The sequence below is a fragment of the Spirosoma pomorum genome, assembly GCF_054776615.1.
This window is the reverse complement of sequence record NZ_BAAHBP010000025.1, coordinates 57,672-173,014: the sequence shown is the minus strand read 5'-3', so window position 1 is coordinate 173,014 and position 115,343 is coordinate 57,672. Positions and strand designations below refer to the sequence as shown.

Genomic DNA, 115,343 nt, shown 5'->3' with positions numbered 1-115,343 from the left:
TTACTTTAGCGCCCAAACGTGGTCCAGCCGGAATAAATATTTCTAGCTTCTCGTCGCGCTGTTTGGCGTCTTCGCTCAGCAACCGTTCGTAAGCGCCTAAACGGGCTTTTGACTTTGCCTGACGCGCTTTAGGGGCCATGCGTACCCACTCCAATTCGCGTTGTAACGTTTTCTGCCGCTTGGATTCGGTTTTCTCTTCCTTAGCTAAACGCGTTTGCTTCTGATCGAGCCAGGATGAATAGTTTCCTTTCCAGGGGATACCTTCGCCCCGGTCAAGCTCAAGAATCCAGCCCGCTACGTTATCCAAGAAGTAACGATCGTGCGTAACGGCAATGACGGTACCCGCGTATTGACGAAGGTGTTCCTCCAGCCAGAGTACAGATTCGGCATCCAAGTGGTTGGTTGGCTCATCGAGAAGCAACACATCCGGTTGTTGTAACAGCAGCCGGCATAAGGCTACCCGGCGCTTTTCTCCACCAGATAAATTGTCGATAAGAGCATCGGATGGTGGGCAACGTAACGCGTCCATTGCCCGCTCCAATTTCTGATCAAGCTCCCAGGCGTTGTAGTGATCCAGTTTTTCCTGGACTTCACCCTGGCGTTCGATGAGTTTGTCGAAATCAGCGTCTGGGTCACCGAAGGCTTCGTTAATCTCATCAAACTCTTTGAGGAGGTTGACAACTTCCTGAACACCTTCTTCGACTACCTCGCGAACCGTCTTTCCTGAATCGAATTTTGGTTCCTGTTCCAGCATGCCGACCGAGTAGCCGGGCGAGAACACAACCTCACCGGTATAGCTTTTGTCAATACCCGCAATGATGCGCAGCAGAGTAGATTTACCCGAACCATTTAAGCCTAAAACTCCAATTTTTGCACCATAAAAAAAGGAAAGGTATATGTTCTTTAGGATTTGTCGGTTAGGGGGAATATTTTTACTCACGCCCGCCATGGAGAAAATTATGGTTTCCTGGCTCATTAATTTCTGATAGATTTGTGGTTGGCAAATGTGCCCAAATTTAACCCTCAGCGCAGCCTTAACCAAAAACAGTAATGGAAAACGCTTCACTGGTAGACGAATACGGTTACGTCAAAGACGGAAAGGTATTTTTAAAGGGCTACCTGAATTATGAAGACCGCCAGATTGGCGAAGTCAAACGAACCGAGCAGGAAGCGCTCGATTATTTTAAAAATCGCTTCATCATCGCCGAAAACAAAGTCAGTCAGTTAGAGAAAGATATTGACGAAGCTCAGAATAAAGGGTCTTATCTGACTAAACTAGTTCAGCTTCGGAAGAAGTTGATCGGCTTTGACGCCCTTGGTGATTTTCCTCCTCTGCTCGAACGACTGGATGCACAGGAAGCGCTCTTGGCAGACCTGATATCGGTTAACCAGCTCAAAAATCTGGAAATCAAACGGGCGTTGATCGGTGAAGCCGAGGCCCTGGTCGATAGTACGGACTGGCGCCCAACTGCCGATGCTCTTCAGGAGGTTAAAACCAAATGGATTAAAACGGGACCTGTCGATAAATCAGTTGAAGCCGACGTTGAAGGACGTTTCCAGGAATTGCTCGACAGTTTCTTTCAACGCCGTCGCGAATTTTTTAATGAACAGAATAAGATTATTCAGGAACGCCTGGATAAATACGACGAGCTAATTCGACTTGCGTTCCGGGCAAACCGGCTCGGTGATCTGGACGCTGCATTTCAGGAAGTACGTCGCCTGAATAACGCCTGGAAGCAGGTAGGTGAAGTTCCGATCAAGAAAAGTGGCAAGTTGTACAAGTCGTTCAAAAAAGCGACGACAACATTCTACGCTAAGTATAATGAAGCCAAAGGTATCGTCATTGAGAAAAAAATCGATCCACGGATTGAGGCTCAGATGAAGATGGCCGATGAGGCAGAACGGCTGGCTAAACAGGATGATATTGTAGCAGCGGCCGATCGGGCCAAGGTGCTGCTCAACAGCTGGAAGGAAATCAAAATTCCGTTCAAGATGCAGGACAAAGACATCAACGAACGTTTCCGAGCTGCCTGCGACAAGATTTTTGAATTAAGCTACCTCAACCGCGTATTGACGCGGAAATACCCCGCTTTTGAATTAAAAAGCCAGGCGGAGCAAATTCGGACAAAAATCCGGGAAATGGAGTACTTGGTTAAACGAGAGAAAAACGATCTTCAGTTTGCCTTGCAGGATGCCGATGGACTAGATCCGAACAATCCGGACGATAAGATGGTGCTCAATAAGATCAATACGCAAAAGCGAAAGATCGCGATGAAAGAAATAATCCTGAAAGAATTTCAGAAGCAGCTGACTGCGGTCGGGTACTAGATTTTATATATCCCCAAACAACGAAACGTGCCCTGGACTAGTCCAGGGCACGTTTCGTTGTTTGGGGATGTTATTACGGTATGGAAACAAACTTGAAACAACTTGAACCCGTAACCGAAACGGAGTTTCGGGAGGCCATCATTCCGGGAAAATTTGTCCGGATCGAATACCTGACGGATCTGAACGAGTTTATCAAAGCCGACGTACTGATCAAGGATTTCCTGAGTCAGGATGGCGTTGAATTGATCAAGCTGGCAACGGGCGAAACGATTCCGCTCAACCGCGTTGTCAGCCTGGATCGTCGGTTATCGCCAAACTTCCCTGGCTATGGTAATTACTCGTGTGATTGTTAATTGAGCAGATCAAAACCACAGTAAGGGACCAGCGCGGCTGGAATACGAATGCCTTCCGGTGTCTGATTATTCTCAAGAATCGACGCCAGAATTCGCGGTAATGCCAGCGCTGAACCGTTCAGCGTGTGCAATAGCTGCGTTTTGCCATCAATTTTGGAACGTAATTTCAAGCGGTTAGCCTGATATGTTTCAAAATTAGACACGGAACTTACTTCCAGCCAGCGTTGCTGCGCAGCCGACCAGACTTCCATGTCATACGTTAGCGCCGAGGTGAAGCCCATGTCGCCCCCGCAGAGCCGCAGCACCCGGTAAGGCAATTCCAGCTTTTGCAACAGCAATTGTACGTGGTGGCTCATTTCTTCCAGCGCAGCATAGGAGTTTTCTGGTTTTTCGATACGTACTAATTCGACTTTGTCGAACTGGTGCAGTCGGTTCAGCCCGCGAACGTGCGCCCCCCAGGAACCTGCTTCCCGCCGGAAACAGGGCGTATAACCTGTATTCTTGATGGGTAATTGGTTCTCGGGTACGATTGTGTCCCGGTAAAGGTTTGTGATTGGAACTTCGGCCGTCGGAATCAGATAAAATTTCTCCTCGTTGATCAGGTACATTTGTCCTTCCTTGTCAGGAAGTTGGCCCGTGGCAAATCCAGACTCTTCATTGACCACGATCGGTGGCTGAATCTCGAAATAACCTGCGTTCAGCGCTTCATCAAGGAAGAAATTGATCAACGCCCGTTGAATACGGGCTCCTTTGCCTTTGTAGACAGGGAAGCCAGCACCAGTAATCTTAACGCCCAGTTCAAAATCAATGATATCGTACTTTTTAATTAGCTCCCAGTGTGGTTGAGCATCGGCATGGAGCGTAGGCTTTTCGCCGTTTTCCAACACGACTTCGTTATCATCGGCCGAGCGGCCTTCGGGAACGCTGCTGTGTGGTAAGTTCGGAATCGTTACCAGAACGGCCTGTAACTGCTGTTCAGCCTGGTTTAACAACTCATCGAGTTCTTTCGACCGATTTTTCAGCGTTGCTGTTTCAGTTTTAGCGGCTTCGGCTGCTTCCTTCTGGCCGCTTTTCATCAAGGCACCAATCTCCTTCGCTTTCGCGTTAGATTGGGCTAATACCTCGTCTAATTCCTTCTGAGTATCCCGACGCTGCTGATCGAGGGTTAGTACTTGGTCGATAACCGCTTCGGCGTTCGCAAAATGCTTTTTGCGTAAACCAGCTAGCGTCGCTTCTTTATTTTCTCGAATGAATGGAACCTGTAGCATTTGAGTTAGCTATTTTGTTGGGTAAATAACCCGTCATTCAACGCGTTTAGCGCGTCGGCTTTGTAACGACCGTGGATGAGTAGTGATAAGTTGCTCTCCGTACCACCGTATGAAACCATCCGAATCGGAATACTTTTCATGGCGTTGAAGACACGTAACGCGACGCCTTCATTGTCGGCGCTGAAGTTTCCAACGATACAAACGATTGTCTGATCATGGTCGGGTTCTTCCAGCGTACAGAAAGCATTCAGTTCTTCCGAAATTTCAGCAAGCCGATCTGTGTTATCGATCGTAACCGAAACAGACACTTCCGACGTAGCAATCATGTCTACCGGCGTTTTATACTTTTCGAAAATCTCGAAAATCCGGCGCAGGAACCCATACGCATTTAGCATACGAGTCGAGTGGATGTACAGAGCCGTGATACCATCCTTGGCAGCTACAGCTTTGAATACGGGCCCCGAATGACCAGTCGAAGAAGGTCTGTCAGCGATGAGCGTACCCGGAGCACTGGGCTCCATCGTGTTTTTCAGACGAACAGGAACGCCAAACATCCGGGCGGGTGTGATCGTTGACGGATGCAAAATCTTAGCGCCGAAATAAGCCAGTTCAGCTGCTTCATCGAAGGTCAGCTCACGGACAGGAAACGTATTTTTAACGATTCGTGGATCGTTGTTGTGCATTCCGTCGATGTCCGTCCAGATCTGGATTTCTTCGGCCCGAACCGCCCCACCGATCAGCGAGGCCGTGTAATCCGAACCGCCCCGTTTAAGGTTATCAACTTCGCCCCGTGGGTTCCGACAAATGAAGCCCTGGGTAACAATGATATGTTTATCATCATGCTGAGGCAGCATGTCCGCCAATCTCTGCTCAGTGAACGAGATGACGGGCTCATTGTCTGCATCAATCTGCATGAATTCCAGCGCCGGCAGTAAGACCGAAGGAACACCTTCTTCATCAAGATAAGACTGAAAAAGTTGCGTACTCAGCAATTCGCCTTCTGCCACCAGTTCCTTTTCCTGCTTCAACGTGAAAGGCTTGATCGTTGTCAGGGAACGTATGAACGAAAACTCGTTATCAACGATCTGCTGACCAGCTGCTTTACCAGCTTCGGTACTGTATAGCTCGCTGACAAACGTATCGTAATGCGCTTTGAGCGTATCAATAGTCTGATTCGCCTGTGCGTCATTGTTATCCTTGAGCGACTCACCGATAGCCAACAGTGAATTCGTCGAGCCTGACAGCGCCGATAATACGACAATTTTACGTGTATCATCGGCCGTAACTAATCGGCGGATGGATTGCATACGTTCGGGCTTCCCGACCGATGTACCTCCAAATTTCCAGACGTGCATATGTGAAGAGTGAAAGAGTGAGTGAGCGAAAGAGCGAAAGAATGAAACTTAGCTACATCGCTCTTTCACTCTTTCATTCCGCATCGGCGGTCCGATTTCGCTCTTTATAGTTTACTGTATACCAGCTTCTGCAAGCCGAGCATTTTGATAGCGGTGATGGCGGCTTCATCACCTTTGTTCCCATGTTTGCCACCCGCCCGGTCGAGGGCCTGTTGCTGATCGTTTGGTGTCAGAACACCAAAAATGACCGGTTTGCTGGTCTTCAAACTGACATTGGTCAGGCCTTGCGCAACGGCGTGATTGATGTAATCGTTGTGTTTGGTTTCACCCTGAATGACGCAGCCTAAAGCAATAACCGCATCAATGTCATCACGCTGCGCAAACCACTGTGAACCCAGGCTTAGTTCGTAACTACCCGGTACGTTCGCCCGGACGATGTTTTCGGCTTTGACGCCGTGTTGAAGCAGCGTTTGGTAAGCACCGTTAAAAAGTGCTTCTGTTACTTCGGTATTCCATTCGGAAACCAGAATGGCAAAACGCCGGTGACTGACATCGGGTAGCGCGTCTGTCGAGAAGACGCTGAGGTTTTTTAAATCAGAAGCCATATATCCGTAAAATTTCGTCTGTAGGGAATGAAAACAAAAAAGGACAAAACCCCGGTCGGCTTTGTCCTTTGCTGTATTTATGATTGTCAAATACGCTTACGACTCACCGACCGTTGCCTCCAGCAACGATTTGTATTTTCGAGCACTAACAGCCTCGGTCGATTGTGCGTATTTTTCGATGATCGTATTGTATGTGTCGATCGCTTTATCGTTTTGTTTAGCTTGCTCCTGGGCGACAGCAAGTTTCATCAGGTACGATGGGCTAAAGAATTTATTTGGCTTGTAGTCAGCTGCTTTCTGATAGTAGCTGGCAGCCTCTTCAAAATCCTTTTTCTCCATATACGCATCGCCAATTAGAGCATAAGCACGCGCCTGAACCAGCAGATCCGATGAGCTAAAGCTTTTGAGTTGATCAATCGCTTCATCGAACTTACCCTGTTTCAGTAAAGCCGTACCAGCGTAAAATGCAGCCAGATTACCAGCGGGTGTAGAGCCATAGTTATCGGCAACAGAAAGCAATCCGGGAGTCTTACCATCGCCGTTCAACGCCTGTTTCAGCGAATCTGCTTCAAGTTGGTATACCGAAGGGAAGAGTTCAACCTGGGCGGTTTCGTCCTGGCTACTCACGTAGTACCGATAGCCGAAAAAGCCGACAATCAATAAAACGATTCCACCAAGGACACCGAAAAGGACGTTCCGGTTTTCCTCAAAAAAATATTCGGCCCGTTCAAACTGACCTGTCAACGCGTCCGGGTCTTCTAAAAAATCCAATCCGCTGTTCTTCTTGCTCATGCTTTTGCAATTTGGATTGCAAAATTAGAAAGAATTAAACTTGTGAAAAAGCGTAATGTTCAAAACTTTACAGAAAGATTTTTTACTAAATGGCCGTATCCCGAACAGACATAATTTCGGATGATCGCACGCAGCGGATCTGGTGAGGTAACAGGATTTCAATGGCTACCGTCTCGCCAGTTAACGTAACAAACTCAACCTCGAATCCTTTACCTTCCCCATATACAGTCAAAATCGTGCCGACATCGCCCTGTTTTAGCCGACCGCCGGCCACATCTTCCTGGAGCACAACCAAATCAAACTCATTCATACTCGGTACCAACTGATTTGTTTAAATAACGATACGCTCACCGTCTTGTTTTTAGAAATGATGTAGATTTGTGGCGCTAATCTTCTAGGGGTGCCTGAAAATAACGGGCTGAGATTATACCCATTGAACCTGATCCGGGTAATGCCGGCGAAGGGAGACGGAGTTCATTTCTACTAACTTTTTGACAATCAAAAGGTAGGTTTGGCCCCTTGGCCTATCGTCATGTTTTTTTCGCGATGAAAAAACCGATGATTGGGCGGTATAACCGCTTTTATCTACTGACAGTCCTGAGTTGGCTGTTTGTGCTGCCTGTATGGGCTCAATTCACGCTTTCCGGAACAGTAGTTGACGCCGAAGGTGCTGCCGAAACGCTACCCGGTGTTGCCGTTACCGTTGAAGGAACCTATAAAGGAACATTCACCAACACTAATGGAGCATTTCAGCTAACCAATCTACCAGCGGGACCATTATCTCTGCGTATTTCTTTACTGGGTTATGAATCCCAGACCAGGGAGCTGCAACTGACCCAGAACGAAACGCTTTCTATTCGTTTACAGAGGACGGCGGTTGTGGTGGATGAGGTAACAGTGAGTGCTACCAGAGCCGATCAGAAGTCGGCGATCGCCTACACGAACGTTTCACGTCGGGATCTGAACAAGCTTAATTTGGGACAGGACATACCGCAACTGCTCAACTTTACGCCTTCTATCGTGACCACATCAGATGCTGGGGCCGGGGTGGGTTATACGGGTATTCGGATTCGGGGGTCGGATGCCACACGGGTGAACGTAACGCTGAACGGGATTCCCTATAACGATGCTGAATCGCAGGGAACGTTCTTCGTGAATATGCCCGATTTTGCGTCGTCGGTGAGCAGTATTCAGATCCAGCGGGGGGTAGGTACGTCAACGAATGGCGCGGGCGCGTTCGGGGCTTCGCTGAATATTCAGACGAACCAACTTCAGGAAAAGCCATACGCCGAAGCCAATCTGTCGGCGGGCTCGTTCGGTACCCGGAAAGTAAACGTACTGGCTGGAACAGGGCTGCTTAATAATCATTTTGTGCTGGATGCCCGACTGTCTAAGATATATTCAGATGGCTACGTTGATCGGGCATTCTCGGACCTGAAATCGTTTTACATCTCCGGCGGCTATTACACCAAGAAAAGCTTTTTCCGGTTGAACGTCTTTTCGGGCCGGGAGCAGACCTACCAGTCGTGGGGTGGCGTCCCCGAAGATTTACTGCGGACCAACCGGACGTACAATGTATATACCTACGACAACGAAACCGATAACTATCAACAGGATAATTATCAGCTCATTACGTCGCACGAGCTAAGCCGGAACTGGCGGCTGAATGTATCGGCTTTCTATACAAAAGGACGGGGTTACTATGAACAGTTTCGGCCTAATGACCGCTTCAGTAATTACGGTCTGCCGAACGTAGTAATTGGCGATTCTACAATTACCCGCACGGACATTATTCGGCGTCGGTGGTTGGATAATGACTTTTATGGTACTGTTTTTTCGCTGGATTTCAACAGTTTTAAAAAGCTGACGGCGAACATTGGCGGGGGCTGGAACCAGTATAAAGGCGCTCACTTCGGCGAAATTATCTGGGCGCGCGTTGCCGGAAATACCAATATCCGGGACCGGTACTATAACGACGATGCGACCAAGACGGATTTTAATCTGTACGCTAAAGCATTCTACCAGTTTACGTCAAAGTTCAACGCCTACGCTGACATGCAGGTGCGGCAGATCAAGTACTCGTTCCTGGGGTTCAACAGCCAGCTCCAAAATGTGCAGCAGAATGCCAGCCTGACGTTTTTCAACCCTAAAGCTGGCCTCACGTACACACTCAACGATCAAAATTCAGTGTACGCGTCGGTAGGTGTTGGGCACCGCGAACCGAATCGGGATGACTATACGCAATCGACACCCGAAAGTCGCCCTAGAGCAGAGTCCCTGATTGATTACGAAGCGGGCTATAAACTACAAACCGCTCGGTTGGCAGTTACGGCAAACGCGTATTATATGAATTACCGGAATCAGCTGGTGCTATCCGGGCAACTAAACGACGTCGGCGCTTACAACCGGGTGAACGTACCAAGCAGCTACCGGGCGGGTGTTGAGCTGGAAGCCGGTGTGCGTTTGACCAATCAACTGCGCTGGAATCTGAACGCTACGTTCAGTCAAAACAAGATCCGGAATTTCACGGAGTATCTTGACAACTTTGACAACGACCAGCAGGAGTCACGTCAGTACAGTAAAACCGATATTGCGTTTTCGCCCAATGTGATCAGCGGTTCGCAGCTGATGTACACCCCGGTGAAGGGACTGGAATTAAGCCTACTGTCGAAATACGTCGGGAAGCAGTATCTGGATAATACGTCGAATGAAAGCCGGAAGCTGAATTCGTATTTCACCAATGATATTCGGCTGATTTACTCGCTGAAACCAAAATTTGCGGAGGAGATTACGTTCACGTTGCTGTTTAACAACGTTTTCAATGAGCTATATGAATCGAACGGCTATACCTACGCCTACATATCTGAAGGTGCCGTGCGCGCCGACAATGGTTATTATCCACAAGCAGGGCGAAACTTCCTGGCGGGGATAAGGTTACGATTTTAATCAAACAAAAAAGGGTCGGTTTGTGCCGACCCTTTTTTGTTACCCAATAGCCTGTTCCAGATCCTGAATTAGGTCCGTTACGTCCTCAATACCGACGCTAAGCCGGATTAAGGTGTCTTTCAATCCGTTCTTTTCACGCTCTTCTTTCGGGATGCTGGCATGGGTCATGCTGGCCGGGTGCGTGCAGAGCGATTCAACCCCACCCAACGATTCACCCAGGGAAAATACGTCGAAGCTTTCCATTACCCGAACTGCTTCGGGCATCGAGTCACCTTTGAGTTCGAAAGAAAGCATACCGCCAAAACCACGCATTTGCTGTTTGGCCAGTTCATGCCCCGGATGATCGGGTAGACCTGGGTAATGGACCCGACTTACTTTAGGATGCTGTGCCAGATACTGCGCTACCTGGAGCGCGTTCTCGCAGTGACGCTGCATCCGAACATGTAAGGTTTTGATGCCGCGTAGAACCAAAAAACAGTCCTGTGGTCCCGGTACAGCCCCGCAGGCGTTCTGAATGAAAGCTAGTCTCTGCGCTGTTTCGTCGTCATTCAGGACAATAGCACCCATCACGGTATCAGAGTGACCGCCCAAGTATTTCGTGGCCGAATGCACCACGATATCAGCACCCAGATCGAGCGGGTTTTGCAAATAAGGGGATGCAAACGTATTGTCGACGACAAGCTGAATGTTACGTTGCTTCGTAATCTGGGCAATCGCTGTAATGTCGACCAGCCGAAGCAGGGGATTGGTAGGCGTTTCGATCCAGACCATTTTCGTAGCGGACGTAATAGCCGCTTCCAGGTTGGCCGGATTGTCCAAGCTGATAAATTTGAAGGTTAGTCCAAAATCCTGAAAAACACGTACCATAATCCGATACGTACCACCGTATAGATCGCTGCTGGCAATGATCTCGTCGCCGGGCTTGAAAAGTTTCAGAATGGCATCGGTAGCGCCCAGACCCGACGCGTAGCAAATGCCGTGTTTGCCGTTTTCGAGCGCAGCCAGATTATTCTGCAACACTGTTCGCGTTGGGTTCTGCGTACGGGCGTATTCATATCCCTTGTGTTTACCCGGCGATTCCTGAACGTAGGTGGATGTCTGGTAAATAGGCGTCATAATTGCGCCCGTTGTTGGGTCCGGCTCGATCCCTGCGTGAATGGCTTTTGTTCCGAATTTCATACTCGAAGGTAGTAAATGACTATCAACAACATCAGGGCTTTTCCGGTTTGTTACGTAGTGAACCCTTACATACGCGCTAAAATCACCGGCCCGGCTATTGCGGGCGTACTACTCTCCATAACGCCCATCGTTTTTACGTCGGTGCTGACATACTATGCCGTCATCTACGAAAAAGTTATTGCTGGATTCACGGGCTGGGAGTGGGCGATCATTACGTTAGTCTGCACGATTACATCGGCCGCACTAACGCCACCGACCATACTCGCACTCATATTTGGTTATTTTCTGGGTTGGCATGCAGTACTGCCCATTTTCGTAATTAATCTGGGCGGAATATTGATGATCAACCTGTTGGTCCGTTGGGTTGACCATGATCAGTTTATCAAGTTTTTACGTCGTAATCCAAAAGCACAATCGGTACTGGATCGGATTCGTGGCAAAGAACTGGAGGTGATATTCTTCGCTAAACTCTCACCTATTCTACCGTTCGGCCTGACCAATCTTTTGTTTGCGCTATCGGGGGCTAGACTCAAGAACATTCTGCTGGGAGGATTTCTGGGGATGACGCCCCGCTCCTTATTGGCCGTCTGGTCGGGTTATGAGGCTCACGAAATACGCACGTTGCTGGACAATCCAAATAGTAGCCTCTGGACGCAGGTAATTGTTATTGGACTAATTGTTGTGTCCATCGCCGGACTGTGGCAGGTAGTGCGTCGGGCGCTTCGCTAGTTCGTTAGCAGTCAAGTCAATCAGCCGGTTGTGTCCCGTTTTGAAAACGGTCAGATGATACGTTTGTAACCGCCAAAACAGTGGCCAGACGTGATGACCTGGAATAATTCGGTCGAACGCGCCCAGAAATAACCAGACCGGAATGGTACGCTGGTTCAGGCGTAGACAAAGGCCGGCTAGGTCGGGCCAGATCAACCGAGATTGCGTCCAGACATCGTATACAAGCTGCCGCTGACCAGGCGTACTGAGCGAATGTTCTACAAAGCGCATGACGGTTCGATTGAGCAAGCCAAGTTTCGTCAGCGTATGACCGAAGTGGTTGAGCAAGGACAAGTGATCAAGCGTATAGCGAAATAAGGCACGTCCAAGCCTGGACTGCGTTGCCAGATCGTACCAAAAGTTGCGAGTAATTCCATCAGGTGCAATCAGGTACAAACCCGTGATACGATTCGAAAACAACTCCGACGTGGTCAGCGCAAACCGTCCCCCCAGGCTAAAGCCCAGCACGGAAAACGAATCGATATGATGAGTCTGTAAAAAAGCGCTCAGTAACCTTTGCCAATCCGTTTTAGTTAGTAGTTGAGCAGAATCAATCTGACTACCGCCGTGAAAAAATAAGTCAGGTGCGTATACCGTGAATACGTGGCTACTGATCTGTTCCAGCGGGAGGAAAACGTGACCAGTCTGACCAAAACCATGAAATGCTAGCAGGGGATTTGGACCGTGACCAAAGATTCGGTACGCGATTGTATAATGCTCGAACGAAAAATAATGAACAGCATCGGCTCCGGTCATACCGGTAAAGTTGCGTAAAACTCAACGAATCATGCAAACCTTCGCCAATCTGGCTGAATTTTTCGCGCAGGCCGGACAACCGCTTGGTGAAACTGGCTACATGCCAATCACTCAGGAAATGATCGATCAGTTCGCACAGGCGACGGGCGAACCGACACAGGCTGGTGCTTACAATTTTTTGACACTTGCTTTAGCGCCTAAGCTGCTCAATCAGCTGATCAAAATTGATTCGGTTACGTCAATGGTGACATACGGCGCCAACAAAATTCGCTTTAACGAGGCAGTGCCAGTAGATAGCCAACTACGACTTAAAGCGTGGCTGCATCATGCGGAGCCGCAGAATGACAACGAAGATACCAATGGCGTCCGAGCTGTTATCGAATGTGCCTTTGAAGTAGAGGGAGAACAAAAACCTGCCTGTACCGCAGAACTGCTTGTGTTGCTATTTGAATAATTGTCCTGGCAGACGGCTTTTTTTGAAAGAAGTCATATAGTATGCATGCATACTATATGACTTCTTTTTATTTTAGCATTTACTTACCAGATTCATCAGAAGCATATGACAACGACAGGGCTGGAATTGCAGGGGTTAAATTTCAATTTGTCGGAAGAGCACCGCGCTGTGCAGGAGGCCGCCCGCGATTTTGCGCAGCATGAACTCCTGCCGGGCGTTATTGAGCGCGATAACGAATCTCGTTTTCCGGCGGCCCAGGTCAAACGGATGGGTGAGCTGGGCTTCCTGGGTATGATGGTAGCGCCTGAATACGGCGGGAGCGGGCTGGATACCGTTTCGTACGTTCTGGCCATGGAAGAAATTTCCAAAATTGATCCATCAGCTGCGGTTATTATGTCGGTCAATAACTCGCTGGTTTGCTTTGGTCTGGAAGCGTATGGAACCGAGGAGCAAAAACAAAAATACCTGACCCGTTTAGCTACCGGTGAGGTACTCGGTGCCTTTTGCTTATCCGAGCCCGAAGCGGGTTCAGATGCTACGTCCCAGTCAACTACTGCTGAAGACAAAGGCGACTATTATTTGATCAACGGAACAAAGAACTGGATTACCAACGGCGGGTCATCAAGTATTTGCCTGGTAATTGCTCAGACAGATCGTGAAAAAAAACACCATGGTATCAACTGTCTGGTCGTAGAAAAAGGTACTCCTGGTTTCGTAGTAGGTAAAAAGGAGGATAAGATGGGAATCAGGGCTTCTGATACCCACTCGTTGCTGTTTACAGACGTGCAAGTGCCCAAAGAGAACCGTGTTGGTGAAGATGGTTTTGGTTTCAGGTTCGCTATGACAACGCTCAACGGTGGTCGTATTGGTATTGCGGCTCAGGCACTGGGTATTGCTGCTGGCGCCTACGAATTGGCACTAAAATACAGTCAGGAGCGAAAATCATTTGGAAAGCAGATTTTTGACCATCAGGCTATTCAGTTTAAACTGGCCGACATGGCGACACGAATCGAGGCAGCCCGGCTACTGGTCTATAAAGCAGCTCGCTTGAAAGACGAACATAAGGATTACGTACAGGCAGCTGCGATGGCTAAATTGTTCGCTTCTGATGTTGCGATGTGGGCTACGACGGAAGCCGTACAGATTCACGGCGGCTATGGATACGTCAAAGAATTTCACGTAGAGCGGCTTATGCGTGACGCAAAAATCACCCAGATATATGAAGGTACGTCAGAAATACAAAAACTAGTAATCGCCCGTGAGCTGCTCAAGTGAGTATTTTTCTTAGTAAAATATAATTATTCAAAAAGTTGAAAGCGCATTTAATCTAAAAATGTGCTTTTTTTTATGTTTTTCGAACTTTTAATGTTGTATTAGTTTTGTACAAATTATTAGTTTTGTGCAACTTTGGGAGGGCAACTAGTTTAGAACGCACTTCTTTCGACTATGGAAGACTACAATAAAATCATCGAATCACTGGGAGTTAAGTTTATTAAGGCCCGTAATATTCGAATTCTACAACCGATAACAATTAAAAACTTCTACGATGTTGAGAACACATTACTGATTCTCTACAACGGCGAAGTTTCGATTGGTGATGAACGAGTGAATGTTGAAGTAGGGGATATGCTATTTATTCCCGGCGGAAAACACGTAACGGTCACGTATGGTGACCCCTCTACGTCGAAAACGGTGTCGAACGAGGAGTTCATGACGCACCGGGAAGCGTACTGGGAAGGAAACCATGATCCTAAACTGATCGGGAAACTATCTGATTCGTTTGGGTACGTATCGTTCGAAGCAAAAGTATTTGACTCCGTCAATTTCTTCAATTCGCTGGATGTACCTCCATTTATCATAAAGAAGGAAGATCATCTGGCGATCACGATCAATCAGATCCTGGCTGAAGATATGACTGATCTGGCTGGCAAGGGTCGGATCATCAAGATCAAAACGGAAGAGATCGTTATTGAAGTTGTTCGCTACATTCTGAAAAACCGCCTGTTTGTCGAACAGTTGGTAACGAACAGTACTTACTTCAAAGATCCACGTCTGATCGATATCTTCGCTTACATCAAGGATAATCTGGGCGGTGATCTGTCGAATAAGGTGTTGGCGAACGTAGCAAACGTATCGGAAGATTACGTGGGGCAGTACTTCAAAATGTTGACTGGGATTAATCCACAGGATTACATTGAGTACCAGCGAATGGAGGCCGCTGTTGGTTTACTTCGGACGAGTAAGAAAAGTATCCGGGCCATTGGTGCCGAAGTTGGCTACAAGGACACCGCTTATTTCTGCCGTCGTTTTAAGATGATGTTTGGTATTCCAGCCGGTAAGATGCGTCGTCGGGAATCGTTGATGAACGTATAGCTTTACAGCTATTCTATAAAGAACGAAACGAGAGCCAGTGGTTTTATCCAACTGGCTCTCGTTTCGTTTAGAATACCTATTGCAGATTTACCGTAATGGGAAGCGTATAGAAAACAGCAACTGGTTGGTTATTCACTTCGCCCGGACGCCAGCGAGGCATTTTTTCAATAGCCGTGATAACTGTTTTCATAAACGACTCCATGCCTTTCTGGGTCATCTTGTCGGCAGATTTCGTTACCACACGTACATCTCTTACCACACCGTCTTTATCAACGATGAATTTGGCATCTACGGGGTCGGCGTTCCGGTTCTTGCGAATCAACGAACCAGGATACTTGATATTCTGTGCCAGGTATTGCGTTAAGGCCGCTTGACCGCCCGGAAACTCAGGCTGGCGTTCGGCGACCGTATAAACAAGCTCTTTACGTGCCTGCCCGTGAGATAGAGTAGCAAGTGACAGGCAGAGAGTGCTTAGTAAAAGAAAAGTAAAGACGAATTTCATGGCGTTTGAACAACAGATTGGTTGAGTTGCCGTACAACATTCGATAGTTCGGGCAACAGGTCAGGATCGTTTTCTAGTCCATTCCCAACAACGATCATATCGGCGCCGGCTCTTAAGGCTTCGTAAGCTTTTTCGCCAGAGTTGATACCCCCACCAACAATAATTGGTACGTCTACGGCGGCCCGAACAGCAGCAATCATTTCTGGAGATACTGGACGACGTGCACCACTACCTGCATCGAGATATATAAGCTTAAGCCCAAGCATTTCGCCAGCCATAGCCGTACAAGCCGCTACACCCGGCTTGTCGTGGGGTAATGGAGTTGTGTTGCTAATGTAGGAAACGGTCGTCTGGGTACCACTATCGACCAGCATATAGCCAGTAGGTAGAATTTCAAGGCCGCTTTTTTTCAGCAGTGGAGCCGCAATAACATGCTGGCCGATCAGGAATTCGGGATTGCGGCCGGAAATAAGCGACAATAACAACAAAGAATCGGCTGAAGAATCAATGTGAAGCGGATTGCCCGGGAAAAGAACGATAGGCTTCGATGAGTGCTGACGAAGCGTTGCAATTACCTCCTGGTGACTGTAGTCGGTTACTAAGCTACCCCCAACCAGAAACGCATCGACAGGATAATCCTGCATACGGTGAAGTAATTTAACAAGAATGTCCTGCTCCACCTTATCAGGGTCAAGCAGGACAGCAAGCGCTTTCTTTCCCGACAGCTTATGTGCCTGGAGTATAGTCAACAGGCTTTGCGGGCGCTGACTCGTGGTATTCTGTTGGGCTCGCGACTGGATTGACGGCATTATTTTGACGGATGCGGGCTATAAAGCTTGTCAGCTGTTCGCGGGCGATATTCGTTAATACGGACGTAACTAAACCACCGATTAAACCGCTCGCGGCCGCTGATTTTTGCGTTTTTTCTGCCTGCCGTTTTACAGTTTTGTGGGCTGGCGAAGCAGCACGTAGCGCGTCTTCGTCATCCTCATCATATTCGTAATCTGCTTCATCGGGTTCGCCATATTTCTCAGCGTAACGGTACTCGGCAGATTTAGGCAACACAGCATTGACAACCAAATATACGGCTAAACTGACACCCGCTACAAACGCAGCTGTCTTGCCAATTTCCGATGCATCTTCTTTAATTGTATCTACTCCGTCAGTAATCGATGATTTAAACCGCTCGGTAGCAGCCATCAATTGAGCACGCCGTTCGGTTGTATCAGCAAATAATATTTTAGGATCTTCCATTTCGTTATTTTCTGCTTATTGGTTTTACGATAAGATCAGTACGCTACTTATTGGCAGTGAACTGCTGGATAATTGTTACTAGCTGATTCTTGGATCAGGATTTATTAGGGAACGGTTCTGATCCTGCAAATCCCGGATAGCGTCCTTTTTTTCCTCTTCTTTCTTTTCTTGGCTCTTCTTGATAGCACTATAAGCTATCACTCGAATTCGAGCCTTAAAAAAGTTCTTCGCTGCATACCAAAGAACAGTCATTAACAAAAAGAACAAAGCCACAATCAGAAAACCTAAGTAGCGGCTGTTGGTCACTTCATTCAGATAAGCTGCCAGGAGGCTAAACAGGAAAATAGTTGTCATGCTGCCCAAAAGCGCCAGAACGACACCGTGGATGCCGACAACGACGCCTTCTTCGATCTTACTGCGTGTTTCTAGTGTAAACAGTTCAATACGAGCTTCCAGATAGCGGAATATATTTTCCCGAATTTCCTCTAAATGTTCTAGCATGGTTGTGCTTATTAAAAAAAGTATCCTTTGCGATATTTACCAGAAAACGACGTGTTTGTTTTTAAAAAACGCAAAAATCATCTACTGTACGACCTTTCGCTGATCACTGGGTGACTTGGTACGTAAAAAATTGAGCCTAAAAAAGGCGATTAACCCAGTGAGCTACCAGGTCGATCGCCAATGAAATTTGACACAAATAAGGGCTGGAATATGCAGTATAGATTACATCACATAGATCAGTCGAAAAGGGATTAGGTACTAACCAGCACTGTTTAGTTAGACTGTCGTAGCTTAGCTTCGATCGTCTGTTGCGTGTGTGGTACTGCGCGGAGCCGCTCTTTAGGAATCAGTTTACCCGTGTCTTTGCAGATACCGTACGTTCCGTTTTTGATGCGGACCATAGCAGCGTCCAGCTGTTGAATAAATTTCTGAAGCCGGGCTGCTAACTGATTAAGGTTTTCTCGCTCGCTGGTATCAGCCCCATCCTCCAGTAATTTTGAGTTGCCGGATGTGTTATCCGTACCGCTGTCATTACGCTTGCTTAGGGTTTCCTTAATGTAATTCAGTTCGCTGCGGGTAGCATCCAGCTTTTGGCTGATAAGCTCCTCAAACTCCTTTAGATCCTCTTCAGAGTATCTTTTTTTCTCTTCTTTCACCATCGCAAAGGTTTGCTTTTACAGTGTGTACGTACTGTACACAAAATTACAGGATTGTCACCGGTATTTCAATAAGGGTGTAGCCCGTAAAAACTTTTTTAAATTTTTATCGAATCGTCCGATTGCCTTTTTACCAATCAATATTTGGTTTGGTTAGCTAACTTTTAGTAAGTGTTCTGTTGTTAGGAAAAGTATCATATAAACCTTTCATTATAATTTTTAAATTAATTGTAGATAAAATAGGCTTATATTATGAATGACGTTGATTTGTTAATTTTGTTGTACACTTCATCAGCAAATGAGTTTTAGTAGATAAAGTAACAAATAGCCATGGCTTACATTGAACCAGCTCCGATAAAAGATAAAGAAAATCCGCTCGAATCGATGATGTCCCGATTCGATGCTGCTGCTCATCTGCTGGGCATTTCGGCAGAGATGTACGATATCCTCAAAGTGCCTGCTCGCCAAGTGATTGTCGGTTTGCCAGTCACGATGGATAACGGCAGCATTAAAGTATTTGAAGGATACCGGGTTATTCACTCCAATATTCTAGGACCAGCTAAGGGAGGAATTCGACTTGATCCCGGCGTCCATCTGGACGAGGTGCGGGCTCTAGCGGCCTGGATGACCTGGAAATGCGCCGTTGTGGACATTCCGTACGGGGGAGCAAAAGGCGGCATTGCCTGCAACCCACGCGAAATGTCAGCCGGCGAGATCGAACGCTTGATCCGTCAGTATACGGTAGCGATGCTCGATGTCATTGGTCCTGATCGAGACATACCTGCGCCCGATATGGGAACTGGTCCGCGCGAAATGGCCTGGATTGTGGACGAATATTCTAAGGCGAAAGGCATGACCGTAAACAGCGTCGTAACGGGTAAACCACTGGTGTTGGGTGGGTCACTGGGTCGTACGGAAGCTACGGGGCGGGGCGTAACGGTTGCAGCTCTGTCAGCAATGGATAAACTGCGCATGAACCCATACAAAACTACGGCGGCCATTCAGGGCTTCGGAAACGTTGGTTCATTTGCGGCTGAACTGTTGCACGAACGGGGCGTAACGGTTGTTGCCGTCAGCGATATTTCGGGGGGCTACTATAACGAGAACGGTATTGATATCACTGCCGCGGTAGCCTATCGGAATGGTAACAAAGGTTCATTAGAAGGCTTTGCCGGAGCGGAGAAGATCTCAAACGAAGAATTACTCTCACTTCCAGTCGATGTCCTGGTGCCGGCTGCGAAAGAAGATGTTATCACAGAAGACAATGCCGCTTCAATCCAGGCAAAAATGATTGTAGAAGGTGCTAATGGTCCAACATCAGCCAGCGCTGACGAAATCATCAACAGCAAAGGTATTCTGGTTGTACCCGACATTCTGGCAAATGCGGGTGGTGTTACGGTTTCCTATTTCGAGTGGGTGCAGAACCGTATCGGCTACAAATGGACGCTAGACCGGATTAACCGTCGGGCTGACCGGGTAATGAAAGATGCCTTTGACCGGGTGTTTGATACGTCGCAGCGTTATCAGGTACCGCTTCGTCTGGCTGCCTACATTGTAGCCATTGACAAAGTAGCTAGTACCTACAAATTCCGGGGTGGTTATTGATCGCCATATCGAATTAAAAACGACAAGGCCCGACATGCGAAACATGTCGGGCCTTGTCGTTTTTACGAAACTAGACTAAGCTTTTTAAGCTTTGGCTTGTGTGGTTGCTGGAGCTAGCTTTTGTACAGAGCCGTAAGCCGGACAGTTACTTCGACGTGAGCAAGCACCGAGCGAAAGCGTCGCCAGCGCAACCGATAAGATCAGTAGTTTTTTCATGAATACGTTAGCTTGTTTAGTGGTTGAATCGGCATGCGTCCATAATCTGATAACGATCTGACTGCTAGAAACGTACGTCTATTCAAGCACATTATACCGCAAAGATGGTGCAAAAAAAACGCCATCTCAACAGGGCAAGTTTTATTCCTTGGCCAGTTCGGCTTCTTCCTCCCGTTCTTCGGCCGCTTCAGTCGCTTCAAGTTCGGTCATGCCAGGCTCGGCGTCGCCGTAACCCAAGATCTTCAACATAACCTCGCTGTTCTGCTCAGATGCAAATAACCGAGTGCGTAAGTTACCGTTCTCATCCTTATCAACGATGACATGCTGAGGTGCCGGTACCAGACAATGCTGAATACCACCGTAGCCACCTAACGACTCCTGATAGGCACCCGTATGGAACAAACCTACGTATTGATCTTCGGCGTCCTGATCGAAAATTGGTAAGTACAGGTCAGCGCTGTGCGGCTCAGTATTATAAAAATCGTGCGAGTCACAAGTAAGGCCGCCCAGGTTCACTTTCTGGTACGGATTGTCCCAGTTATTGACCGACAGCATGATGTACTTCTGGCCGAGACCCCACGAATCAGGAAGCTGCGTGATGAACGAACCATCAATCATGTACCACAACTCCTTGTCGTTCTGTAGCTTCTGATCGATTACTTTGTAAATAACTGCCCCACTTTCGCCAACCGTGTACGAGCCGAATTCGGTAAAGATATGCGGCACCGGTACATTGTTCTTGTTGCAGATCCACTGAATACTCTCCACAATCTGGTCGATCATGGCTTGGTAATCATACGTAAACTGGAACGACGTCTGGATGGGCATACCTCCACCAATATCGATCGAATCCAGATCCGGGCAGATTTTTCGGAGCTCACAGTACTTGTACATGAAGCGGCTTAACTCACTCCAGTAATAAGCGCTGTCTTTGATCCCCGTATTGATAAAGAAGTGCAGCATTTTCAGCTTGAACTTCTCATTTGGCTGAATCTTAGTCCGATACAGCTCATTAACATCGCTGTAACGAATACCCAGTCGGGAGGTGTAGAACGCAAAGTTAGGCTCCTCATCCGTAGCAATGCGGATACCGAAATTCACCGAATCAGCGGTAATGCTATTTTCGTAAGCTTCGATTTCTTTGAGGTTGTCCAGCACCGGGATGCAGTTTGAAAACCCTTCGTTGATCAGCTCACTGATGTACTGGGTATACAACGGCCGTTTATAGCCGTTGCAGATGATATACGTGCTCTTCGAAATTTTACCGAGCTTGTGTAATTCCCGCAGAATGGGAATATCATAAGCCGACGATGTTTCCAGATGTATATTGTTTTTCAGGGCTTCTTCGAGTACGAACCGAAAGTGCGATGACTTCGTACAATAGCAGTACGTATAAGACCCCTTATAATTATACCGCTTCATGGCATTCCGGAACAGCAGTTTAGCGTGTTCGATATGCTCTGTAATCTTAGGCAGGTAAGTTAGTTTAAGTGGCGTACCGTACTGTTTAACAATATCCATCAGTGGGACATTGTTGAACATCAGTTCGTTATTTTCAACATTGAACTCCCGGGTTGGAAATTCGAATGTCTGGTCAATCAGATCATAGTATGTCTTCATCCCTATGGTTGACGCGTAAAAAAAGGAGTTTGTGCGATCAAAAACAGGCGCGAATTTGGCGTCTATACTTGGGCTTTACAAGGAAAGCCTTTTCATAAGTTAGTCAACGAAAAAGATCGGGGTTTGATTCGGGGAGGCCACAAATTTTACATTGGGAAAACAATGAGGTACCGTTGAGCCAATCGCTGATTTAAGCATTCGCAAAATAACAGACAGGCTGCATGGTTCCCTTTGGTAGGCTTTGGCTATCAAACCAAAAAGAACGGCTACTTTTGCTTCCCGACACTGAATTTTATTTTTAGAATGTCCCAAGCCATCCACTTCATTGCCATTGGCGGTAGTGCTATGCATAGTCTCGCACTGGCGCTTCAAAAACAGGGATATATCGTTACTGGCTCCGACGATGTTATCTATGACCCATCCAAAACCCAATTGGAACAGCATGGGTTATTACCGACGGAGTTAGGCTGGTTTCCGGAAAAAGTAAATCAGGCCAATGCAATTATTGTTGGCATGCACGCACGTTCGGATAATCCAGAGTTGCTGCGAGCGCAGGAACTGGGCCTGCCAATTTATTCTTATCCAGATTTTGTTTATCAGCAAAGTCTACAGAAACAACGGGTCGTTATTACGGGAAGTCACGGCAAAACGACGATAACGGCCATGATTCTGCACGTAATGCAGTACCATAAGCGCCTGTTCGACTTTTTGGTGGGAGAGCCGGTTGCAGGATTACCGGGAACAGTTCGACTGTCGACGGGGCAGGACGGGTTAGCTGCGCCAGTCATTATTATTGAGGGCGACGAATACGCGTCATCACCCATTGACGCCACACCCAAGTTTCTAAACTACCGTCCCCACATAGCCCTGATCAATGGCATTGCCTGGGACCATGTGAATTTATATCCGACTTGGGACGCCTACGTTGATCCCTTCGAGCAACTAGCTGAGGACATGCCCAAAGCGGGCATACTAATCTTCGATGAGTCCGACAATATGTTGGACGTCATTGGGCAGAAGGACCGGACTGACATCACCAAAATACCCTACTTAGCGCATCCGAGTGAAGTTGTCGAGGGACAGACGTATTTAGTTACCAAAAAGCGCAGTGGTGTTCCATCTCGACGGATTCCGATAGCTGTTTTTGGTGAGCACAACATGAAAAATATTGCTGGAGCTATGGCCGTCTGCGATCGCCTGGGTATTACCGAAGATCAGTTCTACGAGGCTATTCCGTCGTTTGTGGGCGTGACGCACCGGCTGGAAAAAATTGCGGAGGCTAACAGACGTACTGTGCTGCGGGATGCGGCTCATGCGCCCGCCAAAGTGGAAGCCGTAACGGAGGCTGTCCGGCGGCAGTTTCCAAACCAACGCTTACTGGTTGTGGTGGAGTTGCATACGTATAGTAGTCTGAATAAACCGTTTCTGGGCGAATACGAAAGGACGCTGGAGCCCGCCGACGCGGCTGTGGTGTATATCAACAGCAATGGTCATCCGGTTGATATTACCGCTTCGGATGCAGAAGAAGCGTTTGCCCATAAGAATCTGCGGGTATTTACGAACGTAACGGAATTGCAGAGATACCTTGTTGAGCAACGCTCCGCTGCGGACGTATTTTTGCTAATGAGTTCCGGCTCATTTGGTGGGATGGAAATCGATAAACTGGCTAGTCAATTGACTGGCGAATAATTAATACAATCGTGGCAACTCAAAGTCTTGTTGTTTACTGCGCGTCCAGTGTGGGCGTTAATCCAATTTATAACCAGGTAGCGACTGAACTGGGCGAAAAAATGGCCGCCCGGAATATCCGGCTGATCTACGGTGGGGGTGGTTTTGGCCTGATGGGTAACGTAGCCGATGGCGTCCTGCAGAACGGGGGCGAGGTAACCGGAGTTATTCCTAACTTCCTGGCCGATCTCGAAGTGGCGCACAAAACGCTCACGGAAATTCACTTTGTGGAGACCATGCACGAGCGGAAATACAAGATGGTGCAGTTGGCGCGGGGCGTTATTGCCCTGCCCGGTGGCTACGGTACGCTCGATGAACTGTTCGAGATTCTGGCCTGGCGGCAGTTGAAAATCTACGATGGCCCCGTCGCGATCATCAACACAAATGGTTTTTATGACCTGATGCTACAGCAACTGGATCGGATGGTCGAGGATGGTTTTCTCCGGGCTGAGAACCGGGAATTGCTCTTGGTAGCCGAATCTGTCGACCAGGTATTGGAACAAATCGCCGACTTCTGGGCGAACGTATAACATCCGTTTTGGCCGAAAAGAAAAGGCTCCTGCTGAACGTAGGAGCCTTTTCTTTTTGATAACAAATCGATTACTGCAAACCAAATGCTGACAGCTTCACGAACTCACTTACCCGCGCCTGGATTTCGTCCTGGCTCAGGTTCATAATCCGCTCGGTACCAAACTTCTCGACGCAGAACGACGCCATTGCCGATCCGTAAATGATGGCCCGCTTCATGTTATCGAATGAAATATCATCCGTTTTGGCTAGATGGCCGATGAAACCACCCGCAAACGTATCGCCCGCGCCGGTTGGATCAAACACTTCTTCGAGTGGGAGAGCCGGAGCGAAGAAAATCTGATTGTCCTGAAATAACAGTGCACCGTGTTCACCTTTCTTGATGATGACCGTTTTGGGGCCCATCTCCCGAATTTTAGCGGCCGCTTTTACCAGTGCGTATTCTTTGGTCAACTGCCGGGCTTCTTCATCGTTCACGACCAATACGTCTACCATCGGCAGCAGCGTCATCAGATCGGCATTGGCGATGTCAATCCATAGGTTCATCGTGTCAAGTACAATCAGCTTGGGCCGCGTGTGTAACCGCTCAATTACCGTCCGCTGAATGGCGGGAGCCGTATTCCCTAACATCAGGTACGTACAGCCCTGGTATGACTCCGGAATGATCGGATCGAAGTTTTCCATTACGTTCAACTGCACATCCACCGTATCGCGGGTGTTCATGTCGTTATGGTATTTGCCCGACCAGAAAAACGTTTTTTCGCCTTTTCGAATCTCCAGACCATCGGTATTGATACCGTGTTGCTGCAAATCGTCGATCATGCTCTGCGGAAAATCATCGCCCACGACGGCAACCAGGTTGTTCTCGTCCGTGAAATACGACGCCGATAACGTGATGTACGTAGCGGCACCACCAATGATTTTATCGGTCTTGCCGAATGGAGTTTCCAGCGCGTCGAAGGCGACGGAGCCAACAGTTAATAAGCTCATTATTTGTCTTTTTTACGCCCAATGACGGGGCAGCGTTTAAACGGTTTTGTTTCGTCGAACAGTTTGCGGTACGTAACGTGAGTTTTTACAATTTTCGATCCCAGCTGGCTCACAAACCGAACCATGATCGGATTAAAATCACCCACCCAGTTCATCTCCAGTTCGGTGTATTGAAAATTAGGATTATGATCGGCCTCATGGGGCATCCGCAGGGCAATGGCCGCTTCTACACCTTTTCCCTGATGCTCGGGCGCCACGCCAAACACAACGCCAAACGCTTTGTGGTTGGTTTTCATGATCATGTGCCACAAAAATTTCAGCTTACCGACGAGGTCTAGCTTGCCGTTCACGTGTTTGAACACCTGATTGAGCTCGGGTAAACAAACAAAAAAGGCTACTGGCTCACCTTGGTAATAGGCGAAATAGATGATCTTCTCATCGAGAACCGGCTTTAGCTTCGTCATGAGCAGCTGCGCCTGCTCCGCCGACATCTCATGAACACCGCTATGACCACCCCAGGCGGCATTGTAAATATGCCGAAACTGCTCGGCCGCAGCGGGTAAGTCTTTTTTGTTGATTGTCCGGAAGCTGTAATCAGGATTCTGGTAAATACGTTGTGCCCGGTCTTTCACGGCCTGCGACATATCGACCAACTTCGACCAGGTGGTAGGAATCCCGAACGTAAATTGCTTGAAGTAGTCCTGGAAGCCGTATTTCTCGAAGAATGCAACGTAATACGGCTTGGTGTACGGCATGCAGTAGTTAGGCTCGCGGTCGAAACCGTCGACCAGTAATCCCCACCAGCGGTCGCGATCGCCGAAGTTGATTGGGCCGTCCATGGCTTCCTGCCCCCGTTGCTGCAACCAGGCTTTCCCGGCATCGAACAATGTAAAAGCAGCTGCCTGGTCTTCTATGCATTCAAAGAAACCGACGCCACCCGTGGGCTGGTCGTTGTCGAGGGTACTGATTTCGTAGTCGACAAAAGCTGCAATCCGGCCGATAGTTTCTTTTCGGTCGTTCAGCAGGAGGTACCGGATACACTCGCCGTTTTCGAAACGCTTGTTACGTGCCGGATCGAAAACTTCCTCTACGTCGGCATCCAGCGGCCGAATCCAATTCGAGTCATTACGGTAAAGCCGTACGGGAAATTGGATAAACTCTTTCTGATATTGGGCATTACTACCCACTTCCACTACCTGCATTGCCGAACCTAAGCGGGTCAATTCTGAAAACAAAAAGCGAATATACGCAAAAGGGTCGGGTCACCCAGATTGAGCTCAGTGAGAGGGTACCATTTTCCAATCGACAATGCGTAGATTTGCAGACGTTTTGCCGCTTACTTTTGTTGGCATAAGAACAAGGATACGTTCGGTAGAACAGGTATGTTAGCTGCCGAAGGTATCTGTCACTAATTAGATTTTTCGCCCAGTTTTTCGGGTAGAATGACCACGAATCGGATGCAGCCTCTTCACGTATACAATACGCTTACCCGCAGAAAGGAACTGTTTGAACCAATCAACCCGCCCTACGTGGGAATGTATGTCTGCGGACCAACGGTCTACAATTACGTTCACCTGGGCAACGTCCGGACCTTTCTGACCTTCGATACGCTCTACCGGTACCTGACGTTCATTGGCTACAAAGTTCGTTACGTCCGGAATCTGACCGACGTGGGGCACCTGGTGGGTGATGGTGATGAAGGCGAAGACAAAATCGGGCGGATGGCCAAGCTGGAAAAAGTGGAGCCAATGGAGATCGTACAGCGGTTTACGAATGATTTCCACACCGTAATGGCGCAGTTCAATACAATTCCGCCCAGCATTGAACCGACGGCAACTGGCCACATGGTTGAGCAGATTGAAGCGGTTCAGGAGCTGATCGACAAGGGGCTGGCCTATGAGTCGAACGGCTCGGTTTATTTCGATATTGAAACATACAATAAGAAGGGTGGGAACTACGGCAAACTGTCGGGCCGGATTCTGGACGATCTGCTGAACGAAACCCGCGAACTCGACGGGCAGTCGGAAAAACGTAGTCCATTGGATTTCGCCCTCTGGAAACGGGCTGCTCCCGAGCACCTGATGCGCTGGAGAGCGCCCTGGAGCGATGGATTTCCCGGTTGGCATCTGGAGTGTACCTGCATGAGTACGAAGTACCTGGGGCAACAATTCGATATTCACGGTGGTGGAATGGATTTGAAATTTCCGCATCACGAATGCGAAATTGCACAGGGCGATGGGCTGACGGGAAAAGATCCCGCTCGCTACTGGATGCACTCGAACATGCTGACCGTGAATGGACAGAAAATGTCGAAGTCGCTGGGCAACTCATTCCTGCCTGCCGAGCTGTTTGCTGGTAATCACAAACTGCTTGACCAGCCGTACAGCCCGATGACGGTACGGTTCTTTATGCTACAGTCGCATTATCGTAGTACGCTCGACTTCTCGAACGATGCCCTGAAAGCGGCCCAGAAGGGATATCGCCGGCTGGCAAATGGGCTGCGTATCATCAAACTGATGACGTATGACGGCTCTGCCGACGTAGCACCCGATGAGAAAAAACAGCAGGACATTCGGCAGGCGGTACAGTCGTTCTACGAAGCCATGAACGATGATCTGAACACGGCCGTCGCCATCGCGCAACTGTTTACGCTGTTGAAGTACGTAAATATGCTTTATCTAAACCAACTGTCGGCGTCGACGCTGGGCGAAGAGGTATTTACCCTGCTGAAAGAATCGTTCACGACGTTCATGGAAGAGGTACTTGGCCTGAAAGAAGAGGGAACTGATAACCAACCCGTACTGGAAGGGCTGCTGACGCTGTATCGCGAGTACAAAGAACAGCGTCAGTACGACAAGGTTGATCAAATTCGTTCGTACTTCAAAGCGCAGGGGCTGGCCATTAAAGACATGAAACATCAGATCGACTGGGCCTACGAAGAATAACCGGAATTGCCATGAACTAACTGGACATTATGTCCGGACTAGAGACGAAATAGCAGCATCTGAATGAATTCCTTACTATGAAAAAAATAATCGTCGCTGTATCGCTGATCGCGTTGACGTTTGCCTGCAAATCAAAAGAACAAAAAGACGATACTGAAACGAGCCAGCAGGTCGCGATGGCTACTGCACCAGCCTTTAATGCTGATTCGGCTTATACGTACATCGAAAAACAGGTGTCGTTTGGCCCACGTGTGCCGAATACGCCTGCTCACGTTCAGACCGGCAACTACCTTGTCAGTAAACTAAAGCAGTTTGGTTGTGAAGTGACGGAGCAGACATTCGTTGCGAACACCTGGGATGGGAAAAAGCTGAATGCCCGCAATATCATCGGTAGTATTAACCCGGGCGCGACCAAACGGATCGTGCTGGCTTCGCACTGGGACTCACGCCCGCACGCGGACCAGGACCCGGATGCGGCTGACAAAAATAAAGCGGTAACGGCAGCTAACGATGGCGCTAGTGGCGTCGGTGTTCTGCTCGAACTGGCGCGCACGATTCAGCAAGCCAAAGACAAACCCGGTGTTGGGATTGACATTGTCTTCTTCGACGTTGAAGACTGGGGGAGTGGCGATAAGGTGTCCGGTGATTTTGAAGAGAAAACCGGTAATCAGTTCGATTATATGGGCTTTTGCCTGGGCTCTCGTTATTGGTCTAAAACCCCGCATAAACCAGGCTATACGGCTTATTACGGTATTCTGCTTGATATGGTAGGTGCCAAAGGGGCTACGTTCGCCAAAGAAGGCATTTCGATGCAGTTTGCACCGACGGTCATGAACAATGTGTGGCAAACCGCCAGTCAGCTCGGTTATAGTCAGTTCTTTGTGGATACGCCCGGTAGCCAGATTACCGACGATCACTTAGCACCAAACACCATCGCTAAAATCCCGATGATTGATATCATTCATACCAACGTTGGTACGGGTGGTTTCTTTCCCGGCTGGCACACGGCTGAAGATGATATGAGTTACATTGACCGCGGTACGTTGAAAGCCGTGGGACAAACGGTGATGCAAGTCTTGTACAATGAGAAATAGTGTGATGAAGTCCGGTGGTGTGGAGCTAACTAACAGACAACGTTTGGCTGTTTCGCTCGTGGTTGTATTGGCGGCTATGACCTGGCTGTTGAGTTCTTGTAATTCCACGCCTGACACATTCGGTAAGCTGGATCTGAAAAAATGGCGGAGTGACCGGGGGGGATGCAACGGCGTTCGGCAAACGATTCTACCTGGTTTCAGAGCTGAAATACAAAACCTGAAAGGGAAAACCGCCAACACGATAGGCGACTTGCTGGGCCGGCCGGACATCAACCAGATCGCTGACCGAAACCAGAAATTTTACATTTACTTTCTGGAAAAAGGCACTCACTGCGATATCCCCGGTACCAAATCGACCAGCCGCTCCGTTGCCATTCGGTTTAGCGCTATCGGACTGGCCACGGAGATTACGTTCCAGAATGGCATTCCTTGAGTTAAAGCTATAAGACGTTAGAGGTAAAACTTCTTGCGGGTAATCATTTCTTCTACTGCATCCGGTACCATGTAGCGAATTGAGCGATTGGTTCGGATGCAGTTTCTTATGAAGGTGGCCGAGATATCAAGCAAAGGCGCTTCGACTAATTTGATGGCCGGATGAGTCTTTAATGGGCTTTCAACCGAACGAGGACGTGGATAGACGTAAACGCCGTAATAGTCAAGAATTTTGTCGTAGTTCTTCCAGTTAACGAACAATTCCAGATTATCCTCGCCCATAATAAGCCGGAACGTATGCTGTGGATATTTCTCGCTCAGACGGACCAACGTATCGATTGTGTAACTCGGCTTGGGCATCGAAAACTCAATGTTGGAGGCCCGCAGACGACTGTTATCATTGATAGCCTGCTCAACCATGTCGAACCGGTCAAACTCGTGCAGCAGGCTTTTGGTCTTTTTGAACGGGTTCTGGGGGGACACTATGAACCAGACCTGCTCCAGATCCGTTGACGTGGCCATAGTATTGGCAATGATAAGATGACCTATATGAATAGGGTTGAAGGAGCCAAAGAACAGACCGATTCTCATAAGGACAGGGTAAAAAGAATGACGCTTCCCTACGAAAGCGTCATAACTAAGTTCATTGTATGGACAACTACAACACGGTAGACTTGGCAGGGACTTTGTTCTCTTTCACAAAGTTGTCGACGAGTTGCTGCGCTTTTTGAAGCGACGTTTCCAGATCGTCGTTGACCAGTATTACGTCGAAGCGATTCTGAAAGCTCATTTCAAAATGGACTTTAAACAATCGTTTCGATAGGCTTTCTTCCGTCTCCGAGCCACGGCCAATGAGTCGCTGGCGTAACGTTTCTTCGTCCGGTACTTTCACAAAAACTGCCAGGGCTTTATCGCCATAGTATTCTTTAAGCTTCAAGCCGCCCTGTACGTCAACGTCGAAGAGAACGTGCTTGCCACTTGCCCATAGGCGTTCAATCTCTGATTTAAGCGTACCGTAGAAAGCACCTACGTACACTTCCTCCCATTCGACAAACTCATTGTTGTCAATTTTCTCTTTAAATTCTTCTGGCGTCAGGAAGTAATAATCTTTACCGTTCTGCTCGCTACGTCCCCGGCGGTCGCGAGTGCAGGCTGAGATTGAGAAGCCCAGGTTTGCGTTTTCGTCCAGTAGATGCTTTACGATAGTAGTCTTACCTGAACCGGAGGGAGCTGAGAATATGATGAGTTTTCCGTCCAAAATGTGCTCGTTTTTGGCTGTGTATTAAAAAGAAATTGGGGTAATTAAGGTCGGTTGGTCCGTGTCCTTAATTACCCCAACAAAAGTACAATGCTGTTAGCTGAAACTTAAAATCCGGGATTTTATCGTTGCTACTAGCTGCTCGGGGCAGCACTTTTTCTCCATTCGCTTGGTTAACAACTCCTTTACTTCCTGTTCGAGATGGTACATCTGAATGCAGGGCTGGCAACTTTCTAGATTGTCTTTAAGCTTAGCGAGTTGTTGTTCGGTGGCTTCCCCATCCAGAATCAACTGAATCATTTTAAGACAGTCAGCCTGGTGACTGCACTTGTGCTTCATCTCAGGCTTTGTGCTGGAAGTGGATGACGATGGCAACGACGTTTGCATTGGAAAAGTTCTATTTATTCCAAGAATATTAATACCGTTAAGTTACTAGCAGAACCAAAGTGTAGTTATAAAAAGTTCGGTTTACTCTTCATTTTCTTCATTATATCCCATCGAAGAAGCATAATCCCGTAGCTTCTCTTTCAGCAGGTTACGTGCCCGGTGTAATCGAGACCGTACCGTACCGATTGGAATATCCAGAATCTTGGCCATTTCCTCATACGTGAATCCTTCAATATCACAGAGGATGATGACCGTTCGGAAGTCAACCGGTAGCGAGTTCAGTGCCGTAGCCACTTCATCGCCGATCAGATCAGAAACTGACTCCGCCCGTAAGTCAACCGTATGCTCAGTTTCAGAATCTTCAGAATTATATGTCGTTTCGACATCCTGATAATCAACTTTCGCTGGCTCCTTGCTCTTTTTGCGGTAATCGTTAATGAAGCTGTTCTTCAGAATTCGAAACAGCCACGCTTTTGCGTTAGTTCCTTGTTCGAACGAGGAAATAAAGCGGAATGCCTTTAAGTAGGTATCCTGAACGAGATCATTGGCATCGTCCTCGTCCGTCGTTAACCGAAAGGCAAAATTATACATGGAGTCTATGTGGGGCATAAACTCTCGATTGAATATTTGATACTTCTGTTCATCGGTATAACCACGAGCAGGTGTATCGGTCGATGGCTGTTCGGCAGCAGGCGAGCCGTCGATTGGCAGCGTTTGGTCGTCGTCGCGAGGTGGCGTATCTGACATAACTTCGGGCATAGTCGCCATAAAAGTAAGGGTTAATTACCGTTTACCGTTGGTTCTGGTCAGCGATTTCACTGACATGATCATCAACGATTTACTGACAGCTTCTATAGGGTTTGACTGCAAAAATCAATCCTTTGTTCAAAAAAAGTTCATAATCAGACAGATATGCCGATTTGACAGTGAACGAATCAACTGTCAGGAACGTTAAAGCCGGTCAATTACCGACACATAATTTGTGGTAACTAACCGGCTTAACTATCGTATGACTACCTAAATTGTTGTAGCTACTTTAAAATAACGCTTCAACCATGACTCGCTAGCCGGTTGCTGCCAGGCTGACAAAAATTCCGCTTTTGTCTTGACGAGCGTGTTGAGTAGGATCGAGTCGGACATAATACGACCTTCCGTAACGGCTTTTTTGATGATTGCCAGCGGATAGGTTGTCACTGATCCGTCAGGGTTTAGTATAGCTGCCGACCGGTCAAAAAAATCGACTCCACCGGCTAACTGCTGACCCAGATCGCGAATCGTACGGGCTGAAGAATCGATGGAACAACCACTGGGAAGCGAGTATCCCTCATCTACACCAACGACGACGAAACGATTAGCGACGACTTGAGCCGACGCTAACAAGGGTTGTCCATGAGCGGCCCATTGATTTAAGGCTGGTTGTAGTGTTTGCTCAATCACCTGAACGTCTGCGTCCGTTAGGGGACGATTAGCCTGATACACCCATACACGGGCGTCGTCGGGAAGTTTATCAAAATCTATCCACATAATTTTTGCGTTTGGGGTGCGGGGCTTAGAATTAAAGGCATTAACAATGTCCTATGCCTTTAGCTCTCCGCGAGATAAAACTACAACCCCTGCTTTTGGGCGATGAGTTCCGAAATGTCGTAGACCCGGACCGAATCCTCTCGGTTCTTATTTTTTACTCCATCGGACATCATAGTCATGCAGAATGGACAAGCTACTGCGATTGTATCAGCACCGGTAGCTAGGGCTTCCTCCACGCGTTCTACGTTGACGTCTTTATTGCCGGGTTCTGGCTCCTTGAAGTACTGTCCACCCCCCGCTCCGCAGCAAAGCCCGTTGGCTCGTACGCGTTTCATGTCAACTAAATCAGCGTCCAGTGCCGCCAATACGTCGCGCGGGGCTTCGTACACTTTATTGGCCCGGCCAAGGTAACAGGAGTCGTGGAAGGTAATCTTGCGGCCCTTAAACGACTCTCCATCCTGTACACGGACACGCCCTTCATTGATCAGGCCTTGTAAAAACTGCGAATGGTGAATGACTTCATATTGACCACCCAGCTCCGGATATTCATTTTTGATCGTATTGAAGCAATGCGGACAGGCTGTCACGATTTTTTTTACGTTGTAGCCGTTCAGAACTTGAATATTTGATATAGCCTGCATTTGAAACAGGAACTCGTTACCAGCGCGACGAGCTGGATCACCCGTGCAGGCTTCTTCAGAGCCAAGAACGGCGAACTTGATACCAACGTGATTCAGGATGCGGACAAAAGCAATTGTAACCCGCTTGTATCGATCATCGAAAGAACCGGCACAGCCAACCCAGAATAACACTTCGGGCTCTTCGCCCGCTGCGGCCATATCGGCCATTGTGGGTACGCTGTATTTTTTTTCTTCAGCTAGCATAGTAGTAAGGTTGGATAGTTGAAAAGTAGATGAGTTGTCTCGATTCTAAGACGTACAACTTTGTCACCTTCAACTATGAATTGACTTCATTTACCTGGTCGGCCCAGTTGAAGCGATCACTGGGCGAGAATTTCCAGGGTGCCATGTTGTTTTCAATATTGCTGAACATCGCGTTCCAGGCGGCTGGAGCTTGGGATTCTTCCATGACGCGGTAACGCCGTAGCTGAAGAATGATGTCCAACGGATTGATGTTAATCGGACAGGCATTAATGCACGCCTGACAGGTCGTACAAGCGTTTAATTCCTCTGGTGTGATGTAATCACCCAATAGCGACTTATCGTCTTTGTAATCGTATCCATTAGCCTTCCAGCCTTTCTGAATATCCTCCAGTCGGTCACGGGTATCCATCATGATCTTCCGGGGCGACAGTTTTTTGCCTGTAATATTCGCCGGACAAGCAGCCGTACAGCGACCGCATTCGGTGCAGCTGTAGGCGTTCATTAGGTTAATCCATTTCAAGTCTTCGACGTCCTTAGCCCCAAAGCGACCGATTTCAGCTGGTTGCTCACCATTGTCATTCGCTTGCGATCCGTCAGCTTCTGTTGATACAGGCAGGCCTAGCGCCATCTGTACCTCTTTGGTGATTTCTGGCATGTTCTGCATTTCACCCTTTGGCTGCAGATCAGAGAAATAGACGTTAGGAAAGCCTAGTGCAATGTGTAAGTGCTTGGAGTACGTAACGTAAATCGCAAAGGCGAGAATACCCAGGATATGTATCCACCAGGATACGCGTTCGTAAGCCACCAGCGCAGTATCACTAAAACCCGAGAAAAGAGGTTTCAGGTATTGACTGATGAGAAAGTCAGGGACAACGCCCTGTAGTTCGCCATAGTGTCCAACGCCCCGATCACGTAATACACTATCCGATGCATTCCAGGTCAGGAAAGCAACCATCAGTAAGATTTCAGCGGTCAGGATAATGGTCGCGTCGGAAACAGGCCATCCCCGTAATTCACGATGCCGACTAGCCTGAAGCCGACTGACCCGGGCGATAAATCGACGGCACAGAAAAACAACGCATACGGCCAACACACCAAACGCCAGCACTTCAAATACGTCGATCAGAATAGGATAAACGGGTGTGATGTAAGGCGCAAAAATCCGGTGGGTACCTAGAACACCGTCGAGAATTATCTCCAGAATTTCCAGGTTGATAATAATAAAGCCAGCGTAGATAACAAAGTGCATAACGCCGACCAGCAAATTGGTGAACATCTTTTTCTGCCCGAAGGCCACGAGCAGCATGGTCTTCAATCGCTCGTCGGCGTGGTCGAATCGATTCTCCGGTCGGCCTAGTTTAATAGCACGGCTGATGAGTTGAACCCGCTTGGCGATGAACCAGGCAACAGCACCTAGTGCGGCTCCGAATAAAATCTGCTGAATAATTTCCATAAAAAAATAAGCCAAATAAGCTGACTGTCAAGGTAATTGCTGTTTAGTAACGACAAACAAGAAAAATATTTTTCTAAAAAGTTTGCGATAGTTCCAATGAGTACTACTTTTGCACCCACGTTAAGGTGATGTAGCTCAGTTGGTAGAGCAAAGGACTGAAAATCCTTGTGTCGGCGGTTCGATTCCGTCCATCACCACCTTCTCGTAAGCCCTTCCATCCGGAAGGGCTTTTTTGTGTCCAAAGCTTCCCGTATTTTCATCTCGCTGATAAACCGACTAGTACATTACCCTAAAAACAGTATGCATGCATACTGTTTTTAGGGTAGCAAATATACAACTCTGTCCTAGGTTAACAAGTACTATTTAGGGTTGTTTAGGACAAAGGGACGAGAAAAAAGGATATTTACAGCGGCCTATTCGTGAATAGAGGAGGGAAGCTAGGACTGAACTGCATCAATGTTAATGCCGATTGCCCGCATCAATTGGCTGGCATTGAAGCTCTCGCAGATGCCGTTGCGAAGGGAATAATCAAAAATAAGCTCACCCTGCTTCAGATCCGACTGGAAATGGTAATTGTGCACAAAGCCAGACGAATGGCCTAATTGCCCTAATTCCAGATCGTGCGTCGACACAAATCCGGAGGCAGTCGTTTGGTGAAGCTGACGAATTAGGGCCTCTGCTCCCCGATGCCGATCCGCAGAGTTTGTGCCCTTGAGGATTTCATCCAGGAAATACAGCACAGGTAGTCCACTCGACTGCTGTGACAAGCCAATCAGCGTCTGCAAACGCTTGAGCTCGGCATAGAAAGAGGAGGTACTTTCTTCGAGCGAATCCTGCGTGCGCATACTCGTGAATACCTGAACGGGTGAGCAGGTAAAACGCTCAGCAGAGACAACGGCACCAGCAAAGGCGAGCACGACGTTAGCGCCGACTGTTCGTAGAAAAGTGCTCTTGCCTGACATATTAGAACCTGTTATCAGTACGGTTTGGCCTGATCCTGCCAACGTAAGTGAATTGGCTACGCTATGGCCAGGGATTAGTAAGGGATGAGCTGCAGAAGTAAAATCCAGCGTAAATGCCGTATTTATCAGATTAGGTGTTACGTAGGCTGGGTGAGCATACGAAAAGCCCGCCAGACTGTTGAGCGCTTCCAACTCACCAAGCGTTGTAAGCCACTGTTCTAATTTCGGGCCGTGCTCCTGTCGCCAGCGCTCAAGCCGAAACAGATAATGCATATCCCAGAGGGAGAAAATGCCAAAGAAGAGGTAGAAATAAGGATTTTGGCGGTAGTTCAGCCCCTCGGTCAGTTTGGCTAGCTGACCAATAATACCCGAGACAGGTTTTGGTCCGGTTACCAAGGTATTCTGAATTGCCTGAACTTGTGGGCTGGTACCCGTCAGTTGCTCCGCTTGTTGAAACAGCACCCGAAATCCTTTTAGAGCGCTTGAGATGGCATAGGTCTGGTTACTGACAAGGGCCGCCTGACCGGCAGTCGTTCGTAGGATCAGTGCATGCACAGCTAGAGCAAGAAGCACCGCAATACCCGGCACGTAACCAGTAAGCCAGGCGACAAACAGCGATAGCGTCACTAAGGGAAATGCAAAGCGAACGATGTTCAAATAAGCCGGGAGAGGTGTTGTTGGCGCAGCAGCCCAGGCGATAAGGCTGTCGGGTGGCCGATTGATAGACTCTTCCTGATAAGCTAGGGCTTCAAACTGCTGCCGCCACTCTAATTGCGGATTAAGTTCAGCGGCTGCCTGTTGCCGAAGTTGGATTGACGTAATGGACGCTGGAGCCAGCAGCCAGTTTGCCAGGTACTGCTGGCCAAGGTAGGTGTGGGTTCGGTTCAGGAGACGAAATAACGAATGCTTGCCAAACACGTCCAAGTCGCCTGCGTAGAAATGGGTGGGTGAGTTAAATTCTTCGCCCAGTTCAGCACGCAGATACTGCCGTTTCAGTCGGCCTGCTTCATCCTGATTCACAAAAGCTAACTGGTGATTCAGATCCCGCTCCCGCTTGATCGTCTGATGCTTTTTGAGCAGAATCATGAAACCTATCACGCCAATTAGAAGAACTGCTGCGGCCGCTAATTGCTGATTCGCCTGCACAAGCCCCCAAAGAGTAATGGCGATACCTACAAACCAGATTAATCGCCAAAAGGCCAGTTGATTATGACGGTGTTGCGCTGCCTGTTCCGCCTGTTGAAATTGCTGAATACGCTGATTGAAAATGGATTCAGGAGACATACTGCTAGTGGGGTAATAAAAAAGTCGGCAGTGAAAGCACCGCCGACGTAAAACTATAAACTATCTATTGTCATCTGTCTGATGAACAGTTTTCCTATTTGTTACACCCCTGACAAACGCCCTGAATTAATAGGTTCGTTTCTTTTCGGTTGTACCCATCGGGTAAAGCTACGGACGGAATCTGAACGTCGTCAAGGCAGGTCGTCTGACCACAGTTTTCACATTTGAAATGTACGTGGTCGTGGTGGTGATGGCCGTCGGCGCAGGTTTCCCGGCAGAGAGCGTACTTCGTACCACCCTCATCGTCGAGTACCCGGTGAATGATACCTTTATCCAGAAACGTACGTAACGTTCGGTAGATCGTTACGCGGTCGTGGTCAGGGCCAAGACCATTCTCAACGTCATTGTGCGCTAAGGCGTGTCCAGCGCTCAAAAACAAATCCAGTACTTCCTCGCGACCGTTGGTGTGGCGGAGGCCAAAATCTTTCAGAAGTTTAGCAGCAACAGTCATATCTATCCGTGACGATTAACGCCACTAGTCAATGGGTTCGAACTGCAATTTAACCAGGTTGGCGTAGACACCATCTTCCTGGTTTGCCAGTTGATCGTGCGTACCGGTTTCAACAATCTGGCCTTCGCGGATGACGTAAATCGTATCTACTTTCCGGATTGTTGCCAGCCGATGCGCAATGATGATGGTCGTACGGTTCTGCATCAGCTCGTCCAGTGCTTCCTGCACCAGCCGTTCTGATTCGGCGTCGAGCGAGCTCGTGGCTTCGTCCAGAACCAGAATAGCCGGATCTTTCAGAATAGCGCGGGCAATGGCAATACGTTGTCGTTGACCACCTGATAACTTAACACCGCGTTCACCCACAACGGTTTCAAATCCTTCCGGAAACGACTCAATAAACGCTAGGGCGTTGGCTTTGCGTGATGCTTCACGGACTTCGGCATCAGTAGCATTCGCTTTACCGTATTTGATGTTCTCCATGATCGTACCGCCAAAAAGCATTACCTCCTGAGGCACAACGGCAATATTTTTCCGGAGATCGGTAATGTTAAAGCTGGTTAGATCGCGGCCATCAATCGTGATGCTACCACCACTGAGAGCGTAATAACGCATCAACAGTTGCACGATAGTCGACTTACCCGCGCCACTCTGCCCGACCAACGCAATCTTGTGTCCGGCTGCTACGTCTAATGAAATACCTTTCAAAACCGGAACATCGATACGGGTAGGGTAGGAGAACGCTACGTCGTTGAAGCTGACATGCCCATGAACAGGAACAAACAAGGGCGATTCTTCGGCAGGGATAACTTCTGAATCTTCGCCCAGAATTTCGAGAATGCGCTCGGAGGCTCCTACAGTCTTTTGCAGTTGTGCGTACAAATCGCCCATACCGGCTACTGAACCCCCAATGAACATGGTATAGACCAGGAACGTAAGCAGATCCGCAAATGGCATCTGATTATCCAGCACCAGTGAGCCACCGTACCAGACAACACCAATAATGCCGCCGAAGAGCGCGAAAATGACGAACGAAACAAATATACCGCGGAAAGTAGCTGCTCGCAGGGCGGTGGCTACTACCCGTTGCAGGGCCGAGCCATACCGATTAATTTCCAGCCGTTCGTTCGTGAACGCTTTCACGATGTTGACTGATTGCAGTGTCTCTTCGACAATGACGTTGGCTGAGGCCAGCTGATCCTGCGCCTGTTTTGATAACGTCCGAATAAATTTCCCGAACACGATGGCTGCCACGATGATCACAGGGAACGTGCCGAGCATGAACAGTGTCAGCTTCCAGGAAACGTAAAAAATAATCCCCGTGCCAATGAGCAGTGTAGCTACCTGCCGGAACAACTCGGCCAGGGTCAGCGTCAGGACGTCCTGGAGCTGGGAGATGTCGGCCGAAATGCGGCTCGTCAATTCACCCACCCGCCGTTGTTCGAAAAAGGGAATGGGTAACGTAATGATTTTGCTGTAGGTCGCCTGCCGCACGTCGGCCATAGCGCGCTCGCTGACCTGCGAGAAAAGATAAATGCGGAAGAACGAAAAGATGGCCTGAGCAACCAGCACGCCCACAAAAAATAAGGTTACCTGATTGAGCGTAAAATCTGATTTCCCCTGAATAACGCTGGTAATCTGGCCAATCAGTAAGCCGAAGCTCATCGTTGTTCCGGCGGATAAAATCAGGAAAACGAAACCTATCCCGTACTGAAATCGGTAAGGCTTAACGAACCGGAAGATGCTGAGTACTTTCTTGAGGCCGGCCCGGTCTAATTTACGTTTATCGTTGACATCATCGTCAACTGTTTGTCTGCGTTTTGCCATTGTTGATGCTTGTGCTCACAAAGCACTTCTGATTGGGCCATCGCCCGAAAAAACTAATCGTCGTCCTTTTGTCCTTTGTAGCCCGACTCGGCGAAAATCTGGCGCGCATCGGCGTTTCGCATCAAATCGGCGATGCTAACGCCGGAATGCTTGTCGTGATACAGACCAACAATTCGCCAGCCGACCCAGCGGCCAATAGCACCCGGACAGGCTGATCCAATCTCAGCGGTGTACGGACGCTCATTCAAATATCGCTGTTTTATGGCTGGGTTCGTCTGATACAGTAGTTGATTGTCAATAAAATGTCCCCAAACCAGGTCCTGAGCATTAAACGTTTCGGTAAGTTGCTTGTCTGTATAACCGATGATCAGACTATCGGCTACTTCAGGAAGCATTGTTCGGGTAAAGGCGTAACTCTTACCGTAATAGATCATGTCGGCCAGCAACGTCTGGTCGGTACGATTGGTAGCGTTATACTTATCGGACAGGGCTGTAACGATGGCAGGGGCGATGAACTGTTGTTGGTAGCGACGAAGAATATAAGCTGGATACTCGGGACCCGTAGGACGGTACTTAGCATTGGGCCCCGCAAAATAGTCGAGTCCAATAACAATAAGGCTGTCGGTAATCATCAAGTCAGGACCGAGAAAGCCCGTTACAACCGTTGCAACCTTAGGAGTGCGAAAGTCGGGAAACTCTTTTTTGATATTGGTGAATGCTTCGGACAACTGCGCGTTGAGATCGCTTAAGTCGCTGAACTGTTGTTGAAGCTGACCACTGAATTCGTTGAGGGCCGGGTTATTGACCCGTTCCGTCAATTCACGAACCAATGCTGTATCATTACCGGCTCCGTTCGCGTTAAAGTACAATTGAGCAACCGAGGGGTTCTTGTCGAGAAAATCCTTGATCTGAGCGGGGGATTTGGCTTTGAACAGCTGCTGATCAAGCCGAACAAAACTGATTTCTTCGTGCTTTTCGCATGAAAGAAGAAAAAGCAAAGAAAAAAGCCCAGAGAGGGCAAAGAGGCCGGAAAGCGTCCGTAGTCGCATGAAATCAGGGTTTTCCGTATTGAAAACGTACAAAATTATGAAAAAAGTTGCAGGGCTAAGTTTGATTTTCCTCATACTGGCACTTGTCGAAAGTTGGTCGCAAACACCATCGCGGGCGCTCTATCAACTACGCACGCGGGAATCGGGCGTAACGGAACGGCGGTTTCGCAAGATCCTGGGCGACAATTACGACGGACAGGATAAAAACCGACGTGATTATAACGATGACCGCAAAAAGCGCCGTCGCAAGCAGGCTGTTGGCGCTACTGCCGACGCTAGTCCGGATTATGCCTGGCCAACTCACCTGATCGAAATGGGCATTCGGTTTTCGCCCTCACTGAATATGAACACTGCTTCGGGGGTGGGTACGTATGCCGGTTTTCGTGATAACGGCGCGGGAGTGCGAATGAGTATTGGTCCAACGCTCGATTATTATTTCTTCAAAGATCGTTACGCTTTTGGAACGGGACTTTGGTATACGATCAAGCGCTCTGGTTTTCAAATGCCGGGATCATTCGGCGAAAGTCGTTTTACGCCAGGTGTCAGCTACAAAGAGTCAATCTATAATTTGCAGTATCTACAATTACCCGCCACGGTAAAGATGTTTGCGAATAACATTGCGCCCGGTGTCCGGCTCTACGTACAAACAGGTGGATTGTTAAGTCTGAAGCTAGCTGAAAAACCGCTGGAGCAGGAACGTAACGCGCTGTACCTAGCCGAGAGTGGGGGTAACCGACGACAATACAGTTTTGGGGATATTGAGTTGCTGTTGGGGACGGGCGTTCAGTACAAGATCAACGAAAGCAACGCGTTCAATCTGGGTGTTAGCTATCAGCGAGGTTTACTGAATATTGCGCGGGGGAGCCAGTTAGTCTCCAAAAGCCGGATCGTCTCGCTGGATATTGGCTTTCAGTTTTAAGAAATACCAGGAAGAAAAAGAAAAGACGTAAGAAGAAAGAACACTACAGCTAATCGTTTCTCTTACGTCTTTCTGCTCTTGTCAAATTCTCATTTCAATACCTTTCTCGCGAAGGTAGCCTTTCAACTGTGGAATATCAATTTCCTTAAAGTGGAAGATACTGGCTGCTAGGCCCGCGTCTGCCTTGCCGGTTGTGAATACGTCGACGAAGTGATCCATGGTACCGGCTCCCCCTGAAGCAATAACCGGGATATTGGCCATTCCCGAAATCTGGGCAGTCAGGTCAAGCGCGAACCCAGCCTTGGTGCCGTCCGAGTCCATCGAGGTCAGCAGAATCTCACCTGCCCCCCGGTCTTCCACTTCTTTTGCCCAGGCAATAGTACGCAGTTCTGTTGGTCGCCGGCCACCATGCGTGTGGACGATGTGAGCGCGGGCCGTGCTATCCCCTTCGCCCTCTGCCCCTGGCCCCACGCTGATGTACCGCGTGTCGATGGCCACGACAACGCATTGGCTACCGAACTCAAGGGCTAATTCATTAATCAAACCGGGGTTACGGACGGCTGATGAGTTGATCGAGATCTTGTCTGCGCCAGCGTTTAGCAGCGCCGATACGTCGGCGACTGATGAAATGCCTCCGCCTACCGTAAATGGGATATTGATCGTGTGCGCGACGTTGCGAACCAGGTCGATCAGCGTTTTACGTTCGTCGACGGTGGCAGTAATGTCAAGAAACACCAGTTCATCGGCACCCTGTTCGGCATAGATAGCTGCCAGGGCTACTGGGTCCCCAGCGTCGCGTAGATTGACAAAATTAGTGCCTTTGACCGTCCGACCATCTTTGATGTCAAGGCAGGGAATGATACGTTTAGTAAGCATGGTTCAATATGTTTCGATCAGCTTGCGCTGCATAAAAAGATCGGGCTTGTCGAGGGGCGTAAATCCAAACTGAGCATACAGCGTATGGGCGTCCTTTGTGGCTAGCATCCAGCGACGGAGGCCTTGCAGGTCTGGATAAGTTGAAATCGTTTCGATCAGAAACTTCGATAAGCCTTTACCCCGGTGGCTGGGCACAACAAACACATCAGACAGATAAGCGAACGTAGCGAGGTCGCTGATGACGCGTGCGAAACCAACCTGCTGGTCCTGATAATATAAACCGAAACAGAGCGAGTTATGGATGGCCCGCTGGACTAACTCACGCGGAATATTCTGCGCCCAGTACGAATCCTGACTTAGAAACTGATGAATAACATCCAGGTCAAGTTTTGCTTTGTCGGTGCTGATGGTATAGTTGTCCCTCACTTTACTTGGTGTATATTTCTCTAGCCTCGTCGCGTCCTATTATGTCCGAGCGGAACAACAATATAAAATCACGTAGAATACCAACCATATTCTGTAACTCTTCAGCCCGGAGTTCACGTTCAGAATACTGAGATGGATTGCTGCTGCTATAAACCCGATAGCTGTTTGCACCGAATACCTCGAATAGATAGTATTCGCCATCTGCAATGATATTTCTTTTTTCTGCTATCCTATACCCTTTGAGTGTAAAGCTCCCGTCTGCCTGCATGCCAGCCTCAACTGTATCTGTAATTGGCTGGGGCTTATACGGAGGGTATAGCCGGTCAAATACAACACGCTCATCTGGTAGTGTGAGAATGTTCCTCCTCATAAGTCTGTTCCAAAACGCATGAGTGGGAGTAATCGTTGGTCGTTGTCTTCTCGCGGACCGAAAGTTCTCTCTCTTCCAATTGATTACGTACCGTCTGGCTCTGAGTCGCTTCTTTGTTTTACGCAGAATATAGGCTACCTGAGCATTACCATACTTCAGGGCTACGCGGTTCCATATCCGCACTTCATATTCATCTTCTTTTAGGGCTGGATATTTCAAACGCATCTGTTTCGTTAGCTTAGGAAACAGGCTTTTGGCTGTCGAATCAGCCGAATTGCCAGCCCATATTTCTGCACTTACCAATAAAAAGCCAAGCAGGTATAGCAGCTGTTTCATGACGTGTCTATGACTTATAGATAGCACTTTCTACACTGTAGCACACTCTTTATAAATTCCTTTATCGACGATGATACCAAACGGGCCCATGTTAGGCGAAAATGGTGTCATCGTCGGTTATTTCGTCTCATGTTGCTTACCTTCTTTAGGCTCAAAAAGAGAAGTTAACTCATCCAGTATATCAACCACATTTCGTAGTTCTTCACACTCCGAATAAAAGCTGCTGTACCTTCTGGGATTGTCATAGACAAAAGCGTGATAATTATTCACGCTGAACACCTCGAAATAGAAGGCTTCACCATCTAAAATAGCTATCTGATTCTTATTTTTTTGCCCTCGTATGGTGAAACTACCATCCGTTTCTTGGCGAACTCGATCTGTATCACTGATTGGGGCAGGCCGACGATATAGACGCTCAAAAACAACTGATCGGTCAGGGAGGACTAGTATGTTTTTAGCAAGAAGACGAGACCAGGAGTCAGGTGAGACGGGTAGTGTTGGTTGTAGTAAGGTGGCCTTTTGGAACCCGCGCTTGTTTGACTTAATAAGGTACTTCGCTACCGTAAATTCCTGTTGAGTTTTACGTAACAGGTAAGCCATTTGCGCTTCTCCGTATTGAAAAGACATATTGTACCAAATACGTATCTCGTACTCTTCCGATTTCAACTTCGGCTCTTTCAATCCCATCTGCGTTGCCAGTTTTTGGAAGCGACGCTGCTGGGTTGAATCGGTCAAGATTCCGGCGAACGTGGTAGACAATAGTGTCAGCCAGAGAAACAGAAAAAGCAGCGACCACTTCATGACAACAATTAGGCATTATGAATAGCCGACAATTCCTTCAACGTAACGCGTCCTTCATAAATCGCTTTGCCGACGACGACGCCAAACAGACCCATATCGGCCAGCGTTTCTACATCGGCCATGTTGCTGACACCACCACTGGCAATGATGTTTAAATCAGGCAGCTGATCCTGTAAGTTGCGGTACAGCTCGAATGAAGGTCCTTGTAGTAATCCGTCCTTCGCTACGTCGGTGCTGATGACATACTTGACACTTTTGTCTACCCACTGCTGAACGAAGTCATAGACCCAAACATCAGTACCTTCTTCCCAACCGCTCACCGCAATTTTTTCGTTCTTGGCGTCGGCACCCAGAATGATAGCCTCTGGACCGTACTGCGTTAGCCAGCGTTCCAGCACGTCGGGTTGCTTAACGGCAATACTACCCCCGGTAACCTGTTTGGCACCACACTCAAACACCATCCGCAAATCATCGTCTGACTGAACGCCCCCGCCAAAATCAACGTGCAGGCTAGTTTTCGTGGCAATCAGTTCCAATACTTTCCAGTTAATCACGCGTTTGGCTTTAGCACCGTCGAGGTCAACCAGATGCAGTCGCGTCAGACCGGCGTCTTCAAACTGCATCGCTACGTCGAGCGGTCGGGCGTTGTATTCTTTTTTCTGGTTGTAGTCGCCTTGCGTCAGCCGAACGGCTTTGCCGTCAATCAGATCGATAGCGGGAATGATGTACATTATTGAGGTAGTCGATAAAAGACGTTAGAGAAAAACCAAAGGGAAAAGAAAATCTACAGATTGAGAAAGTTTTCGAGGATGCGTTGGCCAATATTTCCGCTGATCTCGGCATGAAACTGAGCGGCATAGAAGTTATCCCGATGAAGCATCGCGCTGAATGGTCGGCCATACTCGCAAACAGCCGTTGTATACTCACAGACATCTGCCGCGTAACTGTGCACAAAATAGACATACGCGTTTTCTGCCAGTCCTTCCGTAAGCGGACCACGTAGCGAGTGCAGATTATTCCAGCCTGTATGTGGTACTTTCAGGCCAGCATTGGCGGGCAACCGTCGGACGTCAATGTCGAAGATACCCATGCAGGTCGTGTCGTTTTCTTCCGAGTAGCGGCACATCAGTTGCATACCAACGCAGGTGCCCAATACTGGCTGTTTCAACGATGGAATTAGCTTGTCCAGACCGCGCTGCCGCAGATAGGCCATAGCCGTACTGGCTTCACCCACACCCGGAAAGATCACTTTGTCGGCCGAGCGGATTTCGGCCTCGTCGTCAGTAAGCAGATAACTGGCTCCCAGCCGGTCAAGCGCGTACATAACCGACTGAACGTTACCGGCGTTGTATTTAATGATTACGGTTTTCATAAAAAGAAAAGCCCGGCTCATTGGCAGAACCGGGCTTTGTGTGTATCAGCGTGAAGAATCAGTCAATACGAATCACAGAAACAACCCATCGTCTGCCGTTAATGCCGGGCATGATGATGAAATAAATGTGTTTCTGCGGTAGTCATGAGGCAAATTTATGGTTGTCGGCTGGCAAATCAAAATAACCTGCCTCATTCCAGGTTGGCTAGGAATCAAGTTTCCGTATCCTAATCTTTTGCGTTGTCACGGTTGTAAAACAGCCGATTAAGTCGTTAATACGTTCTGAAAGGAGCTTTATTAGGATAAATTCCATTTGGGCTGTCTCCTTGAAACTATAACGTAGGAAAAGAATGCTGACTCCCTTTACGTGATGAGCAAATACCCATTCGCCAAAATCTTTGTCCTCGGTCAAAATGATGCGAGGTGGATTTCGCGATAGCTCAATTACTTCCTCATCACGGATGCCACTGTTTGACTCATTTATCGAGTGTACCTGAATACCGAGATGTCTAATAGCCTCGATAAGTCGACGATCTATATTTTCGTCGGCGATAATCATGCTGCATTCAGCATAATCATTTCTTCATTGGCTAGTAAGTCTGACGCGTAGGTCAGTGCCGCAAAAACATCATCTTCCGCTAACGTTGGATACATTACCAGCAAATCGGTCGTTGTTGCTCCTTCAGAGAGTTTACGCAGTATCAATTCAACAGTTATCCGGGTGCCTTTAACAACAGGCTTCCCTAACATAACCTGGTGATTCGCGGTGATTCGATCTCTGTAATTCATGCTACAATGTACAACTAAAATAAACTACCCTGTACAACCTGGGGTTGGAGAACGGGTTCACGCAGATTGAGACCGCAGTGCTTGTTCAGTTCGCGAACCCAATACAGAATCAGTTCAGGAGCCGTGTCGTTGTCGCCACCGCCGTGTATGAATAGGTAAGCCGTTTGCAGGCCTTTCTCGAACCAGGTTTTGAGTCGTTGAATCCAGGCATCAGTCCGAGTATAGTCAGTAGGATGCCCTTCATTTGCAATGAAACGTAACGTCAGCACTGGGCTGCTCAATCCCATATGCAGAACGTCGCGCCGACCCGCTACGTCCGAGATGACGACGTGCCGACGCAGGTTGTACAGCCGCTCCAAGGTTTGTGTCCAAATACTGGTTTTGCTGAACCAATCGGGGTGCCGGAATTCAACGGCTACACTTAATTCGTCAGGTAAAGATTTCAGATACGTTTCGAGCAACGACCATTTGTCAGGACCAAAGGTGGGCGGAAGTTGTAGAAATGTCATGCCCAGATACTCTTCCAGTCCTAAAACCGCGTTGACAAACTCCTCCGTCAGGCTTTCAGTCGCGACAAGCTGCCGCTCGTGGCTGATGGCCTGAGGAAACTTCGGACAGTAGACAAAGCCATCAACTGCTTCGACTTTCCACTTGTCGATCATGCCCGATGTTGGAATCTGGTAATGCGTCAGATTTAGCTCGATGGTGTTGAACTGACGCGTGTAATAATGCAGAAAATCGCGCTCCTTGGCAGTAGATGGGTATACTTTACCAACGTAATCTTTGTTGGCCCAGATTGGACCGCCGATGAATACGCCCGGCCGACGCGTTGGCTCAACGTCAGTCCATATGCGCGCGTTGAACGCCGTGCCGGGTGGTAATGCAAAGTTTACGGCACCAATATTTGTAGTTTTCCCAAATTCCATAAATGTGCCGATGAAGTATACGCATAAAACGGGCAAAGGATAGCTTTCGTTTTTACGCCCTAGCCAATTTAACTAATTTTGTCGATCTATTTATACGACTGGGTACGTACTAGGTACCAGCGATCTCTGGACCGGACAGTGAACCCAACGCAGACTGCTTTATGATCTCAAAAACATACACTCCTCAGGAAATTGAGGAAAAATGGTATAAATACTGGATTGATAACCAGTTCTTTAAGTCCGTTCCCGACGAGACCCGTGAACCGTACACGGTGGTTATCCCACCACCGAACGTAACGGGAGTGCTGCATATGGGCCACATGCTCAACAACACTATTCAGGACGTACTGGTCCGGAAAGCACGAATGGAAGGCAAAAATGCGTGTTGGGTACCGGGTACGGACCACGCCAGCATTGCTACCGAAGCCAAGGTTGTGGCGATGCTCAAGGAGCGGGGAATTGAGAAAAAAGACCTGACACGAGAAGAGTTTCTGGCCTATGCGCTGGAGTGGAAAGACAAGTACGGCGGCATCATTCTGTCGCAGCTGCGCAAGCTGGGCGCTTCCTGCGACTGGGACCGGACAACCTTTACGATGGACGACCATTATTATGAGTCGGTTATCGATGTATTTGTTGATCTGTACGAAAAAGGGCTGATTTACCGGGGTATTCGCATGGTAAACTGGGACCCACAGGGACGTACTGCCGTATCGGACGAGGAAGTAATTACGAAAGAGGTTCAGCAGAAACTGGTCTACATAAATTACCCGATTGTTGGCGCAGAAGGTGAGTTTATTACCATTGCGACGGTTCGGCCGGAGACGATCATGGCCGATGCGGCCATTGCCGTTAATCCGAACGACGAGCGGTACACGCATCTACACGGCAAAAAAGCGCTGATTCCGTTAATCAATCGCGAGGTTCCCATCATCACGGATGAGTACGTAGCGATGGACTTCGGAACAGGTGGTTTGAAAGTGACGCCCGCCCACGACCCGAATGACTACGCACTGGGGGTTAAGCATAATCTGCCCGTTCTGGATATTCTGAACGATGACGGAACGCTGAACGAAAAAGCACAAATTCTGGTCGGTCAGGACCGCTTTGCCGCTCGCAAAGCGATTATTAAACTGCTGGAAGAATCTGGTAATCTGGTCAAGACAGAAGAGAACAAATCGAACGTGGGTTTCTCGGAACGGACAAACGCCGTTATTGAGCCAAAACTGTCGCTGCAGTGGTTCCTGAAAATGGATCAACTATCGAAGCCCGCGCTGGAAAATGTCATGAACGACACGATCCAGCTCTATCCGTCGAAGTTCAAGAATATGTACCGGTCCTGGATGGAGAACGTGCACGATTGGTGTATCAGTCGCCAGCTCTGGTGGGGTCAGCGGATTCCGGCATTTTACCTGCAGGATGGAACGGTCGTCGTGGCACGTAACAAACACGAAGCGCTGGAGAAAGTACAGCACGAGAAACTGCTGTTCGCCATGACCGAGGCCGACCTAACGCAGGACGAGGACGTACTGGATACCTGGTTCTCGTCGTGGTTGTGGCCAATGGAAGTATTTAAGGGCGTAAGCGATCCCGATAATGCTGACATCAACTACTATTACCCAACCAATGATCTCGTTACGGCCCCCGAAATTCTGTTTTTCTGGGTGGCCCGGATGATTATTGCCGGGTATGAATACAAGGGCGAAGCACCGTTTAAGAATGTGTACCTGACGGGAATTGTCCGCGATAAACTCGGCCGGAAAATGTCGAAGTCGCTGGGGAACTCGCCCGATCCGCTCTTGCTGATCGATCAGTTCGGAGCCGACGGTGTCCGGACCGGGATGTTGTTCAGCTCGCCCGCCGGGAACGATCTTCCTTTCGATGAGAAACTGGTTGAGCAGGGACGTAACTTCAGCAATAAAATCTGGAACGCCTTCCGGCTAGTGAAAGGTTGGACGGTTGTTGAAAAAGAGGTTGTTGAAGTTACGGCAAAATTGGAGGGGCGCTACCATGTCGATAATTCATTAGCCATCGACTGGTTCGAATCAAAACTGAACGTTACGTTGGTCGAGATCGAAGATCTGTTCGGAAAGTTCCGGATTTCGGAAGCCTTGCAGGCGATTTATAAACTGATCTGGGACGATTTCTGCTCGCAATACCTGGAGCTGATCAAACCGGGCTATGAACAACCTATTAACCGGGTAACCTACGACGCGACGATCAATTTCTTTGAGAAGCTGATGTGCCTGGCGCATCCGTTTATGCCGTTCATTACGGAGGAAATCTGGCAGGACATCCGCGAACGGAAAGAGGGCGATAGCATCTGCATTGCCGCATTCCCGAAAGCCGGAACGATCGACACGCAGCTGCTGACTGATTTTGATACGTTGTTCGAGATTATTACCAATGTCCGGAATATCCGGAACGCCAAGCAGATTTCGCCAAAAACGGAACTACCTCTGACGATTAAAACGACGGATACCAGCCGGTTCCAGGCGTTCGAAGGACTAATCCGGAAGATGGCGAACGTATCAGCCGTGACCTATACGACCGAGAAAGCTGACGGTATTCAGTTCCTGATTAAGAGCGATGAGTTCTTTGTGAATATTGCCGGAGAAATCGATGTCGAGCAGGAGAAAGTTAATTTGCAGAAAGACCTGGAGTACCAGATTGGTTTCCGCGATGCAACGCTCAAAAAACTCGCTAACGAAAAATTTGTGGCCAACGCCAAGCCCGAAATAGTCGACCGAGAGCGGCAGAAACTAGCCGATGCTGAAGCGAAAATCAAAGCTTTGGAGGAGCAGTTACAGAATCTCTAAGAACAAGCAAACGGGCTGGCGATAAAAGTCAGCCCGTTTGCTTAGGCTAATAATGTAGAATAGGATTTCTAATCCTTGATTGAAATGCTATCTGTCAGAATTCCCGCTCGTTGAGTTTTTGGCTCGTTGGATAAAATAGTATAATATTTACGGGTAATAGTTATATTTTTGACGAAATTTTGGTTTATACTGTAGCCAAATGGGTTAACAACGCTATGAGTAAATGCATCTTTTTAGATCGGGACGGCGTCCTGAATGAAGACCGGGCCGACTACGTCTACCGCATTGAAGACTTTATTATTCCTGATGGGGTTGCCGAAGCGCTGGCGCATTTCAAAGCCGCAGGTTATCTACTGATTATTATCACAAATCAGGCCGGTATTGCTAAGGGACTTTATACCCGTGAGGATGTTATGGCCTGTTACGAATACCTCCAGGAACGATGCGGGCATTTAATTGATGATATCTACTATTGTCCGCATCATCCTGATTATGATAGCCAATCGCTGACGCGTAAGCCTGGTTCATTACTGCTGGAAAAGGCCATTGCTAAATACAACATTGATTCCGATGAGTCCTGGATGATTGGTGATGCGCTCCGGGATATGCAGGCTGGCCGCCGAGCAGGCGTAAAAACGGTTCGAATTGCGCAGGAGCCCCAATTATCAACCGACTGCGATGGCTGCGCCCCAAATCTGCTTGAAGCATCGCGCTTTGTGCTGCAATACGCTTGAGTACAAATTCTTCTAGGTTCAGGAACAAGTCGGCAAAGGGGCGGTTAATTACGCTAGGTAGCGGCCGGAAAGTGCGTTTTCCGGCAAAAGCCTTAGTTTTGCTGCAAAACACCGAAACCGTTTTCTATTCTGTATGCGCTTACATCGCGAAGGTAAAACCATTATGCTAACCACGGGATTGATTCTCCTGGCGCTGGATGTGTTTGCTTATTTCTACCTGTTTCCGGGAAATACGTTAGCAATGACCGTTACGGTCGTTGCCAGTTTAGTTATTCTTCTGCTTGTTGTTCAGTTCTTCCGGATTCCGAATCGGCAGCTAACGCAACACGAAGCACAAGTCATCGCCCCTGCTGACGGAACTGTGGTTGTGATTGAAGAGACCGACGAAGATGAGTATTTCAAGGGGCGTCGTCGGCAGATTTCGATTTTCATGTCTCCCCTGAACGTACACGTCAATCGAAATCCCGTTTCCGGTATCGTTAAGTATTTCAAATACTATCCAGGGAAATATCTGGTAGCCTGGCATCCAAAATCAAGTACGGAAAATGAACGCACTACGGTCGTTATTCAGGCTGCCAATGGCGTAGAGGTATTGTTCCGGCAGATTGCTGGTGCTGTTGCCCGACGGATTGTTTGGTACGTAAAAGAAGGCCAGCCTGTTGAACAGGGTAGTGAGATGGGCTTTATTAAGTTCGGCTCCCGCGTTGACGTCTTTGTGCCACTGGATGCTGACGTAAAAGTGAACATCGGTGATCGTATGCGTGGTGGCGTAACGGTTCTGGCTGAACTCAAAAAGTAACAAACCAGGTTTTAGGAACCTGCACGCAGGCAATTGATCAAAGGCGAACACTCAGGAGTTCGCCTTTTTCTGTTTCGGTAACAATGAGGCTTAACTCATCAAAGGGATCAAAGGCGCAATTGGATGGGTTAGCGCCAGGCAAAGCAATGTCATGCAAGAACAAGCCATCAGCCGATAACACTCGGATGACTCCTGCCCCAGAAATAGCCACGTATAAATTGCCGTCCGGACCTACCGCCATTCCACTAAGATTTGGCGCTGACGCATTTGTGGGTTCATCGATAACCGTAGCCCATACCCGTAGATTCTCCCAGCTCAGTGATTGGCTGTCCCAGTATCCCTGCCAGATTCGATGACGGTGGTTTTCAGCGACCAACAAAGTTTCGCTGTCTGGCAACAAAGCTAATCCGTTTGGGTAGGCGAGTCCCTCTGCTATTACGTCCAGTTTACCCAACTGCGTGTAGACTGCTACGTACCCTGGGGATGAGCTATTTGGAGCGCCAGGACAGCTAAAAATAAACTGATTGTTTTGATCTACGATGAGCTGGCTGGGGTAGTTGAGAGGCATTGCGCTCAACTTGTCGACTACTGTTTCAATTGTTTCCGTTGCAACATGCAGGCGACGGATGGCGTTGCTGTCTGCATCACAAAACCAGATGTAATCGTTATGGTATATGGCACCGGTGGGCTTACCGCCGGTTTTTATTCGCTTGGTACTACCGTCTTTTTGGCAACAGAACAAAGTTTCACCCTCTTGCTCTGCACACCACAGCGCACCGGTTGTATCGAAAGTAGGTCCTTCTGGAAATCTAAGTCCTGTTGCAAGTACACGTATTTCTCCCATAGCTTACTATTCACCTGAATATGAACTGGACCCCACAGGACCACCTCAAGTCAAGACTAACCAATTGGTAACCTTGTATGGTAAAAAGAATGCGTAGCCTAAGCTTTTGTTTAAAAAGTTTAGGCTAAAGAGAGGTCGACCTGTCAATTATCGGTAGCTGATTGTGTAATATTTTATTGATAGTCAGGCGTTTGTGCCGAATCAAAAATTACCTAGCGTGCTGATGTTTCGTTCAACCACTTCAACGACGATGATGTCTGGTCGTTCGGAGCGAACAAGTTCGGTATCTAACTGACTCCCCCGAACAAAGTATGAGTCCTGAAAATAGGCAGGCAAAAACTGCATCATACTGTGGCTGAAGGAATCGCCAACGAACAACAGCTTTCCCGAACCGGACCCCGTAAAACGAGTCGACGGAAAACCGGATTTTTCGTTAGGAATCGTAGCCATCAGGCGGGCAGTGCGGCTACCGCTGGGCTGGATGTAATAATAAATGGGATCTTTTTGCTCCTCCTGCACCGTCAGCATGTTGACTAAATCACCACCTACGCCCTTTTGCTGCTGAATGCGGAAATCACTGAGTCGCATGGGGGGAATGGTAGGCTGGTCCTGCCGGATGCGTTCAAGCAACGTTGCGCTACCGACCAGAGTACCGTAGTCATTCCAGTGGGTATCCGTTTGATGGTAGACCACATGGTGTGCTTTCGTACGAGTTAAGGTGTCCCGCACGTCGATGAATGGGATACTGGTTTGCTGAATCGCCTGTTTCAGCACATCCAGACGGGAAGGTGTTGAGTTAGCCCCTAGTCGATCGGGCAGGAATTCGGGGTAGATCGAGTGCGAATCAGGGGCAACCATTACGTACAGGCGAATTCCCTGTTTTGCCAGTTCTTGCTGCCGCATCAGCAGGTGATTAGCGATGTACCGTGCTGAATCAGCCGAAAGAGGCTGTAGCCCTCGATGCTGATTAATAACGTTGTTATAACTATTACCCAGGTAAAACCAGCCGTTTTTGCCAACAACTACTTTCTCGGGTAGAGGAGACTCGCCGAGTATATTCAACTTCCAGCGGCTGTAGGCGTAAAAAAGCGCGTTACGCCATCCGAAATTCTCTTTATAATACTGATCAAATTGCCGGGTGAAACTGCGAACATGCGGGAAGTTCAAGGGAGGGATATTACTGATCTGCCGGTTTTCCGTACTGCCGAAACGCGACGTCAATCCAAAAATTTGATCGAGCGTAGGCAACAGTAACAGAATACCAAACACAAAAGCAAGTATTGTCGGGCGCATTGAATTCATCGTTCAGAAACGGAAATAAATGAACGGGTTATACGTATCAGCAGCCAAATACGCGATAGCTGAAATAAACAGTAGCAAGAGCCCAGAAACGTAAACCAGATCCATCGTTAGCCGCGCCGGAGCCGTTACTACTCGTGTCATCAGCCGGCGCCAGTATTTCTGGAACGCGTGATACACGGGTGTTGCCAACACGAAGCCCAGGAGCAAGGAGACTAAAACCTCCGTGCTGATAAAATACGTCAGTGGGTAAGCGTAGTTTACTGATTTCGGGCCGAGCCCAGCCATCTTTTCCAGATATACCAACGCTGACCTCAGATCAACAGCCCGAAAAAACACCCAGCCAATTAATACGACAATCAAAGTATATACATGAGCAATTGGGGGCCATACCTGATCTAATCGCTTACGTAATCCGGCGCGTTCTATCATTAGAAAGATGCCGTGATAAAGACCCCAGATGATAAAATTCATGCTGGCTCCGTGCCATAACCCTGTCACAAAGAACACGATCAGCAGATTTCGGTAAGTGCGCGCTTTACTGGCCCGGTTACCACCCAGCGGAATGTATAGATAATCCCGGAACCAGCTCGATAACGAAATATGCCAGCGACGCCAGAAATCCTGAATAGAACGAGCAATGTAGGGGTAGTCGAAGTTTTCTTTGAAGTCGAAGCCGACCATTTTACCCAGCCCAATCGCCATGTCAGAATAACCCGAGAAATCGAAGTAAATCTGGAGTGTATAGGCTACTATGCCCAACCAGGCCGTACTGGCGGGGTAACTGTCAGGGGGGGCGTTGAAAATGGTATCAGCCAGGCTGGCGAACGTATTCGCTAACAGGACTTTCTTGGCCAGACCGATGATGAAACGCTCGGCGCCAACCCCAAATTTTTCAATCGTTGTTGTCCGGTCTGATAGCTCCGGAGCGATATCGGCATACCGGACGATCGGGCCCGCAATCTGGTGGGGGAACATCGCTACGTACGTACCGTAATCCAGAAAGCTGCGATTGGCTTTGATACGTCCCCAGTAGATATCAAGGGTGTAAGAAATTCCCTGAAAGGTGTAAAAGCTGATTCCGATGGGTAACGCAATCTGCGCCATGTTGAGGTTGGTAGCACCGGGAATTGCAAAAGCTTCGGCAAAACCACGTACCGAGTCAACTAAGAAGTTGCTGTATTTATAATAGAAAAGAAGCGACAAGCTACCAATTAGCGAGAGCATCAGGCCCGCCTGACGTCGCCCGTTTTCTACCAGGCGACCCGCTATAAAGTTGATCAGTGCCGATACCAGCAGAACCAGAACAACCAGCCCTTCTCCCCACGCATAAAACAGCAGACTCGCGCCAAAAAGAAAGGCGTTATGCCACTGGCGGGGCAGTAGGTAATAGATAATCAGGAAAACGGGTAAGAAAAGAAAGAGAAATATGGCCGAACTAAATAGCATACTAACGGATAGTAAGTCAGGCCAAAGGTAAAAAAAAGGCCGGACAGGCGGTCATACCCACAGTTGGTGGGCTGGATTTCCTCCTGTCCGGCCTGAAAACAGGCTTAGAAAAACGACAACCGAATAACAAACGGGTTACCGTAAATAGCCTGCGACAAAGCGCGGTTCTGGTTATAATTCAGGTTATAAAGCGCTGTCAGGTTTACACCGAAACGACGTGAGATGGGCTGTGAGTAAGTTAGTCCCAGCAGGGGAGCTGTCAGACCGTAGCTCAATCGTTGCGGACTGCCGTCTTCAATAACCTGAACGTTGCTACGTTCGATCTCACCATGCAGGTATAGGTTAGGAATAACAGCCGGCAAGGCTTCATACATCACGAATCCCCGACCTCCATATTGATTGTAGGTTGTCGGATAATAGTAAGGAGCCTTATAACGCGTGTACGTGTAATTGGCACCCACGCCAACGATCAGGTGCTCGCCTGCCTGGTAGGCAACAACGGGTGAAGCACCCAGACTAAACGGGTTACCAAAGCGGAAGCCGGTGATACCACCGCCGTATCGCAAACGCTGACCGAAAGGAAGAGGTTGTCCGTCAACGGTTTGCGTACGTAACGGTTCTTTACCCTGATCCTGACGATCTTCCGGGTCGGCGGTGAGCTGGCCAAAGGCAACGCTGCTGCTTAGAACTATAAGTAATACCAGTAAACTCTGAATGAATTTCATGTTAGGTTCAAAAAACAAACTCATATTCAGTAACGAAATCAAAACGAGAATTCTTTTACATCCGGATCGTTTAGCAGCTGTTCGACGCATTTTTCGTGGTTCAGCTGGGACCCGCTGACGCGCCAGTGGCCAATAATCTCCGTACCGATCCGCTGTTGCTGCCCCCTCGACGGTGATAAACCACAGTTCTGAAACAACACTTCGTACTCGTTTAACGTCTCATGACGAAACGGGGTTACGATGCGGTAGTCACGCGTTTGGTTGAGCCGCTGAATTTTTTCCGCAAAGGAAGACAAAAAGAGTAACGAGGCAAAAATGAACAGAAAACCGACAAGAGCAATGTCATAATGACCGCTGCCGATGCACATTCCTAGCGCCGATACTGCCCATACTGTAGCCGCCGTAGTAAGCCCTTTCACCCGGTTGTCCTCCCGGAAGATAATTCCCGCGCCCAGAAAGCCAATGCCATTAACAATGTTAGCCGCGATCCGGCTGGTGTCGCCCATATTGATTCGACCAGAAACAATGGTAAACAACGTTGAGCCGACACAGATCATGATCATGGTCCGGAAGCCAGCCGCTTTTCCGTGGTATTCTCGTTCGGCACCGATAACACCACCTATTAGCAGCGACAGAACCAGCCGAACGATGTCTTCTAACGCAAATTCCATAATTCAAGCGCGGAGCTAGTATTCCCGAGTTATTTGGTAGACAATTCGGGCTTCCTGGTTATAATAGATAATCTGGAGAAACCATATTTTGAAATAAACCGTTAGAAATTAGATAGAGTTTACCCAACTGACGTAGAATGACTCAGACCACGGACACCGAACCGATGCGTTCCGTTGACCATCTTGATCCTAAGCAATTCATTATCATTAAAGGGGCGAAAGTACACAATCTGAAAGGGATTGATGTGGCTATTCCCCGCAATAAACTGGTTGTCCTGACCGGCCTATCTGGATCGGGCAAATCATCGCTGGCGTTTGATACGTTGTTTGCCGAAGGGCAGCGCATGTACGTTGAAAGCCTCAGTAGCTACGCCCGCCAGTTCCTGGGCCGGATGGAGAAGCCGGAGGTGGAATACATCAAAGGCGTATCGCCCGCTATTGCCATTGAGCAGAAGGTGTCAACCCGCAATCCACGCTCGACGGTTGGTACGTCTACCGAGATTTACGATTACCTGAAATTGCTTTTTGGCCGTGCTGGAACGACCTACTCGCCGATTTCGGGTAATGAAGTGCGGAAAGATACGGTTACGGACGTCGTAAATTTCATGTACAGCTTCGACGCCGGTCTGGGCGGCACTCCGCAGCGGGTGATGATTCTGGCACCGTTACGTATTCGTGACGGACGCACGCTGGCCTACGAATTGAATATTCTGCTTCAGAAGGGCTACACCCGGATCGTGGCAGATGGCGGTCCGACGGGTCGGCAGGTTCTTCAGATTGAAGATGTATTGGGCGAGGAGGGAAGTGCCGATGCGCTTACGTCTACTAACCTTGAAATTCTGGTTGATCGGGGCACGGTTATTTATGATGATAACGGCCAGCCTGACGAAGACAATCAGTACCGTTTTTCGGACTCCGTTCAGACAGCCTTCAACGAAGGCGAAGGCACCTGCCGCGTTGACATTGTCGGCAAAGAATCACGGGTATTCTCCGACAAATTTGAGATGGATGGTATTACGTTCGAGGAGCCGAGCGTTAATCTCTTTACGTTCAATAACCCCTACGGAGCCTGCCGCCGATGCGACGGTTTTGGTAAAGTGCTGGGTATTGATCCCGATCTGGTTATCCCCGACAAAAACCTCTCTGTATTTGAGGGGGCCATTATGCCGTGGCGGAGCGAAAAAATGAATGAGGAGTTTTTGAAACCATTGCTTAGAAATGGTATTCGTTTCGATTTTCCAATTCACCGCCCCTACAAAGACCTGACCCCCGCCGAGCAGGAATTGCTTTGGAAAGGTAACAAGTACTTTGATGGCTTGAACGCTTTCTTCTCGTTTGTCGAGAGCCAGACCTTCAAGGTGCAGTACCGCGTTATGCTGTCGCGATACCGGGGTAAAACGACCTGTCCCGAATGCCGGGGCTCCCGGCTACGGAAGGATGCGGGTTACGTCAAGGTTGGTGGGAAATCCATCACCGATCTCGTGCTCATGCCGCTGACGCACGTAACAACGTTTTTCCGCGAGCTGGAGCTGCCCGCCCACCAGGAGCAGGTAGCAGGCCGGATTCTGACTGAGATTAAGAACCGGCTGGATTATATGGAACGGGTGGGGCTTGGTTATCTGACGCTGAACCGGCTGACCAATACGCTATCGGGTGGAGAATATCAACGGATTAAATTGGCTACGTCGCTTGGTTCGGCGCTGGTTGGTTCGATGTATATTCTGGATGAACCCAGCATTGGATTACACCCCCGCGATACCAAACGGCTCGTCAGCGTGCTGGAATCCCTGCGCGATATGGGCAACACAGTAATTGTTGTCGAGCATGAAGAAGAAGTGATGCGCGCTGCCGATCAACTCATTGATATTGGTCCTGATGCTGGTTCGCTGGGTGGTCATTTGGTCTTCCAGGGAACGTGGGAAGAGATCGAAGAGGGCAAAGGGCAGGGGGGTAATGGTTACGCACTCAATCCGCTACCTTCCCATACGCTTGATTTCCTAACCGGGCGAGAGACGGTGCCGGTCCCGACATTCCGGCGTCGGTCGACGAATTTTATTGAACTGAAAGGCGCGCGGGAAAATAATTTAAAAGATGTAGACGTTCGCTTTCCACTCAATACGCTGACCGTCGTGACGGGCGTATCAGGCTCGGGTAAGAGTACGTTGATTCGGAAAGTTCTGTACCCGGCGTTGGTTCACCAGAAAGGCGAAGTGGCCGAAGAGTCGGGCAAATTTGATAGTCTGGGCGGTTCGCTCGACCGTATTACGTCGGTGGAGATGATCGACCAGAATCCCATCGGTAAGTCAAGTCGCTCGAACCCCGTTACGTACATCAAAGCCTACGATTACCTGCGCCAGGTTATGGCCGATCAGCCGGTGGCCAAAGCGCGGGGATACAAACCCAGCCACTTCTCGTTCAACGTGGACGGTGGCCGCTGCGAAGTTTGTCAGGGTGAAGGCGAAGTGAAAATCGAGATGCAGTTCATGGCCGACATCTACCTCAAATGCGAGGGATGTAATGGCAAACGCTTCAAGCAGGAAATTCTGGAGGTGGCCCTGCGCGACAAGAACGTATCGGACATCCTGGACATGACCGTCGATGAAGCGATTAACTTCTTCGCCGACGTTGATCTGAAAATGATGGATAAACTGATGCCACTCCAGGAAGTGGGGCTGGGCTACATCGGGCTTGGGCAGTCGGCCAACACACTGTCGGGGGGCGAAGCACAACGTGTCAAGCTGGCGTCATTCCTGAGCAAGGGAAATCCGAACAAGGGTGGTACGCTGTTTATCTTCGACGAACCGACTACCGGTCTGCATTTCCATGACATCCGTAAGCTCCTGAAGGCCATCAACGCCCTCGTCGATCAGGGCGATTCGGTTATTATCATTGAACACAACATGGAGGTGATCAAAAGCGCCGACCACATTATTGATATTGGCCCGGAGGGGGGCGAAACCGGCGGATACATTACGTTTGCCGGGACACCAGAAGATATGGTGAAGCTACCCGAGGGCGAAAACTTTACCGCCGACTATCTGCGCGGTAAGATATAAAAGTAACAACGTAAAGATGAATGGGCTGAGTCCGGACCTTGTAGGGTTTGGGGTCAGCCCATTCGGCGTTTATAGCCTGTAACTGCTGCTAACTTTAGTACTCGTTTTGCTGTTTTATGGGTAGAAGAAACAAATCGTTTTTGTTAGAAACGTAACCCATTACCACAACACTGAACATGGACTTTATTGATTATTATAGTACACTAGGGGTGCCCAAAACGGCGTCGGACGACGAGATCAAAAAGGCATACCGGAAGCTGGCCCGCAAGATACACCCGGACCTGAATCCGAACGATCCAGAGGCCAGCAAGAAATTTCAACAACTCAACGAAGCTAACGAGGTACTGAGCGATCCTGAGAAACGTAAAAAATACGATCAGTACGGCAAAGACTGGCAACACGCTGAGCAGTTCGAACAGGCTCGACAACAGCAGCAACAACAGCGCCGGGCGTACAGCCAGGCTGGTGACGCCAGCGATTACGATTTCTCGGGTGGATTTGGCGGAGCTGATTTTTCGGACTTTTTCTCGTCCATGTTCGGGCAGGATGCCGGTGGTGCTGGCGGTCGTCGGCAAGCAACATTTCGGGGTCAGGACTATCAATCTGAACTGCATTTGAGCCTACGCGATGCGTACACCACGCATAAGCAGAATCTAACCATTGATGGTAAAACTATTGGCATTACCATTAAGGCTGGCGTCGAAAACGGCCAGAAAATCAAACTGGCAGGCTACGGAGCACCCGGCGTGAACGGCGGCCCTAACGGCGACCTCTATATTACGTTCGTGATTGCCGACGACAATCGTTACAAACGGAACGGCAACGATCTGTACGTAACGGAGGAAATTGATCTGTTCACGGCGCTACTGGGTGGTCAGAAAGTAATCGAAACCCTAAGTGGAAAAGTCAAAGTGACCGTAGCTCCTGAAACGCAGAACGGCACTAAAATCCGGCTGAAAGGAAAAGGGTTTCCCGTATATAGGCAAGAAGGCTCGTTCGGTGATCTTTACGTGCAATGGCAAATCAAGCTACCCACTAATCTGACCGATGAGCAGAAAGAACTAGTCAAGCAATTACAGACCATAACCCAACCTAACGAATAGTATGAACGCTGAAGATATGATTCCGGTACACGACTTCTGCGTGTACCATCACATTGAAATCTCGTTTGTCCAGTCGCTGGAGCAGCGCGGTCTGGTTGAAACAACCACCGTTGAACAATCGCTGTACGTATTACCCTCACAGGTTGCCAGGCTGGAGAAACTGGTGCGGCTGCATCAGGAACTGGAAATCCACGCCGACGATCTGGACGTAGTAAGTAACCTACTGGATCGGGTTGAGGACCTGCAACAACAGGTAACCCGGCTCCAAAATCAACTATCGTTCTATCGGCAACTGATGTGATCAGCTGTCAATTTGGGTGCTGCGCCTGATTAGCAGATAGATGGGGTAACTGACGGCGATAAAACCAAGCGCGTACATACTGCTTGAAAAATCGCCGATGATAGCCCCACCCAGAAAGGCCAGTGAGGCAAACAGTAAAATCCAGGTAGAAACGGGGTATCCCCAGGCGCGTACGGGGCGTGGTAACGCGGGTTCCGTACGCCGAAGCCGGATCAGAGAGGCAAAACCCGACGCGTAGCAGAGCACGAAGAAAAACGTAGCAATATCGGAAAGCTTGCCGTAGGTGTTGGTCAGGATCATCAGCATTGATGTACCAGCGGTCAGCAGCGTCGCGTTCGTTGGGGTACCTCCTTCGTTGACGGCGGTAACGAACCGGAAAAATAGCTTGTCGCGGCCCATCGCAAAAATAACGCGCGGATTGAACATAATCTGCGCGTTGATGATCCCCATAATTGAGATCATCAGCAGGGCCGTAACGACCTGCGCGCTACCGGGTCCAAACAGCAACTGAACGGCATCAGCCGCCGGGAGTTTCGACTGGGCGAGCGTATCCATCGGCAGTACGTACAATAGCGCCAGATTGACAAGAACGTAAATACCAATGATCAGTAGTACGCCACTGATCATCGACTTGGGCAGGTTACGGCTGGGGTTAACATCCTCTTCCGTAAAATAAGCTGCCGTATGCCATCCGTCGTACGTGTAAAAAACAGCCTGTAATGCCGACAGTATTCCCAGCCAGACTCCACCCTCGGCTAATGGACGAATTGTCTCAACCGGATTAGCATTCACTGGCCGATCTGTCGTAACGAGAAAACAAACAAAGACGAAAGCTAGTAGGCCCACGGCTTTCAGGACGCTCATTACTTCCTGCGCCCGGCTGGCCAGCCGAACGCCCACCCAGTGAAAAGCCACAAAAGTCGCCAGAATCCCCATGGCGACCAGCTTTTGATAGTTAACCAGATCTGGTAGAAGCAAGCTGATGTACTCGCTCATAACGGCGGCTCCGAATGCCATGGCTGATACACTACCCAGCCAACTGCTGATCCCAATAACAAAGCCAGCATAATTTCCGAAGGCCCGGCGAGCGTAGACGTACCAAGCCCCGGCTTTAGGCAGCATGGTTCCTAACTCCATTACCGACAGAGAGCCGGCCAGAGCGTACACACCAACGGTCAGCCAGACGGCGATGATGAGCGTTGGGTCTCCAATATCTTGTGCAATCGGGCCCGGTTTACGTAAGATGCCGGTGCCGATGGTTCCGCCGATCGTGACAGCAATGCCGAAACCGACGCCGAGCAGTCTCTTGAGTTGGTTCTGGGCCATTAGAACGAAGATTCAGGAAGGTATTCATACAATGATAGCGAAAAACCCGGCGCAAGGACGGAGCCATCCGGCTGCGTTGGCCTTTTTTCGTATGTTTGTTTACATGAAAGCCTATCTGCTGGTGTTCGTTGGGGGCGGTCTGGGAAGCCTGTTACGTTATCTGGCTGGCCGCTGGTTGCCGGCTACCGTTAACGGAGCGTCGTTTCCGACCGTGATTCTGCTGGTCAACGTCGTTGCCAGTGCGTTGTTAGGCACCGTGGTTGGCTGGACACTGGCCCGCTCGGCGAATGATGACATGCGCTTATTGATCGGCGTTGGTTTCTGCGGTGGCCTCAGCACATTTTCCAGCTTCAGCAACGACACTGTGGTCCTTCTCCAGAACGGCCGTACCGGTGTTGCTTTCCTGAACATCATCCTGAACGTTGTGCTCTGTCTGCTGGCATCGACGAGCGGCCTTCTGATTGGACAAAAATTATAATGGCATGCAGCACAACCACTACGTGCTACACCGGACAGGCATAATAAACCTGTTTTTTCTTTTCCTGATGACAACTGCTTCTGCTCAAACAACCGCTCGTCGGCTGCACGACGCCCATAATACGTACAAACAGCAACGTTTTACTCACCGTCGGTTCAAGCACCAGGACATTGTTCCTATTTTGGTTTCGTTGACTGGCCAGTACCCTCTCGAAGTTAGCAAAGTGGGAGAGTCGCTGGAAAAGCGGGCGATCTACCAGGTTAAAGCGGGAACTGGCAAAAATAAAGTGTTGCTCTGGTCGCAGATGCACGGTGACGAGGCAACAGCAACGATGGCCTTATTTGACATATTCAATTTTCTGACGGCTTCGGGGGATGAATTCGATAGTCTTCGGAAGACAATTCTGGCCAATACGACGCTGTACGCGGTTCCGATGCTTAATCCTGATGGGGCCGAACGGTTTCAGCGTCGGACAGCATCTGACGTGGACATGAATCGCGATGCGCTCCGCCTGCAAACGCCGGAAGGAGCGCTGCTTAAAAACCTGCAGCAAACGCTGAAACCGCTGGTTGGCTTCAATCTGCACGATCAGAATCCCCGCTATAGTGTCGGTAAAACGGGAAAACAGGCGGTAGTATCGTTTCTGGCAACTGCCTACGACCAGGCCCGAAACGTTAACGATGTTCGTAAGCGATCCATGCAGCTTATTGTTAGCATGAATCGGGTGCTACAAGAGTTTATACCTGATCAGGTTGCTCGCTACGACGACGAATTTGAACCGCGTGCTTTCGGTGATAATATTCAGAAGTGGGGGACTTCGCTCGTGCTGATCGAATCAGGCGGCTACAAAGGCGATGCGGAGAAGATGGCTATTCGTCGCCTAAATTTCGTCGCGATCCTGACCGCACTGGAATCCATTGCTACGGGAGCGTACGAAGGCGAATCAACAAGCGACTATACGGCGATCCCCGAAAACGGTCGTCTGTTGTTCGATGTACTGATCCGGAACGCGACGATTGTTCGGAACGGGCGACCCGTTACTGTTGACGTGGGTATTGATCGACAAGAGGTGAATGTCGACTCTGCGCGAAATTTTCGCTACCACAGTACTATCGAAGACATTGGTGATTTATCTACCTTCTACGGACTCGATGAAATTGACGCCACTGGCCTTCAACTCAAAACCGATCGGCCCTTACGGCTTGGACAAAAAGCAAGCTTTACGCTCCTCAAAGACAAACAGATCGTGCACACGTTCGTGAATGGCTTCTGGGATGAGCAAATACCTGCTGACGTAGTGAATCATGACAGCCAAACAAAATAGAAGTATCTAATGAGCTGACAATCAAATACAGAAGAGATGGGCGTGGGTTGCCAATTAAAAGTGGGTTAATGTTATCTATGTGTCTGTATATGTGGTTATAGGTACTTATTTTATAGAACCAAACATAATTCAAGCGTAATCTTAGGGTAACATTGACGTAATATTGGGCGGGTAGTTTTGCGACGCGAAAGCGACACGCAAAACCAATATGAACCGAAATTTAATTGTTCTCTTTTTTACGCTGTTCTCTCTGACAGCCTGGGCGCAGACGGGTACCGTACGAGGTACTATCAAAGACGCCAAAACCAAAGAATCGTTAATTGGCTGTACCGTCCGTATTGATGGTACCCAACTCGGTGGAACAACCGACATCGACGGTAGTTTCACCATTCAGAACGTACCGGCGGCTACGCACAAAGTAGTCATCTCGTATATTTCTTACCAGACGAAAGAAATTCCTAACGTTCGGGTTGAATCGGGTAATACAACGGTTATCGACACCGAACTGGACGAAGAAGGTAAATCACTCCAGGAAGTAGTTGTTCGGGCCAGCAAAGCCACCAACACCGAGATCGCCGTTATTACGGAGGTTAAACAGATAAAAGCGCTGGCCGTAGGTATCTCAGCCGCTCAGATTCAGAAATCACAGGACCGCGATGCCGCTGCCGCCATCCGCCGGGTACCCGGAGTCAGTATTCTGGACAACCGGTTTGTCCTGATTCGTGGTTTAGGCTCCCGTTATAACTCGGTACTGATCAACGATGTAATTGCTCCATCGACTGAGGTTGAAACCCGCTCATTCTCCTTCGACATTATTCCCAGCAACATCCTTGACCGGATGATTGTCTACAAATCTGGCTCGGCCGAACTGCCCGGCGACTTTGCGGGTGGTATTGTGAAGATTTACACGAAACGTCGTCCAAGTAGTAATTTCTTCGACGTTGGACTGACGTTCGGCTACCGGCCGGGTACAACCGGCGAACAGGTTCAATCCCATCAGCGGGGTGGACTAAGTGCTCTGGGCCTTTGGTCGCCCAAACAAACGATTCCAACCAGTTTCCCAACCCGATCAGGTGATTTTAACGCCCTTAGCGCTCCACAGCGGGCGGCTTATGCGCAGTTGTTACCCAACTCATGGGGCCTGACAAACGTATCAGTGATGCCAGATATTCGGTTTGCGCTTAATACGGGTCGTCGATTTGACATCGGGAATATACAGGCAAGCAACCTGACCAGCATCAACTACAGCCTCACAAACCAGGTGACGAATATTGATCTGCGTGTGTACGAAAACGGTGCTGTTGCCAATGCGATCAACCAGGATTATAAAGATGCCAGCTATACCCGGCAGTCACGATTGGGCTTGCTCCACAACTGGTCATTACGGTTTTCTCCCGCGTTTACGCTGGAATGGAAAACGCTCTTCAATCAGTTAGGTAACCAGGAAACGGTTGTTCGGCAGGGACAGAATTTTGATTCGAACGCTGACATCCGCAGTTACTCACAGCGGTTCGAAAACCGTAGTATTGCCACAACGCAGATTTCCGGTGATCACCAACTCAATGAACTAACGAAACTAAACTGGATTGCTGGTTACGGGTATTCGGGGCGTTGGGAGCCCGATTGGAAACGAGCACGCTATCAGGCTCCGCTAAACAGTGGTGAAAATGGCGTGTATACGCTGGTGACACCCCTGTCGCCTAACCCAATCGACGTAGGCCGGTTCTACTCGAAGCTCAACGAACAGACATTCTCGCTGATCGGTAACTACGATCACACTTTTGGAAACCCAACGGACCGGGAGCCTGGCCACCTGAAAGCCGGTATCTACGCAGAGCAACGGGTACGTGACTACTCGGCTCGCTTCTACGGCTACAATAGTATTGCAGGAACAACAAGCGATGGAGCCATTGTGCAGCAGCAGCCTATTGGCTCGATCTTTTCGCCAGCTAACGTAAGCGGACAGCCAGGCGGCTTCTCGCTGCTGGACGGTACGTCGGATCTTGATTCGTATCAGGGCGGCAACACCTACGGCGCAGCTTACGTCAGTGGCGATTTCAACCTCGGCAGCCGGACCAACGTAACCCTGGGCCTGCGGGGTGAGTATAACATCCAGGAACTAAAAATTCAGCGGCAGGGTGTTGATCAGCAACTGGTTAATCGACGGATTTTCAGTCCACTGCCGTCCCTGAATGTTACCCACAAGCTTAATGACAAGCATAGTGTACGCCTGGCGTATTCGGCAACCGTTAATCGGCCCGAACTGCGGGAGTTGGCTCCTTTCCAGTACTTCGATTTCAACCTGCTGGCTGTCGTAACGGGCAACACCGAACTAACGACAGCAACGATTCAGAACGTCGATTTGAAATGGGAGTTCTACCCAAGCCCAAACGAGTTGATTTCGGTTACGGGTTTCTACAAACACTTCCGGAATCCGATCGAAAGCTTCCTGCTGCCAACGGGTAATGGATTCAGCTATACGTTCATCAACGCCCCATCGGCCCGGAATTTTGGGGTAGAAGTTGAAATGCGGAAAGGCTTTAGCCAGTCGGGTAGCAAATTCCTCCAGAATTTACAGGTGGTAGCCAATGGCTCGCTGATCAACAGCCGGGTAACCCTGGGTGATTTCGTTCGCGCCCCAGACGCTACGTCAACAGTGATCAATGTTCCCTTGAAAGACCTGGCCGACCGGACACGTCCGCTGGCAAACCAGTCACCTTACCTGGTCAACGCTGGGGTGTATTATCAGGAACCGAACAGCGGCCTTCAGTGGAACGTACTGTATAACATTTACGGGCCTCGCATCTTCGCCGTAGGTACCCGGAACAACCCCACTATTTACGAACTGCCCCGTCACGCGATTGACCTGAACATCAGTAAAACCTTCAATCAGAAAATCGATGTGCGGCTGGGTATCCAGGATATCCTGAATCAGGCCACCCGCTACGCTCAGGATTTCAACGGTAACGGACGGGTTGACCGCGATCTCACCTCGCAATCGGTGAACGCAGACCAGATATTCCGGCGCTTCCGTCGGGGCCAATACGTAACGCTGACGGGCGTGTACACCTTCGGCCGACGCACGATCGTTCCTTAATGTTTTTACCAATCAATTGCCTTTATACTAACTAAATCAATTACTCATGAATCGATTCACTCGGTGGGGAAGTCTAATTTTACTCGTAGTAGGGCTCATCGGCTTTATTGCAGCCTGTAAAAATGAAGATTCACCCGCTCCTGTACTCAGCGTTACGGGTGTTAGCCCAACGTCAGCACCTGCTGGCACAACGGTCGTCATTACAGGGACTAACTTCAACGCCACTCCGGCCAGCAATACAGTAACATTTGGTACGGTTTCGGCATCTGTCGTAGCTGCCTCAACGACGCAGCTGTCAGTTGTTGTTCCTGCCGGTGCGAGTACGCCAATTTCGGTAACGGCAAACGGGCAGTCGGCCCAGGGGCCGGCCTTCGCAATCAGCGCTAAACCGGTTGTTACTAAAACAGGTAGCCTAACAGCAAGTGAAACCTGGACCGCTGGTAATGTCTATTTACTGCGCGGATTTGTGAACGTTAAATCAGGCGTTGTAATCACCATCCAGCCAGGAACGATCATCAAAGGGGGAACCGTTGATGAAGATCCGACTGGATCGAAGCGGGGTGGTACGCTGATCGTTGAACAGGGTGCTCGGCTGGAAGCAGTTGGTACTGCCCAGCAGCCAATTGTCTTTACCTCGAATCGGGCGGCTGGTTCGCGCAAATCGGGCGATTGGGGCGGCATTGTTCTGATTGGTAAAGCGCCCCATAACCGGCCTGCCAGTCAGTCGACAGAAGGTGGTATCGGTATCCAGCTAGGTGCTTTCACTGAGTCGACCGATAACTCAGGTTCGCTGCGTTACGTTCGTATCGAGTTTGGTGGTATTGCGCTGACTAGTGAGGCAAACAGTGAAATTAACGGCTTGACGATGTACGGTGTTGGTTCAGGAACGACTATTGATCACGTACAGGTTTCGTACAGTGGTGATGACTCGTTTGAGTGGTTTGGTGGTACTGTCAACGCAAAATACCTGGTAGCCTTCCGCGGTTTTGATGATGATTTCGATACCGACTGGGGCTACACCGGTAAAGTTCAGTTTGGTGTATCGCTGCGCGATCCGCAGGTAGCTGACCAATCGAGCTCAAACTGTTTTGAGTCGGATAACTTTAATTCGGGCGAAAACGCTGGGGGCGTTGCGCTGACGGCTAACAACGGTCTGCCACTAACGCAGCCAACCTTTGCCAACATTAGTGGCTTCCTGACGAGCGGTACGCCAAGCACGGCGTCAACATCGAGCACGGGTGGTAGCGGACCGTATCAATCGGCTATGCACCTGCGTCGGAACACAGCGATCAGCATTATCAACTCGGTATTTGTTGGCTGGCCCGAAGGACTTCGCCTGGACGGTACTACAACAGGTACGCTGAACAACGCTAGCACGGGTGCTCTGTCGGTGGAAGGCGTAACGGTAGCCAACTCGCTAACCGCTGTTCGGGGTGCAGGTAGTATTACAAACGATCAAGCAACGGCTTATTTCTCGCTGGCTGCCCGTAAGAATACGGTAATCGCTTCATCGGATCTGGCCTCGCTGCTATTAAACGCGAACAGCTTTAGCCTGACAGCGCCAAGTTTCCTACCAGGCACCAGCTCTCCGTTACTGGTGTCGGCTAATGCTGCTACGGGTGGAAAACTGTCTGATTCGTTCTTTACGTCAGCTCCGTACCGGGGTGCGTTTAATGGAACGGACAACTGGCTGTCTGGCTGGACAAACTTCAATCCGCAGAATACGAATTACGATCAATAGTCTATCTCACACTTTCATATTGGTGTCGCACGAAAGGGCCGGGGCTTTGCTCCGGCTTCTTTTTTGTTACTAATATAGAAACAGTATAAATGAGATTGTTAACTTACTTTTTTGTCAGAACTATTACCTTTATGGCTGGAATTGTCTAATACCCAAGTGTGTCGATGAATTTTAGATACATTGTCGACTAATTAGCCGACAATCAAGGATAAGAGAAGACTGATTAAAATATAGTGCATCTATTTTTCACAAAAGAGGGTTATTTCTTGGCTGATTGTGAAGGTATTGCTAATTTGGCCGTCATGTCCTCTAAGTAGTAGTACCTAGTAAGCCACCAAAAATTTATATAATCCGTAACAATGATCTCTAAGAAAGCAAAATATGCACTCAAAGCCCTCAAGGTTTTGACCGAAGAATACGGCAAAGGCCCTGTACTGATTTCATATATTTCGGCTAAGGAAAACATCCCTAAAAAGTTCTTAGAGGCTATTCTGTTAGAATTACGTAACCACGGTATCCTGCAAAGCCAGAAAGGCAAGGGGGGCGGTTACTTGTTACGGGTTGATCCAGGTCGGGTGAATCTTGCTCAGGTGTTGCGGGTCATTGATGGCCCAATCGCGCCAACGCCCTGCGTATCGTTCAACTTTTACGTGAAGTGCGACGACTGCGAAGACGAGATTACCTGTGCGCTGAAGCCTATTATGGAGCGCGTCCGGGACGCAAACCTGGGCGTATACGAAAATACGACACTGTTATCCTTTCAGAACCCATCTTCTCTGGAAACGAAAGAGATTGCTATCGGGAGTAAAACTACGGATCTAACCGAGACAGCGGACAGCCGGATGATGGCTTAGTTATAAAAAAACTGCGTAACAAAAAGGCACCCCGGATCATCCGGGGTGCCTTTTTGTTACGCAGTGAAATAGTTTTAGTCTACCTGGGGCTGGTGTTCTTTCCGAAGTAAATCGTTCACGGTTTTGACCGGGTTGAACGTAATCAGCGGAACTTCCACAAAGATTGTGTTCCAGTCGGCCATAGCGCCATTCCAGAGACCCGGCAACTCCTGTGCTTTCAGTTCTTTACCGTCCTTCGATTTTTCGGTAATGAAACCCGTCAGCGGATCACGGTAAGCAGGTAGGTCGAACTTTTTCCCGTTCCGGTCGCGGACACCACAAACCAGATCAACGGGGTTGAAGTGCGTCGCTTCGTCGAAAATGGCTTTCTGGCCAGCGTCGGTTAAGTCAATCTGAGCTGATTCAACTACCTGTAGGGATACCGACCCGTCCTGATTTTTAGCCCAGAAAGGCCCCCCGCCAGGTTCGCCTACGTTTTTCACCATACCACAGACCCGAACCGGACGATTCATTTTCTGCCGGTAGTAATCAAGTTGCTCTGCTTTGGACAGCTCGTCGAATCCATCCGGAGGAAGCGTAAACAACGTTCGACGGAATAAGTCATCGGCTTCCGCTAAATAACCATCGCTCACATCGTCTCCTTCCAGCAGGCCCTGCAAGCGATTGATTTGTTGCTGCGCGTCGAGCAGGACAGCCGCCAGTACTTTCTTGTACGTAATGGTCTGCTCTTTAATGTCGTCCGGTACTACGTTATCGATGTTTTTGATGAAGATAATATCGGCGTCGATGTCGTTCAGATTCTCGATCAGGGCACCATGGCCCGCCGGTCGGAACAGTAACGTCCCATCGTTGTTGCGGAAGGGCGCATTGCCTAGATCAACAGATATGGTGTCGGTAGATTTCTTCTGCTCCGAGAAACTGATATCGAACGTAACACCCAGCCAGGCTTCGTAATTCGGCTTTTCGTCACGGATAAGCTGCTCGAAACGGCTGCGGTGTTCCGGCGACACGGTAAAGTGAATTGCTGCCGTGCCATTAGAGTTTGCGTAAGCTGCTCCTTCAACCAGGTGCTCTTCAACAGGAGTCCGTGGGCCGTCGGTGTACCGGTGAAACTTGAGTAGTCCTTTGGGGAGACTACCGTAATCCAGCCCTTTATCGGTGAGTAAATACTGTAGAACAAGCTGTCGATTATTGTCGGCCAGAGCTTTGTCGAGGTCATCTCCACCGGCCGCCATCGCTGCCTTTAGATCATCGTAGAACGCGAAGTCCTCAAGCCGCGCGAACACTTCTTCGGTTGCTTTGTCAAATTTACCATCCAGCGCGGCAAACAGCGATTTGAACATGCGGGTAGCTGCACCCGATGCGGGTACGAACTTAACCAGCTCTTTGTCCGAAGCGGCTTCGTCAAACCGGCGGATGTAGCTGGTCAGTTGCTGTTCGGGTACGCGTACAATGCCATCGCCGACAGTGGCTGCCTTAATCACGTTCAGGTAGGGAAAACCGTCAACAAAGTGGGTTATCTGTTGATCGATCTGCTCGAGCGATACGCCCTGTTTCAGAATCTGGTCCTGGTCTTGTTCGGTAAATTGCATTGTGTACGCGAAAAAATAAGTCGTTAGGAAGGGTGGCAAATTGGTAATTTCGGTGACGAGACGCAAATCAATTTATCACTGAGTTGAAATACGCATGTACGGCGAATTTGATAACAGATAAAGCCGCCGAAAACCTCTGTAGGAAGGTACCTTTGCAGACTGACTATACGCTTTACGTATGCTCCGACCTGAGTCACTTAGATTGATTGCATTCGACGCCGATGACACCCTGTGGGTGAACGAGCCAAACTACGTCAATGTTCAGCAAACATTGAGTGAGCTTCTGGCGCACCATATCGATCCGAAACAAATGATGGATCGGTTCTACGTAACGCAGATCAAGAACCTGAACTTGTTTGGCTACGGAGCCAAGGGATTTATTCTGTCCATGATCGAGACCGCCATCGAGTTAACCGACGGAGCGGTAACCGGTTTAGAGATTCAGCAGATCATCGACGTTGGCAAGCAGTTGCTACAGTTTCCTATCGATGTGCTGGCTGGTGTTCCTGACGTATTGGATATACTGGCGAGCCACTATGATCTGATGATCATCACGAAAGGCGATCTGTTTGACCAGGAGAGCAAGATTGCCCGGTCGGGCGTGGGGCATTACTTCAAACACATGGAAATCGTCAGCGAAAAAGATCCGTCGGCCTACCAGCGGATTCTGCAACGTTACGGTGTACAGCCCAGCGAATTTCTGATGATTGGTAATTCGGTCAAGTCGGACGTGCTGCCGGTACTGGAAATTGGTGGCTGGGCAGTTCACGTTCCGTTCGAAATTACCTGGGGACACGAACTGGTTTCGGAAGAACGGCTGGTGGGAAAAACGTTTCCCCAAATGAATAGCATCCGGGATGTACTACCCTGGCTACAGTTGCCCGAGTCTGCCTGCTAAACCGCCAGCGAGTAGTCGTCGGCGTCCAGATTAGCGGGAAAAGACGCCCGGAATTCCGTGAGAGACTTGAGTGACAACGTTTGCTGATGCACAACTTCCTTATCGGTTTCCCGGAACAATACTTCTCCTTTAAAATCGATTACGGCCGAATCGCCCGTGTAGTGATTTCCTTTGGGATCATCACCTACCCGGTTGACACCAACTACGTAACTCAGATTTTCGATGGCCCGGGCCTGTAAAAGTGTGTTCCAGGCGTTACGTCGGGCAGCGGGCCAGTTGGCGACGTACAGCAGCAGATCATAAGCAAACTCAGTCGAGCCCGCTTGTTTGTTACGGCTCCAGACCGGAAAACGAAGATCGTAGCAGATGAGCGGACAGATACGCCAGCCTTTCCATTCTTTGACAAGACGCGCCGTTCCTGCCGAGTACGTTTTATCCTCGTGCGCCATCCGGAATAGATGTCGCTTGTCGTACACATCGAACTGCCCGTCGGGCTGCATCCAGATCAGCCGGTTCAGGTAACGCCCATTTTCTTTGACGACATAACTTCCCGTAACGACGGCACCTGTTTGGGCAGCCATCTGCTTTAGCCAACGAAAGGTCGTTAGGTTCATTGGCTCGGCCACGGCAGCAGCCTCCATCGTGAAGCCCGTTGTGAACATCTCCGGCAACACAATCAGGTCTGTATGTTCGGGCAGTGAAAAAATCTGCTCTTCGAACATCGCCCGATTTGCTACGGGGTCATGCCAGTATAGGTTCGATTGGAGGAAGGTGAGGTGCATGGGGGAGGAGGAAAGGGAGGAAAGGAGGAAGGGGAGGAAAGATTGATGAAAATGGTTTTCCCTCTCATCCTTTACTCCCTTTCCTCCTTTATTTCGGAAACTTCATCCGGTATTCGGCGTCGGTTTTGCCTTTGGTGATTTCCGACAGCTTGCGCTTAATCAACTGCCGCCGGAGCGGGGGAAGGTAATCGGTAAATAGTTTACCGTCGAGGTGGTCGTACTCGTGCTGGATGATCCGGGCGGCCATGCCGTCAAATTCTTCCTCGTGCTCGTTCCAGTCGGTATCAAAGTAGCGAACAACAACGATTTCGGGGCGGAACACTTCCCCACGAATGCCGGGAATACTCAAGCAGCCCTCTTCAAAACCCCAGTCATCGCCCGCTTCCTCGATGATTTCGGGATTGATAAATACTTTTTTGAAGCCGACCAGGCTTTCATCAATGTCGTCCTCTTCTTCGCCTTCGTTCAGTGGCTCGCCATCAACGACAAACATCCGAATGCTTTGCCCGACCTGGGGAGCGGCCAGTCCAATGCCCGAAGCCGCATACATCGTCTCGAACATATTTTCGCTCAACGCCTTTACGTCGATGCTATTGGGCTCTATTTCCTGTGCCCGCTTCCGGAGAACCGGATCGCCGTAGGCAACAATTGGGAGAATCATACCACCTTTTACTTTTTACTTTCCATGTACGACTGAAGAATAATGGCCGCACTAACTTTATCAATATTACCTTTTTCGCGCCGATCTTTTTTGCTGCTTCCGCCCGCAATCATCGCCTGTAGAGCCATAACTGAGGTGAACCGCTCGTCATGCCAATAAACCGGAATATCAGGTAAAGCGTTCTGCAAATGCGTCACGAACTTCCTGACCCTGGGCGTGTTATCGGTGTCTGTGCCGTCGAGTCGCTTGGGCAGGCCAACGATAAACGCTTCGACCGGTTCGCGTACTACGTAAGCCTTCAGGTATTTCAGCAACTCGTGCGAGGGTACCGTTTCCAGCGCTGATGCAATGAGTTGCAAGGGGTCTGTAACGGCAATACCCGTTCGTTTTGCGCCGTAATCAATCGCTAGGAGTCTTGCCATCTGGCGACAAAGGTACGAAGGGTAGGGCAGGGGGCAAAGAGCATCGGGCAGAGGGCTTGGCAATACGAGCGTCGAGTCAGGATATAAAGAGCTTATTGGTCAACGTACTAAAGAAGAAACAAACGGTAGTTAGTTTGTAACGAATAATGGATTCACTGACACATATAACTCTGGGTGCTTGTCTGGGTGAAGTGATGCTCGGGCGTCAGCTGGGTAAAAAAGCGATGCTGTTGGGAGCCATAGCGCAAAGCTTACCCGATGTCGATTCGCTGGCAGCCCTGTGGTTGCCCGTTACGGATAATTTGCTGGCTCACCGAGGCATCACGCATTCATTGCTGGTAGGGGCTATTGTCGCAGCTGGGTTAGCTATTGTTGGGCAGCGATGGCAGACCAAAATACCGTGGTGGCAATGGTTCTTGTTCTGGTTTAGCCAGATTGGGATTCATGATCTGCTGGACGTAACGAATGCCTACGGTACGGGGATTCTGGAGCCGTTTTCGGACCATAGATTCTCGCTCCATTTGCTTTATGTGGCTGATCCTCTATTTACGTTGTCGTTGGTAGTGGGTAGCGTTACGTTATTGGTCTTACGCACCAACCATGCCGCTCGACGCAAGACTGCTGTGGTGGCGCTACTCGTGTCGGTTTGCTATCTGGGTTACGCTGTCAGTAATAAAGCGTCGGCCGATCAGGCGGTCTGGCGGTCGCTGGCAGCCCATTCTATAAACCATGCAGATTATTTTTTAACACCAACACCGTTGAATACCTGGCTATGGTATGCCATCGTAGCCGGTAACAAGGGCTATTACGTTGGCTATCGGTCAGTTTTTGAAGTCCCCGGCGAACTAACGTCATTCACGTATTTCCCGCGTCAGGACAGTTTACTAAAAACGACCGACGATCCGGCTTCTGTAGCTGCTCTCCAGCAATTTGCGAACGGTTACTACACCGTCGATCGCGGGCAGGGTACTACCGGAAAGGATACGTTACGTTTTAATGTGTTACGATTCGGGCAGATTTTGGGTTGGCAGAATCCGCAGGCACCGTTTACGTTCCAGTACTACCTCAATCGAAATCTCGATAATTTTTTAGTAATGCAACGGGGACGATTTACGGGCTGGAATCTGGCAACGGTAAAAGGTTTATTTAACCGAATCTGGTACCCAGAGCGCTCAAAAGCTGGTGAGTTAGCTTATCCGCGAGCGTACACTAATAATCATAACAGAGGTGACACTAGGCGGCACACTGAATCGAGACCCCGGTGAAGGACAGACCGTTTTTGCCACTTTCTCAGTATGATTAACTGACAATGCTTCTTATCGGCGTCAAAACTGGCTTCGCTATCCCGGCAGAGTTTGGCTTCGTGAATCATGGCCGTGATTTCGAAATTGATAAAGAAGCTACGGATGTCCATATTGGCCGTTCCTACGAACGTCAGGTGACTGTCGATGCAGATCGTTTTGGCGTGGATAAATCCTTTTTCGTACAGATAGACGCGCACCCCCCGTTGCAGCAGCGGCTTGATAAAGGAAAATGATGCGTGCTGAACGATGAACGAATCGGAGCGGGCGGGAATAATCAGTTCCACCTCGACTCCACTGGATACAGCAATATTTAACGCTGATGTCAGGGCCTCGTTGGGAATGAAGTAGGGGGTAGTAATCTTGATGGATTTCTTCGCCTGGCTGATGGCCAGCAGAACGGCTTCCATGATGTAAGGTGCATCTGACTGGGGGCCGCTGGCGGCAACAGCCATGATGGCATCCCCCTGTCTGGGCGTATCAGTTTTTAGGTATCGACTTTGATCCATGGCATCGTCTGCACCACCCGCAAACTGCCAGCTCAGAAGAAACTGCGATTGTAATAAATTGACGCCCGGCCCCTGAATACAAACCGACGTATCACGCCAGTATAACTTATGTTTTCCGGTATTCCAGTACCGGGCGTCAAGGTTGATACCACCAACGAAAGCCGTGTGTCCGTCGATAACAACAATCTTCCGGTGATCGCGATAGTTACTGTTGGCCAGCGAGTTGAATCGGACGGGGAGCACTTTTAAAAAGGGAATCCCAACTTCCTGAAACCGGCTTGGTAATGAGCCAATTTGATTGGAGCCTACATCGTCTACGAGTACCCGAACGTCAACGCCTTCCTGCCATTTCTGAATAAGAATAGCCGCTAGGCGGTTACCCACTTCATCATCAGTCAGCATGTAGTATTCCAGGTGAATGTACGTGGTGGCTGCCTGGAGCTTTTCAAAGAGAAGCGGAAATTTTTCTTCGCCGTTATTCAGTAGCCGGACTGAGTTTCCCGTACTAACCAGCGATTGATTGAGGTTGTAGAGGTAGCGAAAGGGATAGGCCATATCGCCGATGTTCTCTTCCAGAGTTTGCAGGCGCTCCTCCATTTGTGGTTTCAGCTGTTCCAGATATTGAGCCAGCTTCTGGCGGTCCTTCGCCTGTTTACGTTTAAAAACACGTTTTTTGAACAAAGGCTTGCGGCCGAAGAAATAGTAAACCAGCAGGCCGAGCACCGGTACGAAAACAATCACCAGAATATAAGCCAGGGACTTACTGGGATTGCGGTTCTCGCTTAGAATCGTGATGATGACACCAACGTACACGAGTGTCATGGGCAGCCAGTACCACTCGATGATAAAATCGCGAATTACTCCCCAGTCGATGACGGCTGCCATGAGTTAGATTGGACACGTTAGCGCTGTCTGACAAGCCTAACCAGCAAACCGAAGGCTCGGTTTAGTACATCTACTGACTCGATCCGGCGCTGCGCCAACGCTGTACGTCTTCCCAGGTGTCCAGATCGACGCTGGCCTGCGGAAAAAGCACCTCAGCGCAGTCGTTCAGATGCTGCTGAATTAGTTTGCGGGCGCCAATATCACCCTTTAATTGATTGAACTCCGTTTCGTAACGACGAACGAATAGAGCAGGCACACCCAGATGTCCTTCTGCGCCGTACCGACAGGCAACAATGCCCTTGCTGGTTTGTCGATACGTATCAACCAGCTGTTGTAACAGGGCTGTTGTTACGTAAGGTTGGTCGGTCAACAAGATAAGAAAAGCCTCAAAGGAGAACGACCGGAGCGATTGCAGGCCAGTCTGGATAGAAGAGGATAATCCGGTTTGCCAATTGAAATTATCAACCAACTGTACGGGTACTTGATCAAGCTCGGATTGAATCTGATCCCTATATCCACCCAGCACGACCGTAACGGGGCCCACCTCTAGCGCCAATGCCGTATCGACGATACGGCGAACTAACGTTGTTTGATGACTGGCTAAAAGCTGTTTGGGCTGGCCCAGGCGGGTCGACCCGCCTGCTGCCAGGATGACCGTAGCAATCGACATACGCTATTACAGATCAGAAGTCGCTATCTCGACCGGCTGGTGCTGTGTTGTTCGGCTGTTGAGTCGTTCATGAATGGGACCCGCTTTGTGTTTTAGCGAACCACCTGCTCGTTGGGAAAAAAAGCTTTTTACTTCGGCGATGATCGACAGTGCAATTTCGTCGGGCGTTTCGGCACCCAGATCCAGTCCGATGGGCGCATGCACTCGATCCAGATCGGCATCGCTGAAAAATAGCCCCTCTTTCTCAAACTCCGCCTGCATTTTGTCGAAACGTTTACGGGGACCCAGCATACCAATGTAAGGAATATCCGTCGTCAGCAATGATTGCAGAACCGCTTTGTCATAATTGAAATTATGAGACATCAGAACAGCCGCTGATCGTTCGGTAATTGTCAGCTGGTCAAGTACGGCTGCTCGGTCGGCGAAGACAACACAGGTAGCCACCGGAAAACGTACAGGGGCTAGATGTGCCACGCAATCGTCGGTAACCGTCACCTGCCAGCCCAGCTCGCGCCCGAGTTTAGCGACGGGTATTACGTCATAGCCCGCTCCCATGATAATCAACTCAATGCCGGGATCGATGCGCTCAATGAAAAGGTCCGCATTACCGCCGGCAACAGAATAGGTTTGCGTATGCGGTTTCCCCGTACGGAATACGTCAATTATATCGTCGGCCAGCCAGTCGGGAATCAGACTGGTATCTGTTTCAGTCAAAACGAAGCGCTTGCCAGGAGTCAGGCCACTGTGGTTGTCACTTTTAATAACGGTGGCCAACGCCCGCACGTCCCGCTTCTGAACGAACTCCCGAAGCATGGTGATTGGATTCGACTCTGCCGGGTTGATCGGTTCGATCAATACGTCAATGATGCCATTACAGCCCAGGCCAACGCCAAAACTGTTGGCGCTGTCGTCCATGGTATCGTACGTAACAACAATGGGCTCGCCATCGAGCATTACCTGCCGCGCCTTGCGTAGCGCGTCACCTTCCAGACAACCGCCACTAATCGCTCCCTCCCAACGACCGTCGTCGGTGATGAGCATCCGGGCACCCGGGCGCCGATAGGACGATCCTTCCACCCAGACAACCGTCGCCAGGGCAGCCCGGCGCTGTGAAAAATCAACCTGGTCGTAAACGTCAAGTATGCGGCTAATTTCCTTCATGAATTGATGGCAAGAGTATGCATTAATAAAACGACGAACAAATCAATCTGTTTAGCCGAGTTATTTAGTAGTATAGTGCCGAAAGGGGTATTTTACGTTCAATTTACACGGATCCGTTATCTTTGCCAACTCGTTTTGCACAAATCCATTTTCCTTTATGACCGCTTTCGACACCGTTGCCAGCTACTACAATGCCTTCATCCGAAAGGACTGGACGACCATGCTGGATCTCCTTCATGCTGATGTTCGTCACGATAGTAACCAGGGCAGTACTCGCGTCGGGAAAGAGGCCTTCACGACGTTTCTGCAGCACATGGACGATTGCTACGATGAAACGTTGACGGATATGGTGATCATGACTGAGCCCACTGGTACACGCGTTGCCTGCGAGTTTGTCGTAAACGGTGTCTACAAAAAAACGGACGGTGATCTGCCCGAAGCTACGGGGCAAGCCTACGTACTGCCGGCGGGTGCCTTCCTGGAAGTCGCTGACGGTAAGATTACCCGGGTAACGACGTATTACAACTTGCCGCTCTGGGAGTCGCTGGTACTGGGCCAGCCTGCTTGATTTTGGAGCAAGCGTCACTGACTTTTGTCCGGTTGACGGGTTCGGAATTTCGTAGCGTTTTTGACGAACTGGCCGCCCTGCGGATTGCTGTGTTCTACGATTTTCCGTACCTCTACGCAGGTACGCTAACGTACGAAAAAGAGTATCTGGAAACCTACGCCCGTGCTGAGCGTTCGTTCCTGTTTGCCGCCTACGACGGTGACCGTATGGTTGGTGCTACAACGGCGTTGCCGCTGCGGGATGAAACCGCTGAGGTACAGGCTCCCTTCCTGGCCGCTGGATACGACCCGGAAACCGTCTTTTATTTTGGTGAGAGTATCCTGCTACCCGAATACCGGGGGAGGGGTCTGGGTCACCTGTTTTTTGATGAGCGGGAAGCACACGCCCGTCAGTTTGACCAGTATAGAATAAGCTGCTTTTGTGCCGTCCAACGCCCCGATAACCATCCGCTTCGGCCAGTGGATTATCAGCCACTCGATTCTTTCTGGACTAAACGAGGGTATCAGCGCGATCCTACTCTGCAAAGTATATTTACCTGGCCCGACCGTAACGAAAATGAGTCAACCAGCAAAACTATGATCTACTGGACTCGTTCACTGAGACCGCAATAACATAAACCGATCCAGTACGGTTGTTTCCATGAATACAATCAACGTAGTAGAATCATGGAAACAACCGTAAAGACGGACCACGCACCAACAGAGGAGCGCGTGATAGGCATTGGCGTAATCGGTATGGGGGGCTTTGGCCTGTTTGCCGTTCAGCAGTTTTTGCAGACACCTAATACCCGACTAGTCGCAATTGCCGGTTCGAAACGGGAAGAAGCCATTACAACGGCCAAACGCTTTGGGGCCGAACAACTCGGCAGTCTGGAAGAGCTGGTTAATCACCCCGACGTTGATCTTGTCTACATTGCTACGCCCCCATTCATGCACTACGAGCAGGCGATGCTGGCGCTGAACGCGGGTAAGCACGTTATCTGCGAAAAACCACTCGCTATGGATCCCGAGCAGGGGCGCGAGATGATCGAAACTGCCGCCAGCAAGGGATTACTGATGGTGACAAACCTGATGCAACGCTATAATCCCATGTTTGCCCGGATTAAGCACCTGATCGACAAGAAGCTGCTGGGTGAATTTCTGCACGGTTACTTCGAAAATTACGCGGGTGACGAAGGTCTCTCGCCCGAACACTGGTTCTGGGATCGGAGCAAAAGCGGTGGTATTTTCATCGAACACGGTGTTCACTTCTTTGATATGTTCGCCGGCTGGCTGGGTGAAGGCACGGTAAAATCGGCGCAAATATTGAAACGCCCAAATAGCAACGACATTGAAGATCAGGTACAGGCCACGGTTGAATACGGTGATGACGAAACCGGCCGCAAGCTGGTTAATTTCTACCACGGATTTACGCAGACGGGGCGGATGGATCGGCAGGAAATGCGCTTGCTCTTTGAACGAGGTGATATTACGTTGCACGAGTGGGTGCCAACCCGAATGGTCATGCGCTGCATGGCCGACGAAGAAACAACCCGCGCGCTGTTGGATCTTTTCCCCGGGGCTCAGCTTAACGTAACGGCAAACGTGAGCGGTAAAGACCGGCCCCTGCGTGGTCGGCATAAGGAGTTCGACGCTTATCAGCAAATTGAACTCAAGTTTGGGTTCGATGACGAAAAGCAGCACCTGTACAGTGAGCTGTTACGACTCATGTTCCGCGATCAGGTCAGTGGCTTAAAATACCCTGAAACGCATCGTCAGGTAACGGAGCAAAATGGACTAACGTCGCTGGAAACAGCGATGAGCGCCGATCAACTGGCGCGGAAATAAGAGGATGGGGCAAAGGATCAATACCTATTTATAAATTTTTTTAAAAATAAGGTAGTTTACCCCTCTTTCGGGCGGGGTGACTTGTGTTAACTACCTGATTTTTTTCGACCTTTGCCCCATCATACTTAACTCTCCGCCTACCATTATGATCACGGAGTCTCTGCTACTCGACAACCCGGAAGGGCAGTTACCGGGTGCATCACCCGCGGGTGGACCGCTTCAGTCGGCCATCACGTACGAAAAAATCCCCACCAACATTTACGCCGATGCGAAGGCCGCCAGCCGGGCGGTAGCGCAGGAAATTGCTGCTCTGATTCGTCAGAAGCAAAGCGAAGGCAAGAACTGTGTGCTGGGTCTGGCAACAGGTTCGTCGCCGAAAACGGTATACGCCGAACTGATTCGGATGCACCGCGAAGAAGGGCTGAGCTTCCGGAACGTAATTTCGTTCAACCTGGACGAATACTACCCCATGCAACCGGATTCGCAGCAGAGCTACGTTCGGTTCATGAAGGAACAACTGTTCGATCACGTTGACATTCCTGCTGAGAATTATCACCTGCCCGATGGGACGCTTAGCCAGGATCAGGTAGCTGCGTTCACAAAACAGTACGAAGCGGAGATCGAAGCCGCCGGTGGGCTGGATTTTCAACTGCTGGGAATTGGTGGTAACGGCCACATTGGCTTTAACGAGCCGGGCTCACTCATTAATTCGCACACTCGTTTGATGATGCTCGATAATTCGACACGGGCAGCTGCTTCGTCGGATTTCGGTGGTCTAGTCAATACGCCCCGTAAGGCTATCACGATGGGGGTATCTTCCATCCTGAGTGCTAAACGGGTTGTCCTACTGGCCTGGGGTGAGCGGAAAGCGCCGGTGATCCGGGAAGCGGTAGAAGGGTTGGTTACGGAGCTAAACCCAGCGTCGTATTTACAGACCCACGCCAACACATTATTTGTGATCGATACAGCGGCTGCTTCGGGGTTGACCCGGATGAAAGCGCCCTGGCTGGTTGATTCGGTGGAGTGGACCAACAGCATGAAGAAAAAGGCCGTTACGTACCTCTCGCAGGCACTTGACAAGCCAATTCTGAAACTAACCGACCGCGATTACAACGATAACGGGATGAGTGACCTGCTAGCTCAGTATGGTCAAGCGTATGACATCAATATTGACGTATTCAATCAGCTTCAGCATACCATTACGGGCTGGCCCGGTGGTAAGCCAAACGCCGATGATACGAACCGGCCGGAACGCGCAGAACCCGCTAAAAAACGTTGTCTGATCTTTAGTCCGCACCCTGATGATGACATCATCTCGATGGGGGGTACGTTCCAGCGGCTGGTTGACCAGGGGCACGACGTGCACGTTGGTTATCAGACCTCGGGTAACATCGCCGTAGCGGATGATGAAGCACTCCGTTTTGCCGATTTCGTTGTCGATTTCAACAGCAAGTTTGGTATCGACAGCCCAGAGGCCCAGCGGGTTTTCCAGGACGCGGTGGTTTCGCTGCGGGCCAAAAAAGATACGATCGTCGATACGCCCGAAGTACGTTACGTGAAAGGACTGATCCGGATGGGCGAAGCGAAAGCGACCTGCCGATTCGTTGGTATTCCGGTTGAAAACGCACACTTCATGAATCTGCCGTTTTACGAAACGGGTAAAGTGGCGAAAAACCCGATCGGCGAAGAAGATATTCAGATCACGATGAAGCTGATCGAAGAGATCAAGCCACATCAAATTTATGCAGCTGGTGACCTGGCTGATCCGCACGGCACCCACAAGGTTTGTCTGGACGCGATCATGGAAGCCGTTCGTCGTCTGAAAGATCGCGATTTCATGAAAGATTGCTGGGTATGGCTCTACCGCGGTGCCTGGGCGGAGTGGGATATCCACGAGATCGAAATGGCGGTTCCGATGTCGCCCGATCAGGTGATGCGGAAGCGACTAGGTATCTTCAAACACCAGTCGCAGAAGGACGGTGTGGTGTATCAGGGAACTGACTCCCGGGAGTTCTGGCAACGGGCTGAAGAGCGTAACCGCGGCACGGCCAGCCTGTATAACCACCTGGGTCTGGCTGAGTACGAAGCTATCGAAGCGTTTGTTCGCTGGCATTTCTAGATCATAATTTACGTAAAAAAGCCACTCTTTAGCGGGAGTGGCTTTTTTTATGCTGAAACAAAGTAGCCCGAAAGAACGTAACAAGGAAAGCAAAAGCAGGCGACTGGTGTCGACTGGCAGCCTTGGGATGAATATGTAGGCACAACTGACGCGCTGTTTTTGCGTTATAGCAGAATCAGGAGTTTTAGACACATGGCAGAACGGATTACGTACGGGAAGACCTGGTGGGGGCAGCAATGGCTGAATGCGCTGACGAATATTGATATGGCCAATCGCCTGCCGCGGGGAAAAACCTACGCGAACAAAGGTTCGGTGCAGAATCTGTCGATCAGCGGTAATCAGATCAGTGCGTCCATCAAAGGGACCGCTCCCCGTCCGTACCGTACGAAACTGTCGGTACCCCTGTTTACGGACGAGGAAAAAGAAAGTCTGTTGACGGAGGTACGTAAGAATCCGGCGATGCTGGCGCAACTACTCAATCGGAAACTACCACCGGAGCTGGTGGCTTTCGCCAACGAGCAGAAAATAGACCTGTTCCCTGATTCCTTTCGGGACTTGGCTATGGGCTGCTCCTGTCCTGATGCGGCTGTTCCCTGCAAACACCTGGCCGCTGTTATTTACGTCATCGCTAACGAAATTGACCGGAACCCGTTTCAGGTGTTTCTCCTGAAGGGACTGGATATTCTAGCCGAGCTGCAGAAGGACCAGATCGATACGGGGGGAGGACTGCTGGAGAGTGTACTTTCCTTCCACGATCTCGGAACCGATGATTTACCCGACGATGAAGACTGGAAACCAGAGCCCGGGGTTCGGGCCACGCTCGATTATGCAACTGTTCCCAACCTGGCCGAGCAACTGCTGGGTCTTTTGTCGCCGGACGTAACGTTTGCCAAAGGTGATTTCTTTAAATCCCTGACCAAAGCCTATCGGCTTTTCAGCCGCCCTGTGGCCGAGGAAATTACCGGTGAGTTTGCAAACCCTGATCCAAGTGACAGCATCGAGTTACAGCTCGATGAAACCATGAAGGTTAAAAAGATCAGCGTGTTCAGTGAGCATGGCGATCAGCGAACATTGGCTGATTTCTCGATGAGTAGCCTGACGCATTGGCTTAGTACGCTAACGGATGCGGTCTGGGATGAAATGAGCGATTCGGTTCGGGGTCTGTACCTGACGCAGCAATTTTCGGCGGTGCTGCTGCGCCGGGGAGCGGTAGTGCCGCAGTTGCTCCGGGTTGGCGCTACGGAAGAACAATACCGGGTTCGCTGGATGCCCGCCGTCGTGAACGAAGACGTTCGTCGATTAACCCAGCAACTAGCTACGCAGTTGCCGCCAACGTTGCTAACCGTACGCTGGCAAAAAGAGTGGCTGGCGTTGCCTGACGAGCAACAGGTGTTGACCTTGTGTTCGCTGTTCCTGCGACGGACGATTAAGCCGACTACCATCGAACTGTGGGAGCGCTGGCCGCTGGAAGATGCCGACCGTTTGTTTTTCGGCGTGGAAACGCTCCGTTTCGAGGGCTTCGGCCGGAAAGAGATGCCCCTGGCTATTCAGCTCTGGCTGAACGATTTCTTTCTAACGCAGAAACGCTTTGTGCCTATTCTGGCCGTGGAGGATAGCGAATTGGGAACCGAATTTCGGCTGAGTCTGCTGATTCGGGACCGTGAGAGCGCGGAAAGTGCGCCGGTTCCATTGCCCGAATTACTCAGCCAGAAAAAATACGCGCGAATTCGGGTGGCCGTGTTACAGGACCTGTTGGTGCTGTCGCGCCACTTCCCGGATCTGGCCAAACTGACTCAGACCGATGGGCCGGATTATCTATCCTATGAGCCGGAATCGTTCGTGAAAGTATTGCTCGATACGTTACCCCGCATGCAACTGCTGGGTATTTCACTCCTCCTGCCCCGATCCTTGCAGCACTGGGTACGGCCGCAGGCTGGTGGGCGACTGAAAGCAAAAGTAACGGCCACGGACGCGTTCATGCGACTGGATGATATGCTGACCTTCGACTGGCAGATCGCGCTGGGCGATGAAATGGTGAATGTGAAGGAGTTTCAGAAACTGGTCAGTAATTCAACTGGCTTGGTCAAAATTAAGGATCAGTACGTATTACTTGATCCAAACGAGCTCAACAAACTTTACAAACAACTCGAAAATCCTCCTGAACTAACAGGTTCTGACTTACTGAGAGCAGCGTTAACTGAGGAATACAAAGGCGCGCGATTGGGCCTTACCTCCGACGTTCGCGCGTTGATCAAGCAGTTTACGGATAGCCCAACTCAGCCGTTGCCCGACGCGTTGGATGCGCAGTTGCGACCGTATCAGCAACGTGGCTACGACTGGCTGGTAAAGAATACGGCCCTGGGGATGGGCAGCCTGCTGGCTGACGATATGGGGTTGGGGAAAACCTTACAGGTCATTACGTTCCTGCTTAGACTAAAGCAGGAAGGACGTTATAAGAAGAACAAAGGACTAGTGGTGTTACCCACGACGCTGCTCACCAACTGGCAGAAGGAAGTGGCTCGTTTTGCACCAGATTTACGGGTGAAAATATACCACGGTGCCAATCGGAAACTCACGGACAGCAAAGCGGGAGATGATGCTTATGACCTGTTACTGACAACCTACGGAGTGGTTCGCAGTGATCTGGAAACGCTAAAAAAAATAACTTGGGCGGTGGTCGTTATCGACGAAGCGCAGAACATTAAAAACGCGGACACCGAGCAAACCAAAGCCGTAAAAGCGTTGAAAGCACCCATTCGGCTGGCCCTCAGTGGCACGCCCGTTGAAAACCGCCTGTCGGAGTTTTGGAGTATCATGGACTTTGTCAACAAGGGCTACCTGGGCGGCTTGACGAAGTTCAACGAGGAGTTTGGTAAACCGATCCAGCAGGAGCGCGACCAGCAAAAGCTTGATCAGTTCCGGCGAATTACGAGCCCATTCTTGTTACGACGGGTTAAAACGGATCGGAGCATTATCAGTGATCTCCCCGATAAAATAGAGAACAATCAATTCTGCGCGCTTACAACCGAGCAGGCCGCTCTGTACCAGAGTGTCGTACAGGAGAGTCTGCGGGCCATTGAAGATAAGGACGGCATTGCCCGTCGAGGATTAGTTCTGAAACTGATGACAGCGCTGAAGCAAATTGGTAATCACCCGCATCAGTACCTGAAACGAGGGAATGACGCACCTGCTCTATCTGGCAAGGCTACCCTGCTGCTCAATCTGCTCGAAACGATTTACGCCAACCACGAGAAGGTGCTCATTTTTACCCAGTATAAAGAAATGGGGCAGTTACTGCAGCAATTTATTCAGCAGGCGTTCGGGCAGGAACCCCTCTTTCTGCACGGCGGCACCTCGCGCGCCGACCGGGATGAGATGGTCGAGCAATTCCAGAAAAACCGTTCCGATCATACGTTTATCCTGTCGCTTAAAGCGGGTGGTACGGGCCTCAACCTGACCCAGGCGAACCATGTGATTCACTATGACCTTTGGTGGAACCCCGCCGTCGAAGCGCAGGCTACCGACCGGGCTTTCCGAATTGGCCAAACCAAAAACGTACTGGTTTACCGACTCATGAATCAGGGTACGCTGGAAGAAAAAATCGACGCGATGATCCGCAGCAAAAAAGAACTCGCTGACCTCAGCGTTAAAACTGGCGAAACCTGGCTGGGGGATCTAAACGATGATGAACTTAAGGAGTTGGTAAGTTTGGGCTAAACAAGGTTGGTAATCAGCTGCGTCCATTCCGAGAATTAACGTTAATTCGCCGAACGAATGCCGCTGACTATTGTTCAAGCCCTTATCGACACATGCCATGACTACCTTTTTCGTTGCTCATCGTCTGGTTGCGCTTTGCCGAGAGGGTCTGTTTCTGGACGCTCAACTGGAATTGATGGCTGCCGATTGTGTGCAACTGGAGCCGGGAACGAGTAATGCCGAAAACGCGTCGGGGCTGGAAGCCATTCAGGCAAAGGAATACCGATTACAGACAAACATCCTGGAACGGCACAGCATTGTGGTATCCGATCCAATAATCGTTGGTGCGTTTTTCAGCGTTACCATGCATTTCGATCTGACCTTACGTGACCGAGGACGGGTGCAACTGGAAGAACTGATCGTATACGAAGTGCGAGAGGGCAAGATTGTCGGCGAACAGTTCTTTTACTAATTCCGAATTATAGTAGTCATAAAAGAGCCCTTCCTATTGCAGGAAGGGCTCTTTGTCAGAAACCTTCGCGTTCGGCTTCTTTGTCTTTTTTCTTCTCTTTCTTTTCTACCACCTTCTGACCGGGCTGAGGCTTTGGTTTCGGTGCCGCTTTGACTTTCGTTTTGTACTGATCCAGGTAACGGTCAACGAACATAGTCTTTTCGTCGATCGTAGCGGGAACCAGTTCAACCGTGGCTTTGCCGCTGTTTTTTGAACCAGCCATCAGCTTGTCATTGGTTTCCTGATCAGACGTAATGATGGCTAGTTGACTGAGCGAACCCGGTCCGTTCCCTGGTTTAAAGTCATAGAAGACCCAGTGCTCGGGGGAGGCTTCCAGGTAGATGGTTGCTTCGTCGCCATTGACGGATTTACGAATTTCGACAAAGCCGTCCATCTGCGCGTTGATGTCAGTTGCTGCAATGTTCGACACGCCCAGCTGCCCTGTACTATAGAAGCTGTTGAATTTATTCGACCACCGCAGATTAGCGTTTGCTATCAACAGCGCTACGTTTAGCTTGGGGGAAGCCAGATTGAGCGCTACGTGCTGGTTCTGGGCTTTGGTCCGGTAGGCATCAACGGCCTGTTGACCAATTAACGGGGTTAATTTGTCCGACAGCCGGTTCAGGTCATCGTCAGCCGCATCGTCGTTACCTTCTTCCTGGTTAGCCGCTACCAGTTTAGCCCCGATGCTGGTATTAATCGCTTCCGGAATCGGGAACGTAAAGGCTAACAGTGTATTCAATCGGTAGGTACTGCTGTCTATATTCATCCGCGCCGAGCCCGATGATATCAAAAATTCGTTCGGTGCGGTATTAAGCAGGTTCAGTTTGCCGGCAAACGTCATGATCCCCTTCGGATCATTAAACGTAAAGACGTTGCTGGGTACCTCCGCCGTGCTGTCAACGACAACTGCTTTCTCGTCACCGGCTTTCGAGACAATTCGGTATACCTTATTCTTCTCGTCGTAGGACATAATTCCGGTAGCCACGAATAAATCATTGTCACGATCATCTTCCTTCGGTGAGAGGAATGTTGGGTATAAACCGGCGTTACCTTCCCGGAAATGAAGACCGGCTACCAACTGCTGACCGCCTTCATTTTTCAGATTCTTGTCAACCTTGACCTCCAATCGCTCGGCTACTTTTTCCTTAAATGGAATCCAGCCGCCAATCAAATCGGGTCGTTTTTTCAGCGCGGGCTTGATAGCTCCTTCCAGGGCCAGATCCTTGTCGGGAGCCTGCATAAGAATGTTACCCTTAAACAGCATACTCGGCGCCAGTTGTAGATTATCCATTTCGTCAACTTCCGCACGAGCCACGGTAAAATACGTTGTCGTCGCTTTGCTGACGTTCTTACGCCGACCCGTTTTGCTCGCATCGGCCGTTAAGACGGGGGCTTCCTTCAGCTCGAAGCTGCCCATCTTGATGCTAGCCGTGTCGCCGGTTGCCGTAGCGAACTGGTACGTAGCATCCCCGGCAAAACGGGTTCTGGACAGCACCTGAATATTTCCCTGCTTGAGTTTGTGAAACAGACTGATCGTGTCCAGTTCCAGTCGGGCGTTCTTCAACGCCATCATCTCGCCGTTACGTTTGATGGCAATCAGACCTTTTTCGGGGAAGATTCGGGCGTCAGCGGACGTTACGTAAGGAACACCACTGATGTTCAGGGTCATCTTGTCAATGTCGTACAGAGCAGCACCGCCGTTAAATGTCAAGCCTTCCTGCTCGTCGGCGGTAGCTGTAAACGTCGACGTTTTGACGTTCCCTTTCATCGCAATCGTCTTGGCGTTCAGATTCCATTGCGCTTGGTTAATGTTGGTTTTGTAGGCAGCAAACGGAAACTCCATCGACGAGGCAATCGTATCACCAACACTTTCCTTCTTGTTAATTGCCAACCCAACGATGCCTTTGACCTGGTTGAAATTTACGTCGAGGTCATTACCGAGCAAAATAGGTTTACCCGCCTGCTGGTCGGACGTAATTTTGAATTGAGCATCCTGCGCCAGGAAGCCATCTTTATTGAATTTAATGCTCTTAGAGATAGCCTCTGAATCTTTCCGGCGCAGTGTGCCGTCGCCAAAAACACCGGTTGACCGCATCACCAGTTTTCCTTCCAGATTCGTCGTGGCGTTGTAAAAGTTGAAGTTGTTTTTCGAGGTAGTGATGAGCATACTGTCCGACTTGGGCAGCCACTTCATGGTATAATCACTGAATACGACCTGCGGAAAATACGTCTGCGAGGCACCCGGCTTGCCAATCAGCCCTTCTTTTATCTCCCCCTTGTCGCCCGACGCAATCAGCGAATCGGTGGTGAATAGGATCTTCTGGTTGTTCAGCGTTGCGGTCAGGTGGTTCAGGATGCCTTCGGCTCGTAACCCATTCTTGTCCATCGTGATCTCACTGGTGAACTTAACGGTCGATGTCTTGTTGCCGTAGACGGTGTAGCCTGTCGCAGGAGCTTTATGCACAAAACCGAGGGTATTATCGGGCATTGTTTTTAGCTCGGCTTTAAACGGCGGTAGAATGCCATTCGAGTAAAAGGTGCCAATAAAGGAAATGTCACTCTGGCCGATACTGTCGTTGTCAATCGCCGGAATCTTGAAGTACACCTTCTGGTTATAAATCAGATCACCCCGAATCGGCTGGTTAAAATAAACGGTCATCCCTTCGGGCATAACCAGGCGCTGGGTGTTCTTTTTGCCCGCAATTCGTCCCGATTTGTTATCCGCGCTTCCGAAGTAGACGGTGCCGGGATTTTCGTACTTGATATCACCCCCAACCTCTCCTTCTTTACCCTGGGCGGCTAGTTTTGCCGACGAGAACGTAATAGAATCGATCTTGTTCAGGTTCATGGAGAACTTGTCGTAGTCGAACTTCAGATCTCGGCCAGCGTACCGTAGCGTACCGGCTTTCAACTGGCCGTTTAGCGTGAATGCCCGTCCTTTGCCTATACGTAATGTCTTATCGGAAGGAATTCCGTAAATCTTCAACGAATCAGACAACGTAAACCGGTCTACCCCGCGAATTGTTAGTAGTTTATCATCCAGGTTAATGCTCGCGTTCTTAGTGCTGTCGTTAGACGCAAACAGCGACTGAACCTGAAAATTGTCGTAGTCGCGCTTCTGGGTGTAAGCCAGAATGTATAGGGCTCCTTTTCGGCTCAGGCGCATCAAGCCGGTTTTGTCATCACGATCCAGGTACCCTTCCAGCACCATTCGATTCAGCGCTCCCCGGAGCGCAACCGGACTGACTTTGGCCGACCTGGTGATATCGTCTTCGAGAAATGTCTGCTGTTTTTTGGTCGAGATGAAGTTGCCAACAATTTGCAGGGGGTGAAATCCATAATCGACGGTCAGATCCGAGTAGCGCTGAGGCTGGAAATAATCGAATGATTCAAACCGTACGGGTACTTCTCGTTTGGCACCAACCTGATAAAAGTCAACTTTCCGGCGTGGCAGATCCCAGCGGGTTACTTCGGGAAGAATATAAAACTTGTGGTAGAAGTCAGCGTAGGGAACACGGGCGTATTCCGTACGTTTTGCCTGATTCAACCAGGCTACCCGCGTTCCTTTATCGAATTTGAATTCAACCGCAGGGTGCGTAATGGAATCCGTGTCAACGTAGCCAATGAAGGCTGCTGACTGCGCTGTGATCAACGAATCCCGGAAATCGAACCGGCGACTAATGGCTTTGAAAGCAGGCTTGCCATTCTGTCTGACCGTCAGGACGGCGGGCTGCCCGCTAGCCGATGAACCCAGTAACTGCGTCCCCGACAGTGCCAGGCCGCCCTGATAGTCAATATCAGAGCCTAATCCCGGAATCTTCACATCGTTCTGCCAGGACATGAACCGGGGAGACGTAGCGGGCGTATTCTTTTTTCGACTGATGTATTCGAATACACCTTTGATGGGTTTGGTGTTGCCATACGTCAGCGTAACATCGTCGGCCGATAGCCGGGGAGTCATCGTCGTCAGGGCGTATTCGCTTAGTGTCACGAAGATGTCAGGGCGATCTACTGTCTCCCAGGTAAACTTGCCGCCTTTCCCAACCAATAGGCCGTCTTTGATGGCCAGATCTCCGGTTGTATTGGCCAGCACCGCCGAGTCACCACCGGCCACGATGGCCAGCGATACGCCTTTCAGAGTTAGTAGTGCTCCTGATACCGTCGGTATAGGTCGGCGCTGGGGAACGTACTGAACGCCTAATGACCGGGTCTGCCCCGAATCGCTGGCAATAGGGTCGTCCCAACCGTCAAACCGAGAACGTTCGGCAGCCGCTTTGGCGATGGCTGCCGAATCGGTGGGGGTTACCGTACCCGTTATGGCCGTTGGTTGCGTGGCGTCGGCATACCGGAACTCGAACGTACCGCCCTGCGCGTAGAGCTTGTTGTAGTTGCTGGCGTAGAGTTCGCGTCGCTCCAGAAAGCGACGAACCGTTTCCAGGCTGCGGGCGTAGGTTTTGCTATCAGTCGTTTCGAACAATTTTTCGTCGACTGTCAGCAGGCCGTCGATCGCCGAGGCCGACATGGCAGGCTGTTGAGTGGTCAGACCTGCGTACAATGCTTCGTAGAGGGGCGTAAAGAACGTGGCCGCCGGTAGCCGCTTCTGATTCATTTTCAGACTTAACGCAATTAGCCGTGCCTGCTGCTGGGCCGACAGCCGGTTCTCAGACCAGATGGTTTGCAGGTTCGTCCCGGCTCGAACAGCGACCGGCCCTCCAGTAGCCATCAGCTTCTGAACATCACTAATGAACTGCTCGGGCTTGTCGGATAGCCTAACGGCCTGGCTGTATCCGGCAAGGGGAGCAAACAACAGCAGGAGTAGGTAAAAATTGCGTTTCATCATGGTATGTCATTAGCCCTTTGCTAGCCAGCTTCTTTGCGTTCTATTTGGCGAACGCCAGAGAGGTCCACTGGTTTTTGACGAGCTTTTGGATTGTTGTTAGCCCCGATTCATGGGCTTTTTGTTCAATATCGGGTGCGTCGTGTTCGTAAAAGCCACTCACGATCAGTTTGCCCGTTTTGGGCATCAGACTGGTGTACGTTGGTATTTCGGCGAGCAAAACGTTACGATTAATGTTAGCCAGCACAATGTCATACTGCCCGGCTGGATCAACATCCGCAATCGTTCCCTGAAAAACAGTGATCTGCGGACTGGTATTCAGCTCTGCATTTTCCCGGGCGTTTTCCACTGCCCATTCTTCAATGTCAAACGCAACGACTGACGAAGCGCCCATTTTTGCCGCTAGAACAGCTAGGATTCCAGTGCCGCTACCAACGTCCAGCACCGTTTTGCCAGCAAAATCGAAGCCGAGCTGTTGCTCCATCATCATAGCCGTTGTTTCGTGGTGACCCGTTCCGAATGACATCTTTGGATTAATAACAATGTCATAACGAAACCGGGCCTCCGGTTGATGAAAGGAGGCCCGGACCCGAACCTGGTCAGCCACTTCTATCGGCTCATAATCCCGTTCCCACTCGGCGTTCCAGTTCCGTTTTTCTAACGAACTCAGTTCATAGACTATTGCAGTTTGCGACTCGTATTTAGTCACTAATTCCTGCAGGTTCGTTTCGTCAAAATCCGACTCGATAATGTACGCGTTCAGCCCCTCATCAGTTTCGACAAACGACTCAAAACCAAGCTCAGCCAGCTCGGCCATTAATATATCCGTGTAGTCGGGCGAAATCTGTACTTGTAGTTCGATATAATTCATACATCAAAGTAACGAAAAAGGGCAGGAGGGTGGGTACCGAAAGATATATTCAAAAGTTTTGAGTGGTCTTTCCAACCTTTTCACAATCAAATTACCCTTTCTGTTGAAGCCACTACCAACCTATGTTCCGTTTGAAAACTTTACCTGATACTACCGACCCGGCTGAGCGGCTATTGGTTGAACGATGTTTAGTCGACGGTGCTCTGGCTGATCGACGAATAGCGCAGCGTCAACTATTCGAACGTTACAAACGGGCTATGTTTTCGACGGCTTTTCGAATTCTAAATGACTACGAACATGCCAACGACGTATTGCAGGATGCATTTGTGGATATCTTCCGATCGCTGGAGCAGTTTCGGTTTCAATCCACACTGGGTGCCTGGATTAAAATAATTGTAGTACGGCATGCGGTCAGAAAGCAACGATTTGAAGATCGTTTTCTGACGATCGACGAAACGATTCATGACCAGCCTGTGCCTTGGCGTGACCCAATTACTGGGGACGAACTGGACGCTGTCATCCGCACGCTGCCCGACGGTGCCCGAACAATTTTTCTGCTGGTAGAGGTAGAGGGCTATACACACAAAGAGGTAGCTGATTTGCTCGGTGTTTCGGAAGGGACGTCGAAATCGCAGGTGAGTTACGCCAAAAAACTGCTACGAAAACGTCTGTCATGAACGACCAATTTCCGCAACTTCCCGAACACGACCCGCATCCTGATCTGTGGAATCGAATCGACAAGACACTCAATGATCATGATGACGCGGAGGAAAAGCCATTTCAGTATGCGCTGAGTGAATTACCTACGTTCGAACCCGCTCCAACGCTATGGAACACGATAAAAAATGACCTGAACTCGTCCGATGAATCAAAGCGCTTTGCGTTTGTCGTACACCGGTCGATATGGCAGTGGGCAGCGGTAGCCGCCACAGTTGTATTGATAGGAAGCTGGCTATTCGTCCGGTCTTTTTCGGCGGAACAGGTGCATATGGAATACGCCGTCGAAACGATTCGGCCCACGCTGGCTTCACCGACTTCCGTAAGCTCCGATGATGAAGCGTTCATTGCCCGGCAGTGTGCCCGTCAGGTACGTGCTTGCCAACGACCAGAAGTGCACGAGCTGCGGAATCAGCTAGCCAGCCTGGCCATGGAAGAAGAACGGATTCAGCAGGAGCAGCAAACGTTCGGTGACGATCCGGCGCTAGTCCGCGCTCAAATAAAGGTCGCTAACCAGCGGGCAGAAATAGCCAAGGAACTCATTACGTTACTGCGCTCATGAACGTTCGTATTTTCCTGTTTTTGCTAATTGTAGCCTTTCGACCGGGTTGGTCGCAGACGCCCGCTCAGGTAGTGACGAAGGTGATAGAGAAAGAGTTTTCCTATGAACCGATGCAGCGAATTCAACTGCACGCACAAAAGGCTGATCTTGTTATCCGCGGCTGGAGCAAGCCGACCGTTGCTGTAAAGCTCCGGCTCATGGCTAAACATCCGGATCGAGCCGTTGCAGAGCGGGAAGTGGCGTACCATCAGTACGTACTTCAGACTAGCGGAAACCTGATTGACATGGCCAACAGCTTTGTCATTCCGCAGCGAGCAGGCAAGTTACAGAGCCAACTGAAAGTGCTCTACGAAGTAAACGTACCACACAAAGTCCTGCTTACGCTGCGTAACTCTTTCGGCGATATTCAGCTAAACGACTTGGCGGGCGATGTCAGCGTCACGTTTGAATACGGTAGGCTTCAACTGGAAGACATAGGCGGTAAGCTGACCCTAACGTCAAACTATGGCGACATTGATGGACGTAACATCAACGCCATGCTGACCGGAAAGGCGGAAAAGGCCGACGTAACACTGCGCGAGTTGGGTGGGCGGGTAAACTGGCAAAGCCGGTACGGCAAATTGACGCTGTTGCCGATCTCATCGCTCGGGCAGTTAAAGGTCGAAGCTACGCGTACCGACATGCTGGTAGCAACTAAACGACTATCCGATTTTCGATACGACGTCATTGTTTCTTTCGCTCAAGTTCATGTACCCGAAGCGGTTGCCGATCAACTGAGCCGGTACGGTGGCAAGCAAGTCTTCACCTTTCAGCCGGCTGGTCAGCATCCCGAAATCTCCATACAAAACAGCTACGGTAACGTAACGATTCAGGGCGAAAAAACGCTGGTTGGCCGCTAACAAATTACTACCATGAAACGATCTCTACAAATTGGCTGGTTATCAATCGGCCTGCTGGTAACGCTACAGACACAAGCGCAGGAGTGGACCTTTGGCCCAAAGGTTAATTTCGGGTTGAACAGCAACCGTACCCAGAGTGAGCAGGTTCAGATTGGTTCTGTTCAGGTGGCGACGACAGATTATGGCGACGCCGTTGGGGCATCCGTCGGCGCGTTTGCCCGCTACGACAGAGCGCGCTGGTACGCTGCTGCTGACGTAACACGAGGACGGTATTCCCTGGCCAGTGTCACGGTTTCGGGGGAGAGTGGTAGTAGTGCGTTGTACCAACGCGCACGTCGGACCAACGTTCAACTGACCGCCGGTTATAAACCGTTACCCTGGCTTCGAATAAGTGCGGGACTGATTGGGGCGCGAAGTAACTGGCAAACCTATGATTACTTCGCCGATATACAGAATGCCGAACGTCAGTTGGAGCAGTCACCGACCGACCGGAAGCGATTTGCCGCCCAGATTGAGCAGTACCGGGTCATCGACGCCTTACAAAATAGCTACGAACGGACTAGTCTGGAAGGTCTGGTGGGCATTGGTGCTGATATTGGCGGGTTGATGGTCGATCTGACGTACGCCAAAGGGTTATCACCCGTGTTGCAGGCCGTTTCCTACCAGGGGCAGTCGTACCCACTTCGTCAGCAGTATGGGTATTGGTCGCTGTCGTTGGCTTACCGCCTGTTTCCGCTTAAAGACTACGCACTGGCTCCGCGGAAAAACAAGGCTTACGAACGAATAAAGAAAGATATTCCCTTTTATCGGAATGAATTCCATCTGGCTGGCGGACTGGTGGGTGAAGACATTGGAAGCCGTTTTATTTACGAAAACCGTTACACACGCTACCTGAAACGGCGACTGGGTCTATCCATTGGCCTGAATTTTACGCAGGAATTTGCGGGCAATGGCGACACGTACGGAGCGGTTCGTTCATCGAACGCAATACGAATACTGGCCGGCGTTCGCTTTTTACCCCTGTATAGCCGTCGGCACACGATTGGGCTAACGACGGGGCCGCTCCTGGCTTACCAGGATGACTTCTACGCGATGGGTGGTGGGCAAACGATTAACGGACAATATGTGCGCTACCTGGACCTGAGAGCCGATGCCACTGATCGCGGTTTAAAAACAGGCTGGCACAGCAGTATAGATTACCAGCTCTCGCTAACCGATCGGCTGATCGCCGGGCCCTGGTTGCGGGTATTAGGCCAATCGTTCATTATTCCTGATTATGCCACGTTCGGTGTTCAGGCCGGCTATCGCTTCTAACGCTATGAAAAAGTTACTCCTTTTCTTACTGCTGAGCGTAGAAACAGCCACTGCTCAATCACCAACAGCCTTCCGGCTGGAAGCCGAAACCGGCGTGTCAACCCTTACTATGCCAGGACCCTACCGCTCTGGCTGGCATGTCCGGCAACAATTAACCGGTTACGTATTGCCTCGTCTGGGGGTAGCGTTGGGAGTAGGGTGGGGACGCTCAAGCAATACCGATCCGTTAGCCACTATCAATCCAGGCTCTCTGCCCGGCTATCCGTACCAGCCTGATCCGACCAAGTTGGGCGCATTTTATGTTCGTCAGGAACGGATGGCTGACGTTTCCGTTGTGGTACTGCCGATACTGACCCGTCGTCATCAAGTGAAAGTACAACTTGGGCTATCGGCCTATCGACGTAAAGAAGTTGGAGTCGACAGCATTATTCGGGAAAATCCTCGATACGGTAATTATGTAGTCACGGGTAAGTTTATTGATTCACGGCGGCTCGTCCCGTTGGCTGGAATAGGATATGATTTTCGGGTGTCGAACCGCTGGGCGGTAGGTATCAACGGAACGGCCTATTTTACGGGACATGACCAGCCTGTTACGACTGTTGGCCTACGTGGGACGTACCGATTCAGTGTAGTAGCCGACTCCCTTGGCATGCAGGCACTGGACTGGGGTGCGTTACGCTACGGTGTCCGGGTGGGCGGAGCGTATGTCAATAGTAATGGACACTCATCTGCTGAAGTCTACAGACTCCGTTTCAACGGCGGGCTTTGGGCGGAGCTACCGTTGTCTCTTTCCTGGAGTATGCGCGGGGAAATTAACTACGCGCAGCGGGGGTATAAACAACTGGAACAGCCGACCAGCTTCGGTCGTTATGTAGCTGGATATGCTAACATGAACTATTTGGAATTGCCCATCCTATTTCGACACGAAGTAGCGTACCGGTGGCATCTATATGCCGGACCTTATCTGGCTTTCTTCTTGCATGGCAAAGGTGAGAGCGATGGCAAACCAATTTCGGTCAGACGTGACACTGGTAGCGGTCTGGCTATAGGGGCCACCTACGCGATAAACCGTCAGTTATTCGCCGACCTGCGGTACGCCCGCGATATTATTTATTTGTCAAGTCGACCCTATGGTGGTACTCATTCTTTCCAGGCTACACTGGGCTGGTCTTTTCAGAAAGCTAATTGACGTTGGCTGTCCGGCCGTCGCAGATTCGTGTGTATAGTTCGGATCGAATTTATATTCTTAATCTACTCTAGATAAATACTTATAAAAAGTAAGTATTTATACCGTTTAATCGTTTCTAAGAAAAATTTTATTAAATCTAAAAACAAAGTATGTTGTAATTAGTTGCGCTGATTTTTATCTTCACAGAATCAACTACCGGTCGGTTTTCCGACCAGATACCGTGACTATAAAAAATGACGAAAGGCCGCCTACTGCTTCTATTTCTGTTGTGTTTTAAGTTCAGTTGCCAGTTTACCAGTGCTCAACCTCTTTCGCCCGCTCAAGCTCGCGCCGACCTTACCTTCCTCAAACGAAAGCTAGACCAATTGCATCCTGGCGTTGGATATTACACCCCCCAGGCCCAGATGGAACAGCTATACGACTCGCTGTATAATCAGCTTACAGCACCAATGAGCTATCTTTCGTTTTATCATCACGTTAGTCCGTTGGTTACCTCCATCAAGGATGGGCACACGAACCTGAATCACCGACGGAATTATATCGGGAAAAACACGCGCTACTTGCCGTTCTTCATTCGGTCGGTTGGTGATACGTATTTTATCAGCCACAACGTATCAACCGATACAACGCTCCGACGGGGAACCGAACTGCTAACCATTAATGGACGTCCCGTAGCTACGCTCCACGCCGAGTTGATGAATGCTGACCGGTCCGGGTCGGATGGCGATAATAATACGGGACGTCGGCAATGGAGTATGGTTCAATTTGCCGACTACTATGCTGCCTGGTACGGATGGGCCGACTCGGTCACTGTAACGTATCGTCCGGCCAGCAACAGCCTGATTCACCAAACCCGGATAGCGTGTCCAAACCTGGATCGGTTCCGGGCAACAATGCAACAGCGGTATCGTAATGAGTACCACCAGCGCCCTAATCTCTCGGTGCGGGTCGTCGATACGCTTACGCATACGGCTGTGCTGCGGGTATCGTCATTTATGGGATTGAAAAAACGGGATCCGTTTCAGTGGGCCTTCAATCGCCGACTGAAACGTGCGTTCAAACAACTGCACGAAGAGAATATTCAGAATCTCATTGTCGATATGCAGGGGAATGGTGGCGGGATTGTGTCTAACTCAGCCGAACTGCTTCGGTACTGGATGCCGAAGAAATTCGCCATCATGGAGCATGAAGAAATGAAGCGGGCGGCCCGCGCCGAACTGACGACCCGCTGGAACCCGTTATCAGCTCTGAATTTTAGTTTACGCTACAAAACCGACGCCCGGGGTGGATTCGCCAGTCGTTCCGGTAAGCACCAGTACCATCCGCATAAGCGAAAAGCGTTTAAGGGTAATCTGTATTTTCTGGTGAATGGGTCTTCGTTTTCGGCTACTACGTCCGTATTGGCAAAAACGCTCGACGCAGGCTTAGGAACGTTCGTGGGTGAGGCAAGCGGTAGTGCCTATTGGGGAGACTTCGCGGGACATTTCAAGACGATTACGTTACCTAATTCCCGGATTCAGGTTCGAATCCCGCTGAAGAAACTGACGCACTCGGTTACCGCTGAACGTGCGAACGGGTTCACTGTCGAGCCTGATTTTAACGTTGAGCGGACGTACAATGATCTCATCACCAATCGGGACTACGTACTGGAATACACGTTGGAGCTCATTCGGCAGGGCGTAGTGGCTACCCGGTCGCTGAAAACGCAGTCCCTGCAGGCTGTTCGCTAACTCAGAAAGCCAACGAACGACGTAATGTCGTATATTTATAGCGTGTATTGTATTGTTGACGTAGAATCGACCGGGGGTGTCAAAGGGGATTCCCGCCTGACCGAGATTGCCATTTTTCGTCATGATGGTTATCAGGTAGTGGATTCATTTCATACGCTGCTCAATCCAGAGTGTTCCATTCCGCCATTTATTCGGCAATTGACGGGCATTACGGAAGAGCTAGTTCAGGACGCCCCTCTTTTTGCTGATGTAGCTGCGCGAGTTGTAGAAATCACGCAGGACGCTGTGTTCGTAGCCCATAACGTTAGTTTCGATTTCAACTTTCTCAAGAAAGAACTCGAATGGGCTGGCTACGATTTCGCCCGACGTACATTGTGTACCGTTCGCACCAGCCGCAAATTAATTCCTGGTTATCCTTCCTATAGCCTGGGTAAGCTGTGTGCGTCGTTAAATATCCCGTTGAATGACCGACATCGGGCGCAGGGCGATGCGGCCGCTACAGTACGTTTGTTCGAATTACTGCTTCAGCGCGACTCATTAGGACTGATTCCGCGATCTGGTTCTATGTTTCCTATGTCGGATCAGAACCATTAAAGGTTGCATTTTTCCGATCGTCGAGTCGTTGAAACGGGAATTTCCCCATTGGGACATCGATTAGAATATACATGCCATCGCCTGGTTTGGTCTGCCACAAGGTTCGGCCTTTAAGAATGGCTACTCGGGATTCAATGCTGCCCAGCCCCAGACCAAGTGACTCCTGGCGGACTTTTTCGTAGTCAAATCCTTGCCCATTGTCGGCATACGTGAGTACCAGACGGTCACTTTGCGCTTGAATTCGAAGCGTAATACGGCTGGCGTTGGCATGCTTTAGCGAGTTATTGACCAGTTCCTGCGTAATTCGATACAGCATCACTTCAGTCGACGGTTTGAACCGGTAATTGAGCGGATCAGTATCATGGACTAGTCCAGCTTCGTTCAGTCCGCTGATATCCAGCCGCATATCAAGAATGCCCGTCGCTTTGATCCGAGTGAAAAGTTCATCAACCGCTGCTACGTAGCCGTGCTGTTCCAGCGTGAGCGGATTCAGTTTACGCAGGAGGTCCCGGACATCACTGATCGTTTCGTTAATCAGGCCGAAAATCGTCGTTCTGAGAGAAGCGATGGTTGGCGTTTCATCCATCTGGCGGGCAAGCTGCGTGGTATACAGCTTAATTGTAGCTAAGCGAGTACCAATTTCATCGTGCAGATCGCGGGCGATTTCCTTTTTTACCTGTTCCTGAATATCATACGCCAAGCGCAAACGTTCAACGTCCTTACGTCGGATAAGACTCTCACGTCGGCGGAGCCAGGCAAAAACGAATAGTCCTATCAACAGCAGTGCCATCAATAGAAAAGAAGGACGCTGCCAAAAGGGATGAGCAATATGGATCGCCAACCGCCGGGTGTGGTTACTCCAACGACCGTCTTTATTCGTGGCCTTAACCTGAAAAACGTAATCGCCAGCAGGTAGGTTAGCGTATCGTACATAAGTACGCTCCCCTGAGAATACCCACCGATCGTCGTAGTTCTTCAGTTGGTACTGGTAGTTATTGTGGCCATTGCTGAAAAAATCGATCGTGGCAAAATCTAGGGCGATGGTGTTCTGACCGGGCTCCAGCTCGACCCGATTGGCTTCGCCTACGTAGTTGCTGGTAAACGGTTCTTCGTTGACACTAAGTGAATTAATATGCACCCTGGGATTGAACAGGCTTGTGTGAAAGTCGGTGGGTCTGAATCGATTGAACCCGTTGACGCCACCAAAATAAAACTCACCCGTCACGGTTTGGTAAAAAGCGTTCCCGTTAAACTCGTAGCCCTGAAGCCCGTCTCGTAAGGCGAAATTTTTGATGGCCAGCGGATCTGGGGTAATGCGTGAAATACCACGATTTGTACTTACCCATATGTGCCCCTGGTTATCTGCTAGCGAACCATAAACGAACGAATTGGCCAGCCCTTGCTGCTCACTAAAGAGTCGAAAGGCATTGGTTCGTTTGTTTAGGGCAACTAATCCCCGATCGCTGGCCAGCCATAGTGTTTGCTTGTCCGGGTCAGGCCGAATGTGCAGAATGGTGTAGCTGCCGTGCAAGCCTGAATGTAGCAGCCTCCAGGGCATATGTAGATTTTGCGGGGGCAGCTGGTAACAATAATAGCCATTGGAATACGTACCAACCCAGAGTTGACGCGTTGATGCTTCGTACCAGAGACTGAACATATTCTGACCAGCCAAAACGGGAGCTTGCGTCCATTTTTGCCGCCTGGTATTCAGTAGAAATAAGCCCTCTTCAGTTGCGCCCAGGAGTGTTGAATCGTTCAGGCTAATCAGATTACGTACGTAATTGTCGGCTACTTCACTACGTTGGGTAGCAAATAGAATAGGCTGAAAGGTCTTGGTTGCGGGTTGAAAAGCCAGCACCCCGCCTGGAGTACCGACCCAGATTCGTTGTTGTGGATCTCGATAAATGCACTTAGCCTGATTATGCATCGGCAAATCGCTTGGCCGCGCTGTCGTTAGGTATCGCTCAACGACCTGGTTCGTTTGGGGATTGACAATATCAATTCCGCTTTCCTGAACGATCCAAAGCCGGTCAGGACGCTCTTCCATGAAGCCCCGGATGGTGTAATGGCTTAACCGCTGATTAGGAGGGAGGCTACTGGCAGACGCTTTTTTTGATCCTCCCAGCAGGAAAATGTCAGGAATAACACGTATCAGGCCATCCGGATCCGTGTTGATCCATACAACGCCCATTTTATCAACATATACTTTGCTGATTTCAAACTCCTTTAGGCGTTGAATTAGGCTAGACACGCTACGAATTGGCGTAATCTGCCCGTTACGTTGGTTAAACAGTAGAACACCGTCTCGTTGAGTACCTAGCCAAAGCTGCCCTTTTGCATCGGATGCAACACTATAAATGGCGCTTAATGACTTATGATCGACGGTAATCGGATGATGTTGTGATGTTTGTGATTTATAATCAAACCGGATCAGACCGTTACCGGTCCCTAACCAAGCTATTTCGTTCTCGTCGATGTAGAAAGAAAATACGGTCTGTGGCGAGCCAAATCGGTTAGCAGGGTGGTCGCTGAAATAATGAGTCAGGCTTTTGTCTTGTAGATTATAACGAATGATCCCTCGGGGAGCGTGCAGCCAGATGTTGCCCTGTTTTGTGCGCACAGTGCCGTTGGGCAGATCGTATTCTTTAGTTAGATGAATGGTGTTATTGAGAACCGTTTTCTGTAAGGTTCTGTGGTTTAGCTGTACCAGCCCTTCTGCGTCACTGAGGTAGAGCAGAATCGTTTTATCGATATAAAAAGGTAGTGCGCGGGCTGAGACGAGTTGATGACTGATAGAAGAAAGATGATCAAACTGATCACGTTGCCGGTTATACCGGTTTAACCCTTCCTCGGTGCCGATCCAAAGATTACCGTCCGGGTCTTCGACAATACCAAGAATGTTAACTCCTCTGATTGAGCCCGCCTGCGCGGTGCCTTGTTCATCGGTAATCGGTCGGTATGATCTAAAGCGGTGTCCATCGTATCGATTCAGGCCGTCCTGTGTGCCAAACCAGAGAAACCCGCGGCTATCGTTATGCATGTAATAGACTGACCCCTGCGCTAGACCGTCGCTAACACCAATATGATCAACTTGATAAGCCGCTTGTGCCGAGCAAGTTAGGGTGAGTAAGCTCAGGTAGCTTAGTAGTAAGTAGCAATGATATGCAGTAAGGAGTCTTAACAAGATGGTGTCATTAAAGCCTTGTAAATGAGGGTAGCATTTAGGAGTTTTCCAACAAGCTTTTATGCATATGAGAAGGGGTTGGGCGAACGGGCTAAAGTGAGGTATCAAGGTAAACGTAAAACTCGTTAATCAGTGGCTAATTTGTCATTCCCGCATCTGGAAACGAACTTAGTAGCCATGCGAAACTTTCTCTCTTTTTGACGATGTATTCTCAACACACGCTTCGCGTATTGCTTATGCTAAGTTCCTCCGTTGCGCTGGGGCAGGCTTCTGAGCCGCTGACCTATCCAAAGGCACGTAAAACCGATCAGGTTGATACCTATCATGGTACAAAAGTAGCTGATCCCTACCGTTGGCTCGAAGATGATCGTTCGGCGGAAACGGCCGGGTGGGTCACGGCCGAAAATAAAGTCACCTTCGGCTATCTGGACAAGATTCCGTATCGGAAACAATTGCAACAGCGGCTGGAAGAGGTGTATAACTATCCTAAATATTCGGCCCCTTTCCGCCGGGGGGAATGGTTCTATTTCTACAAAAATGACGGTCTGCAAAACCAGGCCGTCTTGTACCGACAGAAGGAGCTGGATGGTAAACCCGAAGTGGTGATTGACCCAAACAAACTGTCTACGGATGGAACAACCCGGCTGGGAGCCTTTTCCTTATCGAAAGACGGAAAGCATGCCGTAGTCGGTCTGTCAAAAGGTGGTTCTGACTGGCAGGAATACCAGATTATGGAACTGGCGACGAAAAAATACCTGCCGGAGAAAATCGAATGGGTGAAAGTTTCTGGTGCCGCGTGGCAGGGCAATGGATTCTACTACAGTCGTTACCCGAAGCCGGAAGGAAGTGCTCTGGCTGCGAAAAACGAAAATCACCAAGTCTTTTATCATAAGCTCAACACACCCCAATCGGCGGATCAACTGATTTACGAAGACGCGGCTCATCCGCAACGCTTCCACATTGTCAGCACGACCGATGACGAACGATTCGCTTTGCTGTCGATCAGTGACCGGGGGCAGGGGAAAGATGGCAATGCGTTGCTATTCAAAGATGCACAGGCGTCACAGAAAGGGTTTGAAACCGTGGTCGCTGATATTACTGACTTCAGCTATGGCGTTATCGATAACGACGGCGATCGGCTGTTGATGCTAACAAACGAAAAAGCACCCAATAGTAAAGTTGTTGCCTTTGATACCAAGAAGAAAGCTTTTACGACGTTGATTCCCGAGCGGCCAGAGCCTATCACCGAAGGGGGCGTTAGTGCTGCAGGCGGGAAGCTGTTCGTTGAGTATTCAAAGGACGTAACGTCGCAGATTAATGTATTCAATTACGCCGGTACGCTCGAAAGTAACGTAAAATTGCCAGGCATCGGTACCGCGGGTGGATTCGGGGGAGAGAAAGATGATAAGTTCGTATTTTATACGTTCACGTCGTTTACCTTTCCACCAACTATCTATCAGTACGATCTTGCCAGCCAGAAAAGCACGGTTTTCCGGGCTCCGGAAGTGTCGTTCAACCCCGACGATTACGAAACAAAGCAGGTTTTCTATCCCAGCAAGGACGGCACGAAAATCCCGATGTTTCTGACGTACCGGAAAGGCATCAAACTGGACGGTACCAACCCAACCCTGTTGTACGGCTACGGCGGTTTCAATATTAGCCTGACCCCTGGCTTTAGTCCATTACGAATTCCGTTTCTGGAACAAGGCGGTATTTACGCTCAGGCTAACTTACGCGGTGGTAGCGAATACGGCGAAAAATGGCACGAGCAGGGAATGAAGCTGAAAAAACAGAATGTATTTGACGACTTTATCGCGGCTGCCGAATATCTAATTGCCGAGAAGTACACCTCACCCGCCAAACTGGCGGCTCAGGGGGGATCAAATGGAGGGCTTCTGGTAGGGGCCGTTATCAACCAGCGACCCGACCTGTTCCGGGTAGCCATTCCGCAAGTGGGGGTGATGGATATGCTACGGTTCCACAAATTTACCATTGGCTGGAACTGGATCGCCGACTACGGCAGTAGCGACAATGCCGACGAGTTTAAGGCACTTTATGCGTACTCGCCGGTTCATAACCTGAAAGCAGACGTAAAGTATCCTGCTACGTTAATTACTACAGCTGATCATGATGACCGCGTTGTACCGGCCCACTCGTTCAAGTACGCAGCTACGTTGCAGGAGGTTTATAAAGGAGACAATCCAGTGCTGATTCGAATTGATACCAACTCGGGACATGGCGCCAGTAATACGAAGAAAAACATTGAAACGACTGGTGATATTTATTCATTCATTCTCTGGAACATGAGCGTTAAAAGCCTGAAAGAAGTGGCTAGTAAGTAATAAAAAGGGATAAACAGAAAAGGCTGCCGGACAACCCGTCAGCCTTTTCTGTTTGGTGTAAACGTTTTACAGTTTGAACGTAACCCCCACCTGAAGAGGGGCGATTCCGTACCCGACCTCAGCGAATCCGCCGAGGTTATTTGAGAAGAAATAACGGCCACCCAGGTGTAACGTTACATCAACACCACCGTACGAATACCCGCTCAGATACGTGTCTTTGTACGAAAAGCCACTGTAAACCAGACCCAATCCTCCGTATAAGTCCAACTTCTCGTCGGATAGATTTAGTAGCTCATTGACGTGGTAAGAACCCCGAGCACCAATGCTGTAATATGAACCAATCCCCGAGAACGAACGGAAACTAGCGATACCGCCCACCGTAATGTTTTTGGCAACGCCAGCTTCAAATGAACCCGCCAAGGCGACTGAGCCTCCGCCGTAAACAATGCCACCGTATCCACCCAGGCCAACGCCTAGATTGATGAACTTGGTCCCTTTGTCAACAGCCAGCTGGCCAAAGGATTGGGTGCTGACGAGCAGCGAGAAAACCAATAAAAATGCGTAGTGAATATTTTTCATCTAGTCTCGATGTTTGATATAAAACATGGTACAAAGTAATACACCCTATACACGGGGTACAAACAACACGAAAGACCCTTTATTTATCGGCTAGGAATAAATTCGTTGGTCTTGTAAATGTCTCATCATATTAACTCATTGAATATGAGTTTTTTATAAAACAAGCGACCCACTTCTGACTACTTTATAGTAGTTAGAAGTGGGTCGCTTATTCGTACATATGTTTGAGTAAACGGTAAGAAGCGTGTACCTACCTTAAATCAGCCAGCTAGAAAATGTACTTGTTTTCTGCAATCATCGCATCGGCAATAGTACGACGGGCATCTTTAAGGTTCATGGGTTCAATTTTTGTAAATCGTTTTAAGCCCATCAGCATACCCCGTAGCTCATCACCTTCAGCGAAGGAGGTAATAGCCGCTCTGCCAGCGTTGTTTACTTTTTCAACGGCTTCGTGTAGATAAACCAAGGCTAGTTGTGTCTGAAGTTCGACGGCGCTTTCTCCTTTAATGCCGATCAGTTTTTCGACCCGAAGCAGCACGGACTCAGCCGCGTAAATCTCGATGACCATGTCAGCGATGTTCATTAGGATCTCCTGCTCGTTCGACAAGTTCATCATGAACTTCTGGACCGCTGCACCAGCAACCATAAGGGCTGCTTTTTTCAGGTTGCGCAGCACTTTTTTCTCCGCAATGAATATGCCATCTTCCTCGTCCATGTTGAAGTCAGGAATCGACATAATTTCCTTGGCAACAGCCATGGCGGGCTCCATCAGATTTAGTTCGCCTTTCATAGCCCGTTTGAGGAGCATATCAACGATCAGCATCCGGTTGATCTCGTTCGTCCCTTCGAAAATCCGGTTGATGCGGGCGTCGCGGTAACTTCGGTCCATGGGCGCATCGGCTGAATATCCCATACCGCCGTAAACCTGAACACCTTCATCAACAACGTAATCCAGCGCTTCGGAGCCGTGTACCTTCATGATCGCACACTCAATGGCGAACTGCTCTAGCGCTTTCAGCTTGGCCGACGAATCATCTACGCCCTGACTTTTCAGGTCCTCAATAAGATCGTCGATGTTCTGCCCGGCGCGGTAACTGGCAGTTTCAGATGCGTAAATTTTCACGGCCATCTCAGCCAGCTTGTGCTTGATAGCACCAAATTGTGAGATGGGCGTTTTAAACTGTTTACGCTCGTTCGCGTACCGAATAGCATCATCAACGACCGCCTTTGAGCCCCCAATAGCGGCAACCCCCAATTTGATCCGGCCGATATTCAGGATATTAACCGCGATTTTGAAGCCATTGCCCCGTTCTGACAACATATTCTCAGCTGGCACTTTCACATCGTTGAAGAAAAGCTGCCGCGTGTCAGAGCCTTTGATTCCCATCTTATGCTCTGGCTCGTTCATCGTGATACCCTCAAATGAGCGATCAACAATAAACGCAGTTAAATTTTTGTCCGACTGGCCATTTTCGTCGATGACTTTGGCAAAAACAATGTAAACATCGGCAAACCCCCCGTTGGTAATCCACATCTTCTGACCGTTAAGAACGTAATACGTTCCATCGGCACTCAGTGTCGTTTTCGTCTTACCTGAGTTAGCATCCGATCCAGAATCAGGTTCAGTCAGGCAATAAGCCGCTTTCCACTCGCCGGAAGCCAGTTTCGGGAGGTATTTTGCTTTCTGCTCTTCGTTGCCGTAATAAACGATCGGTAACGTACCAATTCCCGTGTGTGCCGATAAGGCGACTGAGAATGAGTGACCCGCCCCGGTTGCTTCAGCTACCAGCATGGACGTATTGAAGTTCATTCCAAACCCCTCATATTCGGCCGGGACAGAGGTTCCCAGCAGGCCTAACTCACCCGCTTTATCCATTAGCGAGGAGATTAGTTCAGGGGATTTGGCTGTATCGATCTCATCCAGCCGCGGAATAATCTCACGGGCTAGAAATTCGCGGCAGGTAGCCGCGATCATTTGTTGTTCTTCGGTAAATTCTTCGGGTATAAACACCTGAGAAGCTTCAGTTTCTTTGATAAGAAACTCACCGCCTGTAATAGATGCTTTGGGCTCGGTCGCAGTCATAGTTCTTTACTTGTTATGCATGCATACTAATGATTACAAATAAACAATTAAATAAAGTAGTATGCAAGCATAACAATAATATTTAGACCACGCTCAAAAATTGAGTGTTGCAATCGAAAACAAGGGCACGTTTTTACTTACTAGCTAATAAAATCGCGGACTTACGTTAATAATTTACTCATTTAGGGCCAAACAATTACATTTATGAGGAGTGATAGTAAATAGTAGTACTTTTAACTACCGGCCATTGACTAAACTATCCACGATGAGTAAAACAAGCGCATCGATACCGGTGCTTGTACTTTGCCTGTTGCTGCTGTATAGCTGGCGGGCCAAAGGGCAGTCTATCCCTGAGGTACCGCTCGATATTAATTTCGCTGACGTTACGATCCACTTAAATGAGCAGGGACGGTTACAGGTTCAGCAGGAAGTAAGTCGTATATACGCGAATCGAAGTGTGTTACGTCAGGAAATCGAGTCGTTACGTCAGCTTTCCCCTTTGCTACAGCCGCTCCTGTCCAGCCGCCAGTTACCAATCGATTTTCGATACTTGGTCTTACCATTCGCGGGCGATACGTCGGCAGCATATTGGGGGCTAACGCAGAAGCGAGCGCTTAGTATGCGCTTGCGTATCAATGAACGTGTGGATGAACGATACCATCCCATCTTAGCAACCGAATCGGTAACCACTCGCCTGAGTCAACTACGCGTGATTTCGGGAAATTATGTAGCAACGTTATTGAATTACCTGCGGGATACGAACAATCCCAGCCAGGCGCCCACGCGTAATAGTTCCGTTTACTTAGTGCTTGATCCTCAGAGTCCACCACTAGTGTGGAAAGTGCTGGCGAGAAAAATTGCTTTCGAGCGTGAAGAGCCGGTAATGATTCCTGCTGTAACTTACCTGATCTACGAATACCGGACCAGTGGTGACCAGAGTATTCGCTCGATTGCACAACGGCTTCAGTTGGCAGAAGATCGGTTCCAGCCCTTTAACAAATGGTTGAAAGTCAAGCTGGTTCCAGTCGATAAGGATTATCCTGTGCTTGTGCGAGTGACACCCGAGGAATTTCTGATAATCAAGGGGCGGGCTGAGGAACGATGGCAGACCTCATCCGTACGGAAGTCGGATATTGGTTTTCCTACGCTAGTCCGCTTGCCGCAAGAGTCGGTTGGTACCCGCTCTGCCGCCGTTTTTTACGGCATCAATGATCGTTTGGGTGTACAGGCTCAGCCTTGTGATAACGTAATTATGCTGTCCTACTACGGCAAGCTCAAGCCCGAGAAGTTTCTCGAATACAATAGTCTAAGCGATCGTGATGTAATCCGGCCGGGACAGATATACTATCTGGAAAAGAAAGCAAAACGAGCAAAGGTTCCTTTTCATGTCGTACAACGTAACGAAACGTTGCGGGATATATCCGATATCTACGGCGTTCAGCTGGAGTCGCTACTAAGTTTTAATGATATTGCTCCTACGCAACGGGTACAGGCCGGTCGAATTATCTGGATGCAGAAGAAACGGCCTCGTAATCGCCCGGTTGAGTACCAGAAGTTACCCACTGAGATTCCACCGGTTAATTATGAATCGGCTCCTATTTTATCAGATACGGTCATACAGGCTCCACCGCCCGTAGTTGCCGAGCAAAAGCCATCGGCCGATTCGGTAAAAGTGCACATAACAAAGCCAGTTGATGATGTTGCCGTAATTGTAACAAAGCCGACCGCTACGCCACCTGTATCGCCTGATAACACAAAAGTGATTGATAATACGCTAAAGCTGCACATCGTCACGCCGGGGCAAACCCTATCCGGCTTAGCTAAGCAGTATGGCGTTACGTTGGCTCAGCTCAGCAAATGGAATAATTTGTCAATAAGCGTACCTATCGAAGTTGGTCAGGAGCTGGTTGTTGGTATGGTAGAAAAGCCGGTTGTAAAACCTGTCGTTAAACCGAAGCCAACGAAACCTGCTCCTGCACTGTCGACCACTAATGACGGCTGGGATAAGCCTACGCCTAGTTCGTTACCAACAGCACGTTACCACGTCGTAAAACCGGGACAAACTGTTTACCGCGTCGCCCTGATCAATAAAATCAGTGTGGAAGACGTAATGCGCTGGAATAATTTAAAAAACTACACACTTTCGGTTGGACAAAAACTGCTGGTAAGCGCTCCGCAAAAATAAGGTACTCTCAAACAACAAAAGCCCGACAAGTCGGGCTTTTGTTGTTTGAGAGGAGGAGACAGGATTAGTTTAGCCGCTCGAAGATCCCGGCAACTCCCTGGCCACCGCCCACGCAGGCCGAAACCATACCGTATTTCTGATCACGTCGGCGCATTTCGTTTAAGAGCTGTACGGATAAGCGAGCACCAGTTGACCCCAATGCGTGACCAAGAGCAATGGCGCCACCATTTGGATTGATAATAGTTTTATTGAGCCCTAATTCCTGGATAACGGCGAGTGATTGGGCGGCAAACGCTTCGTTCAATTCAATCTGGTCAAGGTCATCTTGTTTTAAACCCGCTTTTTTCAGCGCGAGTGGAATAGCTGCTACTGGACCAATTCCCATAATACGGGGCTCTACGCCAGCTGTGGCGTACGACACCATCCGGGCGATAGGTTTTAGATTTAGTTCGTTAACCAGCCGTTCGGACATAACCAGCACAAAAGCTGCACCATCAGAGGTTTGTGACGAGTTTCCGGCAGTCACAGATCCTTCAGCGGCAAATACTGGTTTTAGCCTAGCGAGTCCTTCAGCACTAGTATCTTTGCGAGGTCCTTCATCCTGATTAACCGTCCAGGTGCGGGTTTTCTTCTTTCCACTTTCCGTATCGAAATAGGTCTCGCTGACGTTAATCGGTACAATCTCCTCCGCGAATTTACCTTCCTGTTGTGCCGCTAGTGCTTTCTGGTGCGACTCAAAAGCAAACTCGTCCTGCGCATCCCGGCTAATGTTGAACTGCTGGGCCACCTGTTCGGCGGTTAAGCCCATGCCGATGTAATAGTCGGGGTTCGTTTTCGCAATCTCGTAGTTCAGAGCCGTTTTCCAGCCCATTACGGGAACAAGTGACATTGATTCGGTGCCACCAGCAATAATGCAATCGGCTAAACCAGCGTGAATTTTAGCGGAAGCAATGGCAATGGCTTCCAGACCGGAGCCGCAATATCGGTTGATGGTCATCCCCGGTACGCTTTGAGGCAGCGATAACAGCGCGATGTAACGGGCAATCTGCATGCCCTGTTCCGCTTCAGGTACAGCGTTACCTACGATCAAATCCTCGACCCGGGCAGGGTCAAAACCTGGGACCTGTGCCATAAGGTGTTTGATTACCTCGGCAGCCATGTCATCAGGACGGGTAAAACGAAGGCCTCCGCGTGGTGCTTTTCCCACCGCAGTACGGTATCCGGCAACAATATATGCGTCCATAATTGATTGGTAAGAGTTGCTTTTACAGTATTACCACTGCAATAACTGAGTTTGTTTTGGAATAATTACACAAGATAATTAGAAATAGTATGCGTGCATACTATTGTTGAAAAATACTGGCTGAAATCCATATCGACTATAATGCAAGAAGCCGCTATGAAGCGGCTTCTTGCATAAACAGAACCATAAGTCTATTAAAAATGGCGGTCGCCTGCCTCGCGTTTACCAAGCATAACGGCACCGACCATAGCAATCAGAAACAGAACCGAGATAAGCTCAAAAGGAAGAATGTAATCGCTGTAAAGCAGCTGGCCCAAGTTCTCGACCAGGCCCGTCTTGTTGCTAAAATTCGTTTGGCTGTAAACCGGAACCTTAGCACTCTGAGCCCGGAAGATAGTAATCAACATGACCATCAAAAGACCTCCAGCCACTACGGCGATAATCTTGGTCAGATTTGTTTTTGAATCCTCATCTTCCTTACGCAGGTTCAGAAACATAATGGTGAAGAGAAATAAAACCATGATTGCACCGGCGTAGACGATAATGTTCACCGCGGCTAGAAACTGCGCGTTCAGCAAGACATAGTGGCCAGACAAGCAGAAAAACGTAGCAATTAGTGAGAGAACACTGTAAATGGGATTTCGAGCCGTTACGACGCCTATCGCACAGACAAGCGTAATTGCCGTCAGGGCAAGGAACATATACCCCGTGGCGTTCAGTGATTTCAGGAAGGTAAAAAATTCAGTCATCGTTTTCGTGAAATAGCGCAGCAAAAATGGCTGCGCATCGCCAGCTTAGGTTGTCGATGCGCAGTACATGATGTCAAATGCTAGGTTGTCGAGCGGGTGAGACTTGGCTCGGTTGGCGTTGCTTGTACTTCCGAGTTTGCTATCCGGACGTAACGATCGTCCATCTTTTCGACCAGTCTGTCTTTACCGTAGACAACCTCGTCACGCTCCATGAAAACAGGCACCATACGGTCGTGGCGGAGGTAGACGGCCTGTTTTGGGCAAGCTTCTTCACAAAGACCACAGAAGATACAACGCAGCATGTTGATTTCGTAAACAGCTGCGTATTTCTCTTCACGGTAGAGCGTTTCTTCGCCTTTTTTACGTTCAGCAGCTACCATTGAAATAGCCTCAGCTGGACATGCCACAGCGCAAAGTCCGCAGGCCGTACAACGCTCACGGCCTTGTTCATCACGCTTTAATACGTGGTGACCACGGTAAACCGGACCCAGATACCGTTTTACTTCCGGGTACTGAATCGTTGGTTTCTTCCGGAAAAAGTGTTTTATCGTAATGGCCAGCCCCTGCGCAACGGCGGGAAGATACATCTTCTCCGCCAGCGTCATTTCTTTGTTGCTGACCTGTTTTGACCGATTTGTTAGAGACATAGTTGTCAAGGCGTTTGGTCTGACGAACGCTAAATCTCGTCAGACATCTGGCTAGGACTGTTGAGGGACCATTTGCCGTTTTGGGGCGCGAGCTGTCGACATAACCGCCAGTACCACCATAACTACTACAATTAACCAGCTTGCGTACGGAAAATTGAAAAGCAGACCGCTTCCCGTAACGATAATATTCAGGATCGACAGCGGAATTAGCATTTTCCATCCCAGATTCATCAACTGATCGTAGCGGAAACGTGGAATTGTCCAGCGTACCCACATGAAGAAGAAGATGAAAAAGAAAATCTTACCGAAGAAAAGCAGGGTACCAATGGCCGTCGCTACGTTGTGCCCCGCAACGGCGCCGAGTGAGTTCGTTAGCGCGTTGCTCACTTCATTCATGAATGGGTAATGGAAGCCCCCAAAATACAGCGCTGAAATAAAGGCCGACGAAACGAACATATTGGTGTATTCTGAGAACAGATACAACCCCAATTTCATCGAACTATATTCAGTGTGGTAGCCACCAACCAGCTCCGTCTCACACTCGGGTAAGTCGAATGGTGTCCGGTTACACTCCGCGAAGGCACAGGTTAGGAAGATAATGAACCCCAGTGGTTGCGTAAAGATGTTCCACTCGAAGAACGTAGCTTGCTGGTCGACAATCGCCCGAACGGACAACGAACCCGTCATCATCAAAATGGCAATCATCGAAAGGCCAAGGGCTATTTCGTAGCTGATATTCTGCGACGCAGCCCGGATAGCGCCCAACAAAGAAAATTTGTTGTTGGATGCCCATCCGCCAACCATAATGCCATACACACCCAGCGATACGACACCGAAGATATACAGAACACCAATGTTGATCTCAATGGCCTGTAGGGGGATGGTATAGTCACCAAATTTGATGCTATCGCCGAATGGGATGACCGCGCTCGACATCAATGCCGTTAGCATGGCCAGCGATGGACCCATAATGAACAGCCATTTGTTGGCCTGCGAAGGGATAAAGTCCTCTTTGAAGAACATCTTACCCGCATCGGCGATGGGTTGCAACAAGCCCCAGGGGCCCGCCCGGTTTGGCCCCAATCGATCCTGCAGGAAGCCTGCAACCTTACGCTCGGCGTAAGTCGAGTAGGTGGCAATCAGAAGCGTTATCCCAAAGATGGCCAGGATAATGACTCCTTTTACTAGTAATACGGTTAAATCCATGATATACTGGCTCGTTAACTAAGCAATCAATACGTTCTACTTAATAGATTCAGGGCTCGGGCTCCATAGCCGATGGTAGAACCTTGGCGAACCGCTCGGGCGGCAGCTGCTGAATACCTAGCTGGGAGGTGTCGCGCTCATCGTGAATGGGTTTGTATTCGGCAGCTGCCAGCCGTTGACCGAATGACGGTTTGATCGCGTCGGCCCGGTACTTGTTTGCTGAAATGACCGAGCTGCGGGCAATTTTGGTTGGCCCCTCAATCGTCCAGTCGCTCGTTTTCTTGGTTTCGAACCGGCAGGTATTGCAAATAAACTCCGTTACTTCATTCCACTCGTTCTTACGAGCCGTCACCCGAATAACGTCTTCGCCACGATACCAGAGCGTAACCTTGCCGGAACAAGTTGGGCAATCGCGGTGAGCATCGACCGGTTTCGAGAACCATACCCGGTTTTTAAACCGGTACGTTTTGTCCGTCAGTGCACCAACGGGGCAGACGTCGATGACGTTACCTGAGAAATCATTGTCGATGGCTTTCTCGATGTACGTACTAATCTCGGAAGCATCGCCCCTGCCTAGAACACCATGTACGCGTTTCTCTGTAATCTGATCCGCCGTGTAAACGCAACGGTAGCAAAGAATACAGCGGGTCATGTGCAACTGAATGTACGGCCCGATGTCTTTTTTCTCGAACGTGCGTCGATCTTCTTCATAACGCGTTGTCACCTTACCGTGATCGAAGGCAAAGTTTTGCAGATCGCACTCACCCGCCTGGTCGCAGACAGGGCAGTCGAGCGGATGATTTAAAAGCAGGAATTCCACAATACCGTTGCGGGCGTCGACCACCTGTGGGTTCGTCGTATTCTCGACAATCATACCGTCCTGAACGGCAGTTAAGCAGGAAGCTACTAGCTTCGGCATTGGCCGCGGATCTTTTGCCGACCCAGCGGCTACCCGGACCAAGCAAGCCCGGCATTTACCACCACTACCTTTC

Annotated in this window: 101 protein-coding genes, 1 tRNA gene and 1 riboswitch (2 of these 103 cut by a window edge); of the genes, 43 read left to right on the top strand and 59 right to left on the bottom strand. The window is 49.6% G+C overall.

Going from position 1 to position 115,343, the window contains the following annotated elements:
* On the bottom strand, nt 1–976 hold the 5' portion of the coding sequence (gene ettA / locus ACYVAD_RS15395) for an energy-dependent translational throttle protein EttA (RefSeq protein WP_461140393.1). Its footprint begins 692 nt before the window's first position; only the first 976 of its 1,668 coding nucleotides appear in the window; its start codon is at nt 974–976; the stop codon falls past the left edge of the window.
* 74 nt (nt 977–1,050) lie between these two features.
* Between ettA and ACYVAD_RS15390 the strand changes: the two genes are divergently transcribed.
* Nucleotides 1,051–2,328 (top strand): DUF349 domain-containing protein, encoded by a 1,278-nt coding sequence (locus tag ACYVAD_RS15390; RefSeq protein WP_461140392.1) that lies wholly within the window; start codon nt 1,051–1,053, stop codon nt 2,326–2,328.
* An 80-nt stretch (nt 2,329–2,408) separates the two neighbouring features.
* Nucleotides 2,409–2,681 (top strand): hypothetical protein, encoded by a 273-nt coding sequence (locus ACYVAD_RS15385; RefSeq protein ID WP_461140391.1) that lies wholly within the window; start codon nt 2,409–2,411, stop codon nt 2,679–2,681.
* Here the strand turns inward: ACYVAD_RS15385 and serS are convergent.
* The 5 genes from serS to ACYVAD_RS15360 all read right to left on the bottom strand — a co-directional run bounded on the left by serS (nt 2,678) and on the right by ACYVAD_RS15360 (nt 7,011).
* Nucleotides 2,678–3,949: a serine--tRNA ligase gene (gene serS / locus ACYVAD_RS15380; protein ID WP_461140390.1), complete on the bottom strand. Its 1,272-nt coding sequence runs from the start codon at nt 3,947–3,949 to the stop codon at nt 2,678–2,680. The two genes, ACYVAD_RS15385 and serS, sit on opposite strands and share 4 nt — an antisense overlap.
* Nucleotides 3,950–3,954: 5 nt before the next feature.
* On the bottom strand, nt 3,955–5,304 hold the full coding sequence (locus ACYVAD_RS15375; protein ID WP_461140389.1) for an aspartate kinase: 1,350 nt from the start codon (nt 5,302–5,304) through the stop codon (nt 3,955–3,957).
* Between the two features lie 104 nt (nt 5,305–5,408).
* On the bottom strand, nt 5,409–5,909 hold the full coding sequence (gene ribH, locus ACYVAD_RS15370; RefSeq protein WP_461140388.1) for a 6,7-dimethyl-8-ribityllumazine synthase: 501 nt from the start codon (nt 5,907–5,909) through the stop codon (nt 5,409–5,411).
* Between the two features lie 96 nt (nt 5,910–6,005).
* A complete protein-coding gene (locus ACYVAD_RS15365) occupies nt 6,006–6,701 on the bottom strand; it encodes a tetratricopeptide repeat protein (RefSeq protein WP_461140387.1) in 696 nt (231 codons plus the stop codon).
* Nucleotides 6,702–6,786: 85 nt separating this feature from the next.
* Nucleotides 6,787–7,011, bottom strand: a complete 225-nt coding sequence (locus tag ACYVAD_RS15360) for a DUF4926 domain-containing protein (protein WP_461140386.1) — start codon at nt 7,009–7,011, stop codon at nt 6,787–6,789.
* Nucleotides 7,012–7,087: 76 nt separating this feature from the next.
* Nucleotides 7,088–7,184: riboswitch (TPP riboswitch) on the top strand.
* A gap of 63 nt (nt 7,185–7,247) precedes the next feature.
* On the opposite strand from ACYVAD_RS15360, the gene ACYVAD_RS15355 reads away from it, so the two are divergent.
* On the top strand, nt 7,248–9,647 hold the full coding sequence (locus tag ACYVAD_RS15355; protein ID WP_461140385.1) for a TonB-dependent receptor: 2,400 nt from the start codon (nt 7,248–7,250) through the stop codon (nt 9,645–9,647).
* A 39-nt stretch (nt 9,648–9,686) separates the two neighbouring features.
* On the opposite strand, the gene ACYVAD_RS15350 is transcribed toward ACYVAD_RS15355, so the two are convergent.
* A complete protein-coding gene (locus ACYVAD_RS15350; RefSeq protein ID WP_461140384.1) occupies nt 9,687–10,826 on the bottom strand; it encodes a cystathionine gamma-synthase in 1,140 nt (379 codons plus the stop codon).
* A 15-nt stretch (nt 10,827–10,841) separates the two neighbouring features.
* On the opposite strand from ACYVAD_RS15350, the gene ACYVAD_RS15345 reads away from it, so the two are divergent.
* Nucleotides 10,842–11,555: a TVP38/TMEM64 family protein gene (locus ACYVAD_RS15345; protein ID WP_461140383.1), complete on the top strand. Its 714-nt coding sequence runs from the start codon at nt 10,842–10,844 to the stop codon at nt 11,553–11,555.
* Here the strand turns inward: ACYVAD_RS15345 and ACYVAD_RS15340 are convergent.
* On the bottom strand, nt 11,499–12,350 hold the full coding sequence (locus ACYVAD_RS15340; RefSeq protein ID WP_461140382.1) for an alpha/beta fold hydrolase: 852 nt from the start codon (nt 12,348–12,350) through the stop codon (nt 11,499–11,501). The two genes, ACYVAD_RS15345 and ACYVAD_RS15340, sit on opposite strands and share 57 nt — an antisense overlap.
* A 31-nt stretch (nt 12,351–12,381) precedes the next feature.
* Between ACYVAD_RS15340 and ACYVAD_RS15335 the strand changes: the two genes are divergently transcribed.
* The 3 genes from ACYVAD_RS15335 (at nt 12,382) to ACYVAD_RS15325 (ending at nt 15,177) form a co-directional block, all read left to right on the top strand.
* Complete coding sequence (locus ACYVAD_RS15335) at nt 12,382–12,804, top strand: hotdog family protein (RefSeq protein WP_461140381.1); 423 nt, start codon at nt 12,382–12,384, stop codon at nt 12,802–12,804.
* 105 nt (nt 12,805–12,909) lie between these two features.
* Nucleotides 12,910–14,079, top strand: coding sequence for an acyl-CoA dehydrogenase (locus tag ACYVAD_RS15330; protein ID WP_461140380.1), 1,170 nt, complete (start codon nt 12,910–12,912; stop codon nt 14,077–14,079).
* Nucleotides 14,080–14,250: 171 nt separating this feature from the next.
* A complete protein-coding gene (locus ACYVAD_RS15325; RefSeq protein WP_461140379.1) occupies nt 14,251–15,177 on the top strand; it encodes an AraC family transcriptional regulator in 927 nt (308 codons plus the stop codon).
* 76 nt (nt 15,178–15,253) lie between these two features.
* Here ACYVAD_RS15325 and ACYVAD_RS15320 read toward each other — a convergent pair whose 3' ends face one another.
* The 5 genes from ACYVAD_RS15320 to ACYVAD_RS15300 form a co-directional block, all read right to left on the bottom strand.
* Nucleotides 15,254–15,679, bottom strand: coding sequence for an energy transducer TonB (locus ACYVAD_RS15320; RefSeq protein WP_461140378.1), 426 nt, complete (start codon nt 15,677–15,679; stop codon nt 15,254–15,256).
* Entirely contained in the window at nt 15,676–16,428 is a 753-nt protein-coding gene (locus ACYVAD_RS15315; protein ID WP_461140377.1) for a phosphoglycerol geranylgeranyltransferase, read from the bottom strand. The genes ACYVAD_RS15320 and ACYVAD_RS15315 overlap by 4 nt, the downstream gene beginning before the upstream one ends.
* A complete protein-coding gene (locus ACYVAD_RS15310) occupies nt 16,406–16,933 on the bottom strand; it encodes a hypothetical protein (protein ID WP_461140376.1) in 528 nt (175 codons plus the stop codon). Before ACYVAD_RS15310 ends, ACYVAD_RS15315 begins: the two co-directional genes overlap by 23 nt.
* A gap of 78 nt (nt 16,934–17,011) precedes the next feature.
* A complete protein-coding gene (locus ACYVAD_RS15305; protein ID WP_461140375.1) occupies nt 17,012–17,434 on the bottom strand; it encodes a phage holin family protein in 423 nt (140 codons plus the stop codon).
* Nucleotides 17,435–17,706: 272 nt separating this feature from the next.
* Entirely contained in the window at nt 17,707–18,093 is a 387-nt protein-coding gene (locus ACYVAD_RS15300) for a TraR/DksA family transcriptional regulator (protein WP_176565171.1), read from the bottom strand.
* Nucleotides 18,094–18,420: 327 nt separating this feature from the next.
* Between ACYVAD_RS15300 and ACYVAD_RS15295 the strand changes: the two genes are divergently transcribed.
* Nucleotides 18,421–19,695 carry a Glu/Leu/Phe/Val family dehydrogenase gene (locus tag ACYVAD_RS15295; protein WP_461140374.1) on the top strand — a complete coding sequence of 425 codons (1,275 nt, stop codon included), beginning with the start codon at nt 18,421–18,423 and terminating at the stop codon, nt 19,693–19,695.
* 357 nt (nt 19,696–20,052) lie between these two features.
* Here ACYVAD_RS15295 and ACYVAD_RS15290 read toward each other — a convergent pair whose 3' ends face one another.
* Entirely contained in the window at nt 20,053–21,531 is a 1,479-nt protein-coding gene (locus ACYVAD_RS15290) for a type III PLP-dependent enzyme domain-containing protein (RefSeq protein ID WP_461140373.1), read from the bottom strand.
* A gap of 303 nt (nt 21,532–21,834) precedes the next feature.
* Between ACYVAD_RS15290 and ACYVAD_RS15285 the strand changes: the two genes are divergently transcribed.
* On the top strand, nt 21,835–23,220 hold the full coding sequence (locus ACYVAD_RS15285; RefSeq protein WP_461140372.1) for a UDP-N-acetylmuramate--L-alanine ligase: 1,386 nt from the start codon (nt 21,835–21,837) through the stop codon (nt 23,218–23,220).
* A gap of 11 nt (nt 23,221–23,231) precedes the next feature.
* Nucleotides 23,232–23,789 (top strand): LOG family protein, encoded by a 558-nt coding sequence (locus tag ACYVAD_RS15280; RefSeq protein WP_461140371.1) that lies wholly within the window; start codon nt 23,232–23,234, stop codon nt 23,787–23,789.
* A 70-nt stretch (nt 23,790–23,859) separates the two neighbouring features.
* Here ACYVAD_RS15280 and ACYVAD_RS15275 read toward each other — a convergent pair whose 3' ends face one another.
* Together ACYVAD_RS15275 and ACYVAD_RS15270 are read right to left on the bottom strand one after the other, a co-directional pair.
* Nucleotides 23,860–24,777 carry a PfkB family carbohydrate kinase gene (locus ACYVAD_RS15275; protein ID WP_461140370.1) on the bottom strand — a complete coding sequence of 306 codons (918 nt, stop codon included), beginning with the start codon at nt 24,775–24,777 and terminating at the stop codon, nt 23,860–23,862.
* Nucleotides 24,777–25,979, bottom strand: a complete 1,203-nt coding sequence (locus ACYVAD_RS15270; RefSeq protein WP_461140369.1) for a hypothetical protein — start codon at nt 25,977–25,979, stop codon at nt 24,777–24,779. The genes ACYVAD_RS15275 and ACYVAD_RS15270 overlap by 1 nt, the downstream gene beginning before the upstream one ends.
* A gap of 255 nt (nt 25,980–26,234) precedes the next feature.
* Between ACYVAD_RS15270 and cysS the strand changes: the two genes are divergently transcribed.
* The 3 genes from cysS to ACYVAD_RS15255 all read left to right on the top strand — a co-directional run bounded on the left by cysS (nt 26,235) and on the right by ACYVAD_RS15255 (nt 29,249).
* A complete protein-coding gene (gene cysS / locus ACYVAD_RS15265; RefSeq protein WP_461140400.1) occupies nt 26,235–27,722 on the top strand; it encodes a cysteine--tRNA ligase in 1,488 nt (495 codons plus the stop codon).
* A 77-nt stretch (nt 27,723–27,799) separates the two neighbouring features.
* The gene (locus ACYVAD_RS15260; protein ID WP_461140368.1) at nt 27,800–28,816 is read left to right on the top strand and encodes a M28 family peptidase; all 1,017 of its coding nucleotides are present in this window, start codon (nt 27,800–27,802) and stop codon (nt 28,814–28,816) included.
* A 43-nt stretch (nt 28,817–28,859) separates the two neighbouring features.
* On the top strand, nt 28,860–29,249 hold the full coding sequence (locus ACYVAD_RS15255; protein ID WP_461140367.1) for a hypothetical protein: 390 nt from the start codon (nt 28,860–28,862) through the stop codon (nt 29,247–29,249).
* Between the two features lie 17 nt (nt 29,250–29,266).
* Here ACYVAD_RS15255 and nadD read toward each other — a convergent pair whose 3' ends face one another.
* The 7 genes from nadD to ACYVAD_RS15220 all read right to left on the bottom strand — a co-directional run bounded on the left by nadD (nt 29,267) and on the right by ACYVAD_RS15220 (nt 34,754).
* Entirely contained in the window at nt 29,267–29,839 is a 573-nt protein-coding gene (gene nadD / locus ACYVAD_RS15250; protein WP_461140366.1) for a nicotinate (nicotinamide) nucleotide adenylyltransferase, read from the bottom strand.
* 67 nt (nt 29,840–29,906) lie between these two features.
* Complete coding sequence (gene gmk, locus ACYVAD_RS15245) at nt 29,907–30,506, bottom strand: guanylate kinase (RefSeq protein WP_461140365.1); 600 nt, start codon at nt 30,504–30,506, stop codon at nt 29,907–29,909.
* A gap of 96 nt (nt 30,507–30,602) precedes the next feature.
* A complete protein-coding gene (locus ACYVAD_RS15240) occupies nt 30,603–30,845 on the bottom strand; it encodes a hypothetical protein (protein ID WP_461140399.1) in 243 nt (80 codons plus the stop codon).
* Nucleotides 30,846–30,974: 129 nt separating this feature from the next.
* The gene (locus ACYVAD_RS15235) at nt 30,975–31,661 is read right to left on the bottom strand and encodes a sigma-70 family RNA polymerase sigma factor (protein WP_461140364.1); all 687 of its coding nucleotides are present in this window, start codon (nt 31,659–31,661) and stop codon (nt 30,975–30,977) included.
* Between the two features lie 249 nt (nt 31,662–31,910).
* Nucleotides 31,911–32,417: a hypothetical protein gene (locus ACYVAD_RS15230; RefSeq protein WP_461140363.1), complete on the bottom strand. Its 507-nt coding sequence runs from the start codon at nt 32,415–32,417 to the stop codon at nt 31,911–31,913.
* 80 nt (nt 32,418–32,497) lie between these two features.
* On the bottom strand, nt 32,498–33,301 hold the full coding sequence (locus ACYVAD_RS15225) for a (Fe-S)-binding protein (protein WP_461140362.1): 804 nt from the start codon (nt 33,299–33,301) through the stop codon (nt 32,498–32,500).
* Between the two features lie 73 nt (nt 33,302–33,374).
* Nucleotides 33,375–34,754 carry a 4Fe-4S dicluster domain-containing protein gene (locus ACYVAD_RS15220; RefSeq protein ID WP_461140361.1) on the bottom strand — a complete coding sequence of 460 codons (1,380 nt, stop codon included), beginning with the start codon at nt 34,752–34,754 and terminating at the stop codon, nt 33,375–33,377.
* Between the two features lie 124 nt (nt 34,755–34,878).
* Here ACYVAD_RS15220 and ACYVAD_RS15215 point away from each other — a divergent pair.
* A tRNA-Phe gene (locus ACYVAD_RS15215) sits at nt 34,879–34,951 on the top strand.
* A 240-nt stretch (nt 34,952–35,191) separates the two neighbouring features.
* Here the strand turns inward: ACYVAD_RS15215 and ACYVAD_RS15210 are convergent.
* From ACYVAD_RS15210 to ACYVAD_RS15195, 4 genes are all read right to left on the bottom strand, one after another.
* Nucleotides 35,192–37,000 (bottom strand): MutS-related protein, encoded by a 1,809-nt coding sequence (locus tag ACYVAD_RS15210; protein ID WP_461140360.1) that lies wholly within the window; start codon nt 36,998–37,000, stop codon nt 35,192–35,194.
* Between the two features lie 94 nt (nt 37,001–37,094).
* Nucleotides 37,095–37,511 carry a Fur family transcriptional regulator gene (locus ACYVAD_RS15205; protein WP_461140359.1) on the bottom strand — a complete coding sequence of 139 codons (417 nt, stop codon included), beginning with the start codon at nt 37,509–37,511 and terminating at the stop codon, nt 37,095–37,097.
* A 24-nt stretch (nt 37,512–37,535) separates the two neighbouring features.
* Entirely contained in the window at nt 37,536–39,335 is a 1,800-nt protein-coding gene (locus tag ACYVAD_RS15200; protein ID WP_461140358.1) for an ABC transporter ATP-binding protein, read from the bottom strand.
* A 53-nt stretch (nt 39,336–39,388) separates the two neighbouring features.
* On the bottom strand, nt 39,389–40,384 hold the full coding sequence (locus ACYVAD_RS15195) for a gliding motility protein GldB-related protein (protein ID WP_461140398.1): 996 nt from the start codon (nt 40,382–40,384) through the stop codon (nt 39,389–39,391).
* Nucleotides 40,385–40,421: 37 nt separating this feature from the next.
* Between ACYVAD_RS15195 and ACYVAD_RS15190 the strand changes: the two genes are divergently transcribed.
* Nucleotides 40,422–41,303, top strand: coding sequence for a porin family protein (locus ACYVAD_RS15190; protein WP_461140357.1), 882 nt, complete (start codon nt 40,422–40,424; stop codon nt 41,301–41,303).
* A gap of 81 nt (nt 41,304–41,384) precedes the next feature.
* Here the strand turns inward: ACYVAD_RS15190 and hisF are convergent, their stop codons facing one another.
* The 9 genes from hisF to ACYVAD_RS15145 form a co-directional block, all read right to left on the bottom strand.
* Nucleotides 41,385–42,179 carry an imidazole glycerol phosphate synthase subunit HisF gene (gene hisF / locus ACYVAD_RS15185; protein ID WP_461140356.1) on the bottom strand — a complete coding sequence of 265 codons (795 nt, stop codon included), beginning with the start codon at nt 42,177–42,179 and terminating at the stop codon, nt 41,385–41,387.
* 3 nt (nt 42,180–42,182) lie between these two features.
* Complete coding sequence (locus ACYVAD_RS15180) at nt 42,183–42,605, bottom strand: GNAT family N-acetyltransferase (RefSeq protein WP_461140355.1); 423 nt, start codon at nt 42,603–42,605, stop codon at nt 42,183–42,185.
* A 1-nt stretch (nt 42,606) separates the two neighbouring features.
* The gene (locus ACYVAD_RS15175; RefSeq protein ID WP_461140354.1) at nt 42,607–43,311 is read right to left on the bottom strand and encodes a hypothetical protein; all 705 of its coding nucleotides are present in this window, start codon (nt 43,309–43,311) and stop codon (nt 42,607–42,609) included.
* A gap of 117 nt (nt 43,312–43,428) precedes the next feature.
* Nucleotides 43,429–44,112, bottom strand: coding sequence for a hypothetical protein (locus tag ACYVAD_RS15170; protein ID WP_461140353.1), 684 nt, complete (start codon nt 44,110–44,112; stop codon nt 43,429–43,431).
* Between the two features lie 8 nt (nt 44,113–44,120).
* Entirely contained in the window at nt 44,121–44,843 is a 723-nt protein-coding gene (hisA, locus tag ACYVAD_RS15165) for a 1-(5-phosphoribosyl)-5-[(5-phosphoribosylamino)methylideneamino]imidazole-4-carboxamide isomerase (RefSeq protein WP_461140352.1), read from the bottom strand.
* A gap of 53 nt (nt 44,844–44,896) precedes the next feature.
* On the bottom strand, nt 44,897–45,484 hold the full coding sequence (hisH, locus tag ACYVAD_RS15160) for an imidazole glycerol phosphate synthase subunit HisH (protein ID WP_461140351.1): 588 nt from the start codon (nt 45,482–45,484) through the stop codon (nt 44,897–44,899).
* A 205-nt stretch (nt 45,485–45,689) separates the two neighbouring features.
* On the bottom strand, nt 45,690–46,043 hold the full coding sequence (locus ACYVAD_RS15155; protein ID WP_461140350.1) for a DUF5615 family PIN-like protein: 354 nt from the start codon (nt 46,041–46,043) through the stop codon (nt 45,690–45,692).
* Nucleotides 46,040–46,273: a DUF433 domain-containing protein gene (locus ACYVAD_RS15150; protein ID WP_461140349.1), complete on the bottom strand. Its 234-nt coding sequence runs from the start codon at nt 46,271–46,273 to the stop codon at nt 46,040–46,042. The genes ACYVAD_RS15155 and ACYVAD_RS15150 overlap by 4 nt, the downstream gene beginning before the upstream one ends.
* Before the next feature lie 14 nt (nt 46,274–46,287).
* Nucleotides 46,288–47,199: a DUF72 domain-containing protein gene (locus ACYVAD_RS15145; RefSeq protein ID WP_461140348.1), complete on the bottom strand. Its 912-nt coding sequence runs from the start codon at nt 47,197–47,199 to the stop codon at nt 46,288–46,290.
* 161 nt (nt 47,200–47,360) lie between these two features.
* On the opposite strand from ACYVAD_RS15145, the gene ACYVAD_RS15140 reads away from it, so the two are divergent.
* The 3 genes from ACYVAD_RS15140 to ACYVAD_RS15130 all read left to right on the top strand — a co-directional run bounded on the left by ACYVAD_RS15140 (nt 47,361) and on the right by ACYVAD_RS15130 (nt 51,548).
* Nucleotides 47,361–50,015: a valine--tRNA ligase gene (locus tag ACYVAD_RS15140; protein ID WP_461140347.1), complete on the top strand. Its 2,655-nt coding sequence runs from the start codon at nt 47,361–47,363 to the stop codon at nt 50,013–50,015.
* A gap of 215 nt (nt 50,016–50,230) precedes the next feature.
* Complete coding sequence (locus ACYVAD_RS15135; protein WP_461140346.1) at nt 50,231–50,749, top strand: D-glycero-alpha-D-manno-heptose-1,7-bisphosphate 7-phosphatase; 519 nt, start codon at nt 50,231–50,233, stop codon at nt 50,747–50,749.
* A gap of 133 nt (nt 50,750–50,882) precedes the next feature.
* Nucleotides 50,883–51,548 (top strand): phosphatidylserine decarboxylase family protein, encoded by a 666-nt coding sequence (locus ACYVAD_RS15130; RefSeq protein ID WP_461140345.1) that lies wholly within the window; start codon nt 50,883–50,885, stop codon nt 51,546–51,548.
* Nucleotides 51,549–51,585: 37 nt separating this feature from the next.
* Here ACYVAD_RS15130 and ACYVAD_RS15125 read toward each other — a convergent pair whose 3' ends face one another.
* The 5 genes from ACYVAD_RS15125 to ACYVAD_RS15105 all read right to left on the bottom strand — a co-directional run bounded on the left by ACYVAD_RS15125 (nt 51,586) and on the right by ACYVAD_RS15105 (nt 56,536).
* Nucleotides 51,586–52,392: an SMP-30/gluconolactonase/LRE family protein gene (locus tag ACYVAD_RS15125; protein WP_461140344.1), complete on the bottom strand. Its 807-nt coding sequence runs from the start codon at nt 52,390–52,392 to the stop codon at nt 51,586–51,588.
* Nucleotides 52,393–52,593: 201 nt separating this feature from the next.
* A complete protein-coding gene (locus tag ACYVAD_RS15120; RefSeq protein ID WP_461140343.1) occupies nt 52,594–53,694 on the bottom strand; it encodes an alginate O-acetyltransferase AlgX-related protein in 1,101 nt (366 codons plus the stop codon).
* A 3-nt stretch (nt 53,695–53,697) separates the two neighbouring features.
* Nucleotides 53,698–55,140 (bottom strand): MBOAT family O-acyltransferase, encoded by a 1,443-nt coding sequence (locus tag ACYVAD_RS15115; protein WP_461140342.1) that lies wholly within the window; start codon nt 55,138–55,140, stop codon nt 53,698–53,700.
* Between the two features lie 104 nt (nt 55,141–55,244).
* On the bottom strand, nt 55,245–55,865 hold the full coding sequence (locus ACYVAD_RS15110; RefSeq protein WP_461140341.1) for a hypothetical protein: 621 nt from the start codon (nt 55,863–55,865) through the stop codon (nt 55,245–55,247).
* Nucleotides 55,866–55,903: 38 nt separating this feature from the next.
* Nucleotides 55,904–56,536, bottom strand: a complete 633-nt coding sequence (locus tag ACYVAD_RS15105) for an MgtC/SapB family protein (protein ID WP_461140340.1) — start codon at nt 56,534–56,536, stop codon at nt 55,904–55,906.
* A 137-nt stretch (nt 56,537–56,673) separates the two neighbouring features.
* Between ACYVAD_RS15105 and uvrA the strand changes: the two genes are divergently transcribed.
* From uvrA to ACYVAD_RS15090, 3 genes are all read left to right on the top strand, one after another.
* Entirely contained in the window at nt 56,674–59,592 is a 2,919-nt protein-coding gene (uvrA, locus tag ACYVAD_RS15100; RefSeq protein WP_461140339.1) for an excinuclease ABC subunit UvrA, read from the top strand.
* A gap of 176 nt (nt 59,593–59,768) precedes the next feature.
* On the top strand, nt 59,769–60,695 hold the full coding sequence (locus tag ACYVAD_RS15095) for a DnaJ C-terminal domain-containing protein (protein ID WP_461140338.1): 927 nt from the start codon (nt 59,769–59,771) through the stop codon (nt 60,693–60,695).
* A 1-nt stretch (nt 60,696) separates the two neighbouring features.
* Entirely contained in the window at nt 60,697–60,996 is a 300-nt protein-coding gene (locus tag ACYVAD_RS15090; RefSeq protein ID WP_461140337.1) for a chaperone modulator CbpM, read from the top strand.
* Here the strand turns inward: ACYVAD_RS15090 and ACYVAD_RS15085 are convergent, their stop codons facing one another.
* A complete protein-coding gene (locus ACYVAD_RS15085) occupies nt 60,997–62,322 on the bottom strand; it encodes an APC family permease (RefSeq protein WP_461140336.1) in 1,326 nt (441 codons plus the stop codon).
* A 31-nt stretch (nt 62,323–62,353) separates the two neighbouring features.
* Here ACYVAD_RS15085 and crcB point away from each other — a divergent pair, with 31 nt between their 5' ends.
* The 5 genes from crcB to ACYVAD_RS15060 all read left to right on the top strand — a co-directional run bounded on the left by crcB (nt 62,354) and on the right by ACYVAD_RS15060 (nt 69,816).
* Complete coding sequence (gene crcB, locus ACYVAD_RS15080; protein WP_461140335.1) at nt 62,354–62,800, top strand: fluoride efflux transporter CrcB; 447 nt, start codon at nt 62,354–62,356, stop codon at nt 62,798–62,800.
* Between the two features lie 67 nt (nt 62,801–62,867).
* Nucleotides 62,868–64,124: a M14 family zinc carboxypeptidase gene (locus ACYVAD_RS15075; protein WP_461140334.1), complete on the top strand. Its 1,257-nt coding sequence runs from the start codon at nt 62,868–62,870 to the stop codon at nt 64,122–64,124.
* A gap of 208 nt (nt 64,125–64,332) precedes the next feature.
* Entirely contained in the window at nt 64,333–67,221 is a 2,889-nt protein-coding gene (locus tag ACYVAD_RS15070) for a TonB-dependent receptor (RefSeq protein ID WP_461140333.1), read from the top strand.
* A 46-nt stretch (nt 67,222–67,267) separates the two neighbouring features.
* A complete protein-coding gene (locus tag ACYVAD_RS15065) occupies nt 67,268–68,962 on the top strand; it encodes an IPT/TIG domain-containing protein (RefSeq protein WP_461140332.1) in 1,695 nt (564 codons plus the stop codon).
* A gap of 359 nt (nt 68,963–69,321) precedes the next feature.
* Nucleotides 69,322–69,816, top strand: a complete 495-nt coding sequence (locus tag ACYVAD_RS15060; RefSeq protein ID WP_461140331.1) for an RrF2 family transcriptional regulator — start codon at nt 69,322–69,324, stop codon at nt 69,814–69,816.
* 74 nt (nt 69,817–69,890) lie between these two features.
* Here the strand turns inward: ACYVAD_RS15060 and ACYVAD_RS15055 are convergent, their stop codons facing one another.
* Complete coding sequence (locus ACYVAD_RS15055) at nt 69,891–71,408, bottom strand: DUF4301 family protein (protein ID WP_461140330.1); 1,518 nt, start codon at nt 71,406–71,408, stop codon at nt 69,891–69,893.
* 178 nt (nt 71,409–71,586) lie between these two features.
* Between ACYVAD_RS15055 and ACYVAD_RS15050 the strand changes: the two genes are divergently transcribed.
* Nucleotides 71,587–72,306, top strand: coding sequence for an HAD family hydrolase (locus ACYVAD_RS15050; RefSeq protein ID WP_461140329.1), 720 nt, complete (start codon nt 71,587–71,589; stop codon nt 72,304–72,306).
* On the opposite strand, the gene ACYVAD_RS15045 is transcribed toward ACYVAD_RS15050, so the two are convergent.
* The 3 genes from ACYVAD_RS15045 to ruvX form a co-directional block, all read right to left on the bottom strand.
* The gene (locus tag ACYVAD_RS15045) at nt 72,303–73,088 is read right to left on the bottom strand and encodes an amidohydrolase (RefSeq protein ID WP_461140328.1); all 786 of its coding nucleotides are present in this window, start codon (nt 73,086–73,088) and stop codon (nt 72,303–72,305) included. The genes ACYVAD_RS15050 and ACYVAD_RS15045 overlap by 4 nt on opposite strands.
* 88 nt (nt 73,089–73,176) lie before the next feature.
* Nucleotides 73,177–73,749 (bottom strand): peptide deformylase, encoded by a 573-nt coding sequence (def, locus tag ACYVAD_RS15040; RefSeq protein ID WP_461140327.1) that lies wholly within the window; start codon nt 73,747–73,749, stop codon nt 73,177–73,179.
* An 8-nt stretch (nt 73,750–73,757) separates the two neighbouring features.
* Complete coding sequence (gene ruvX / locus ACYVAD_RS15035) at nt 73,758–74,171, bottom strand: Holliday junction resolvase RuvX (protein WP_461140326.1); 414 nt, start codon at nt 74,169–74,171, stop codon at nt 73,758–73,760.
* A gap of 146 nt (nt 74,172–74,317) precedes the next feature.
* Between ruvX and ACYVAD_RS15030 the strand changes: the two genes are divergently transcribed.
* On the top strand, nt 74,318–75,436 hold the full coding sequence (locus ACYVAD_RS15030) for a metal-dependent hydrolase (RefSeq protein ID WP_461140325.1): 1,119 nt from the start codon (nt 74,318–74,320) through the stop codon (nt 75,434–75,436).
* On the opposite strand, the gene cls is transcribed toward ACYVAD_RS15030, so the two are convergent.
* The 3 genes from cls to ACYVAD_RS15015 all read right to left on the bottom strand — a co-directional run bounded on the left by cls (nt 75,388) and on the right by ACYVAD_RS15015 (nt 78,697).
* Entirely contained in the window at nt 75,388–76,866 is a 1,479-nt protein-coding gene (gene cls / locus ACYVAD_RS15025; RefSeq protein WP_461140324.1) for a cardiolipin synthase, read from the bottom strand. The genes ACYVAD_RS15030 and cls overlap by 49 nt on opposite strands.
* A gap of 70 nt (nt 76,867–76,936) precedes the next feature.
* Nucleotides 76,937–77,536 carry a nucleotidyltransferase family protein gene (locus ACYVAD_RS15020; RefSeq protein ID WP_461140323.1) on the bottom strand — a complete coding sequence of 200 codons (600 nt, stop codon included), beginning with the start codon at nt 77,534–77,536 and terminating at the stop codon, nt 76,937–76,939.
* Nucleotides 77,537–77,542: 6 nt separating this feature from the next.
* Nucleotides 77,543–78,697 carry an XdhC family protein gene (locus ACYVAD_RS15015; protein ID WP_461140322.1) on the bottom strand — a complete coding sequence of 385 codons (1,155 nt, stop codon included), beginning with the start codon at nt 78,695–78,697 and terminating at the stop codon, nt 77,543–77,545.
* A 157-nt stretch (nt 78,698–78,854) separates the two neighbouring features.
* On the opposite strand from ACYVAD_RS15015, the gene ACYVAD_RS15010 reads away from it, so the two are divergent.
* The 6 genes from ACYVAD_RS15010 to ACYVAD_RS14985 all read left to right on the top strand — a co-directional run bounded on the left by ACYVAD_RS15010 (nt 78,855) and on the right by ACYVAD_RS14985 (nt 87,378).
* Nucleotides 78,855–79,265 carry a ketosteroid isomerase-related protein gene (locus tag ACYVAD_RS15010; protein ID WP_461140321.1) on the top strand — a complete coding sequence of 137 codons (411 nt, stop codon included), beginning with the start codon at nt 78,855–78,857 and terminating at the stop codon, nt 79,263–79,265.
* Between the two features lie 2 nt (nt 79,266–79,267).
* Nucleotides 79,268–79,876 (top strand): GNAT family N-acetyltransferase, encoded by a 609-nt coding sequence (locus ACYVAD_RS15005; RefSeq protein ID WP_461140320.1) that lies wholly within the window; start codon nt 79,268–79,270, stop codon nt 79,874–79,876.
* Nucleotides 79,877–79,930: 54 nt separating this feature from the next.
* On the top strand, nt 79,931–81,091 hold the full coding sequence (locus ACYVAD_RS15000; RefSeq protein ID WP_461140319.1) for a Gfo/Idh/MocA family protein: 1,161 nt from the start codon (nt 79,931–79,933) through the stop codon (nt 81,089–81,091).
* 145 nt (nt 81,092–81,236) lie between these two features.
* Complete coding sequence (nagB, locus tag ACYVAD_RS14995; RefSeq protein WP_461140318.1) at nt 81,237–83,210, top strand: glucosamine-6-phosphate deaminase; 1,974 nt, start codon at nt 81,237–81,239, stop codon at nt 83,208–83,210.
* 192 nt (nt 83,211–83,402) lie between these two features.
* The gene (locus tag ACYVAD_RS14990) at nt 83,403–86,927 is read left to right on the top strand and encodes an SNF2-related protein (RefSeq protein WP_461140317.1); all 3,525 of its coding nucleotides are present in this window, start codon (nt 83,403–83,405) and stop codon (nt 86,925–86,927) included.
* A gap of 97 nt (nt 86,928–87,024) precedes the next feature.
* Nucleotides 87,025–87,378, top strand: coding sequence for a SnoaL-like domain-containing protein (locus ACYVAD_RS14985; protein ID WP_461140316.1), 354 nt, complete (start codon nt 87,025–87,027; stop codon nt 87,376–87,378).
* 55 nt (nt 87,379–87,433) lie between these two features.
* Here ACYVAD_RS14985 and ACYVAD_RS14980 read toward each other — a convergent pair whose 3' ends face one another.
* Together ACYVAD_RS14980 and prmA are read right to left on the bottom strand one after the other, a co-directional pair.
* Nucleotides 87,434–92,257 carry a hypothetical protein gene (locus ACYVAD_RS14980; RefSeq protein ID WP_461140315.1) on the bottom strand — a complete coding sequence of 1,608 codons (4,824 nt, stop codon included), beginning with the start codon at nt 92,255–92,257 and terminating at the stop codon, nt 87,434–87,436.
* A 43-nt stretch (nt 92,258–92,300) separates the two neighbouring features.
* Nucleotides 92,301–93,128, bottom strand: a complete 828-nt coding sequence (gene prmA / locus ACYVAD_RS14975; RefSeq protein WP_461140314.1) for a 50S ribosomal protein L11 methyltransferase — start codon at nt 93,126–93,128, stop codon at nt 92,301–92,303.
* Between the two features lie 122 nt (nt 93,129–93,250).
* Here prmA and ACYVAD_RS14970 point away from each other — a divergent pair, with 122 nt between their 5' ends.
* The 7 genes from ACYVAD_RS14970 (at nt 93,251) to ACYVAD_RS14940 (ending at nt 100,133) form a co-directional block, all read left to right on the top strand.
* The gene (locus ACYVAD_RS14970) at nt 93,251–93,805 is read left to right on the top strand and encodes an RNA polymerase sigma factor (RefSeq protein WP_461140313.1); all 555 of its coding nucleotides are present in this window, start codon (nt 93,251–93,253) and stop codon (nt 93,803–93,805) included.
* The gene (locus ACYVAD_RS14965) at nt 93,802–94,407 is read left to right on the top strand and encodes a hypothetical protein (RefSeq protein ID WP_461140312.1); all 606 of its coding nucleotides are present in this window, start codon (nt 93,802–93,804) and stop codon (nt 94,405–94,407) included. The genes ACYVAD_RS14970 and ACYVAD_RS14965 overlap by 4 nt, the downstream gene beginning before the upstream one ends.
* Nucleotides 94,404–95,306: a DUF4097 family beta strand repeat-containing protein gene (locus tag ACYVAD_RS14960; protein ID WP_461140311.1), complete on the top strand. Its 903-nt coding sequence runs from the start codon at nt 94,404–94,406 to the stop codon at nt 95,304–95,306. Before ACYVAD_RS14965 ends, ACYVAD_RS14960 begins: the two co-directional genes overlap by 4 nt.
* 12 nt (nt 95,307–95,318) lie before the next feature.
* Nucleotides 95,319–96,620: a hypothetical protein gene (locus tag ACYVAD_RS14955; protein ID WP_461140310.1), complete on the top strand. Its 1,302-nt coding sequence runs from the start codon at nt 95,319–95,321 to the stop codon at nt 96,618–96,620.
* Nucleotides 96,621–96,624: 4 nt separating this feature from the next.
* Nucleotides 96,625–97,809 (top strand): porin family protein, encoded by a 1,185-nt coding sequence (locus ACYVAD_RS14950; protein ID WP_461140309.1) that lies wholly within the window; start codon nt 96,625–96,627, stop codon nt 97,807–97,809.
* A 233-nt stretch (nt 97,810–98,042) separates the two neighbouring features.
* Complete coding sequence (locus tag ACYVAD_RS14945; protein ID WP_461140308.1) at nt 98,043–99,539, top strand: S41 family peptidase; 1,497 nt, start codon at nt 98,043–98,045, stop codon at nt 99,537–99,539.
* A 42-nt stretch (nt 99,540–99,581) separates the two neighbouring features.
* A complete protein-coding gene (locus ACYVAD_RS14940; protein WP_461140397.1) occupies nt 99,582–100,133 on the top strand; it encodes a 3'-5' exonuclease in 552 nt (183 codons plus the stop codon).
* On the opposite strand, the gene ACYVAD_RS14935 is transcribed toward ACYVAD_RS14940, so the two are convergent.
* Nucleotides 100,111–103,317 carry a sensor histidine kinase gene (locus tag ACYVAD_RS14935; protein ID WP_461140307.1) on the bottom strand — a complete coding sequence of 1,069 codons (3,207 nt, stop codon included), beginning with the start codon at nt 103,315–103,317 and terminating at the stop codon, nt 100,111–100,113. The genes ACYVAD_RS14940 and ACYVAD_RS14935 overlap by 23 nt on opposite strands.
* 203 nt (nt 103,318–103,520) lie before the next feature.
* Here ACYVAD_RS14935 and ACYVAD_RS14930 point away from each other — a divergent pair, with 203 nt between their 5' ends.
* Nucleotides 103,521–105,659, top strand: a complete 2,139-nt coding sequence (locus ACYVAD_RS14930) for a prolyl oligopeptidase family serine peptidase (protein WP_461140306.1) — start codon at nt 103,521–103,523, stop codon at nt 105,657–105,659.
* 66 nt (nt 105,660–105,725) lie between these two features.
* Here ACYVAD_RS14930 and ACYVAD_RS14925 read toward each other — a convergent pair whose 3' ends face one another.
* A complete protein-coding gene (locus ACYVAD_RS14925; protein ID WP_461140305.1) occupies nt 105,726–106,238 on the bottom strand; it encodes a hypothetical protein in 513 nt (170 codons plus the stop codon).
* A 268-nt stretch (nt 106,239–106,506) separates the two neighbouring features.
* Nucleotides 106,507–108,321: an acyl-CoA dehydrogenase family protein gene (locus tag ACYVAD_RS14920; protein WP_461140304.1), complete on the bottom strand. Its 1,815-nt coding sequence runs from the start codon at nt 108,319–108,321 to the stop codon at nt 106,507–106,509.
* A gap of 265 nt (nt 108,322–108,586) precedes the next feature.
* Here ACYVAD_RS14920 and ACYVAD_RS14915 point away from each other — a divergent pair, with 265 nt between their 5' ends.
* Nucleotides 108,587–110,506, top strand: coding sequence for a LysM peptidoglycan-binding domain-containing protein (locus tag ACYVAD_RS14915; RefSeq protein WP_461140303.1), 1,920 nt, complete (start codon nt 108,587–108,589; stop codon nt 110,504–110,506).
* Between the two features lie 64 nt (nt 110,507–110,570).
* On the opposite strand, the gene ACYVAD_RS14910 is transcribed toward ACYVAD_RS14915, so the two are convergent.
* The 5 genes from ACYVAD_RS14910 to ACYVAD_RS14890 form a co-directional block, all read right to left on the bottom strand.
* Nucleotides 110,571–111,749 carry an acetyl-CoA C-acyltransferase gene (locus ACYVAD_RS14910; protein ID WP_461140302.1) on the bottom strand — a complete coding sequence of 393 codons (1,179 nt, stop codon included), beginning with the start codon at nt 111,747–111,749 and terminating at the stop codon, nt 110,571–110,573.
* A 194-nt stretch (nt 111,750–111,943) separates the two neighbouring features.
* A complete protein-coding gene (locus ACYVAD_RS14905; RefSeq protein WP_461140301.1) occupies nt 111,944–112,498 on the bottom strand; it encodes an NADH-quinone oxidoreductase subunit J family protein in 555 nt (184 codons plus the stop codon).
* Nucleotides 112,499–112,578: 80 nt separating this feature from the next.
* Nucleotides 112,579–113,145 carry a NuoI/complex I 23 kDa subunit family protein gene (locus ACYVAD_RS14900; protein WP_461140300.1) on the bottom strand — a complete coding sequence of 189 codons (567 nt, stop codon included), beginning with the start codon at nt 113,143–113,145 and terminating at the stop codon, nt 112,579–112,581.
* A gap of 51 nt (nt 113,146–113,196) precedes the next feature.
* Nucleotides 113,197–114,351, bottom strand: a complete 1,155-nt coding sequence (gene nuoH, locus ACYVAD_RS14895) for an NADH-quinone oxidoreductase subunit NuoH (RefSeq protein WP_461140299.1) — start codon at nt 114,349–114,351, stop codon at nt 113,197–113,199.
* A gap of 49 nt (nt 114,352–114,400) precedes the next feature.
* A protein-coding gene (locus tag ACYVAD_RS14890; RefSeq protein ID WP_461140298.1) for an NADH-quinone oxidoreductase subunit G crosses the window boundary here: on the bottom strand, nt 114,401–115,343 show its 3' portion. 143 nt of this gene lie beyond the right edge of the window; the window shows 943 of its 1,086 coding nt (coding positions 144–1,086); the start codon falls outside the window, past its right edge; its stop codon occupies nt 114,401–114,403.

Coding starts and splice junctions, on each gene's coding strand:
- ACYVAD_RS15275 (WP_461140370.1), bottom strand. CDS start 24,777: ATGAGCTTATTAACTGTTGGCTCCGTCGCCTTCGACGCGCTGGAAACT.
- ACYVAD_RS15325 (WP_461140379.1), top strand. CDS start 14,251: ATGGAAGACTACAATAAAATCATCGAATCACTGGGAGTTAAGTTTATT.
- nadD (WP_461140366.1), bottom strand. CDS start 29,839: ATGAGAATCGGTCTGTTCTTTGGCTCCTTCAACCCTATTCATATAGGT.
- ACYVAD_RS14955 (WP_461140310.1), top strand. CDS start 95,319: ATGAAACGATCTCTACAAATTGGCTGGTTATCAATCGGCCTGCTGGTA.
- ACYVAD_RS15030 (WP_461140325.1), top strand. CDS start 74,318: ATGGATTCACTGACACATATAACTCTGGGTGCTTGTCTGGGTGAAGTG.
- ACYVAD_RS15200 (WP_461140358.1), bottom strand. CDS start 39,335: ATGGCAAAACGCAGACAAACAGTTGACGATGATGTCAACGATAAACGT.
- ACYVAD_RS15105 (WP_461140340.1), bottom strand. CDS start 56,536: ATGGAATTTGCGTTAGAAGACATCGTTCGGCTGGTTCTGTCGCTGCTA.
- crcB (WP_461140335.1), top strand. CDS start 62,354: ATGATAGCGAAAAACCCGGCGCAAGGACGGAGCCATCCGGCTGCGTTG.
- ACYVAD_RS15125 (WP_461140344.1), bottom strand. CDS start 52,392: ATGGGAGAAATACGTGTACTTGCAACAGGACTTAGATTTCCAGAAGGA.
- ACYVAD_RS15170 (WP_461140353.1), bottom strand. CDS start 44,112: ATGAAGTGGTCGCTGCTTTTTCTGTTTCTCTGGCTGACACTATTGTCT.
- ACYVAD_RS15130 (WP_461140345.1), top strand. CDS start 50,883: ATGCGCTTACATCGCGAAGGTAAAACCATTATGCTAACCACGGGATTG.
- ACYVAD_RS15225 (WP_461140362.1), bottom strand. CDS start 33,301: ATGCTAGCTGAAGAAAAAAAATACAGCGTACCCACAATGGCCGATATG.
- ACYVAD_RS15115 (WP_461140342.1), bottom strand. CDS start 55,140: ATGCTATTTAGTTCGGCCATATTTCTCTTTCTTTTCTTACCCGTTTTC.
- ACYVAD_RS15330 (WP_461140380.1), top strand. CDS start 12,910: ATGACAACGACAGGGCTGGAATTGCAGGGGTTAAATTTCAATTTGTCG.
- ACYVAD_RS15070 (WP_461140333.1), top strand. CDS start 64,333: ATGAACCGAAATTTAATTGTTCTCTTTTTTACGCTGTTCTCTCTGACA.
- ACYVAD_RS15345 (WP_461140383.1), top strand. CDS start 10,842: ATGACTATCAACAACATCAGGGCTTTTCCGGTTTGTTACGTAGTGAAC.
- uvrA (WP_461140339.1), top strand. CDS start 56,674: ATGACTCAGACCACGGACACCGAACCGATGCGTTCCGTTGACCATCTT.
- ACYVAD_RS15095 (WP_461140338.1), top strand. CDS start 59,769: ATGGACTTTATTGATTATTATAGTACACTAGGGGTGCCCAAAACGGCG.
- ACYVAD_RS15240 (WP_461140399.1), bottom strand. CDS start 30,845: ATGAAGCACAAGTGCAGTCACCAGGCTGACTGTCTTAAAATGATTCAG.
- ACYVAD_RS15305 (WP_461140375.1), bottom strand. CDS start 17,434: ATGCTAGAACATTTAGAGGAAATTCGGGAAAATATATTCCGCTATCTG.
- ACYVAD_RS15135 (WP_461140346.1), top strand. CDS start 50,231: ATGAGTAAATGCATCTTTTTAGATCGGGACGGCGTCCTGAATGAAGAC.
- ACYVAD_RS14905 (WP_461140301.1), bottom strand. CDS start 112,498: ATGACTGAATTTTTTACCTTCCTGAAATCACTGAACGCCACGGGGTAT.
- ACYVAD_RS14985 (WP_461140316.1), top strand. CDS start 87,025: ATGACTACCTTTTTCGTTGCTCATCGTCTGGTTGCGCTTTGCCGAGAG.
- ACYVAD_RS15045 (WP_461140328.1), bottom strand. CDS start 73,088: ATGCACCTCACCTTCCTCCAATCGAACCTATACTGGCATGACCCCGTA.
- serS (WP_461140390.1), bottom strand. CDS start 3,949: ATGCTACAGGTTCCATTCATTCGAGAAAATAAAGAAGCGACGCTAGCT.
- ACYVAD_RS14925 (WP_461140305.1), bottom strand. CDS start 106,238: ATGAAAAATATTCACTACGCATTTTTATTGGTTTTCTCGCTGCTCGTC.
- ACYVAD_RS15065 (WP_461140332.1), top strand. CDS start 67,268: ATGAATCGATTCACTCGGTGGGGAAGTCTAATTTTACTCGTAGTAGGG.
- ACYVAD_RS15360 (WP_461140386.1), bottom strand. CDS start 7,011: ATGAATGAGTTTGATTTGGTTGTGCTCCAGGAAGATGTGGCCGGCGGT.
- ACYVAD_RS14950 (WP_461140309.1), top strand. CDS start 96,625: ATGAAAAAGTTACTCCTTTTCTTACTGCTGAGCGTAGAAACAGCCACT.
- ACYVAD_RS14980 (WP_461140315.1), bottom strand. CDS start 92,257: ATGAAACGCAATTTTTACCTACTCCTGCTGTTGTTTGCTCCCCTTGCC.
- ACYVAD_RS15205 (WP_461140359.1), bottom strand. CDS start 37,511: ATGACTGTTGCTGCTAAACTTCTGAAAGATTTTGGCCTCCGCCACACC.
- nagB (WP_461140318.1), top strand. CDS start 81,237: ATGATCACGGAGTCTCTGCTACTCGACAACCCGGAAGGGCAGTTACCG.
- ACYVAD_RS15085 (WP_461140336.1), bottom strand. CDS start 62,322: ATGGCCCAGAACCAACTCAAGAGACTGCTCGGCGTCGGTTTCGGCATT.
- ACYVAD_RS15290 (WP_461140373.1), bottom strand. CDS start 21,531: ATGAAGACATACTATGATCTGATTGACCAGACATTCGAATTTCCAACC.
- ACYVAD_RS15310 (WP_461140376.1), bottom strand. CDS start 16,933: ATGGAAGATCCTAAAATATTATTTGCTGATACAACCGAACGGCGTGCT.
- ACYVAD_RS15260 (WP_461140368.1), top strand. CDS start 27,800: ATGAAAAAAATAATCGTCGCTGTATCGCTGATCGCGTTGACGTTTGCC.
- hisH (WP_461140351.1), bottom strand. CDS start 45,484: ATGAAAACCGTAATCATTAAATACAACGCCGGTAACGTTCAGTCGGTT.
- ACYVAD_RS15060 (WP_461140331.1), top strand. CDS start 69,322: ATGATCTCTAAGAAAGCAAAATATGCACTCAAAGCCCTCAAGGTTTTG.
- hisA (WP_461140352.1), bottom strand. CDS start 44,843: ATGTACATCATTCCCGCTATCGATCTGATTGACGGCAAAGCCGTTCGG.
- ACYVAD_RS15365 (WP_461140387.1), bottom strand. CDS start 6,701: ATGAGCAAGAAGAACAGCGGATTGGATTTTTTAGAAGACCCGGACGCG.
- ACYVAD_RS15230 (WP_461140363.1), bottom strand. CDS start 32,417: ATGTGGATAGATTTTGATAAACTTCCCGACGACGCCCGTGTATGGGTG.
- ACYVAD_RS15320 (WP_461140378.1), bottom strand. CDS start 15,679: ATGAAATTCGTCTTTACTTTTCTTTTACTAAGCACTCTCTGCCTGTCA.
- ACYVAD_RS14915 (WP_461140303.1), top strand. CDS start 108,587: ATGAGTAAAACAAGCGCATCGATACCGGTGCTTGTACTTTGCCTGTTG.
- ACYVAD_RS15015 (WP_461140322.1), bottom strand. CDS start 78,697: ATGAAGGAAATTAGCCGCATACTTGACGTTTACGACCAGGTTGATTTT.
- ribH (WP_461140388.1), bottom strand. CDS start 5,909: ATGGCTTCTGATTTAAAAAACCTCAGCGTCTTCTCGACAGACGCGCTA.
- ACYVAD_RS15020 (WP_461140323.1), bottom strand. CDS start 77,536: ATGTCGATTGCTACGGTCATCCTGGCAGCAGGCGGGTCGACCCGCCTG.
- ACYVAD_RS14965 (WP_461140312.1), top strand. CDS start 93,802: ATGAACGACCAATTTCCGCAACTTCCCGAACACGACCCGCATCCTGAT.
- ACYVAD_RS15055 (WP_461140330.1), bottom strand. CDS start 71,408: ATGCAATTTACCGAACAAGACCAGGACCAGATTCTGAAACAGGGCGTA.
- ACYVAD_RS15220 (WP_461140361.1), bottom strand. CDS start 34,754: ATGGAAATTATTCAGCAGATTTTATTCGGAGCCGCACTAGGTGCTGTT.
- ACYVAD_RS15175 (WP_461140354.1), bottom strand. CDS start 43,311: ATGAAACAGCTGCTATACCTGCTTGGCTTTTTATTGGTAAGTGCAGAA.
- nuoH (WP_461140299.1), bottom strand. CDS start 114,351: ATGGATTTAACCGTATTACTAGTAAAAGGAGTCATTATCCTGGCCATC.
- ACYVAD_RS15375 (WP_461140389.1), bottom strand. CDS start 5,304: ATGCACGTCTGGAAATTTGGAGGTACATCGGTCGGGAAGCCCGAACGT.
- ACYVAD_RS15190 (WP_461140357.1), top strand. CDS start 40,422: ATGAAAAAAGTTGCAGGGCTAAGTTTGATTTTCCTCATACTGGCACTT.
- ACYVAD_RS15300 (WP_176565171.1), bottom strand. CDS start 18,093: ATGGTGAAAGAAGAGAAAAAAAGATACTCTGAAGAGGATCTAAAGGAG.
- ACYVAD_RS15270 (WP_461140369.1), bottom strand. CDS start 25,979: ATGCAGGTAGTGGAAGTGGGTAGTAATGCCCAATATCAGAAAGAGTTT.
- ACYVAD_RS15150 (WP_461140349.1), bottom strand. CDS start 46,273: ATGAATTACAGAGATCGAATCACCGCGAATCACCAGGTTATGTTAGGG.
- ACYVAD_RS14970 (WP_461140313.1), top strand. CDS start 93,251: ATGTTCCGTTTGAAAACTTTACCTGATACTACCGACCCGGCTGAGCGG.
- ACYVAD_RS15075 (WP_461140334.1), top strand. CDS start 62,868: ATGACAACTGCTTCTGCTCAAACAACCGCTCGTCGGCTGCACGACGCC.
- ACYVAD_RS15355 (WP_461140385.1), top strand. CDS start 7,248: ATGAAAAAACCGATGATTGGGCGGTATAACCGCTTTTATCTACTGACA.
- ACYVAD_RS14960 (WP_461140311.1), top strand. CDS start 94,404: ATGAACGTTCGTATTTTCCTGTTTTTGCTAATTGTAGCCTTTCGACCG.
- ACYVAD_RS15235 (WP_461140364.1), bottom strand. CDS start 31,661: ATGGCGACTATGCCCGAAGTTATGTCAGATACGCCACCTCGCGACGAC.
- ACYVAD_RS15145 (WP_461140348.1), bottom strand. CDS start 47,199: ATGGAATTTGGGAAAACTACAAATATTGGTGCCGTAAACTTTGCATTA.
- ACYVAD_RS15050 (WP_461140329.1), top strand. CDS start 71,587: ATGCTCCGACCTGAGTCACTTAGATTGATTGCATTCGACGCCGATGAC.
- ACYVAD_RS15390 (WP_461140392.1), top strand. CDS start 1,051: ATGGAAAACGCTTCACTGGTAGACGAATACGGTTACGTCAAAGACGGA.
- prmA (WP_461140314.1), bottom strand. CDS start 93,128: ATGAATTATATCGAACTACAAGTACAGATTTCGCCCGACTACACGGAT.
- cls (WP_461140324.1), bottom strand. CDS start 76,866: ATGGCAGCCGTCATCGACTGGGGAGTAATTCGCGATTTTATCATCGAG.
- cysS (WP_461140400.1), top strand. CDS start 26,235: ATGCAGCCTCTTCACGTATACAATACGCTTACCCGCAGAAAGGAACTG.
- ACYVAD_RS15350 (WP_461140384.1), bottom strand. CDS start 10,826: ATGAAATTCGGAACAAAAGCCATTCACGCAGGGATCGAGCCGGACCCA.
- hisF (WP_461140356.1), bottom strand. CDS start 42,179: ATGCTTACTAAACGTATCATTCCCTGCCTTGACATCAAAGATGGTCGG.
- ACYVAD_RS15210 (WP_461140360.1), bottom strand. CDS start 37,000: ATGTCTCCTGAATCCATTTTCAATCAGCGTATTCAGCAATTTCAACAG.
- ACYVAD_RS14945 (WP_461140308.1), top strand. CDS start 98,043: ATGACGAAAGGCCGCCTACTGCTTCTATTTCTGTTGTGTTTTAAGTTC.
- ACYVAD_RS15295 (WP_461140374.1), top strand. CDS start 18,421: ATGGCTTACATTGAACCAGCTCCGATAAAAGATAAAGAAAATCCGCTC.
- ACYVAD_RS15000 (WP_461140319.1), top strand. CDS start 79,931: ATGGAAACAACCGTAAAGACGGACCACGCACCAACAGAGGAGCGCGTG.
- ACYVAD_RS15340 (WP_461140382.1), bottom strand. CDS start 12,350: ATGACCGGAGCCGATGCTGTTCATTATTTTTCGTTCGAGCATTATACA.
- ACYVAD_RS14900 (WP_461140300.1), bottom strand. CDS start 113,145: ATGTCTCTAACAAATCGGTCAAAACAGGTCAGCAACAAAGAAATGACG.
- ACYVAD_RS14920 (WP_461140304.1), bottom strand. CDS start 108,321: ATGACTGCGACCGAGCCCAAAGCATCTATTACAGGCGGTGAGTTTCTT.
- ACYVAD_RS15090 (WP_461140337.1), top strand. CDS start 60,697: ATGAACGCTGAAGATATGATTCCGGTACACGACTTCTGCGTGTACCAT.
- ACYVAD_RS15110 (WP_461140341.1), bottom strand. CDS start 55,865: ATGAAATTCATTCAGAGTTTACTGGTATTACTTATAGTTCTAAGCAGC.
- ruvX (WP_461140326.1), bottom strand. CDS start 74,171: ATGGCAAGACTCCTAGCGATTGATTACGGCGCAAAACGAACGGGTATT.
- def (WP_461140327.1), bottom strand. CDS start 73,749: ATGATTCTCCCAATTGTTGCCTACGGCGATCCGGTTCTCCGGAAGCGG.
- ACYVAD_RS14990 (WP_461140317.1), top strand. CDS start 83,403: ATGGCAGAACGGATTACGTACGGGAAGACCTGGTGGGGGCAGCAATGG.
- ACYVAD_RS15155 (WP_461140350.1), bottom strand. CDS start 46,043: ATGATTATCGCCGACGAAAATATAGATCGTCGACTTATCGAGGCTATT.
- ACYVAD_RS15140 (WP_461140347.1), top strand. CDS start 47,361: ATGATCTCAAAAACATACACTCCTCAGGAAATTGAGGAAAAATGGTAT.
- ACYVAD_RS14930 (WP_461140306.1), top strand. CDS start 103,521: ATGTATTCTCAACACACGCTTCGCGTATTGCTTATGCTAAGTTCCTCC.
- ACYVAD_RS15385 (WP_461140391.1), top strand. CDS start 2,409: ATGGAAACAAACTTGAAACAACTTGAACCCGTAACCGAAACGGAGTTT.
- ACYVAD_RS15285 (WP_461140372.1), top strand. CDS start 21,835: ATGTCCCAAGCCATCCACTTCATTGCCATTGGCGGTAGTGCTATGCAT.
- ACYVAD_RS15195 (WP_461140398.1), bottom strand. CDS start 40,384: ATGCGACTACGGACGCTTTCCGGCCTCTTTGCCCTCTCTGGGCTTTTT.
- ACYVAD_RS15010 (WP_461140321.1), top strand. CDS start 78,855: ATGACCGCTTTCGACACCGTTGCCAGCTACTACAATGCCTTCATCCGA.
- ACYVAD_RS14910 (WP_461140302.1), bottom strand. CDS start 111,749: ATGGACGCATATATTGTTGCCGGATACCGTACTGCGGTGGGAAAAGCA.
- ACYVAD_RS15120 (WP_461140343.1), bottom strand. CDS start 53,694: ATGAATTCAATGCGCCCGACAATACTTGCTTTTGTGTTTGGTATTCTG.
- ACYVAD_RS15335 (WP_461140381.1), top strand. CDS start 12,382: ATGCAAACCTTCGCCAATCTGGCTGAATTTTTCGCGCAGGCCGGACAA.